111 protein-coding genes and 1 pseudogene (2 of these 112 only partly in view) are annotated in these 113438 nt (G+C 65.2%); 59 read left to right on the top strand and 53 right to left on the bottom strand.

Features of this window, described 5'->3' with window-relative positions:
• The 3 genes from ACPXCG_RS04660 to ACPXCG_RS04650 all read right to left on the bottom strand — a co-directional run.
• On the bottom strand, positions 1-96 hold the 5' end (the start) of the coding sequence (locus tag ACPXCG_RS04660; protein WP_425789536.1) for a CaiB/BaiF CoA transferase family protein. 2334 nt of this gene lie to the left of the window's left edge; 96 of the gene's 2430 nt are visible here — the first part of the coding sequence; its start codon is at positions 94-96; its stop codon lies beyond the left edge, outside the window.
• A 63-nt stretch (positions 97-159) separates the two neighbouring features.
• On the bottom strand, positions 160-1140 hold the full coding sequence (locus tag ACPXCG_RS04655; RefSeq protein ID WP_425789534.1) for an enoyl-CoA hydratase/isomerase family protein: 981 nt from the start codon (positions 1138-1140) through the stop codon (positions 160-162).
• 383 nt (positions 1141-1523) lie between these two features.
• Positions 1524-2225 carry a TetR/AcrR family transcriptional regulator gene (locus ACPXCG_RS04650; RefSeq protein WP_425789532.1) on the bottom strand — a complete coding sequence of 234 codons (702 nt, stop codon included), beginning with the start codon at positions 2223-2225 and terminating at the stop codon, positions 1524-1526.
• A 739-nt stretch (positions 2226-2964) separates the two neighbouring features.
• On the opposite strand from ACPXCG_RS04650, the gene ACPXCG_RS04645 reads away from it, so the two are divergent.
• The 5 genes from ACPXCG_RS04645 to ACPXCG_RS04625 are packed head-to-tail and all read left to right on the top strand — an operon-like array spanning position 2965 to position 8289.
• On the top strand, positions 2965-3837 hold the full coding sequence (locus tag ACPXCG_RS04645; RefSeq protein WP_425789531.1) for an SDR family NAD(P)-dependent oxidoreductase: 873 nt from the start codon (positions 2965-2967) through the stop codon (positions 3835-3837).
• 6 nt (positions 3838-3843) lie between these two features.
• Entirely contained in the window at positions 3844-5064 is a 1221-nt protein-coding gene (locus ACPXCG_RS04640) for an NAD(P)/FAD-dependent oxidoreductase (protein ID WP_425789530.1), read from the top strand.
• 24 nt (positions 5065-5088) lie between these two features.
• Positions 5089-5283 carry a ferredoxin gene (locus ACPXCG_RS04635; protein ID WP_425789528.1) on the top strand — a complete coding sequence of 65 codons (195 nt, stop codon included), beginning with the start codon at positions 5089-5091 and terminating at the stop codon, positions 5281-5283.
• Positions 5284-5322: 39 nt separating this feature from the next.
• On the top strand, positions 5323-6555 hold the full coding sequence (locus ACPXCG_RS04630; protein ID WP_425789526.1) for a cytochrome P450: 1233 nt from the start codon (positions 5323-5325) through the stop codon (positions 6553-6555).
• A 51-nt stretch (positions 6556-6606) separates the two neighbouring features.
• Positions 6607-8289 (top strand): FAD-binding protein, encoded by a 1683-nt coding sequence (locus ACPXCG_RS04625; protein WP_425789524.1) that lies wholly within the window; start codon positions 6607-6609, stop codon positions 8287-8289.
• A gap of 135 nt (positions 8290-8424) precedes the next feature.
• Here the strand turns inward: ACPXCG_RS04625 and ACPXCG_RS04620 are convergent, their stop codons facing one another.
• The 3 genes from ACPXCG_RS04620 to ACPXCG_RS04610 form a co-directional block, all read right to left on the bottom strand.
• Entirely contained in the window at positions 8425-8616 is a 192-nt protein-coding gene (locus ACPXCG_RS04620) for a ferredoxin (protein ID WP_425789522.1), read from the bottom strand.
• Positions 8617-8688: 72 nt separating this feature from the next.
• Positions 8689-9525, bottom strand: coding sequence for a mycofactocin-coupled SDR family oxidoreductase (locus ACPXCG_RS04615; protein ID WP_425789520.1), 837 nt, complete (start codon positions 9523-9525; stop codon positions 8689-8691).
• A 61-nt stretch (positions 9526-9586) separates the two neighbouring features.
• Positions 9587-10783, bottom strand: a complete 1197-nt coding sequence (locus ACPXCG_RS04610) for a cytochrome P450 (RefSeq protein WP_425789518.1) — start codon at positions 10781-10783, stop codon at positions 9587-9589.
• 330 nt (positions 10784-11113) lie between these two features.
• On the opposite strand from ACPXCG_RS04610, the gene ACPXCG_RS04605 reads away from it, so the two are divergent.
• Genes ACPXCG_RS04605 through ACPXCG_RS04570 form a run of 8 tightly spaced genes read left to right on the top strand, consistent with a single transcriptional unit; the run spans position 11114 to position 19826 of the window.
• The gene (locus ACPXCG_RS04605; protein WP_425790495.1) at positions 11114-11908 is read left to right on the top strand and encodes an MlaE family ABC transporter permease; all 795 of its coding nucleotides are present in this window, start codon (positions 11114-11116) and stop codon (positions 11906-11908) included.
• A 57-nt stretch (positions 11909-11965) separates the two neighbouring features.
• Positions 11966-12799 (top strand): MlaE family ABC transporter permease, encoded by an 834-nt coding sequence (locus ACPXCG_RS04600; protein ID WP_425789516.1) that lies wholly within the window; start codon positions 11966-11968, stop codon positions 12797-12799.
• A 3-nt stretch (positions 12800-12802) separates the two neighbouring features.
• Positions 12803-13966 (top strand): MCE family protein, encoded by a 1164-nt coding sequence (locus ACPXCG_RS04595; RefSeq protein WP_425789514.1) that lies wholly within the window; start codon positions 12803-12805, stop codon positions 13964-13966.
• Complete coding sequence (locus tag ACPXCG_RS04590; RefSeq protein WP_425789512.1) at positions 13963-14985, top strand: MCE family protein; 1023 nt, start codon at positions 13963-13965, stop codon at positions 14983-14985. Before ACPXCG_RS04595 ends, ACPXCG_RS04590 begins: the two co-directional genes overlap by 4 nt.
• Entirely contained in the window at positions 14985-16034 is a 1050-nt protein-coding gene (locus tag ACPXCG_RS04585; RefSeq protein WP_425789510.1) for an MCE family protein, read from the top strand. The genes ACPXCG_RS04590 and ACPXCG_RS04585 overlap by 1 nt, the downstream gene beginning before the upstream one ends.
• A 14-nt stretch (positions 16035-16048) precedes the next feature.
• A complete protein-coding gene (locus ACPXCG_RS04580) occupies positions 16049-17272 on the top strand; it encodes an MCE family protein (RefSeq protein WP_425789508.1) in 1224 nt (407 codons plus the stop codon).
• On the top strand, positions 17269-18411 hold the full coding sequence (locus ACPXCG_RS04575) for an MCE family protein (RefSeq protein WP_425789506.1): 1143 nt from the start codon (positions 17269-17271) through the stop codon (positions 18409-18411). Before ACPXCG_RS04580 ends, ACPXCG_RS04575 begins: the two co-directional genes overlap by 4 nt.
• Entirely contained in the window at positions 18408-19826 is a 1419-nt protein-coding gene (locus ACPXCG_RS04570; RefSeq protein ID WP_425789504.1) for an MCE family protein, read from the top strand. The genes ACPXCG_RS04575 and ACPXCG_RS04570 overlap by 4 nt, the downstream gene beginning before the upstream one ends.
• Before the next feature lie 198 nt (positions 19827-20024).
• Here the strand turns inward: ACPXCG_RS04570 and ACPXCG_RS04565 are convergent, their stop codons facing one another.
• On the bottom strand, positions 20025-20702 hold the full coding sequence (locus ACPXCG_RS04565) for a hypothetical protein (RefSeq protein ID WP_425789503.1): 678 nt from the start codon (positions 20700-20702) through the stop codon (positions 20025-20027).
• Positions 20699-21667: a hypothetical protein gene (locus ACPXCG_RS04560; protein ID WP_425789501.1), complete on the bottom strand. Its 969-nt coding sequence runs from the start codon at positions 21665-21667 to the stop codon at positions 20699-20701. The genes ACPXCG_RS04565 and ACPXCG_RS04560 overlap by 4 nt, the downstream gene beginning before the upstream one ends.
• Positions 21668-22014: 347 nt before the next feature.
• On the opposite strand from ACPXCG_RS04560, the gene ACPXCG_RS04555 reads away from it, so the two are divergent.
• Positions 22015-23472, top strand: coding sequence for an aldehyde dehydrogenase family protein (locus ACPXCG_RS04555; protein WP_425789499.1), 1458 nt, complete (start codon positions 22015-22017; stop codon positions 23470-23472).
• A gap of 294 nt (positions 23473-23766) precedes the next feature.
• Here the strand turns inward: ACPXCG_RS04555 and ACPXCG_RS04550 are convergent, their stop codons facing one another.
• Positions 23767-24567, bottom strand: a complete 801-nt coding sequence (locus tag ACPXCG_RS04550; protein ID WP_425789498.1) for a VOC family protein — start codon at positions 24565-24567, stop codon at positions 23767-23769.
• 182 nt (positions 24568-24749) lie between these two features.
• Between ACPXCG_RS04550 and ACPXCG_RS04545 the strand changes: the two genes are divergently transcribed.
• Both ACPXCG_RS04545 and ACPXCG_RS04540 read left to right on the top strand, forming a co-directional pair.
• The gene (locus ACPXCG_RS04545; RefSeq protein ID WP_425789496.1) at positions 24750-25361 is read left to right on the top strand and encodes a TIGR03086 family metal-binding protein; all 612 of its coding nucleotides are present in this window, start codon (positions 24750-24752) and stop codon (positions 25359-25361) included.
• On the top strand, positions 25358-25933 hold the full coding sequence (locus tag ACPXCG_RS04540; RefSeq protein ID WP_425789494.1) for a hypothetical protein: 576 nt from the start codon (positions 25358-25360) through the stop codon (positions 25931-25933). The genes ACPXCG_RS04545 and ACPXCG_RS04540 overlap by 4 nt, the downstream gene beginning before the upstream one ends.
• On the opposite strand, the gene ACPXCG_RS04535 is transcribed toward ACPXCG_RS04540, so the two are convergent.
• The 3 genes from ACPXCG_RS04535 to ACPXCG_RS04525 all read right to left on the bottom strand — a co-directional run bounded on the left by ACPXCG_RS04535 (position 25908) and on the right by ACPXCG_RS04525 (position 28119).
• A complete protein-coding gene (locus tag ACPXCG_RS04535; protein ID WP_425789492.1) occupies positions 25908-26411 on the bottom strand; it encodes a C40 family peptidase in 504 nt (167 codons plus the stop codon). The two genes, ACPXCG_RS04540 and ACPXCG_RS04535, sit on opposite strands and share 26 nt — an antisense overlap.
• A gap of 87 nt (positions 26412-26498) precedes the next feature.
• Positions 26499-26900: a hypothetical protein gene (locus ACPXCG_RS04530; RefSeq protein ID WP_425789490.1), complete on the bottom strand. Its 402-nt coding sequence runs from the start codon at positions 26898-26900 to the stop codon at positions 26499-26501.
• Positions 26901-26904: 4 nt separating this feature from the next.
• On the bottom strand, positions 26905-28119 hold the full coding sequence (locus ACPXCG_RS04525) for a Rieske 2Fe-2S domain-containing protein (protein ID WP_425789488.1): 1215 nt from the start codon (positions 28117-28119) through the stop codon (positions 26905-26907).
• 238 nt (positions 28120-28357) lie between these two features.
• Between ACPXCG_RS04525 and hsaA the strand changes: the two genes are divergently transcribed.
• From hsaA to ACPXCG_RS04495, 6 genes are read left to right on the top strand one after another with little or no spacing between them, the layout of a single operon-like run.
• The gene (hsaA, locus tag ACPXCG_RS04520; protein WP_425789486.1) at positions 28358-29542 is read left to right on the top strand and encodes a 3-hydroxy-9,10-secoandrosta-1,3,5(10)-triene-9,17-dione monooxygenase oxygenase subunit; all 1185 of its coding nucleotides are present in this window, start codon (positions 28358-28360) and stop codon (positions 29540-29542) included.
• 45 nt (positions 29543-29587) lie between these two features.
• Positions 29588-30499 (top strand): iron-dependent extradiol dioxygenase HsaC, encoded by a 912-nt coding sequence (gene hsaC, locus ACPXCG_RS04515; protein WP_425789484.1) that lies wholly within the window; start codon positions 29588-29590, stop codon positions 30497-30499.
• A 1-nt stretch (position 30500) separates the two neighbouring features.
• Positions 30501-31073 carry a 3-hydroxy-9,10-secoandrosta-1,3,5(10)-triene-9,17-dione monooxygenase reductase subunit gene (gene hsaB, locus ACPXCG_RS04510; RefSeq protein WP_425789482.1) on the top strand — a complete coding sequence of 191 codons (573 nt, stop codon included), beginning with the start codon at positions 30501-30503 and terminating at the stop codon, positions 31071-31073.
• Positions 31070-32287 carry a hypothetical protein gene (locus tag ACPXCG_RS04505; RefSeq protein ID WP_425789480.1) on the top strand — a complete coding sequence of 406 codons (1218 nt, stop codon included), beginning with the start codon at positions 31070-31072 and terminating at the stop codon, positions 32285-32287. Before hsaB ends, ACPXCG_RS04505 begins: the two co-directional genes overlap by 4 nt.
• Positions 32284-33081: an SDR family oxidoreductase gene (locus ACPXCG_RS04500; RefSeq protein ID WP_425789478.1), complete on the top strand. Its 798-nt coding sequence runs from the start codon at positions 32284-32286 to the stop codon at positions 33079-33081. Before ACPXCG_RS04505 ends, ACPXCG_RS04500 begins: the two co-directional genes overlap by 4 nt.
• Entirely contained in the window at positions 33074-34255 is a 1182-nt protein-coding gene (locus ACPXCG_RS04495) for a sulfotransferase family protein (protein ID WP_425789476.1), read from the top strand. Before ACPXCG_RS04500 ends, ACPXCG_RS04495 begins: the two co-directional genes overlap by 8 nt.
• 86 nt (positions 34256-34341) lie before the next feature.
• Here the strand turns inward: ACPXCG_RS04495 and gjpA are convergent, their stop codons facing one another.
• Positions 34342-35994, bottom strand: a complete 1653-nt coding sequence (gjpA, locus tag ACPXCG_RS04490) for an outer membrane porin GjpA (protein ID WP_425789474.1) — start codon at positions 35992-35994, stop codon at positions 34342-34344.
• A gap of 301 nt (positions 35995-36295) precedes the next feature.
• Here gjpA and ACPXCG_RS04485 point away from each other — a divergent pair, with 301 nt between their 5' ends.
• The 4 genes from ACPXCG_RS04485 to ACPXCG_RS04470 all read left to right on the top strand — a co-directional run bounded on the left by ACPXCG_RS04485 (position 36296) and on the right by ACPXCG_RS04470 (position 40767).
• Positions 36296-38095, top strand: a complete 1800-nt coding sequence (locus tag ACPXCG_RS04485) for a fatty acyl-AMP ligase (protein ID WP_425789472.1) — start codon at positions 36296-36298, stop codon at positions 38093-38095.
• Positions 38096-38158: 63 nt separating this feature from the next.
• Positions 38159-38815 carry a TMEM175 family protein gene (locus ACPXCG_RS04480; protein ID WP_425789470.1) on the top strand — a complete coding sequence of 219 codons (657 nt, stop codon included), beginning with the start codon at positions 38159-38161 and terminating at the stop codon, positions 38813-38815.
• Positions 38816-38940: 125 nt separating this feature from the next.
• Positions 38941-40401: an MFS transporter gene (locus ACPXCG_RS04475; RefSeq protein WP_425789468.1), complete on the top strand. Its 1461-nt coding sequence runs from the start codon at positions 38941-38943 to the stop codon at positions 40399-40401.
• 84 nt (positions 40402-40485) lie between these two features.
• Entirely contained in the window at positions 40486-40767 is a 282-nt protein-coding gene (locus tag ACPXCG_RS04470) for a YrhK family protein (protein WP_425789466.1), read from the top strand.
• A gap of 33 nt (positions 40768-40800) precedes the next feature.
• Here ACPXCG_RS04470 and ACPXCG_RS04465 read toward each other — a convergent pair whose 3' ends face one another.
• The 6 genes from ACPXCG_RS04465 to ACPXCG_RS04440 all read right to left on the bottom strand — a co-directional run bounded on the left by ACPXCG_RS04465 (position 40801) and on the right by ACPXCG_RS04440 (position 46585).
• Positions 40801-41904 (bottom strand): acyl-CoA dehydrogenase family protein, encoded by a 1104-nt coding sequence (locus tag ACPXCG_RS04465; protein ID WP_425789464.1) that lies wholly within the window; start codon positions 41902-41904, stop codon positions 40801-40803.
• Positions 41901-42866, bottom strand: coding sequence for an acyl-CoA dehydrogenase family protein (locus tag ACPXCG_RS04460; protein ID WP_425789462.1), 966 nt, complete (start codon positions 42864-42866; stop codon positions 41901-41903). Before ACPXCG_RS04460 ends, ACPXCG_RS04465 begins: the two co-directional genes overlap by 4 nt.
• Positions 42867-42870: 4 nt before the next feature.
• Positions 42871-44037 carry an acyl-CoA dehydrogenase family protein gene (locus tag ACPXCG_RS04455; RefSeq protein WP_425789460.1) on the bottom strand — a complete coding sequence of 389 codons (1167 nt, stop codon included), beginning with the start codon at positions 44035-44037 and terminating at the stop codon, positions 42871-42873.
• A 1-nt stretch (position 44038) separates the two neighbouring features.
• On the bottom strand, positions 44039-44959 hold the full coding sequence (locus tag ACPXCG_RS04450; RefSeq protein WP_425789458.1) for an enoyl-CoA hydratase: 921 nt from the start codon (positions 44957-44959) through the stop codon (positions 44039-44041).
• 77 nt (positions 44960-45036) lie between these two features.
• Entirely contained in the window at positions 45037-45540 is a 504-nt protein-coding gene (locus tag ACPXCG_RS04445) for a hypothetical protein (protein ID WP_425789456.1), read from the bottom strand.
• Between the two features lie 130 nt (positions 45541-45670).
• Positions 45671-46585, bottom strand: coding sequence for a helix-turn-helix domain-containing protein (locus ACPXCG_RS04440; RefSeq protein ID WP_425789454.1), 915 nt, complete (start codon positions 46583-46585; stop codon positions 45671-45673).
• Positions 46586-46633: 48 nt separating this feature from the next.
• Here ACPXCG_RS04440 and cysD point away from each other — a divergent pair, with 48 nt between their 5' ends.
• Genes cysD through ACPXCG_RS04425 form a run of 3 tightly spaced genes read left to right on the top strand, consistent with a single transcriptional unit; the run spans position 46634 to position 50187 of the window.
• Positions 46634-47578, top strand: a complete 945-nt coding sequence (gene cysD, locus ACPXCG_RS04435) for a sulfate adenylyltransferase subunit CysD (protein ID WP_425789452.1) — start codon at positions 46634-46636, stop codon at positions 47576-47578.
• Positions 47578-49416 carry an adenylyl-sulfate kinase gene (gene cysC, locus ACPXCG_RS04430; protein WP_425789450.1) on the top strand — a complete coding sequence of 613 codons (1839 nt, stop codon included), beginning with the start codon at positions 47578-47580 and terminating at the stop codon, positions 49414-49416. The genes cysD and cysC overlap by 1 nt, the downstream gene beginning before the upstream one ends.
• Positions 49417-49425: 9 nt before the next feature.
• Positions 49426-50187 (top strand): 3'(2'),5'-bisphosphate nucleotidase CysQ, encoded by a 762-nt coding sequence (locus tag ACPXCG_RS04425; protein ID WP_425789448.1) that lies wholly within the window; start codon positions 49426-49428, stop codon positions 50185-50187.
• A gap of 56 nt (positions 50188-50243) precedes the next feature.
• On the opposite strand, the gene ACPXCG_RS04420 is transcribed toward ACPXCG_RS04425, so the two are convergent.
• The 11 genes from ACPXCG_RS04420 to ACPXCG_RS04370 form a co-directional block, all read right to left on the bottom strand.
• Entirely contained in the window at positions 50244-51062 is an 819-nt protein-coding gene (locus tag ACPXCG_RS04420) for a hypothetical protein (RefSeq protein WP_425789446.1), read from the bottom strand.
• A complete protein-coding gene (locus ACPXCG_RS04415) occupies positions 51059-52372 on the bottom strand; it encodes an MCE family protein (protein WP_425789444.1) in 1314 nt (437 codons plus the stop codon). The genes ACPXCG_RS04420 and ACPXCG_RS04415 overlap by 4 nt, the downstream gene beginning before the upstream one ends.
• Positions 52369-53472 (bottom strand): MlaD family protein, encoded by a 1104-nt coding sequence (locus ACPXCG_RS04410; RefSeq protein ID WP_425789442.1) that lies wholly within the window; start codon positions 53470-53472, stop codon positions 52369-52371. The genes ACPXCG_RS04415 and ACPXCG_RS04410 overlap by 4 nt, the downstream gene beginning before the upstream one ends.
• Positions 53469-54572, bottom strand: a complete 1104-nt coding sequence (locus ACPXCG_RS04405) for an MCE family protein (protein WP_425789440.1) — start codon at positions 54570-54572, stop codon at positions 53469-53471. The genes ACPXCG_RS04410 and ACPXCG_RS04405 overlap by 4 nt, the downstream gene beginning before the upstream one ends.
• Complete coding sequence (locus ACPXCG_RS04400; RefSeq protein WP_425789438.1) at positions 54569-55618, bottom strand: MCE family protein; 1050 nt, start codon at positions 55616-55618, stop codon at positions 54569-54571. Before ACPXCG_RS04400 ends, ACPXCG_RS04405 begins: the two co-directional genes overlap by 4 nt.
• A gap of 4 nt (positions 55619-55622) precedes the next feature.
• Positions 55623-56657, bottom strand: a complete 1035-nt coding sequence (locus tag ACPXCG_RS04395) for an MlaD family protein (protein WP_425789436.1) — start codon at positions 56655-56657, stop codon at positions 55623-55625.
• Entirely contained in the window at positions 56654-57973 is a 1320-nt protein-coding gene (locus ACPXCG_RS04390; protein ID WP_425789434.1) for an MlaD family protein, read from the bottom strand. Before ACPXCG_RS04390 ends, ACPXCG_RS04395 begins: the two co-directional genes overlap by 4 nt.
• Complete coding sequence (locus ACPXCG_RS04385) at positions 57970-58824, bottom strand: ABC transporter permease (RefSeq protein ID WP_425789432.1); 855 nt, start codon at positions 58822-58824, stop codon at positions 57970-57972. Before ACPXCG_RS04385 ends, ACPXCG_RS04390 begins: the two co-directional genes overlap by 4 nt.
• Positions 58824-59621 (bottom strand): MlaE family ABC transporter permease, encoded by a 798-nt coding sequence (locus ACPXCG_RS04380; RefSeq protein ID WP_425790493.1) that lies wholly within the window; start codon positions 59619-59621, stop codon positions 58824-58826. Before ACPXCG_RS04380 ends, ACPXCG_RS04385 begins: the two co-directional genes overlap by 1 nt.
• Positions 59622-59895: 274 nt before the next feature.
• Positions 59896-60663, bottom strand: coding sequence for an SDR family NAD(P)-dependent oxidoreductase (locus tag ACPXCG_RS04375; protein WP_425789430.1), 768 nt, complete (start codon positions 60661-60663; stop codon positions 59896-59898).
• Between the two features lie 10 nt (positions 60664-60673).
• Positions 60674-61951: a cytochrome P450 gene (locus ACPXCG_RS04370; RefSeq protein WP_425789428.1), complete on the bottom strand. Its 1278-nt coding sequence runs from the start codon at positions 61949-61951 to the stop codon at positions 60674-60676.
• A gap of 216 nt (positions 61952-62167) precedes the next feature.
• Here ACPXCG_RS04370 and ACPXCG_RS04365 point away from each other — a divergent pair, with 216 nt between their 5' ends.
• On the top strand, positions 62168-62785 hold the full coding sequence (locus ACPXCG_RS04365; RefSeq protein WP_425789427.1) for a TetR/AcrR family transcriptional regulator: 618 nt from the start codon (positions 62168-62170) through the stop codon (positions 62783-62785).
• Here ACPXCG_RS04365 and eccA read toward each other — a convergent pair.
• Positions 62760-64556, bottom strand: a complete 1797-nt coding sequence (gene eccA, locus ACPXCG_RS04360; protein ID WP_425789425.1) for a type VII secretion AAA-ATPase EccA — start codon at positions 64554-64556, stop codon at positions 62760-62762. The genes ACPXCG_RS04365 and eccA overlap by 26 nt on opposite strands.
• A gap of 136 nt (positions 64557-64692) precedes the next feature.
• Between eccA and purL the strand changes: the two genes are divergently transcribed.
• Entirely contained in the window at positions 64693-66984 is a 2292-nt protein-coding gene (purL, locus tag ACPXCG_RS04355; protein WP_425789423.1) for a phosphoribosylformylglycinamidine synthase subunit PurL, read from the top strand.
• Positions 66985-67014: 30 nt separating this feature from the next.
• Here the strand turns inward: purL and ACPXCG_RS04350 are convergent, their stop codons facing one another.
• Positions 67015-67932 (bottom strand): SMP-30/gluconolactonase/LRE family protein, encoded by a 918-nt coding sequence (locus ACPXCG_RS04350; protein ID WP_425789421.1) that lies wholly within the window; start codon positions 67930-67932, stop codon positions 67015-67017.
• A 52-nt stretch (positions 67933-67984) separates the two neighbouring features.
• Positions 67985-68941 carry a glycerophosphodiester phosphodiesterase gene (locus ACPXCG_RS04345; RefSeq protein WP_425789419.1) on the bottom strand — a complete coding sequence of 319 codons (957 nt, stop codon included), beginning with the start codon at positions 68939-68941 and terminating at the stop codon, positions 67985-67987.
• 53 nt (positions 68942-68994) lie between these two features.
• Here ACPXCG_RS04345 and ACPXCG_RS04340 point away from each other — a divergent pair, with 53 nt between their 5' ends.
• Positions 68995-70074: a diacylglycerol kinase gene (locus ACPXCG_RS04340; RefSeq protein ID WP_425789417.1), complete on the top strand. Its 1080-nt coding sequence runs from the start codon at positions 68995-68997 to the stop codon at positions 70072-70074.
• A gap of 143 nt (positions 70075-70217) precedes the next feature.
• Here ACPXCG_RS04340 and ACPXCG_RS04335 read toward each other — a convergent pair whose 3' ends face one another.
• Positions 70218-71480 carry an amidohydrolase family protein gene (locus tag ACPXCG_RS04335; protein WP_425789415.1) on the bottom strand — a complete coding sequence of 421 codons (1263 nt, stop codon included), beginning with the start codon at positions 71478-71480 and terminating at the stop codon, positions 70218-70220.
• A 54-nt stretch (positions 71481-71534) separates the two neighbouring features.
• The gene (locus ACPXCG_RS04330) at positions 71535-72254 is read right to left on the bottom strand and encodes a metal-dependent transcriptional regulator (protein ID WP_425789413.1); all 720 of its coding nucleotides are present in this window, start codon (positions 72252-72254) and stop codon (positions 71535-71537) included.
• Positions 72255-72458: 204 nt separating this feature from the next.
• Here ACPXCG_RS04330 and ACPXCG_RS04325 point away from each other — a divergent pair, with 204 nt between their 5' ends.
• Genes ACPXCG_RS04325 through ACPXCG_RS04310 form a run of 4 tightly spaced genes read left to right on the top strand, consistent with a single transcriptional unit; the run spans position 72459 to position 76467 of the window.
• The gene (locus ACPXCG_RS04325) at positions 72459-74036 is read left to right on the top strand and encodes a methylmalonyl-CoA mutase family protein (protein ID WP_425789411.1); all 1578 of its coding nucleotides are present in this window, start codon (positions 72459-72461) and stop codon (positions 74034-74036) included.
• The gene (locus tag ACPXCG_RS04320; RefSeq protein ID WP_425789409.1) at positions 74036-74437 is read left to right on the top strand and encodes a cobalamin B12-binding domain-containing protein; all 402 of its coding nucleotides are present in this window, start codon (positions 74036-74038) and stop codon (positions 74435-74437) included. The genes ACPXCG_RS04325 and ACPXCG_RS04320 overlap by 1 nt, the downstream gene beginning before the upstream one ends.
• Before the next feature lie 39 nt (positions 74438-74476).
• A complete protein-coding gene (locus ACPXCG_RS04315) occupies positions 74477-75433 on the top strand; it encodes an LLM class F420-dependent oxidoreductase (protein ID WP_425789407.1) in 957 nt (318 codons plus the stop codon).
• The gene (locus tag ACPXCG_RS04310; RefSeq protein ID WP_425789405.1) at positions 75430-76467 is read left to right on the top strand and encodes a CaiB/BaiF CoA transferase family protein; all 1038 of its coding nucleotides are present in this window, start codon (positions 75430-75432) and stop codon (positions 76465-76467) included. Before ACPXCG_RS04315 ends, ACPXCG_RS04310 begins: the two co-directional genes overlap by 4 nt.
• Before the next feature lie 137 nt (positions 76468-76604).
• Here ACPXCG_RS04310 and ACPXCG_RS04305 read toward each other — a convergent pair whose 3' ends face one another.
• Positions 76605-76967 (bottom strand): hypothetical protein, encoded by a 363-nt coding sequence (locus tag ACPXCG_RS04305; protein WP_425789403.1) that lies wholly within the window; start codon positions 76965-76967, stop codon positions 76605-76607.
• Positions 76968-77064: 97 nt separating this feature from the next.
• Here ACPXCG_RS04305 and ACPXCG_RS04300 point away from each other — a divergent pair, with 97 nt between their 5' ends.
• Positions 77065-77253, top strand: a complete 189-nt coding sequence (locus tag ACPXCG_RS04300) for a PaaI family thioesterase (RefSeq protein ID WP_425789401.1) — start codon at positions 77065-77067, stop codon at positions 77251-77253.
• A 49-nt stretch (positions 77254-77302) separates the two neighbouring features.
• Here the strand turns inward: ACPXCG_RS04300 and ACPXCG_RS04295 are convergent, their stop codons facing one another.
• Complete coding sequence (locus ACPXCG_RS04295) at positions 77303-77503, bottom strand: hypothetical protein (protein WP_425789399.1); 201 nt, start codon at positions 77501-77503, stop codon at positions 77303-77305.
• A 354-nt stretch (positions 77504-77857) separates the two neighbouring features.
• Positions 77858-78484, bottom strand: a complete 627-nt coding sequence (locus ACPXCG_RS04290; protein ID WP_425789397.1) for a TetR/AcrR family transcriptional regulator — start codon at positions 78482-78484, stop codon at positions 77858-77860.
• A 327-nt stretch (positions 78485-78811) separates the two neighbouring features.
• Between ACPXCG_RS04290 and ACPXCG_RS04285 the strand changes: the two are divergent.
• Positions 78812-78949 (top strand): annotated as a pseudogene (locus ACPXCG_RS04285) (hypothetical protein); the annotation flags it as partial.
• Positions 78950-79142: 193 nt separating this feature from the next.
• Here ACPXCG_RS04285 and ACPXCG_RS04280 read toward each other — a convergent pair.
• From ACPXCG_RS04280 to ACPXCG_RS04270, 3 genes are all read right to left on the bottom strand, one after another.
• Entirely contained in the window at positions 79143-79757 is a 615-nt protein-coding gene (locus tag ACPXCG_RS04280) for a carboxymuconolactone decarboxylase family protein (protein WP_425789395.1), read from the bottom strand.
• A gap of 780 nt (positions 79758-80537) precedes the next feature.
• Entirely contained in the window at positions 80538-80852 is a 315-nt protein-coding gene (locus ACPXCG_RS04275; protein ID WP_425789393.1) for a hypothetical protein, read from the bottom strand.
• Positions 80853-80922: 70 nt separating this feature from the next.
• Positions 80923-82017: a 2Fe-2S iron-sulfur cluster-binding protein gene (locus tag ACPXCG_RS04270; RefSeq protein ID WP_425789391.1), complete on the bottom strand. Its 1095-nt coding sequence runs from the start codon at positions 82015-82017 to the stop codon at positions 80923-80925.
• Between the two features lie 130 nt (positions 82018-82147).
• Between ACPXCG_RS04270 and ACPXCG_RS04265 the strand changes: the two genes are divergently transcribed.
• The 4 genes from ACPXCG_RS04265 to ACPXCG_RS04250 are packed head-to-tail and all read left to right on the top strand — an operon-like array spanning position 82148 to position 86338.
• A complete protein-coding gene (locus ACPXCG_RS04265) occupies positions 82148-83611 on the top strand; it encodes a class I adenylate-forming enzyme family protein (protein ID WP_425789389.1) in 1464 nt (487 codons plus the stop codon).
• Complete coding sequence (locus ACPXCG_RS04260) at positions 83589-84497, top strand: acyl-CoA dehydrogenase family protein (RefSeq protein WP_425789387.1); 909 nt, start codon at positions 83589-83591, stop codon at positions 84495-84497. The genes ACPXCG_RS04265 and ACPXCG_RS04260 overlap by 23 nt, the downstream gene beginning before the upstream one ends.
• Positions 84484-85569 carry an acyl-CoA dehydrogenase family protein gene (locus ACPXCG_RS04255; protein WP_425789385.1) on the top strand — a complete coding sequence of 362 codons (1086 nt, stop codon included), beginning with the start codon at positions 84484-84486 and terminating at the stop codon, positions 85567-85569. Before ACPXCG_RS04260 ends, ACPXCG_RS04255 begins: the two co-directional genes overlap by 14 nt.
• A 1-nt stretch (position 85570) precedes the next feature.
• Entirely contained in the window at positions 85571-86338 is a 768-nt protein-coding gene (locus tag ACPXCG_RS04250; protein ID WP_425789383.1) for an enoyl-CoA hydratase/isomerase family protein, read from the top strand.
• Positions 86339-86458: 120 nt separating this feature from the next.
• Here ACPXCG_RS04250 and ACPXCG_RS04245 read toward each other — a convergent pair whose 3' ends face one another.
• Both ACPXCG_RS04245 and ACPXCG_RS04240 read right to left on the bottom strand, forming a co-directional pair.
• Positions 86459-87211 carry an SDR family NAD(P)-dependent oxidoreductase gene (locus ACPXCG_RS04245; protein WP_425789381.1) on the bottom strand — a complete coding sequence of 251 codons (753 nt, stop codon included), beginning with the start codon at positions 87209-87211 and terminating at the stop codon, positions 86459-86461.
• Positions 87208-87969, bottom strand: coding sequence for an SDR family oxidoreductase (locus ACPXCG_RS04240; protein WP_425789379.1), 762 nt, complete (start codon positions 87967-87969; stop codon positions 87208-87210). Before ACPXCG_RS04240 ends, ACPXCG_RS04245 begins: the two co-directional genes overlap by 4 nt.
• A gap of 53 nt (positions 87970-88022) precedes the next feature.
• Between ACPXCG_RS04240 and ACPXCG_RS04235 the strand changes: the two genes are divergently transcribed.
• The 3 genes from ACPXCG_RS04235 to meaB are packed head-to-tail and all read left to right on the top strand — an operon-like array spanning position 88023 to position 91513.
• Positions 88023-89495 carry a class I adenylate-forming enzyme family protein gene (locus tag ACPXCG_RS04235; RefSeq protein ID WP_425789377.1) on the top strand — a complete coding sequence of 491 codons (1473 nt, stop codon included), beginning with the start codon at positions 88023-88025 and terminating at the stop codon, positions 89493-89495.
• Entirely contained in the window at positions 89488-90627 is a 1140-nt protein-coding gene (locus tag ACPXCG_RS04230; protein WP_425789375.1) for a thiolase family protein, read from the top strand. Before ACPXCG_RS04235 ends, ACPXCG_RS04230 begins: the two co-directional genes overlap by 8 nt.
• A complete protein-coding gene (meaB, locus tag ACPXCG_RS04225; protein ID WP_425789373.1) occupies positions 90620-91513 on the top strand; it encodes a methylmalonyl Co-A mutase-associated GTPase MeaB in 894 nt (297 codons plus the stop codon). The genes ACPXCG_RS04230 and meaB overlap by 8 nt, the downstream gene beginning before the upstream one ends.
• A 261-nt stretch (positions 91514-91774) precedes the next feature.
• Here the strand turns inward: meaB and ACPXCG_RS04220 are convergent, their stop codons facing one another.
• Genes ACPXCG_RS04220 through ACPXCG_RS04210 form a run of 3 tightly spaced genes read right to left on the bottom strand, consistent with a single transcriptional unit; the run spans position 91775 to position 94461 of the window.
• Positions 91775-92848: a dihydrodipicolinate reductase gene (locus tag ACPXCG_RS04220; RefSeq protein WP_425789371.1), complete on the bottom strand. Its 1074-nt coding sequence runs from the start codon at positions 92846-92848 to the stop codon at positions 91775-91777.
• Entirely contained in the window at positions 92845-93753 is a 909-nt protein-coding gene (locus ACPXCG_RS04215; protein ID WP_425789369.1) for an acyl-CoA thioesterase, read from the bottom strand. Before ACPXCG_RS04215 ends, ACPXCG_RS04220 begins: the two co-directional genes overlap by 4 nt.
• A gap of 51 nt (positions 93754-93804) precedes the next feature.
• Complete coding sequence (locus ACPXCG_RS04210; RefSeq protein ID WP_425789367.1) at positions 93805-94461, bottom strand: TetR/AcrR family transcriptional regulator; 657 nt, start codon at positions 94459-94461, stop codon at positions 93805-93807.
• 200 nt (positions 94462-94661) lie between these two features.
• Between ACPXCG_RS04210 and ACPXCG_RS04205 the strand changes: the two genes are divergently transcribed.
• The 4 genes from ACPXCG_RS04205 (at position 94662) to ACPXCG_RS04190 (ending at position 98348) form a co-directional block, all read left to right on the top strand.
• On the top strand, positions 94662-95663 hold the full coding sequence (locus ACPXCG_RS04205; protein WP_425789365.1) for an acyl-CoA dehydrogenase family protein: 1002 nt from the start codon (positions 94662-94664) through the stop codon (positions 95661-95663).
• Complete coding sequence (locus tag ACPXCG_RS04200) at positions 95647-96822, top strand: acyl-CoA dehydrogenase family protein (protein WP_425789363.1); 1176 nt, start codon at positions 95647-95649, stop codon at positions 96820-96822. Before ACPXCG_RS04205 ends, ACPXCG_RS04200 begins: the two co-directional genes overlap by 17 nt.
• Positions 96823-96845: 23 nt before the next feature.
• The gene (locus ACPXCG_RS04195) at positions 96846-97628 is read left to right on the top strand and encodes an enoyl-CoA hydratase (protein ID WP_425789361.1); all 783 of its coding nucleotides are present in this window, start codon (positions 96846-96848) and stop codon (positions 97626-97628) included.
• Positions 97629-97835: 207 nt separating this feature from the next.
• Complete coding sequence (locus ACPXCG_RS04190; protein WP_425789358.1) at positions 97836-98348, top strand: hypothetical protein; 513 nt, start codon at positions 97836-97838, stop codon at positions 98346-98348.
• A gap of 87 nt (positions 98349-98435) precedes the next feature.
• Here ACPXCG_RS04190 and ACPXCG_RS04185 read toward each other — a convergent pair whose 3' ends face one another.
• The 7 genes from ACPXCG_RS04185 to ACPXCG_RS04155 are packed head-to-tail and all read right to left on the bottom strand — an operon-like array spanning position 98436 to position 104095.
• Positions 98436-99221 (bottom strand): acyl-CoA dehydrogenase family protein, encoded by a 786-nt coding sequence (locus ACPXCG_RS04185; RefSeq protein WP_425790491.1) that lies wholly within the window; start codon positions 99219-99221, stop codon positions 98436-98438.
• Entirely contained in the window at positions 99214-100338 is a 1125-nt protein-coding gene (locus ACPXCG_RS04180; RefSeq protein WP_425789356.1) for an acyl-CoA dehydrogenase family protein, read from the bottom strand. Before ACPXCG_RS04180 ends, ACPXCG_RS04185 begins: the two co-directional genes overlap by 8 nt.
• Positions 100335-100766 carry a nuclear transport factor 2 family protein gene (locus ACPXCG_RS04175; RefSeq protein WP_425789354.1) on the bottom strand — a complete coding sequence of 144 codons (432 nt, stop codon included), beginning with the start codon at positions 100764-100766 and terminating at the stop codon, positions 100335-100337. The genes ACPXCG_RS04180 and ACPXCG_RS04175 overlap by 4 nt, the downstream gene beginning before the upstream one ends.
• Positions 100753-101964, bottom strand: a complete 1212-nt coding sequence (locus ACPXCG_RS04170) for an amidohydrolase family protein (RefSeq protein WP_425789352.1) — start codon at positions 101962-101964, stop codon at positions 100753-100755. Before ACPXCG_RS04170 ends, ACPXCG_RS04175 begins: the two co-directional genes overlap by 14 nt.
• A complete protein-coding gene (locus ACPXCG_RS04165) occupies positions 101964-102290 on the bottom strand; it encodes a hypothetical protein (RefSeq protein WP_425789350.1) in 327 nt (108 codons plus the stop codon). Before ACPXCG_RS04165 ends, ACPXCG_RS04170 begins: the two co-directional genes overlap by 1 nt.
• A complete protein-coding gene (locus ACPXCG_RS04160) occupies positions 102271-103542 on the bottom strand; it encodes an aromatic ring-hydroxylating oxygenase subunit alpha (protein WP_425789348.1) in 1272 nt (423 codons plus the stop codon). The genes ACPXCG_RS04165 and ACPXCG_RS04160 overlap by 20 nt, the downstream gene beginning before the upstream one ends.
• Before the next feature lie 4 nt (positions 103543-103546).
• Positions 103547-104095: a carboxymuconolactone decarboxylase family protein gene (locus ACPXCG_RS04155; RefSeq protein ID WP_425789346.1), complete on the bottom strand. Its 549-nt coding sequence runs from the start codon at positions 104093-104095 to the stop codon at positions 103547-103549.
• Between the two features lie 348 nt (positions 104096-104443).
• On the opposite strand from ACPXCG_RS04155, the gene ACPXCG_RS04150 reads away from it, so the two are divergent.
• The 10 genes from ACPXCG_RS04150 to ACPXCG_RS04105 form a co-directional block, all read left to right on the top strand.
• A complete protein-coding gene (locus ACPXCG_RS04150) occupies positions 104444-105826 on the top strand; it encodes an ABC transporter substrate-binding protein (protein ID WP_425789344.1) in 1383 nt (460 codons plus the stop codon).
• Entirely contained in the window at positions 105826-107964 is a 2139-nt protein-coding gene (locus ACPXCG_RS04145) for an ABC transporter permease subunit (protein ID WP_425789342.1), read from the top strand. The genes ACPXCG_RS04150 and ACPXCG_RS04145 overlap by 1 nt, the downstream gene beginning before the upstream one ends.
• Positions 107942-108655 carry an ABC transporter ATP-binding protein gene (locus ACPXCG_RS04140; RefSeq protein ID WP_425789340.1) on the top strand — a complete coding sequence of 238 codons (714 nt, stop codon included), beginning with the start codon at positions 107942-107944 and terminating at the stop codon, positions 108653-108655. The genes ACPXCG_RS04145 and ACPXCG_RS04140 overlap by 23 nt, the downstream gene beginning before the upstream one ends.
• Positions 108652-109362 (top strand): ABC transporter ATP-binding protein, encoded by a 711-nt coding sequence (locus ACPXCG_RS04135; protein ID WP_425789338.1) that lies wholly within the window; start codon positions 108652-108654, stop codon positions 109360-109362. Before ACPXCG_RS04140 ends, ACPXCG_RS04135 begins: the two co-directional genes overlap by 4 nt.
• Positions 109359-109781, top strand: coding sequence for a hypothetical protein (locus ACPXCG_RS04130; protein ID WP_425789336.1), 423 nt, complete (start codon positions 109359-109361; stop codon positions 109779-109781). Before ACPXCG_RS04135 ends, ACPXCG_RS04130 begins: the two co-directional genes overlap by 4 nt.
• The gene (locus ACPXCG_RS04125; RefSeq protein ID WP_425789334.1) at positions 109747-110064 is read left to right on the top strand and encodes a hypothetical protein; all 318 of its coding nucleotides are present in this window, start codon (positions 109747-109749) and stop codon (positions 110062-110064) included. The genes ACPXCG_RS04130 and ACPXCG_RS04125 overlap by 35 nt, the downstream gene beginning before the upstream one ends.
• Before the next feature lie 84 nt (positions 110065-110148).
• Positions 110149-111327 carry an acyl-CoA dehydrogenase family protein gene (locus ACPXCG_RS04120; RefSeq protein WP_425789332.1) on the top strand — a complete coding sequence of 393 codons (1179 nt, stop codon included), beginning with the start codon at positions 110149-110151 and terminating at the stop codon, positions 111325-111327.
• Positions 111327-112091, top strand: a complete 765-nt coding sequence (locus ACPXCG_RS04115) for an SDR family NAD(P)-dependent oxidoreductase (RefSeq protein ID WP_425789330.1) — start codon at positions 111327-111329, stop codon at positions 112089-112091. The genes ACPXCG_RS04120 and ACPXCG_RS04115 overlap by 1 nt, the downstream gene beginning before the upstream one ends.
• Entirely contained in the window at positions 112091-113344 is a 1254-nt protein-coding gene (locus ACPXCG_RS04110) for a CaiB/BaiF CoA transferase family protein (RefSeq protein ID WP_425789328.1), read from the top strand. The genes ACPXCG_RS04115 and ACPXCG_RS04110 overlap by 1 nt, the downstream gene beginning before the upstream one ends.
• Positions 113341-113438, top strand: partial view of an enoyl-CoA hydratase/isomerase family protein gene (locus ACPXCG_RS04105; protein WP_425789326.1) — the beginning only. The gene runs 748 nt beyond the window's last position; only the first 98 of its 846 coding nucleotides appear in the window; the start codon lies at positions 113341-113343; the stop codon falls past the right edge of the window. The genes ACPXCG_RS04110 and ACPXCG_RS04105 overlap by 4 nt, the downstream gene beginning before the upstream one ends.

Below are 113438 nucleotides of genomic sequence, written 5' to 3'. Positions count from 1 at the left end.
GCCGTCGGCGAGCACTTTCGTGCAGTAGGCGCCGGCGATGCCGGCCGACAGGTCGACGACGACGTACTCGTCGAGGGGGAGGTGCGTGGTGGACATCGCGTTAGCTGACCTTCCGAATTCGAGCGGGGAGTGTGTCGGGGCTGGGAGTGACCGGGTGGTTCAATCGGCCCGTCGTCGGCCCGACTTGCTCAACCTGAAGTCGGGTGGGAAGAGATCGTCGTTGTCCTTCACCGCGTTGTTGATGCCGCCTGACACCGTGTCCTCGTCCAGGACGAGATCGTGCGCGTCCGGATGAGCATATCCACCAAGGGATTCGAACAATCCGGTCAACATGCTGCCCAGGTACTCGCCCTGGGACTGCTTCATCATCTCGAAGAACATCTTCTGCATGAAGACGGTGTCGGTGGGCCGGGTGCGAGCACAGGCGAGCGCGTACTTGTCGGTCTCGGCCTCGAGCTGGTCGCGAGGGACCACCCGATTGGCGAAGTTGCAGTCGTACATCTCCCGGGCCGTGAACGGCCTGCCGGTGAAGACCATCTCCTGGAACCGGCGAATCCCCATCGTCTGCGCCCAGGTCCACATGCGGGGACCGAAGCCGATGTAGCGGAATGCCGGGTGTCCGAACAACGTGTCGTCGGAAGAGATGAGCAGGTCGGCGTCGGCTGCCTGATAGAAATGCCACCCGTAGCAGTAGCCCTTGGCCTCGACGATGCTGATCTTCTTGAACTCCTGCAGGCTGCGGCAACCCGCCGCGGAGTTCGCGTACCACTGGGTCAGCGTGGCGCCGTGGCGGAACGAGCCGGGAGGCGGGAAGTTGATCGCGGACTCGTCGTCGACGCGGAGCTCGCGCATCCGGGCCAGATTGGTGGAGTCTGCTTCCATCTCCATGGCCTCGGGGATGTCCGCACCCGAACCGAGGTTGGAGCCGACGCCGCGGATGACCACGACCTTGACATCGTCGTCGACGTTCGCGCGATGCAGGAGGTCCGCGTAACGCAGTCGGGCATCCGCCGTCGGCGCGTTGAGATGATCCGGGCGATTGAACGTTATGGTCGCGATCTTTGTCGTGGGATTCTTGTCGTAGAGAATTATCTCTTCAGCCGAGGGACGTTGGTTCTGAATGGTCGATGCGTCTGTCATGCTGACACCCCTCCTGTCGCCCATGAATGCGGATCCATCCCTTCGTATTTCATCAAAGAAAGAATGGATCGCTCACAGTTGAATGTGGTGGTCGAATATCATTTGTTATGCGCACTGAATCGACCGGCTAGCTGTCGGACCCGAATTGAGATCCCGATCCTGCCGAGGTCGGATGAACGCGAAGGTCCTGTGCCGGCCCTCGCACCCATGAGAGCAAGTGAACCGCATCACAGGCGATAAGTCAATCAATCGATTGACTTAGTGTGGAGAAATATCGGTTGCGCAGCTGGTCGGCTCGGCGCTCGGCCCGTGGTCGGGAGGGGCGGGGTGTCAGACCGGGGCGCATCGACCGAATGGACGCCCGTTCGCGGCCCCGGGGGATCTCAGACCGGGGTGACGGGCGCGGTCCATATTCCGACCAGTGCATCGACCAGTCCGGTCGCCATCTCGGACCACGTCGCGCGGATCAGCGGCAAACCGTCGGCCAGTGCCCGCTCGCGCTGTGCGCACATCTGGATGATGAGGAACATGGCGCAATCCGTGCGCTCGGGCAACACCTGGGTGGGAAAGAAAGGCAGGCATTTCAGGAGGCCGTCGACTGTCTGCTGCAGTGATGGCGACTCGCGCCAGGACTCCTCGAGCAAGATGTCGCTCAGTTCGGGATCGGAGATGAGTTGGGCGCCGAACCTCGCGAACCAGGTGGGAGAGCCGAGTTCATCGAACCGTTTGGTGATGGGACGTACCTGACATTCGAGCCAGTCGCGCAGCTGATTGGAGCCGCTGATCTGTTGGAGGAGCGCCTCCCGCGAGGGTTCGATCCCCCGGTGGAAGCGGCTGACCAGGGCCCGGATGAGGTCGGTCCGGTTGCCGAAGTGGTATCCGACGACCGCAGTGTTGCCTTGACCGGCGGCTTCGGCGATCTGACGGTTGGAGACCGCGTAGATGCCGTTCTCCGCGAACAAGCGCTCCGCGGTGTCGAGGATGAGCTCCTGGGTGGCCTCCTTCTTGCGCCGGCGCGGGGCCGGTTTGTCGGCCTGCCACTCCTCGGATACGCCGCCCGAGGATTCAGAGGGAATCGTGACCACGTTGGGTGACCTTTCTTGCTCATCGCTTCGCCCGTCTGGGCATGTTGTTTCGGCCACCGTCCCCCCGTGTCCGGAAATGCCGACCAGACTCGGTTCTTGCTCCAAAATTAGGCCAATATCGGTCATGTGTAAAACAGTCGATTTACCGTATGGCCGACGGAACGAGTTTCAGTTGTGCCTCTGAACTGCGGATATGCGCGCGTGCAGCCGTGCTTCTGGACCTCGGTCGGTGGGAATGGTCGGCAGATGTGAGGGTTTGCCACGTTCGTGGTGGTGCCGCTACGCCGAGATCGTCGGCCCTACAGTGGTCGCCGGCCGCAGACCTACGGATCTGACGGCAAAACCGCAGGTGCTGAGTGTGTCGGCGCATGATCGCTGCGCCACCTGGGCCTCGCTGCCGGCCTGTGGTGAAGCACAGTTTCAATCAATCGCTTGACAAGTTTGGGGTGCTGCTGCGAGTCTGTCAACACAGCAGTGCGACCCAGGACACACTGCGAACATGCCGGGATCGCTGTCGGGGATCTTCGCCTTCGGTGAGTCCGCAGCGCGACCGCACGGATCAGTGTTCCAACGGATCTCTGCGTAACAGAGAATGCGTGACATCGCCGTATCGCGGCGATGTGAACCATTCATTTCTTGCCGAATTATCTCGCCCGTATGTGAACAAACGACGTAGAAACGCGTATTTCTTTGTTTCACAAATGCACATCACCATCGAGATCCGAAGGGTGGCCGAATAATGGCCGATGAGTTGTCCGGGAAAGTCGCCATTGTCACCGGCGGGGCGTCGGGGCTGGGCCAGGGCATCGTGGAGAAGTTTGTCGCCGAGGGAGCGCGGGTGGCGATCGCCGATGTCGACGAGGAGGGTGGCATCGCGCTGGCCTCAGCGTCAGGTGACTCGGCGTTCTTCCGCAAGACGGATGTGTCGAACCCCTCCGACGTTGCCGCACTCGTCGACGACGTGGTCGGCAGGTTCGGTCGACTGGACGTCATGGTCAACAACGCCGGCGTGTCCGGGACCATGCACCAGAGCTACCTCGATGACGACCTGGCCGACTTCGATCTTGTGATGGGCGTCAATCTGCGAGGTGTGATGGCGGGCACCAAGTACGCCGCGCGGCAGATGGCGACCACGGGCGGTGGTGCGATCGTCAACATCTCGTCGATGGGAGGAATCCAGGCCGGGGCTGCGGTGATGACATACCGGGCCTCCAAGGCCGCGGTGATCCACTTCTCGAAGTCGGTCGCAATTGATCTGGCGCAACACGATATTCGTGTCAACTGTATTGCACCCGGAAGTATCCCCACGCCGCTTCTGGCGTCGTCGGCGGCGAAGATGGGCGCCGACGCCGAGAGCTTCACCGCCATGGTGCGCTCGATGATGGCTGCGAATCGCCCGCTCAAGCGCGAGGGCAGCGCGGAGGACGTGGCCGAGGCGGCGCTGTTCTTCGCCACCGACCGCTCCCGCTACGTCACCGCGACATTGCTGCCGGTGGACGGAGGCACGGTTGCCGGGCCTCCGACAAAGGCGCCGCAGAGTACGGACACTTCGCGGGGAGCAGATGACGAACCTGCTCTCGTCGGTGCCTCCGGGGCGGACGACGCGGAGTGATCTGAGATGACGGTCCATACCGACGTCCTCATCGTGGGCGCGTCCGCGGCCGGTCTGGCAACTGCAGAGGCAGTGCGCCGCAGCGGATTCGACGATCGGATCACGATGATCGCAGCGGAGCTGCAGGCGCCCTACGACCGGCCTCCGCTCTCGAAGCAGGTGCTGTCCGGTGCCTGGGATCGCCACCGGACCCGGCTACGCCCGGCCGACTTCATCGTGTCGCTCGATCTCGACCTCACGCTCGGTGAGACGGCGCTCTCCCTCGACGTCGCGTCGCGCACGGTACAGACAGACCGTCGAACCATCGCCGCCGACCACGTCGTGATCGCCACCGGTGCATACCCGCGCGGACTTCCGTATCAGCCGCAACTACGGGGATTGCACATGTTCCGGTCGATCGACGATGCCATGGCGCTGCGCGCCGATCTCCTGGAGGCCGATCGGTTGGTGGTGGTCGGTGACGGAGTTCTCGGGGCCGAGATCGCCGCGACGGCGCGCGGCATGGGGGCCGACGTCACGGTCGTCGGACCGCAGACCGGACTGATGGAGTCCCAGTTGGGGTCGGCAGTGGCCGCTATACTCACAGAACTCCATGCGGCACAGGGTGTTCGGACTCGTCTGGGCGCCCAGGTGGTCGGGTTTACCGAGGCGGATCGGCGAGTGACCGGGGTTCGGTTGGCGGCCGGCGACACGTTGCCGGCCGATGTCGTGGTGGTCGCGATCGGTGCCGTCCCCGCCACGGACTGGCTGTCGGGCAGCGGCCTGCATGTCGACGACGGTGTCGTGTGCGATCGATGGTGCCGGGCCGCCGACGGAATTCACGCCGCGGGCGACGTCGCACGGATCCGCGATGCGCCGACCGGCTCGACATATCGTCGGGAGAACCGCACCAACGCGACCGAGCAGGGCATCGCGGTGGCCGCGGACATCCTCGGGGTGGCGACGCCTCCCACCCCGATCCCGTACTTCTGGTCCGATCAGTTCGGGACCAAGATCCAGGTCGACGGATCGATCCGCCGCGACGCCGAGATGTCGGTTCTCGACGGGGATCCGGCGGCCGGACGGTTCGTCGCGAGCTTCCAGTGTGACGGCGTGGTGACCGGGATTCTCGGTTGGAACATGCCCAAGCAGTCCCGAAGACATCGCGGCCGGATCGGGATCGCGGTGTCCGATGTGGAGGAAGGTGTCGCGACCGGTCTCGGTCGACGACATCACGTTCGCCAGTGAGCGATATCCAGCTAGGAGAATCCGATGAAGATCACCATAGACCAGGACAAATGCATCGCTTCCGGCCAATGCGTGGCTGCGGCATCCGATGTCTTCGATCAGCGGGACGAGGACGGTATCGCGTTCCTCGTCAACGAGGACCCGCCAGAGGACGAGGCCGACGACGTCCGGCACGCAGCTGCCGTATGTCCTGCGTTGGCGATTCTCGTCGAAGACTGACAACTTCCAGCACAGCCGACACACGAAGGATCACATCTGATGTCAGACACGGCCACCGAACTACGCAACGAGACTGCGCCGCATTTCCCGATGGACAGGGACATGCGGTGTCCCTTCGCACCGCCGGAGGGCACTCGAGTCCTTCGGGAGAAGAACCCGGTGAGTCGTGTCGAGATCTGGGATGGCTCCAATCCCTGGCTCGTCACCGGTCACGAGCAGCAGAAGGCGCTTCTCAACGATCCGCGGATCAGCGTGGACGAGACACTCCCGGGGTTCCCGCACTGGAACGAGGGTATGGCCGCGAACGTCTCGATGCGGCCCAAGTCGGTGTTCAACTCGGACGGGGAGGTGCACGCCCACTTTCGCCGGATGATGACGCGGGCCTTCACCTTCAAGCGGGTGACTGCCCTTCGACCGTTCATCCAGCAGACCACCGACGAACTCATCGACGCGATGCTCGACGGGCCGAAGCCGGGCGATCTCGTCACCGCGCTCGCCCTGCCGCTCCCGTCCATCGTCATCTCTCAGATGCTCGGCGTGCCGTATGAGAACCATGCCTTCTTCCAGGAGAACTCGGTGAAGAGTGTGGACCGGTATGCGACGCCGGACGACAACATGCAGGCGTTCGCAGCGATGTTCATGTTCATGAACGAACTCGTCGAGCAGAAGATGACCGACCCCGCCGACGACGTGCTGAGCGACTTTGCCAGACGCGCCAAGGACGGCGAGATCGAACCGGCCGAGGCGGCGCAGATGGGTCTCGGCATGCTCATCGCCGGGCACGAGACGAGTGCCAATATGATCGCTCTGGGTACTCTTGCACTGCTGGACAATCCGGATCAACTCACGTTGCTGCGCGAGTCCGACGAACCTGAAGTGATCGCGAATGCGGTCGAGGAGTTGATGCGCTATCTGGGCATCATCCACAACGGACAGCGTCGCATCGCCACCGAGGACATCGAGATCTCGGGACAGCAGATCCGTGCCGGCGACGGTGTGATTCTCGAGCTCGGATCCTCGAACTGGGATCCGGCCGCCTTCCCTGAGCCGGAGAAACTCGATCTGAGCCGTTCAGCACGGCACCACACGGGCTTCGGGTTCGGCCCGCATCAGTGCATCGGGCAACAACTGGCACGTGTGGAGCTGCAGATCGTCTACAAAACCCTCTTCCGTCGCATCCCGAGCCTCCGGGTCGCATGTCCGCGCGATGACATCGAGTTCAAGTCGGATCGTCTCGCGTACGGCGTCTACGCGCTACCCATGACGTGGTAGACCCCGGCGCATCGAGAACCGCTGAGTCTCTGAGCTGAATGAGGTACTGCAATGCGTGAATGGGACTACGAGACCGACTTTCTCGTGATCGGGTCGGGAGGTGGCCTGGTGGGGGCGCTACGCGCGTCCGCCCTGGGCATGGACGTCCTGGTCGTAGAGAAGTCCGAGATGATCGGCGGATCGACGGGAATGTCCGGGGGCGTGATCTGGCTGCCGGACAACCCGCTGATGTCGCGGGACGGTGCAACGGATTCGCTAGCGGAGGCGACGGCGTACTTCGACTCCGTCGTCGGGAGGGCCGCCGAGTCCAGTCCGGCGGCATCGGACGCACGGCGCCGGACATATCTGGTGGCGGGCAACAAGATGTTCTCTTTCCTCGAGAGTGCGGGAGTCCCGTTTCTCCGGATCGACGGGTACAGCGACTACTACGCGGGCGTCCGCGGCGTCGTGGGCGGCAAGGCCCGGTCGCGGTCGGTCGAGACACCGGCCTTCGACCTCAAGCAGCTCGGGGAATGGGCCCAGCGACTGCGCCCACCCGTGGCAGGCAAGATGACGATGTACACCGGGGAGGCTGCCTATGCCTCGAATCTCTTCACCCGCAAGGGTATTTCGGTGATGTCCCGGGTCATGGGACGAACCGCTCTCGGGCGGCTGCGGGGCAAGAAGAACGTGACCAACGGTGCTGCCCTGATCGGGTATCTACTCAAGGCGTTGCTGGACCGTGGCGTTCCGGTGTGGCCGGAGACCGCTCTCGTCGAGCTGGTCGTCGAAGACGGTGAGGTCCGAGGAGCCGTGGTGGACCGTGACGGTGCGAGCGTGCGAGTTCGTGCGCGCGCGGGTGTGTTGATCTCGGCAGGCGGGTTCGCACACAACGGCGTGATGCGCGATGAGTTCTCGGGTGGCCAGCCCGGTCGACCGGAATGGACCAGCGCAAACCCCGGCGACACGGGTGAGGCGCTACAGATCGCGATGAAGCACGGAGCGGCCACCGACATGATGGACGAGGCATGGTGGCTGCCGTCGTGGTTGATGCCCGACGGCGTGCCGTCGATGTGCATCAGCGAACGGAGCAAGCCGCACTCGATCATGGTCGATACCAAGGGGAACCGGTACTTCAACGAGGCGATCGCGTATCAGGAGGCCGGCCAGTGCATGTTCGAGCACGAGCGGACCGTCGGTGGGGCACTGCCGACGTGGCTGATCATCGATTCTCGGCATCGATCGCGGTATGTCTTCGGTTTCGCACCCCCGGGGCGGACTCCCAAGGACTGGATCTCCAGTGGTGCCATGAAGAAGGCGGAAACCCTCGAGGACCTCGCCGCGCAGTGCGGCATCGATCCGGTGGGGCTCATCGCGACGGTCGATCGGTTCAATGGTTTCGCGGAATCCGGAGTGGACGAGGACTTTCATCGCGGCGAAGGCGACCATGAAAAGTACCAGGGCGACATCACGCACAAGCCCAACGCGTGCCTGGGGTCGCTGGCGAAAGCACCGTTCTACGCCGTGCCGATGTACCCGGGCGACATCGGGACCAACGGTGGACTGCTCTGCGACGAGAACGCACGTGTTCTGGCCGACGATGGGCGACCCATCTCTGGGCTCTATGCCGCGGGCAATTGTGCGGCCTCGGTGATGGGGCGGAAGTACCTCGGCGCAGGTGCGACGATCGGACCGTCGGTGGTGTTCTCCTATGTGGCGGCCGAAGACGCGGCTCTTCGGGCCGAGCAGGCGTAGCTGCACCGAGCCAGTGCCATACAGCAGAACAGCCATATAGCAGAACAAGAGTCCCCGGACGGAATCCTGTCCGGGGACTCTTGTTGTGGGCTATGGGCTGGTGGATGATCTGACCGGGTAGAACCTCGCGAACGCTCAACCCTCGAGGGAGATGGCCCGGCGGGGGCATTGCCGCACCGCGTCGCGGACCTCCTCCTCGATCTCCGGCGTCATAGTGTCACGGAGCAGGTGCAGGTTGTCGTCGTCGTCGAGATCGAAGACGTCGGGCGCGGCACCCGCGCAGAGCCCGTTGCTCTCGCAGACGCCGAAGTTCACGTCGATCTTCATGCTGATCCTCAAAAATGTTGGGCGGGAGTGGCACTCGCATGCAAAGGAGGAGTGCCGCACCCGCCGCGTCGACTACTTCAGGCAGGCGCCGGCATCGACCGGCAACGTGACACCGGTGATGTACCGGGCCTCGTCGGAGGCCAGGAACAGGACCGCATTGCTGATGTCCTCCGGCTCCACCCACGGGATCGGCAGCGTGTTCATCATCTGGGAGAGCGGAGCGAAGTCGTCGGGGCCGGGATTCTCCAGGTCCGGACGGAACATCCGGTAGGTGGCATCGTTCATGATCATCGCCGTGTTGACCTGGGTCGGATGCACCGAGTTGACCCGGATGTTGTTCTGCGCGAGCTCGATGGCGAGTGTTCGCATGATCCCGATGACGCCGTGCTTCGCGGTCACGTAATGTCCGCAGAACGGGTAAGACTTCAGACCACCCACGGAACTCGTGAGGACGATCGATCCGCCACGGCCACCCGCGACGATATGTGGAATCGCGGCTTTCGCGGTGTGCCACACCCCCGTCATGTTGACGTCGATCATGTCCTGCCAGGTCTTGCGGTCCATGTCCTCGAGCGATGATCCGCCAGTGGCGATACCGGCGTTGGCGGCCACGATGTCGAGGCGTCCGAGCTGGTCGACACCGGTCTGGACGGCCTGGGTCAACGCGTCGAGGTCCCGAACGTCGACCTTGGCGGTCACCACCCGACGATCCTGCGCCTTCACGAGCTCGGCGGTCTCCGCCAGATCGTCTTCGGTGGCCAGATCGAACGGTACGCCGTCGATGGGTTCGCAGACATCGATCGCGATGATGTCGGCGCCCTCGGCGGCGAGACGTACGGCGTGGGTGCGGCCCTGGCCGCGCCCCGCGCCGGTGATGAAGGCGACTTTGCCGTCTACTCTTCCGGTCATTGAGATTCTCCTCCTCGGTGGATACAGGTGGCATTACCCGACGTCCGTCGGGCACGTGGGATCAGAACGTGGCCGGCAGTGTGTCCCAACCGCGAACCGTCGAGGTCGGTGACAGCGATGCCTGCGAGAGATCGACATCCCACTTCGGGAACCGCTTGAGGATCTCCTCGATGGCGATGCGTCCCTCGAGACGGGCCAGGGCGGAGCCGAGGCAAAAGTGGGTTCCGACGCTGAAGGTCAGGTGCTGCTTGGTTTTTCGGTGGATGTCGAAGGTATCGCCGTTCGGGAACAGGCGGTCGTCGCGGTTGGCTGACGCGATGAGCATCATCATCACGCTGCCTTCCGGCACCGTCTGCCCGTGGAACTCGACGTCGCGGGTCACATAGCGGGCGACGTGCGGCGCCGGTGCCTCGTACCGCAGGAGTTCTTCGATGGCGTTGGGGATGAGGTCGGGATTCTCGACGAGTTCGCGACGTTGGTCGGGGTGCTCCGCCAGGACCTTGCCCGCCCACCCGATCAGTCTGGTGGTGGTCTCGTTGCCCGCGCCGGAGACCACGTTGACGTAGGTCAGCAATTCGTCGCGGCTCAGTTTCCGGACCGTGCCGGTCTCGTCCTCGAACTCAACGTTGAGCAACTCGGTCATGATGTCGTCGGACGGATGCTCGGCGCGCCAGTCGATATAGGCACCGAAGATGTCACCAGAGACCATCCCTTCCTCGGCCGCCTTCATCGGTTTTCCCTCTTCGGTGCGCATCTGGTCATTGGCGAAGTCGCGGATGGCCTCCTGGTCCTCTTCCGGGATGCCGAGGAGCATGCCGATGACCTTCATGGGCATCTGCGCGCCCAAGTCCTTCACGAAATCGAATTTGCCCGTTCCCACCAGAGGGTCGAGCGAGGCCGCGCAGAAGTCGCGGACCTGCGGTTCCAGAGCGAAGATCTTGCGGGGTGTGAACATGCGGGCGAGCAGCTTGCGGTGGATGTCGTGAATGGGGGGATCCTCGAAGATCAGCACCCCCGGCGGAATGTCGATGTTGGCTTTGATCAACTCGAGGATCGCGCCGCGACTCGAGCTGAAGGTCTCGTAGTCGTTGAGGGCGGCGGTGACGTCCTCGTGCCTGCTCAGGGCGTAAAAGTCGTGCTCGGAGTTGTAGTAGAGCGGCGCCTCCTCGCGCAGAGCTCTGAACATCGGATACGGGTCGGCATTGAGCTTGACGTCATACGGGTCGTATCGGACGTGGCTGGTCGTACTGCTCGTCACAGGGATGGCCTCTCGCGCGGACTGCTTTGCGGATCTGAACAGGGTCGATCGCGGCTGTGCGACCGGCACTTCGGCCCAGTCTGGAGGAGGCGGCATCCGTGAACAACAGTGATCTCACTGAGCGAGAGTAGGGCTCGCGAAGCCGAGAGCGTGTGGCACGCTTCCGAGATATCAACGCGCGCCGCATATCTGGTGTCCGATTCGCAGAAGGCGATCGAAGACGGCGCTCCCGTTCAACGAGAATCGCGTTTCTGCGTGGGGAAGAGAGCAAATGAGCAAGCGTTTGGTGGCCGCGTCGGTGAGCTCGTACCGGTGACCCCCACAGATGATATCCGCGGGACGCCTGCCGTCAGTGGTGTGCTCGCCCGCTACTCGGCTGCTCCCCTGAAAGCGGTTGGTGGACTGTTCATGATGGGAGCCGACGCGTTCGGCTTCGCCTTCCGCCGGCCGTTTCAGGGGCGCGAGTTCATCGAGCAGTCCTGGTTTGTCGCCCGGGTGTCGCTGATGCCGACCGTTCTGGTGGCCATCCCGTTCACGGTGCTGGTGAGCTTCACCCTCAACATCCTGCTCCGCGAACTCGGCGCCGCGGACCTCAGCGGTGCGGGCGCCGCGTTCGGCTCGGTCACGCAGGTGGGGCCCATGGTCACCGTGCTGATCGTGGCCGGAGCAGGCGCCACCGCGATGTGCGCGGACCTGGGGTCGCGCACGATCCGGGAAGAAATCGAGGCGATGGAGGTTCTCGGTATCAATCCGGTGCAGCGTCTGGTGACACCTCGAGTGCTCGCTTCCGGACTCGTCGCGTTGCTGCTGAACAGTCTCGTCTGCCTGATCGGTGTCGGCGGCGGCTATGTCTTCTCGGTCTTCGTCCAGGGGGTCAACCCGGGTGCGTTCGCCGCCGGGATCACCCTGTTGACCGGTATGCCCGAGGTGATCATCTCATCGGTGAAGGCGCTCGTGTTCGGGCTGATCGCCGGCGTGGTCGCATGCTATCGCGGGCTGATCGTCTCGGGTGGGGCCAAATCCGTCGGCAATGCCGTGAACGAGACCGTCGTCTACGCGTTCATGGCGCTGTTCGTGGTCAACGTCGTGATCACCGCCATCGGTGTGCAATTGACGGCGAGGTGAATGATCTTGTCGCTCATATCATCACCGAAATTGGCACGCCGCGGGGGCAGCCCGAGCATGATTCATCCCCGACTGCGCCGCGAGATCGGCCGCCCGGTGGGGGCACTGGGCCGCATCGGCGACCACGCGATCTTCTACGTCCGCGCGTTACGTAGTGTGCCGTACGCGGCCTTCCACTACCGTCGCGAGACGATCCGGCTCATCGCCGAGACCAGCATGGGTGCAGGCAACCTCGCACTCATCGGTGGAACTGTGGTCATCGTTGCCTTCCTCACGCTGGCAACGGGTAGCACCCTGGCGGTGCAGGGTTACAGCACGCTCGGCGACATCGGTATCGAGGCGTTGACCGGGTTCCTGTCGGCATTCATCAATGTGCGGATCGCCGCGCCGGTGGTCGTAGGCATCGGGCTGGCCGCCACCTTCGGCGCGGGCGCGACCGCCCAACTCGGAGCCATGCGGATCAGTGAGGAGATCGATGCCCTCGAATCGCTGGGCATCAATCCGGTCGCCTACGTCGTCGGCACGCGGATCGCCGCCGGCATGGTCGTGATCGCTCCGCTCTACGCGATCGCCCTCATCGCATCGTTCGCGGCGTGCCGGTTCACCACCGTCATGCTGCTCGGCCAGTCGTCCGGCCTGTACGCGCACTACTTCTCGACGTTCCTCAATCCGCTGGATCTCGTTTGGTCGTTTGTGCAGGCCTTTGTGATGGCGTTGCTGATCTTGCTGATCCACACGCACTTCGGGTTCTTCGCGAGTGGTGGGCCGGCAGGCGTCGGGGTGGCGGTCGGCGACGCCGTCCGCACCTCGCTGGTCGCCGTGGTGACGGTGACGCTGCTGGTGGCGCTGGCCATATACGGCTCCAACGGAAACTTCAATCTATCGGGCTGAGGCGTGAAATTGTCTAAGGGAGTCCTCCGGCCGCTGGCCGGGGCGGGGATGCTGTTGGTCATCATCGCGTTGGTCACTGTCGCCGTGATGATGTTCGCCGGCGTGACCCAGAAGTCCGCCACGGTCACGATGACCGCACCACGAGCGGGACTGGTGATGGACCCCGATGCCAAGGTGCAGATGCGGGGGATCACCGTCGGCCGCGTGTCCAAGATCGATTACAACCAGGTGGATCGTGCACAGCTGACGTTGGAGATCGCACCCGACGAGCTCAAGCGGATCCCCGGCAACGTCGGCGCACGCATCGCTGCGCCGACGGTGTTCGGTGCCAAAGGAGTCGAGTTGGTGGTGCCTGATCATCCCGCTGGACACCTGCGCGACGACCAGATGCTGAGCGCAAAGGATGTGGAGGTCGAGGTCAACACGGTCTTCGGCGAGCTCACCCAGGTTCTGGCGCAGATTCGCCCGGCGGAGCTCAACGCGGCGCTCAGTGCGATCTCGACCGGACTGAGCGGTCACGGAGAACAGTTCGGTCAGATGCTCACCGATCTGAACGGTTTCATGCGGCAGACGAACTCGGCTATTCCTGCACTTCGTTCGCTTCTCGACGACGCCCCGACGATGATGCGGGTCTACGCCGACACCAGCCGGCCATTGCTCGGTGCGGTGAAACACACGAGCGACATCAGCGACACCTTGGTGTCCGAGCAAAACAACCTCGATGCATTCCTGACCAGTGTGATCGGGCTGTCCAACACCGGTAACCGTGTGCTGGGCGATAACCGGCAGAGTCTGGCGAAGGCGCTGAAGTTGCTGGTGCCCACGACGGCACTCACCGACGAGTACAACAAGGCGATCACCTGCGCCCTGGACGGGTTCGGGAACCTGGCGGTATCGCCGCCCGCAAACGTGCCCGGATTGGGCCTGTCGGCGAACTTCCTCTGGGGCGCCAAGACATACGACCCGAAGACCAACAAGCCGAAGGTCGCTGCCTCGGGTGGCCCACAATGCTCGGTGCTGCCGGTGAAATATCAGGGTCGACCTCCGTACGTGGTGACGGATACCGGTGCGAATCCTTACGGCGAGGGACGAAAGTCATTGGAACTGAATGTGAAGAGCCTTCAGCAGGCATTGTTCGGGCCCATACCGGACGGGACTCCGCGGTGAGATCAAGAATCAATTCCACGACGATCAAGTTCGCTGCCTTCACGACCGTGATGGTGTTCGTTGCGGCGTTCCTGCTGCTGGTGTTCAGCGACCATCAGTCCGGCGACACCACCCGATACCACGCGGTGTTCACCGACGTCTCCGGATTGAGATCAGGAGACACCGTGCGGATCGCCGGCGTGCGGGTGGGCAGCGTTCACGGTGTCGACCTCGGGTCCGACAACAAGGTTCGCGTGACGTTCGACGTCGACAGTTCGATCGGGCTACCCACCGGCAGTGGTGCCGCGGTGCGCTATCTCAACCTCGTAGGAGATCGGTACCTGGAGGTCACCGAAGGGTCAGGTGGGGCGATGATGCACGGCGGTGGTGAGATTCCGTCGACGCGGACCAAGCCCGCTCTCGATCTGGACGTCCTGCTCGGTGGCCTCAAACCCGTCATCGCCGGATTGGAACCCAAACAGGTGAACGCCCTCAGTTCCTCGATCCTCGATGTGCTGCAGGGCCAGAGCGGGACGGTACGTTCCCTCTTCGAAGGAAGTTCGTCCCTGTTCACCACGCTCGGGCGAAATGTCGGGGTCATCGAGCAGGTGATCGATCAGCTGAAGAAGGTCATGGTCACCCTCGACGGGAACCGGACCCGCTTCGCCGAAGCCATCGACCGGCTGGACGCCGTCATCGGTGACCTCGCCCGCGATCGCGATCCGATCGGCGCGGCGATCACCGCTCTCGACAATGGGACCGCCACGGTGTCGAACCTGCTGACGCAGGCGCGGCCACCGCTGTCCGGATCGATCGACCAACTGTCCAGGCTGGCACCGAATCTCACCCATGACATGCCGACTCTGGAGAGGGCGATTCAGCGTTCACCGGGGAACTTCCGCAAGTTGGTCCGGACCGGCACATACGGCAACTTCATCCAGTATTACGTCTGCGCGGTGAGCGTCCGGGTCTCGGATCCGTCCGGCAAGGTCGTCACGCTGCCGTGGATCGAGCAGACTAAGGGGAGGTGTTCTGGCTGATGCTGCGTTATCGCGGTGCGGGGCTGATCAGGTCGGGCTTTGTGGGATTGACCCTCATCGTCCTTCTGGTCCTGGCCGGATTGAACATGGCCAAGGTCACCACCTGGTTCACGTCGGTCACCTATCAGGCGGATTTCGAGGAGGCCGCGGGACTGTCCGGTGGGGCGGATGTGATGGTGTCCGGTGCGCGGGTGGGTTCGGTCACCGATGTGAACCTGGAGCAGGGCAAGGCGAGGGTGACATTCACCGTCGACCAATCAACCCGGCTCGGTCAGACCACGACCGTGCAGATCCGAACGGGATCGCTTCTGGGGCAGCGTATTCTGACAGTCGCTCCCTCTGGGTCCGGCACCATCGGTCCGACCGAGGTGATCCCGGTGTCCCGCACCTCCTCGCCATACTCGCTGAACGAGGCGGTCGACGATCTGACGACCAACTCCAAGGGCATCGACACGTCGTCGTTGAACAAATCGCTGAATGTGTTGTCGAAGACCATGAACGACGTGTCCCCGGACCTGGCGCCGACCCTCGACGGCCTGACGGAGATGTCGCGCGGCATCAACTCCCGCAACGAGGCCCTTCGCACATTGCTGTCGACCACCAGCGACGTCACCTCGGTGATCGGGTCGCGCGCCAATCGCATCAATTCGCTGATCCTCAACGCGAACATGCTTCTCGACGTGCTGGTGGATCGACGTCAGGAGATCTCGTCGCTGCTCGTGAACACCGCGGCGGTGGCCAGGGAGCTCACAAACCTGGTGGCCGACAACGAGGAACAACTCAAGCCGACCCTCACGTCACTGAACTCGGTCCTCGCCATGCTGGAGCGTAACCGTGATGACGTCGGCAAGGCCATCTCCGGGTACGTCAAGGTGTCCCAGACCCAGGGCGAAGCAGTGTCGAGTGGTCCCTTTTATCAGGCGTACGTTGCCAACCTGCTGCCCGGTCCACTCCTTCAACCCTTCATCGACCGGGCCTTCGGCGTCCATCCGGAGTCGAAGTTCCCGTTGCCGGGCGCTCAGTTCCCGCTACCGGGCGGTGGACGATGAGGCGGTTGAAGCCGATGACGAGGCACACCAGGACAACCGTGATCGCTGCGGTCCTGATCGTGGTGGTGGTTGCGGGGCTGATCGTCGGATACCGGCAGCTGACCCGGCCGACGAGGATCGATGCAATCTTCGAGACAACCACCGGGATCTACGTCGGCGACGATGTGCGTGTCTCGGGTGTCAAGGTGGGCAAGATCGCCGCCATCGAGCCCCAGGGTCAGACGGTCCGGATGGAGCTGAAGGTGGATCACGGAGTCAAGATCCCGGCAGATGCGCGAGCGATCATCGTCGCCCAGAATCTGGTGGCCAATCGCTACGTCCAGCTAGCGCCGGCGTATGCGACGAGCGGTCCGGTCATCGGCGACGGAGCGACCATCCCGCGTACACGGACCGCTGTGCCTGTCGAATGGGATGAGGTCAAGGACCAATTGACACGTCTGGCAACCGATCTGGGACCTCAGGGCGGAGTCTCGGGGAGCTCGGTCGGACGGTTCGTGGACAGTTCCTCACGTGCGCTCGACGGCAAAGGTCAGAAGCTCGGCACCACGCTGGGCGAACTCGGCAACCTGGCACAACTTCTCGGAGAGAACACCGGGAACATCGCCGATACCATCCGTAATGTCCGAGCCTTTGTCAGTGCGGTGCGTGACAGCGGCACCCAGATCGTGCAGTTCGAGAATCGTCTGGCAACCCTGACCTCGGTGCTGAACGGCAGCCGATCTGATCTCGACAAGGCCCTCAAGACCTTGGCCCGCGCAGTACAAGACGTGCAACGCTTTGTCGTCGACAACCGCGATGCCGCATCAGAGCAGGTGCGGCGACTCGGATCGGTGACACAGATCCTGGTCGATCATCACGCCGACGTGGAACAGCTGTTACATGCGTTCCCCACCAATCTCTCCAACTTCTACAACATCTACAACCCGGACACCGGGACGGAGACGGGGGTCTTCACCGTCAACAACTTCTCCAACCCGATTCAATTCATCTGCTCGTCGGTGGCCAGCATCGAGAACCTGACCGCAGCCGAAGGCGCTAAGAGATGTCGAAAGTACCTCGGTCCGATTGCGCCGATGCTGGCCTTCAATTACCTGCCGGTGCCGGTGAATCCGGTTCTGGGACCGGATCCATCGAATGTGATCTACAGCGAGAAGAGCCTCATGCCGAGCAAACCGCAGGGGACGAGTGCGCGGTCGCGGGACCAGCTTCTCCTGCCGGGACAGGGAGGGCGACGATGATCGGACGATCACGCCGGACGCGGGTGGTGCGATTGGTCCTGACCTTGCTCTGCGTGACTGTGCTGGGCGCCGGATGTCAGTGGAACGGGGTGAACTCGCTGCCGCTGCCCGGCACCGTGGGAACCTCCGGAAACGACTATCACATCACTGTGGAGATCGGGAACGTCGGTACGCTATCGGAGAATTCGCCCGTGTTCATCGACGACGTCGAAGTGGGCAGCGTCGGTCACATGCGGGTGCGCGCCTGGCACGCGGAGGTTGATGTGCGACTGAAGCGCGGCACCGTTGTGCCGGGCAACGCCAAGGCGACCGTCGGCCAGACGAGTTTGCTGGGTTCGATGCACCTCGCTCTTGATCCGCCCAAGGGTGAGGCCCCGGCAGGCCGGCTTGCCCCTGGCTCGAGAATTCCCCTCACTCGTTCGGCCTCATATCCGTCGACGGAGGAGACCCTGGCTGCTGTGTCATCGGTGGTGAACGGCGGTGGAATGGGCCAGTTGGGTGGAATCATCCGGTCACTCAACGATGGATTCGGCGGGCGGGAGGACGACACCCGCGAACTCCTGGGACGGATGTCGACTTTTGTCAACACCCTGAACCGCCAACGCGGAGATCTGGTGGATCTGCTGACGCAGGCGCGTCGTCTGAGTTCGGGGTTCGCCGCCCAGAACGACGTGATCGAGGATGCGCTGCAAAAGATCCCGCCCGGCTTGGCCGTCCTGGAACAGCAGATGCCGAAGATCACCACAGCAGTGGACCGCCTCCGGGTCTTCGCCGACACCACCACCGGCGTGGTGACGCAGGTTCAATCAGACCTGTTGGCCGATCTGCGTCATCTACAACCGACACTGAGGTCGCTCGCCGATGTCGGGCCCCAGATGAATGCCGCACTGGCGTACGCCCTGGTCTTTCCATACGGGCAGAGCGTGATCGACCGGGCCGTGCGCGGTGACTACCTGAATCTCCACGCAACCATCGACCTGACGGTGCCGCGATTGAAGAAGGAACTGTTGCTGGGGACCCCGTTGGGCGATCCGAATGAAACGGTGCCCTTCGCGCCAGGGGACCCCGGCTACAGCCGGCAGCCGACCCACAATCCGTTGTTCTTCCCCGTTGCCCCCAAGAGTCGAGGTGGCCGATGATCCTTTCGCGGTTCGTACGTGCTCAGCTGGTCATCTTCACCGTGGTGGCGCTCATCGCCACGTGGATGATGCTGTTCTCCTATATGAAGGTTCAGTCGAAGATCGGAGTCGGTCGGATCAACGTGACGCTGCAGGCCGACCGCACCGGAGGTCTCTACAAGTTCGCCAATGTCAGCTACCGCGGCGTCGACGTGGGCCAGGTCACCGACGTCGCCCTGACCGACACGGGAATCAAGGCCACGCTCTCGATCAGCAGCGACCAGCACATCCCCAGCGATCTCGAAGCAGATATCCGCAGCATGTCGGCCATCGGCGAGCTCTACGTCAATCTCCGGCCGAAGACGAGCAACCCGCCATACCTCCACAACGGCTCGGTCATCGAGTCGGGCGAGGTGAACGTCCCGCCTCCGGTCGCGCCCATGTTGGAGAAGCTCAACGGTCTCGTCACCAGCATCCCGAAAGACCGTTTGTTCACACTCGTCGACGAACTGAACGACAGTCTCGGCGGGCGAGGTTACGATCTGCAAAGATTGCTGACCTCGTCGTCGACGCTGGCCGCCGGACTCAAGGACGTCGGGAGTGACACCAGCAGTTTGCTGAAAGATTCGGTACCCCTGGTGGACTCGCAGGTCGACAGCGTCGATGCGATCCGCATGTGGACGACCAACCTCGAGGGTTTCACCGGGCAAGTGGTCACCAACACACCGCAGGTTCGCCGGCTGCTCACTTCCGGTCCTGGATTTGCGGATGAGGTGGAGAAGACACTGGATTCGGTCAAGCTGACCCTGCCGGTTCTCCTTGCCAACCTGACCACGGTCGGCCAGCTCGCCGTGACGTACAACGCCGGTCTCGAGCAGATCCTCGTTCTCCTGCCACCGGCGATCTCGATGATCCAAGCGGTACAACCGAATCGCAATGGCACGCAGTGGGGACTGGGAACCTTCCGGATCAGCGGAACCTCAGATCCGCCTGCCTGCACCGTCGGGTTCTTGCCGCCGTCGAAATGGCGGCCCCCGGAGGACACCACCACCATCGATACACCCAGCGATCTGTATTGCAAGTTGCCGCAGAACAGTCCGATCGGAGTACGCGGCGCGCGCAACATCCCATGTCTGTCCCATCCGGGCAAACGTGCGGCAACTGCGGCCATGTGCAACAGCGACGAGGAGTTCAAGCCCCTGGCCACCAGGCAACCGGTGGTCGGGCCGTACCCTCCGGATCCGAATCTGCAGCGGCAGGGCATCACCCCCTCGTCGTACACCGGCGGCGGATCGTCGACGAAACCCTCGGTGGCGGCTGCGCAATACGACCCGGACGACGGCACCTATGTCGGTGACGACGGAACCGCTTACCGACAGACGAATCTCACGCGGCCGGGACGCGCGTCATCGTGGCAGGGAATGTTTCCGCGATGACGTCACGCCCGACCGACGGTTGACACGAGAGGGCCGTGACATGGGTCGGCCCTCTCAGGGCGAGTGGGAGTCGGAGCAGCTCATCCCGTGACGGCCACCCCGCCAGATGAGTGCCGGCTGTGGACGATCACCGCAGACAGATTTACCGCTCGCCGAAACGAGCGGTGGATCGAGGTGATCGTGGAGCCGTGAAGGTGCTCAGACCGGATCGAACGACGAGATCAGCCAGTTGCCATCCACCCGGTGCAGGGCGACTTTGACGCTGCTGGAGGTCAATTCGGGGTCCGGCTTGGTCTTGCTCGTCGTCGACTGGTTGACGAAGGACAGGATCTCCGCGTCGTCCACCGACAGCTTCGACACCGCTGAGCGGACCACCTGTGCCTTGGTCTCGACGTTGTTCTCGGTGGCGGCGGGTTTCACCACCTTTGCGGTGAATTCCTTGTAGTACGTCAGGAATTGGCCGGTGAGGTGTGACTGACCCTTCGCAAGATCGGCGTCGAGGGACTTGGGCGAATAGGACAGTAATGCCACCGTGCCGTCGTTCGCGGCGGCCACCGCCTCGCGCGCCGAATCACCGTTGGTGGCCTGGTCATCGCGGTACACGGTGGCATAGGCGGTGCCGGCGGCCGCCACGGCAGCGATCGTCGAGACACCCAGCGCGATCGGGACGAATCGCCCCCTGCCGAAAGCCGAACGGACTTTGCGCATCCGGCCTCGCGGTGTCTGCCGCTGCGCGTCGGGCCCGGCATCATCGGACTCGGCGTCAGGCTCGACGACGGTATCCGGGTCGATGTCAGCGGCGCTCTGCGCGGAATCCGCCGAGGTGTCGTTGTCGCCGAGATCGGTGTCGGCCTCGGACGTTCTGGGCAAGCTCATGGTACGAAATCCACCTTCGAGATCTTCATCGTTCCGTCTACGTCGGACACGGTCACACGCAGACGCCACGTCCGTGGTTCCTGCTTCGCGCCGGCGGCGTTGGTGACGTCCGAACTGGCCGAGACCAGGATGACGGCGTCATCACCGCTCATCGACTCGACTGCCGATCCGGTGACCTTGCCCTTCGTGGTCACCTTCGATTGCTCGATGACCGACGTGAAGTCCTTTGCACGGCCCTTGAAGTCGTTGTAGAAGGCGCCGGTGGATTGGTCGAGGATGCGTTGGACGTCACGTTGCGCGTTGTTGAAATCCAGCGATGTGATCGCTGTGACCCCGCGGTCGGCCGCAGCCGTGAAGGCTTGTGCACGTTCGTGTTCAGATGTCGCTGTGTGGTGATGCCAGCCGATGAGGCCGGTTGTCACAAGTGTTGCGACGGTGATCACCGACATCACCGTTATCGCCATGCCTCGTTTCGTCGGTCGCCGAAGTGAGGGCATTCGACGCCGAGTGGTCTGCGCGAGGCGGCGGATTCTGCCCGGCCGGTCGGTGGGGTCGTGGTGGACAACAGCATCCGTGGCGGCGCTACTCGCATCTGGATCGGAACCGTCAGCGGTGACGGCCGTCGTCGTATCGGCGGCGGAGTGTGGATCGGAGCCGTCGTCCGCGACCGCAGTGTCCTTGCCGGCGCGCTTTCCGTCCGTCTTCTCTGCGGCAGTCAGGGCGACGGCACCGGACTCCGGGTGCACGCTCACGGTTTCCCCGTCGGCGGTCGCCTTCGCCTCACCACGCTGCGTGCGTGCAACGCGTGCGCGGGCCAAGGCGGCATTTGCGCGGGCTCGTGCGGCGGCCGCCTCGGCTTCGGCGGCGGCGACCTCGGCCTCCGCGACTTCGAGATCGGTGGCCTCGTCGGACGGATCGGGGGACCGGGCGACCTCGTCCGACCCGTTCAGGAGCGATCGCGTCATGACCGACTCCCCCGCACCGTGGTGGATGTCCCGGCGTAGCCGTCAGGATGGGTCACCCATGGTCCGGAGCCCCCCGCGCTGCCATTGTCCTCTGCGTCTTTCCCTTTCGGATGGCTCACCATTTCTCCTTTCGTGACCTTCCGCGGCCCCAGGCATCCGCATTCCGAACAGTCGTGTGCGAACCACTCTTCCCAGTTCCTACGTGGCGTCCCATGCCGATGACAAGGGCGCTCCCGACCACCGAGATGATGCTGGACATCTCCCGGGCCGGTGGATCACGCTCTCGCGAGAGCGGCCCGATATGTGGGCCTTCCGCAGAGAATCACCGAGAAGCGAAGGGGACGAACATGACGGTGCAGTCGGTGCTGGACGAGATCCGCGACCTACCGGGAACAGGGGAGGTGATTCCCATAGTGGACCCGGCGACCGAGGAGCAGATCACCGAGTTCACTGACGTCGGTCCAGAAGCAGTCGACAATGCGGTTGCGCAGGCAAAGAAGGCGGCCGACTCCGGAGTGTGGTCAGGTGTGCCCGATTACGATCGCGCCAAGATCTTGTGGCGAGTCGCCGACCTGATCGACGAGAATGCCGATCTGCTGGCCGATCTCGAGTCGGTCAATGCGGGCATCCCGCCATCGCAGGCCAAGGTGATCACGGCGGTCGGTTCGGAGTGGTTCCGCTACTACGCCGGTTGGTGCACCAAGATCGACGGAATCGCGCGAGATGTGAACACCGGTGGGCTGACGGGCGTCGAGTCGCATATGCACGCCTACACGTTGAGGGAGCCGTACGGCGTTGTGGGACTGATCTTCCCGTGGAACGGTCCGGTGTTCAACTTCTGTGCCAAACTCGCGCCTGCGCTGGCGGCGGGTTGCAGCACGGTCGTCAAACCTGCTGAGGAGACACCGCTCTCGGCGCTCGTGCTCACCAGAATACTTGCCCAGGCGGGCGTGCCCGAGGGTGTGGTGAATCTCGTGAACGGCTACGGCCACACCGTGGGTGCACAGATCACCGCACATCCCGACGTGGAGAAGGTCGCGTTCACCGGCTCGACCGAGGTCGGCCGGGAGATCATGCACGCCTCCGCGTCCAGCAACCTCAACAAGGTCACACTCGAACTCGGCGGCAAGTCACCGGTTCTCATCTTCGACGACGCCGACCTGGATACGGCGATCGCGATGGCCGGCTTCGGCTGCTTCCTGCACTCGGGGCAGGTGTGCATGCTGGGATCGCGTATTTTCGCACAGCGCGGTGTCTACGAACGTGTCGTCGAGGGCATTGCGACGATGGCGGACAACCTGTTGCTGGGTGGGCCGCAGGACGAGGGCGCCATGATCGGTCCGCTCATCAGTGAGAAGCAGCTGAAGCGCGTGATGGGTTACCTCGATCAGGGGCGCAGCGACGGCGTCGAGCTCGTCACGGGTGGACATCGCCTCGACCGGAAGGGGTACTTCGTGCACCCGACCGTGGCCACCAAGGTCGATCCGTCCACGAGCAGGCTGTTCCAGGAAGAGATCTTCGGGCCGGTCGTCACCGTTCTGCCGTTCGATGACGAAGACGAGGCCATCGCGCTCGCCAACGACACGGATTACGGTCTCGCCGGGACCATCTGGACCTCGAATCTCGCTCGGGCACATCGCCTCGCGAAGAGGGTGAAGGCGGGGACCGTGGGGCTCAACTGCCAGTTGCAGTTCGACCACTCGATGCCGTTCGGCGGGTACAAGCAGTCCGGCTGGGGTTTCGAGGCCGGCAAGGCGGGTGTCGACACCTACCTGCAGTCGAAGACGGTCTGGGCGCAGATGTAGCGCCTGCGATGCACGGTCGAGTAGGCGTCCAGTGTCTCTCCGTTGGTCGAGTAGGCACCGAGCGTAGCGAGGCCCCGTATCGAGACCACCTGTGGCTCACGTGGTCTCGATACACCGCTCGCCTAGCGGCTAGCGGTTACTCGACCGGCGGATGGGGTGGCGCGTGGTTACTCGACCGGCGGCAAACGCAGGTCGACGGGGAGGTCGCGGGTGTGCTCGGTCCCCGCGGGTGGTCGACAACCCGCGGGAGCCGGCCAGACCCGCGGGAGCCGACCAGACCCGCGGGAGCCACGGCTACATCCCGGCCGGCGGGTGTCCCAGGGAGATGATGGCGCCCATCGGGTCGGTCAGGGCGGCCAACGTGCCGTACGGCGTCACCTCGCCGGGCATCAGCACGGTGCCGCCGAGCGACTCGACCTGCGACACGGACGTCGCGACGTCGTCGACGGTGATGTAAACCTGCCAGAACGACGGCACCTCCGCCGGGTGGATCTTGGCGGCGTCCATGATCCCGGAGTAAGAACTCTCGCCGATGAACATCTGGCCGTAGTGATCGGGTCCGACGGCATCCGGGTCACCTCCGGTGCCCACCTCCTCGATGCGCGCACCGAGGACTGCCGTGTAGAACTCGATCGACTTCGCGTACTCCTTCGAGTGGGACTCGAACCAGTACGGCGTGCCGTGATCGCCCCACTGGCTGAAACCGTGATGCTGATTCGGCTTCCAGAATCCGATGGCGGCACCCGCGGTGTCGGTGGCGACCATCATGGTGCCCTCGTCGCCGACATCCATCGGCGGGAACATGACACTTCCCCCGGCCTCCTCGATCGCCTTGCCGGTGGCCGCCGGGTCATCGGTGCGCAGGTACATCGACCACACGTTGGCCGGACCGCCCGCCTCAGCCATGTACGGGCTCAATCCCGCGACCCGCTTACCGTTCTTGGTGAAGTTCTGGTAGCCGCCGAACTCCTCACGCGGAGGGCCCTCGACATCCCAGCCGAAGAGGGCGCCATAGAACTCCACCGCTTTCGCCGGGTCACTGCTCATCAAGTCGAACCAGATCGGTGCACCGACCGGTGCCGAATAGTCGCTCATTGTCGAGTCCTCTCGCGGGTTGGATCGTTCACCACTGCTGACCTCAAGGGTGGTCGAAATTCATCGGCGACATGCCGGAATCCCGGGACACCGATGAGAACGGGCGTCCTGCGTGGTCGACACCTTCAACGGACCGTCGACAGTCCAGAGCGAGACCGTCAGACCTGAACGAGGAGCCCCCGATGCAGCCCACCGATGTCACCTATGCGGGACAGATCTCCACCGCGGCCGACGCGATCCTCGGTCTGGCGGCCAAGGTCGACCACGACATGCTCCACCGACCGACGCCGTGCGTCGGTACCGACCTCGGTGCGCTCCTGGCACACGTGATCGGGCTGAGCGAGGCATTTGCGGCGGCCGCGCGGAAAGACGTCGGCCCGTCGACATCGACGGCACCGCAGGTCTCGGAGAGCGTCTTGCCCGACGACTGGCGGACGATGCTGCCATCGAGAGTGCGTGACCTGGCATCGAGTTGGCAGCGACCGGAGGCGTGGCAGGGGATGACGCAGGCGGGCGGGGTCGACGCGCCGGCCGAGATCATGGGCACCGTCGCGCTCTCCGAACTCGTCCTGCACGGCTGGGATGTGGCGCGCAGCATCGGTGTGGACCTCGAACTCCCCGACGGCATCCTGCAGATCGTCTATGACTTCCATCATCCGCCGCAGCCGCAGAGCGAGCGTGACGGGATGTTCGGGCCGGTCGTCGAGGTCCCGGAGGACGCCCGACTCGTCGATCGGTTGGCGGGGCTGACCGGCCGCGACCCGTTCTGGCCGCATGGCACCCTGGAGGAATGACCGACGGAGCGGACCCATCACGGCCTGACCGCGTGCGTCGATGGACCTGGCCTGCCGGGTTGCTCGGCGGACTGCTGCTGGTCGCGTTCAGTCTCGTCCCGTGGGGTGTCTCCGATCAGGGGGTCAAGCCGTCGGTGACCGGGCTCGGCCGGGTCTCGGTACCGGGCGCCGCGCCCGAAGACGTGGCATTCCTCGAGGATCTCACCCGCAGACCGGGGCTGATCACGGTCATCGTCGGTGTGGTGATCGCACTCGCCGCCGCGCTGGCCTGGTGGCGATCGGAGTTGCGGTGGCCCGCCGTGGTGGTGGTGGGGATCGGGTCGGTCGTCGCATTGGTCGTTGCCGTCGTGACGTTGTCCGACCCCGGCAAGCACCTGTTCGAGTCCCGGGTCACCGATGCCGTCGATGCCGATACACCGATCATCTCGGTCGGGTACGGCCTGGTCGGGGTGCTGGTTGTCAGTGTGCTGAGCCTCGGCCTCATGATGTCGGTGGTGATCATCGGACGCGACGGTGCGACGGAACCAACACCCGATCCGGACGTCGCTAGCCCAGCCGACGAATCGTCTTGAGCGGGGGCATGCGATCGAGCGGCGTGAACCCGATCGGGACCCCGTTCGGGCCGTACGCGTTGAACACCTGGCCGAAGCCCGCGTAGATGCCCACGTGGCTGGCATCCCGCCAGAAGATCATGATGTCGCCCGGCGCCAGGGCCCCGAACGGAATGGCATGACCCACCCGTGCCTGCTGCTGGCTGACCCGTGGGAGCTGGATTCCGGCTGTGCGGAAGGCCCACTGGACGAGGCCGGAGCAGTCCCACGAGTTCGGCCCGGTCCCACCCCACTTATACGGCTTGCCTATCTGCGTCACGGCCGCGTTGAGCGCCTGTACGCCTGCCGGTGTGGATATCGGTAGATAGATCTCCATCGACCCCGACGAACCGGAGGAACCGGTGTCCGCGAGGGCCGCGGGCTGCGCCGCGAATGACGCGCCGATCGCAATACCGGCCGCACACGCGATGCCGGCTACACGACGTCGAAGATTCTGCATGCCAATACAGTGACCGACCCGGCTCGAATCGGCTCAACCTTTGGTCGAGATCGGGGCAGAAGTGACTGAAGTGGCTTGTGGGGCGTTTCACCAGTAGCCGTCGGGATCACTGTCCGGCGACTGGCCCGGAATTATCCCTTCGGCGACGCCGTGATCGATGCTGGCCGACAATCGAGGGCAGGTCGGCATCATCGCGCCCGGCAGAAGTGCCCGGCCGGTGGTGCGGTCCGGTTCGAGTTGGTTGCACCGGGTGCGTGCCTCGGTGTTCCACTGGACGCTCGTATGAAACGAACTGGTCTTCTTGACCAGCACACAGGCGTGGCAGCTACGGCATTCGATCTCCCGCATGCCACCGCGCAGATAGTGGTCGCGGTCGCGCTCGGTGGCGTCGTGGACAGCCGCGCGCCGGTCGGGATCGGCATGGAAGTCGGGCGCCTTGGCCCAATCCGATGACCCCGTGACCCCGCCGCGCTCGGCTGCCCGCGTCATCGCCTCAGACCTCGGCCTTCTCCGAGGACTCGGCGTCGCGGCCATCGGCCGAGGCTTCGTCCTCCTGGCGCCGCAGGTTCTCCTGGATCTCGATGCCCCAGCTCTCGAGTGCCTTCTCCGTGTCGATCTCGTACTCGAAGCGCTCGGTCATCTCCTCGGTGACGTCGGCCTTGTCGACATAGAACTGGTCGTACCAACGACGGAGCTGATAGACGGGACCGTCTTCTTCGACCAGGAGCGGGTTGTCGATGCGGGTCTTGCTCTTCCAGATCTCGACGTCCTGGAGGAAGCCGACCTCGACACCCGCGGAGATCTTCGTGGCCATCTTCGACGCTTGCTCTGCGGTGAGCCCGTCGGGGACCTTCGCCATCACTCCGTACATCAGCACGAACGAGTTCGCGTCGATCGGGTAGTGGCAGTTGGTCAAGATGGTCTCCACTGCGTACCCGCCGTAGTACTGGACCATCGGGTTGAGCATGTACGAGGGGCCGTAGTACGCGGCGATGGACTCCAGGCGACTGTCGCCGTAGTTGGTGCCCAGCGAGATGTCGGGTCGGCCGTGCGAGTTCATGTACTGCGCCGCGACCTCACCCTCGAACACGTTCTTGAAGTAGTCGGGAAGGGCGAAGTGCACGTAGTAGAAGTGCGCCATGTCGACGACGTTGTCGATGATCTCGCGGCAGTTGGATCCCTCGATCACGATCCGGTTCCAGGTCCAGGCGGTCCAGTCGTCGGAGCCGACCTCCTCGAGATCCGGGATGATGCAATCCTCGGGCGGGGGGTTGCCCTCGGGGTCGTTGTAGACGAATATCTGCCCGTTGCGGGTCATCGTCGGCCACGCCCGGGTCTTGGCGAGCTTTGGGTTGCGCTTGGCGTAGGGCACGGTGGCGCACCGGCCGTTGCCCTTCCACTGCCACCCGTGGAACGGGCACGCGACGTTGCCGTTCTTGACGCTGCCCTGACTGAGATCTCCGCCCATGTGGCGGCAAAATGCGTCGAGGACGTTGACATTGCCGTCCTCGTCGGCCCAGACGACCAACTTGGTCCCGAAGATCTGCACCGAGTGCGGCTCACCGTCGGTGAACTCCGACACCAGGCCCAGGCAGTGCCAGCCGCGTGCGAATCGCGTGGGTGGCGCGCCCGTATCGATCTCCCGGACGTCGACATCGTCACCGGCGGGGGCTGTGGTGCCGGCCTTCATGTCGGGTGTCGCAGACATCCATTACTCCTGTCATCTGACGCGTGACTCGCCCGTTCGGTGCGAATCGGCTCACTGCCAATACTAGAACATGTTACAAAAATGGGGAACGAATCGCCCATCGAGGTGTAGATCGGGGCAGGAAATGGGCACAAAGGCCCAGTGCTCGACATAAATGAGAACGTGTTCTAATCTCAAACACGAACGAGAACCAGGGGCGACCTCTACGGTCGTCGAGCAACGAGTAGGAGCAGGCGACATGCCTAGTCAGCGGAGTGAAGCGGCCGAGCAGGTCCTGGAGAAGATCAACGCGCTGCTTCCCGAGATCGAACAACGGGCTCAGCAGACCGAGGATCTGCGTCGAATCCCGGACGAGACCGTTTCCAGCCTCGAAGGCGCAGGCTTCTTCAAGCTGATGCAGCCGGAGCAGTGGGGCGGATACCAGGTCGACCCGGTCACGTTCTACGAGGCCGTGCGCCGGATCTCCACCGCGTGCGGTTCGACCGGCTGGGTGTCGGGCATCATCGGCATCCACAACTGGCACCTCGCGCTGTTCACCCAGCAGGCCCAGGAGGATGTCTGGGGCAAGGACACCTCGGTTCGAATCTCCTCGTCGTATGCCCCGATGGGCATGGGCGAGGTGGTCGACGGGGGTTACAAGGTCAACGGCAACTGGGCGTTCTCGTCCGGTTGTGAGATCGCCGATTGGGTCTTTGTGGGTGGTCCGGTCATCAAGAACGGGAAACCGGTGGACTTCGTGTCCTACCTGTTGCCGCGCGAGGACTACAACATCAAGGACGTGTGGCATGTGGTGGGGCTCAAGGGCACCGGCTCCAACACGATCGAGGTCAAGGATGCGTTCGTGCCGACGCATCGCGTGCTGAGCATGCGCACCATGGCGACCTACCAGAGCCCGGGCCTCGAGCAGAACACTGCACCGGTGTACCGGATGCCCTGGGGGACCATCCACCCGAGCGTGATCTCGACCCCGATCGTCGGCATGGCCTACGGCGCCTACCAGGCGCATGTCGAGCACCAGGGCAAGCGTGTGCGCGCCGCCTATGCCGGCGAGAAGAGCAAGGACGATCCGTTCGCGAAGGTGCGGATCGCCGGCGCGGCGAGCGACATCGACGCCGCGTGGCGTCAGCTCACCGGCAACCTGCAGGACGAGTACGACCTGATCCTCGCCGGCGAGGAGCCTCCGATGGAGCTGCGACTCGCGGCGCGCCGTGATCAGGTGCGGGCCACCGCCCGTGCGGTCGCGGCGATCGACACGCTTTTCGAGAACTCGGGCGGTGGCGCTCTGAACCTCGACTCGCCGATCCAGCGTTTCTGGCGCGATGCCCACGGCGGACGTGTGCACGCGGCCAACGATCCTGAGCGCGCCTACGTCGCCTTCGGCAACGGCGAATTCGGCATCCCCATCGGGGACAGCATGGTCTGATTCAGACGTCTCAGAGCGCGGAACGACCAGTAGGAGTCAGAACAGATGAGTGACAGTCCGATCCGGTCTCTCGGATACATGAGGATCGAGGCCACCGACGTCGACGCCTGGCGCGAATACGGCCTCAAGGTGCTCGGCATGATCGAGGGGAAGGGTCTCACCGACGGCGCCCTCTACCTTCGGATGGACGACTTCCCGGCTCGGCTGGTGATTGTCCCGGGCGAACACGACCGCCTGGCGAGCTCCGGTTGGGAATGTCCGAATGCCGAAGCCCTGCAAGATGTGCGGGATCGGCTGTCGGCGGCCGGAGTCATCTTCCGGGAAGGCAAGGACGAGGAGCTCGCGGACCGCCGCGTGGTCGAGATGATCGTCTTCACCGATCCGGCGGGCAACACCATCGAGGCGTTCCACGGTGTGGCGCTGGAGCATCGCCGGGTGGTCAGCCCCTATGGTCACAAGTTCGTGACCGGCGAGCAGGGGCTCGGGCATGTGGTGCTGACGTGTGATGACGACAAGGCGGCACTGGCGTTCTATCGAGATGTGCTGGGGTTCGGTCTCCGTGACTCGATGCGCCTACCGCCGCAGGCCGTCGGTCGGGAGGAGGGCGACGAGTCGCCCTGGCTTCGCTTCCTCGGCTGCAACCCGCGCCATCATTCGCTGGCGTTCCTGCCGATTCCCAACAGCACCGGGATCGTGCATCTGATGCTCGAGGTGGAGAACTCGGACGACGTCGGGTTGTGTCTGGATCGTGCGCTGCGCAAGAAGGTGAAGATGTCGGCGACCCTGGGGCGACACGTCAACGATCTGATGCTCTCCTTCTACATGAAGACACCGGGTGGCTTCGACATCGAGTTCGGTTGCGAGGGAAGGACCGTCGTCGACGACGAGTGGGTCGCGCGGGAGAGTACCGCCGTGAGTTTGTGGGGACATGACTTCACTGTCGGATTCCAGAACTGAGATGACACACACACCGTACGGCTCGGCGGACTTCGACTCGAGGCAGTTCCGGACTGCGATGGGGCAGTTCTGTACCGGCGTCACCGTCATCACCACAGTCGGTGAGGACGGGGCGCCCGTCGGGTTCGCCTGCCAGTCCTTCGCCGCCCTGTCACTGGACCCCCCGCTCGTGATCTTCTGCCCGATGAAGACCTCGCGGAGCTGGAAGGTCATCGAGCAGACCGGCAAGTTCTGCGTCAACGTGCTGTCCAACCGTCAGCAGGACGTCAGCGCTGCGTTCGGAGCCCCGGGTGACGACAAGTTCCGCACCATCACCTGGGATCCGTCACCGGCGGGACTGCCGGTTATCCGGCATGCCCTGACCTGGGTGGAATGCGACGTCGAACGGGTCACCGACGGCGGCGACCACCACATCGTCATCGGTCGTGCTCGGACCCTGGGTGATGTGTTGCAGGACAAGCCGTTGCTGTTCTATCGCGGCGGGTACCTGTCCACCGAGCATCCGCGGGTGACGCCCGCACAGGCCGAACTGGAGAATTTCCTCACCTGGACCGGAGGCGACACCTGGCTATGAGCTCACCGACGAGCGAATCAACCGAGACGGGGATCGTGCGTCCCGTCGATGTCACGCGGCCACTGACCGAAGCGATCGCGGAGGCGGAGAGGTTGATCGCCTCGGCCGACTTCGTGGAGAGCGAGCAGGATCTCGCCGAGGGCTACGACTACCTCGGCGGGAGTATCGCAGCGATTGTGCAGCTGGTCCGGAGCCGGCAGAAGAGTCACCCGAACTTCATCACGTCCACCGGACCGGCGACGAAGATGGGCCTCGACAACCCGGACACGCTGTACTACCACGCCGACGTGGAGGCCGACGGGACTTATGTGGTCCGCGGACACCGTGGCAGCACAGTCGATCTGAGCTTCCAGGTGCTCGCGGGCGATTACACCGCATCGAACGTCCCCGGCGGTGATGACGCGTTCGACGACCGTCGTATCCCGATCGACGCGGACGGCAACTTCGAGATCACCTTCGGCCCGCCGATCGACGAGGAGCGTGACGACTACTTCGTGCTGGCGGACGGCGCTTCGATGCTGGCGGTCCGCGAGGTGTACGGCGACTGGACGCAGACGAAGGGGTCCATCTCCATCGAACGGGCCGACACTGTCGGAACCGCCCCGGAGGAACCGGATCTCGCCCGTGTGACGCGCCGTTACGCCACTGCGGGCAAGATGCTCACATCGCGGATCAACACCTGGTTCAACTTTCCGAAGTGGTTCTACCTGGACGAGCCGGTCAACACCTTCACCGCGCCGCGGCTCACCCCTGGCGGGTTGGCGACCCAGTCGTCGTCGGTCGGGCATTTCCGCCTGGCCGACAACGAGGCGATGGTGATCACGGTGCCGAAATCGGACGTGCCGTACCAGGGGTTCCAACTGGGCAGCATGTGGTACATCTCGCTCGACTACGTCAATCACCAGACCAGCCTCAACTCGGCACAGGCCCAGGTCGATCCGGACGGGATGATCAGGATGGTCGTGTCGCGGCGGAATCCGGGCATCGCCAACTGGATCGAGACCACCGGCCGCACCACCGGGATCATGCAGTTCCGCTGGCAGCGCACCGATCACCCGGTTCCGCCGGAAAGTGGACCGACGGCGCAGGTGATCGACATCGACGATGTCGAGGCGCACCTGCCGTACTGGTCGGACAATGTCATCGACGCGGCCGGATGGGCCGAACGAATCGCGGCGCGCCAGCGTGCCTTTGCCGAAAGGATGTTGGGATGACGTCAGCGGTTTCCGGCGGGCTGCTCGCCGACAAGGTGGTCGTGGTGTCGGGGGTGGGCCCGGGTCTCGGTAGATCGATCTGCCTGCGCGCCGCGGCCGCGGGCGCGAAAGTCGTGCTGGCCGCGCGTACCGAATCGCGACTGAAAGAGGTCGCCGCCGAGGTCGACGAGGCGGGCGGCACGTCGTTCGTCGTGCCGACCGACATCACCGACGACGATGCGGTCAACGGATTGGTGGCGGCGACCATCGGCGAGTTCGGCCGGGTGGATGTGGTGGTGAACAACGCGTTCGCCCTGCCGTCGATGAAGCCGTTGTCGCGCACCGACTTCGATCACATCACCGCGAGTCTGGACCTCACCGTTCTGGGTACGCTCCGGGTGATCAAGGCCTTCACCGATCCGCTCGCCGAGTCCGACGGAGCCTTCGTCAACATCAACTCGATGGTCATCCGGCACTCCGAACCACGTTACGGGAGCTACAAGCTCGCGAAGTCGGCGATGCTCGCGATGTCGCAGACACTCGCGACCGAGCTGGGCGACAAGGGTATCCGGATCAACACCGTGGCGCCCGGATACATCTGGGATGATCAGTTGAAGTGGTACTTCGGCGAGGTCGCGAAGAAGTACGGGATCACCGAGGAGCAGGTCTACGAACAGACCGCGAGCAAATCGGATCTCAAGAGATTGCCCGAGCCCGACGAGATCGCCGAGGCGGTGGTGTTCCTGGCCTCGCCGATGGCGAGCGCCATCACCGGCCACACCCTGGACGTCAACTGCGGTGAATACCATGACTAGTGCGGCTCGCGTGCCAGGCGCCGGGAGCGAAGCGGGCGGGCCGCGTCTGAACGTCGGTACGGCGTCCGATCTGCACGAATCCGCGATGCGGGCAACGGGTCTCGACGACTTCGGCAACCCGGACGACTACCGCGAGGCGCTGGAGGTGCTGCTCGAGTCGTATGCGCGGGACGCGGACCTCACCGAACTGGGCAGCAAGATGTTCCGCTTCTTCCTCAAAGGAGCGCTGATCGCCCGACTGTTGTCCGAGTCGTCGTGGCAGGCCAATCCCTCCTACGCCGATGTGCCGATCACGCGCCCGATCTTCGTCACCGGGTTGCCGAGGACAGGCACCACGGCCCTGCATCGACTTCTCACCGCGGATCCGGCACACCAGGGATTGGAGATGTGGCTCGCGGAGTTCCCGCAGCCGCGACCCCCGCGTGACACCTGGGCGTCGAACCCGGTGTATCAGCAGATCAACGCCGGCCTCGAGAAACATCACGTGGCGAACCCCGAGTTCATGGGTCTGCACTACCTCGATGCCGGTGAGGTCGAGGAATGCTGGCAACTGCTGCGGCAGAACGTGATGTCGATCTCCTACGAGTCGCTGGCGTACCTGCCGACCTATTCTCGGTGGCTCGCGCAGCAGGACTGGACACCCACGTATCAGCGGCACCGCCGGAATCTGCAGATGATCGGACTCAACGATCCGGAGAAGCGTTGGGTCCTCAAGAATCCCAGCCACATGTTCGCGCTGGACGCCCTGATGGCAGCCTATCCCGATGCGCTTGTGATCCAGACTCATCGGCCCCCAGAGACGATCATCGCGTCGATGTGCAGCCTGGCCGAGCACGCGACGCCGGGATGGTCCAACACCTTCGTCGGCGACAAGATCGGTGAGGCGCAACTCGAACTCTGGTCACGAGGGCTTCGCGAGTTCGAGGCCGCGCGCCGCAACCACGACCCGGCGCAGTTCCTCGACATCGACTTCGCAGACCTTCGCAACGATCCGTTCGGCACCGTCGAGCGGGTGTACACGGCGCTGGGTACGGAGTTCTCCGACGACGCGCGCGCCTCGATGGACGCCCTCGATGCCGAGAGTCAGTCGGGGGCACGCAAGCCCCAGCATCAGTACAGTCTTGCCGATTACGGTCTGACAGAGGCTGCGGTCGCGGAGGCATTCGCCCGCTGAGCGGCTCCCTGAGGATCGTTGGCACACAGCATGAAACGCTCGGCCCGCAACTGCGAGCCGAGCGTTTCACGTGCGCAACTGCGCTGCTAGTCGCCCGATGACGAGCTACTCGACGACGAGCTACCCGATGACGAGCTGCCCGATGACGAGCTGTCGGAGGACGATCCGCTCGAGCTCGATGTCGACCCACCTGACGACGACTCGCTGGAGGACGTCTCGCCCGACGACGACTCGCCCGACGACGACTCGCCCGACGACGACTCGCCCGAGGACGAGTCGGTGGATGACGAGGCGCTGGAGGACGAGTCACTCGACGTCGATCCGCCGTCCGCGCCGGATGCGGAGTCGCTGTCTGAGCCGGCGGCGGCTCCGCTGTCAGAACTTGACGAGCCCGGACTCGTCGAGTTGACGGGACCCGTGACATTTGCTGTCGGAGAAGGTGTCTCGGTGGTGTCCTGTCGGGTGCTCGACGATGCTTGGTCGTCGGCAGGGGAACCGACGTCGAGCTTCACCGTCTTGAGTGCCGGCGCGTCGGCCGAGGCGGTGTCACTCGTCGGTGATGCCGACTTGGTATCGGAGTACGCAGCCGCGAGTTTCTCTGCCGCATCGGTCGTGCTCGCCGAGCCGCCGGGCAACTGGGGGAACTCGAGTCCGGCCAGTGGGGGGATCACCTTGCCGTCTTTGCCATCCCAGTTGTCGCCGAGCAAGGCGCCGATCGTCTGCGACATGCCCTCGAGGGCGCCGATCGGACCGACCGCCTGGCCGGGGATGTCGAGGGTGAGGGGGAAGCCGAGCGCATCGGTGGTCAGGTTCAGCCCGACACTGTTCAGGATCGAGCCGCCGGCTGCGGCGATGGTGCCGTCATTCACGTCGTAGGTTCCACGCCCGATACTGCCGGGCGTGAACAACCCGCCGAAGGCGATGTCGAGGCTGTTGAGAGTGGTGCCCCCCAGGAGCCCGGTGTCGTTGATCATCGGTGTCAGGGCGGTGAGATCGAGAGTCGCCCCGTTGAAGACGGAGTCGATCACCTTCGCCGGTGCATCCCACAGGTCGGAGAACGCGGCCGACCGATCGCCTGCCTGGACCGCGGCCGCAATGGTGATGGCGCTGTTGAGCACCGCGACCACGGGGCTTACCACCGGGCCGGCGAGACCGATGAGGACGCCGCTCAGCGGTGAGGCCAGCACATTCATGACCGCGGAGACCACGGCGGGATCGATGGCGCTGTCGGCCGGCAAGAATTGTGGCAGCATCGAGACGATCACACCATGGAGACCGTCGACAGAGTGGTTGGTCACCGTGCTGGTGGTGTCAGCATCCGCCCCGATCAGCGTCAGGCCCGTCGCGATCGCCTTCAGGTTGCTGCGCATGGAGTCGATCACCGTGTCGATGGTCGACGGGTCGTCGATCACTTGCTGCAGGTAGCCCGCCTGGTTGACGATCGCCTGCTGCAGCGACACACCGGGAGCCAGCATGAAGTTGCCGAACAGCGTCGATGCATTGGCCGATGTCTTGTTGAACGCGTCGATGTACGCGGTGAACGGCTTCCAATCCGCCGCGAGCTGTACCGCAGCGGCGTCCGTGGCCGGCTGCGCGAGCGGTGCCGCGGAGGTCACGCTCGGCGCCAGTGCAATCATGCCGACGCCGGCAACGGCGACGCCGGCGGTGACCCAGGAGCGGGTGGAGGGGCGATTACATGGTTGTTTCGCATCGATGGAGGCGGGGGCTGAGCGCTGCACGGGAACTCCTTATTACGCCTAAGTTAAGAACTCCCTTAACATAGACTGAGCAGTCTCACAAAATGGCAGCTTTGGAGAATTTCCTTCCCGACCGCGTGGGCGCCGGGGGAGGCGCGATGCCGACGGGCGCGGAGCCCACCGGCGATTGGCCAAAAATGCTGGCGCCGAACGGGTCCTCGGGTATTGTCACTTCCCACCCGAGGTCGACACGGGCCTGCGTCGGCCACCCCGGTCCCGGCCGAGCGACATCGAAGCGCGCGGGTCAGCACGATCGATTAGGTGACGGATGCAGAATCACAGAATGCCCCCCGAGGCGACCCTTCTGGACATGATGAGCCGGCGGGCCGAGACGCACGAGGACAAGCTCGCGTTCAGCTTCTCCTATGACGGCGACGGCGAGAACTCTCGTCGGGTGACGTATCGCGAGCTGGACACCAGGGCTCGGGCGATCGCGGCCGGCTTGCAGGCGGATGGTGCCGCGGGTGAGCGCGTGCTGGTGTTGTGCCGGCCCGGTCTCGACCACATCGCCGGGATCTTCGGCTGCATCTACGCGGGGGCTGTCGCCGTGCCGGTGCATGAGCGGCTGGCTCCGAGACTCTCGTCGGTGGTCCCTGATGCCCAAGCGCGATTCGTACTGGGCGTCGCCGAGACGCACGAGAGCATCAAGGCCGCCCTGGATGCGCTGGGTGAGGGGCGAGACCTGCGGTGGGGCCTGATGGACGAGGTGTCTGCCGACGCCGCGGATTGGGTGGCACCAGACATCGATGCCAGCGCAACAGCCATGGTGCAGTACACATCTGGGTCCACGACGACACCGAAAGGGGTCGTGCTGACGCATGCGAATCTGCTCCGCAACATGGAGTCCATCCGTCAGTCGTGGGAGGGCGACGACGCCGATATAGCGTGCCTCTGGTTGCCGTCGCATCACGACATGGGGCTCATCGGTGGCATCTTCTCGATGATCCATCGCGGGTGCACCACCCACCTCATGTCGCCGACCTCTTTCATCAAGCGGCCGATGCGGTGGATGGAGGCGATATCTCGTCATCGCGCCACCTACACGGTGGCGCCGAACTTCGCCTATGACCTGTGTGTCGAGCACAGCACCGCGGAAGAGCGTGCGGCGCTTGATCTGTCGAGCCTGACCACCGCCATGAACGGTGCCGAGCCGGTGCAAGCGGCTTCCTTGCAGGCTTTCGCCGGAGCTTTCGCTTCCGCCGGATTCCGGCCGTCGGCCTTCTCCGCGGTGTACGGACTGGCAGAAGCGACGCTGCTGGTGTCCGGCGGGTCGGACTCCGAGCTCCCGCTGGTCGGTCACATCGACCGCGAGGCACTCAGTGGCGACCGTATCGTCGACACCGTCGCCGGCGACCGATCGGTCGCCGTGGTCGGTTGCGGTCAGCCGCGGGCCGGTCAGGTCGCCATCGTGAACCCCACGACCCGGCGCCGATGCGAGACGAACGAGGTCGGCGAGATCTGGTTCGCCGGACCTGGTGTCGCCCAAGGATACTGGGAGCGGGCGGAAGAAACCGAGCACACCTTCGCTGCCTCGATAGCGGGTACGTCGGAAGGTCCGTTCCTGCGTACCGGTGATCTCGGGTTCCTGGCCTCAGGTGAGCTGTTCATCACCGGCCGCTGCAAGGACCTCATCGTGATCCGCGGTGGCAACTACTATCCCAACGACATAGAGCTGACGGTGCAGGGCTGCCACTCAGCGCTGGTTTCCGGCCGTGGTGCGGCCTTTGCGTTCACACCGGGTCTGCGACAGGTCGAACGACTGGTCGTCGTGCAGGAGGTCGACCGCGAGCGGATCGAGGGGGCCGGGTTTGCCGGGCTCATCGACCGGGTCCGGACCGCCGTCGCGGACCGGTACGGAATCGACACGCATTCGGTGCTACTGGTGGAACGTGTCTCGATTCCCACGACGTCCAGCGGCAAGATCCAGCGGGGCAGGTGCAGACAACAGTTTCTCGACGGCGAGCTCACTCCGCTGGCGCAGTGGCAGACACCCTCGGCAGCTGACGACGTGGTCAAGGCCGGGCAGCTGGAGAAAGCGCTTGCAGCCGCCGACTTCGTGAAGGCCGCCTTGGCGGGCCGGTAGGACGCTCGCGCTGTTTCACCGCATGTCGCGCAGTCGATCGCGAGTCATCGTACTGTCTGTTTCATGGCCGACTACGAGTCTCGTCGCACCGAGGAGGGATTCCGCCGGCTGATCGCGTTCTCGGATGCGGTGGTCGCGATTGCGCTCACCCTCCTCGTGCTGCCGCTTGCCGACATCCCGCGGGAGATCTCGGAGGACACCACGGTCGGTGACGTCTTCTCCGAACATATGCCCGAGATCGTCAGTTTCTTTGTCAGCTTCATCGTGATCTGGGTCTTGTGGCGCAATCATCACCGCACCATGGAGCATTTCCGGACCTACGACCGGGTGCTGTTCGAGCTCCACTTCGTCTGGCTGCTGACCATCGTGGCGCTTCCGTTCGTCACGGCCATGCTCGACAATCAGTACATCGAACGTGCCAACGCCGTCTACATGGGAGTGCTTGCCGTATCGATTCTCTCGTTGGTCTCCATGACCGCGTGGGGCGCCCGTCGTCGCGAGCTGCTGGAACCGGGCGACGACATCGAACCATGGCTCCGCCGGCGCTCGGGCACCGTGACGTTCGTGCTGCTGGTGGTCGCAATGGTCATCGCGATCCTCTATCCCGAGACGGGTTCCTGGCCCTTGCTGCTGTTGGTTTTGTCGGGAGCGGTGGAGAAGCTGCTGGCCCGGCTCCGCGACCGGACGGCCGGGCGGGCGCGCGGCCCGCGAGCACGCTGAGCGCCGAGATCTCCGCCACCTTCACGGACGAGCCGTCGCGCATGCTCACTTCCATGTGCACATCTCGCCGGATCTCGGAAGCCTGAGTCGCGCGCCCGACACGTACGAGGTGGTTCACTACAGACATGTCAACGCCCGCCGGCCCGCTGTCCGATCAGTATCAGCCCGATCCGCGGCGCTGGAAGGCGCTGGCAGTGTGCCTGGTGGTCGGCTTCATGACCCTGCTCGACGTCTCGATCGTCAACGTGGCGCTGCCGTCGATCGAGAAGGGGCTCGGCGCGACGTCGGCCGACCTGTCGTGGGTGGTTTCCGGATACGCCCTGACCTTCGGCCTCGTGCTGGTACCGGCCGGCCGCGTCGGGGACGCTCGGGGTCGCAAGACCACATTCCTCGTCGGATTGACGCTGTTCGTCCTTGCCTCCGCGGCGTGCGGCCTGGCACCGGGGCCGGGAATGCTGGTCATCTCGCGGCTCATCCAGGGCGCCGCCGGCGGCATTCTCAGCCCCCAGGTGTCGGGACTCATCCAGCTCCTGTTCCGGGGCGCCGAGCGCGGCCGGGCGTTCGGGATGTTCGCCGCGACCATCGGCATCTCGACCGCGGTCGGGCCCCTGCTCGGCGGCATCCTCATCCAGATCGGCGGTGAAGAGCACGGCTGGCGATGGGTGTTCTTCGTGAACGTACCGATCGGCATCCTGGCCTTCATCGCGGCAGTCCGACTGATACCCTCCCGGCCGGTCGAGACCAAGCAGCCGTTGCGCGCATCGTCGTTCGACCCCATCGGGGTGGTCCTGCTCGGCGCCGGCGTGGTTGCACTGATGCTGCCGCTCGTCCAGGAACAGCAGTGGGAAGGCAACGGCAAGTGGCTGTTGATGGTCCTCGCCGCGGTGCTCCTGGCGGTCTTCGTGTGGTGGGAGCGGCACCAGGCGCGCCGGGGCCGGCAGCAACTCGTGGACCTGTCGTTGTTCACCCTGCGGTCGTATTCGCTGGGCTGTGTCATCGCGCTCGTGTACTTCGCCGGATTCACCACGGTCTTCTTCATCTACACCCTCTATGTGCAGCAGGGACTGGGCTATTCGGCACTGATGGCGGGTCTCGCCGTGACCCCCTTCGCGCTCGGTTCCGCGGTATCGGCGGCCATCGGCGGGAACATCGTCGGGAAGTTCGGCCGCAAGCTGGTCGTCTTCGGACTGCTGCTCGTTGTCGTCGGCATGGTGACGACCGTGTTCGCAGTCCAATTGGTGCCCGGAGACAACGTGGCCTACGCGGCCGCAGTCCCGTTGCTGGTGGCCGGCATCGGATCGGGGTTGGTGATCTCGCCGAACCTCACCCTGAGTCTCGACGAGATCCCGGTCTCCAAGGCGGGCATCGCGGGTGGCGTTCTGCAGACCGGCCAGCGTATCGGCTCCGCCGCCGGTATTGCCGTGGTGGGAGCAGTGTTCTTCGCACAGGTGGCGAATACACACGGCGACTGGGCGAAAGCGTTCCAGCTCGGGCTCTCGACGGCGGCGCTGCTGGTTCTGGTCGCGCTGATCGTCGGGCTGGCAGATCAGTTCGCGGAGCGACGGAAGGCGACGACGTCCCTGTGATGATGTCGGAAGTAGAAGTGGAAGCCGCAGAAAGCCGGTGAGGAGACACAGGGCTTTGGCAATCGGACCGGAGGGGACTGCACGTTGAGTGATGACGAAGTGACCTTCACGATCGGGCGTGAGGAGCTGATCGTGCGGCAGCGATGGGAGACGATCAGCATCGCGAACGATGTCCTGATCGCGATGTGGTTTGTCGCCGGCAGCATCCTGTTCTTCTGGGAGAGCACGACCTTCGCAGCCACCTGGTGTTTCCTGTTGGGCAGCATCGAGTTCCTGGTACGCCCGGCGATCCGGCTGGCGCGACGTGTCCACATCCGGCGGATTCGGCCGGGTGCGACGGGTTCGGACAGCTCTTTCGATTATTGAGGCGGATGCCGCCGCTCGCGGCGGCGGGCCGCTTCAGCTGAGCAGGCGGCCGCCGAGTTCCGCGATCACCTCGTGCGGCTGCCCGAACAGTTGGGCACTGCCGTGTGCGCGCTTGAAATAGAGCTGGATGTCGTGTTCGGCGGTGATGCCGATACCCCCGTGGAGCTGGATGCCCTCGCCGGTCACGCGTGCGAACGCTTCCGAGCAGTACACATGTGCCGCCGCTGCCAGGTCGTCGGCGGCCGGATCACCGGTGACGATCGCCGCCACGGCAGCCCTGGAGATCGACCGAGCGGTCTCGACCGACGCGTACATGTCCGCCATCCGGTGCTTCAACGCCTGGAACGATCCGATGATCCGACCGAACTGCTTGCGTGACTTCGTGTAGTCGACGGTGAGGTCGAGTGCTGCCGCGGCACCGCCGACCTGTTCGGCGGCCAGCAGGGCCCATGCGTGGGTGCGGAGTCGGCCAGGCAGATCCGAGCCCGACGCGATCGTGCGGGCCGGTGCTTCGTCGAAGTCGATCCGCGAGAGGGGGCGACTGGGATCGACCACGGGTAGGGGGGTGACCGTCACACCGTCGGCGTCGGCATCCACCGCGTGCAGGGTGGTGCCGTCGACGCCACCGGCGAGTACCAGCAGGAGGTCTGCCGACTCGCCGTCGATCACGTAGTCGGCTGTGCCGGAGAGCAATCCGCCGTCGGCCCGCACTCCCGGCCGGTCCCATCCGTCGCGACCCGCCCAACACACCGTCGCGATGCGCTCGCCGGATGCGATGGACGGCAGCAAGGCGGCGGTGACCTCGTCGTCACCGGCGATGAGGATCGCGGCGGTGGCCAGCGCCGTCGCGTAGACAGGCACCGGGCTCAGCGATCGGCCCAGTTCCTCGAGAACGGCCGCCGTCTCGGCGAAGGAGGCGCCCGCGCCACCGGCCTCTTCCGGGATGGGGAGGGCCGCAACACCGATCTCTGCGCACAACGTCTGCCAGAGCCCGCGGTCGATCCGTGGTGTCGCGCGCATCGCCGCTCGGGCGGATGCGGAGTCGGCGCGGCGGGTCACCAGATCGCGGATGGCCTCGGCGAGCGCCTCGCGCTCCTCCGCCGAGACCGCTGCGGGGGCGATCACATCACTGGTCACAACGACTCCAGTACTCGCTGCCGCAGGACCGCGGGAGTTCCCCACGCGGTGAGCAGCGCACGCGTCTTGGTCAGGTAGAGAGACAGGTCGTGCTCGGTGGTGTAGCCGATGGCTCCCAGCACCTGCAGCGCCCGGCGCGAGGCGAGGTGGGCAGCGTCGCCGGCAGCGACCTTGGCCGCGGCGACGTCCCGACGGGTGTCGGTGTCCTCCGGCGCCAGACCGTCGATCCCGAGAGCGGCGGCGTGGACCAGGGGTCGTGCCATCTCGATCGCGATCGCGACGTCGGCGAGGTGGTGCTTGACCGCCTGGAAGGAGCCGATCGGACGACCGAACTGCTTGCGCGCCTGCGCATAGTCGGCGGCGAGGGTGAGCATCGAGCCTGCCATGCCGAGCAGCTGAGCGGCCGCCGCCAAGATGCCGATGTCGATCGCATCGTCGACGGAAACGCCTTCGGCCAGTACCTCGCCCGGGGTCAGCTCGGCGACCATGCGGGTCGGATCGACGGTCGCCACCGGTTCGCCGACGGTGGCCGTGCTGAGCACGCCGTCGCGCACGAGGTAGGCGACGTCGGTGACGGGGGCCATCGGTGCGATCGGTGGGATGGCGCAGGTGGCGATGGACCCTTCGGCCAAGGCGCTCAGACGTTCCCCGGTGATGTTCGCGGCGTGGAACAACACGGGCAGCACCGCGATGGTCTCGATGACCGGTCCGGGGAGGGCGTGGCGTCCGATCTGTTCCATGGCGACGGCCATCTCGATGGCGCCGGCCGACGAGCCGCCCGACGACTCGTCGATCAGCAGGCCGCTGATCCCGGTCTCGGCCAGCGTGGCGAACACCTCGGTAGCCGGTTGCGGATCGCCGTCGGCCCACGCGCGGGCGCGCGACGCGACATCGGCCTTGGTGAGCAGGGCGTCGACCGTGGAGCCCAGGTCGTCGTGCACATCGGAGAGGAGGAATTCCATGGTGTCACCTGTCCCCACGCGGGAGGCCGAGCAGCCGTTCCGCGATGACGTTGCGCTGGATCTCGTTGGTACCGGCGTAAATCGGACCGGACAGCGAGAAGAGGTAGCCGTCCATCCAGGCGTCGTCGAGTTCGGCGTCGACACCCTGGAGGTCGAGGGCGGTCTCGTGCGTGGCGATGTCCCACTGCGACCAGAACACCTTGTTGATCGACGATTCCATACCCAGCTGGCCGCCTGCGGCGAGACGGCTGACCGTCTGGTACGTCGAGAGCTCGTAGGCCCGGGCGCCGATCCACGCATCGGCAACGCGGGCATCGACATTCGCCGTCGACGGCACCGAGTCGCGATTGCGCTTCCACAGGTCCACCAGACGATCGGTGGCCGCCAGGAAGCGGCCGGGGGAGCGTAGCGAGAGACCGCGTTCGTTGGCCGCGGTGCTCATGGCCACGCGCCAGCCGTTGTCGATCTCACCGATGACGCCGGAGTCGCCGGGGTCGGCCGGGTCGTCGGGGACGAAGACATCGGAGAGGAAGAGTTCGGCAAAGCCGGGCTCGCCGTCGAGCTGCGCGATCGGCCGTACCGTGACGCCCGGACTGCGCAGGTCGAACATGAAGTACGTGAGTCCCTTGTGGCGCTGGGCCGCTTTGTCGGTGCGGAACAGGCCGAACGCCCAGTCGGCGAAGCTCGATCGCGAACTCCAGGTCTTCTGCCCGTTGAGCAGCCACCCGCCGTCGGTACGGGTCGCCGTCGACCGTAGCGAGGCGAGGTCGCTGCCCGCCTCGGGTTCGCTCCACGCCTGACCCCAGATGTCGTCGGCACGCGCCATGCGCGGCAGGATGCGGGCGAGCTGATCGGGGTTGGCATGTTCGAACAATGTGGGGGCGAGCAGGAAGATGCCGTTCTGGCTGACCCGGCCGGGCGCGCCCGAGCGGTAGTACTCCTCCTCGAAGATCACCCAGTGCAGCAGGGGGACGTCGCGGCCCCCGTATTCCTCGGGCCAGCTGACCACCGACATCCGGTCGGCGGCCATCGTTCGTTCCCATTCCCGGTGCGCCTCGAAGCCCTCTGCGGTGTCCATCGACGGGAGTGGTTCGGCGGGAACATGTTCGGCCAGCCACGACCGCACCTCCGTGCGGAATTCCTCGGCGTCGTCGTCGAAGTACAGATCCATGTCAGCTCCCCGACCCGTTGGATGCCGACGCCCCACTCGCCTTCATCGACTTGGCATCCATGCCGCCGAGCGAATCGCCGCCCGACTCGGAGTTGGCCGCATGCGCGAAGTGATGCCACCCGAACACCGAGTCCATCGAGTTGCGCAGGCCCATCTGGTCCTCGCAGATGTTGACGGCCTTCTTGCTCAGGAAGAGTCCCTGCATCGGCATCGCGACCATCTTCTCGGCGATCGCGTCGACCTTGGCGGACAGTTCATCCCGGGGCACGACGTGGTTGACCATGCCCCACTCGGCAGCTTGTGTGGCGGTGAACCGTTCGCCGGTGAACAGGATCTCCTTCGCGCGGCGAGTACCCAGCGCGTAGGCATGCGCGAAGTACTCAACGCCCGGGATGCCCATGCGGGCAACGGGATCGGAGAAGAATGCATCGTCGGAGGCCACGATGAAGTCGCAGATCCACGCGAGCATCAGACCGCCCGCGATGCAGGCACCGTGGACCTGGGCGATGACCGGCTTGGGCATCTCACGCCAACGGCGGCACATGCCCATGTAGACCTCCATCTCGCGGGCGAGACGCTGATCTGCCCCCGACTTGTCGGTGTGGTCCCAGTGCAGGGTGGCGACGTTGTCGTAGAAGGTGTCGAAGTCGCGTTCCGGGGTACCGATGTCGTGACCGGCCGAGAAGTGCTTGCCGTTCGCGCGGAGCACCACGACCTTTACCGCCGCGTCGTCGACGGCCTTGCGGAACGCCGCATCCAGTGAATACGTCATCACGGAGTTCTGGGCGTTGCGGTAATCGGGCCGGTTCAGCGTCACGTAGGCGACAGCGCCTTCGGGGCCGCCGACCTCGTAGGCGACGGGTGTCGAATCCGGCCCGAGGTCGTCGGGGCCGAGTGCGGGCGGGATGACGGCATCACTCATGCCCCGAGCGTAACCTAGCAAGTGCTTGGTTGGTAGTCGGGTGTTGCTCGCTCCGGGCGGCGTGATCGGGGACTCGGTCAGCCCACGCGCATGGTCCCGCTACAGGAGGTGCTCGGTATCGCCCACAACGCGTTGCGATTCACGGCGCTGAACGTGACCCGAACCGTTCCGGGTCCGGTGTCGAGCCGGAACGTGGGTCCGCCGACGAACAATCTGATCTGCGCGGTGTCGAATGCGACGCCCTTCTTGCCGGTCGAGAGGTTGTGCCACTCGAGTCGTCCGGCCGATTGGTATCCGCCGGTCGGTGTCCAGAAGCTGGAGACGTCGCGGACGGCAGCGGTGACGCGACCGCGCCCGTTGGGACTCACGAACAGTCGCGCAGTGCTGAACGGCTGGTCGACGATGTTCGGACTCACTCCCCAGCACCGGTCGAGCGGCACGACCGTCTCTGCGGACGCGGTGGTGGGCGCCACGGCGCCGAGTCCGATCGCGGCGGCGGCGGCGAGGAGGGCGATGGTGAGGCGACGACGACGCGTGGAGCCTGGGGTTTCGTGGGTCGAGGGGCGAGGGAGCTGTGACATGTCGGGGACCGTAGCCGATGTGGCGACCTGCCCGACATGGGGTATTTGCGAGTTATGGGAACTGTGATGGTGTTGTGACTGGTGTGTCGGACGAATGGGGGACGTGCGCTTTCGTACCGTCGGGTGGTGCCTACCGCAACTGTTCGGAGATCCGGTCGGCGGCCGCTCGCGTAGCCTCGGCGATGGCCGTCAGCTCGGCCGCCGGCATCGTCGTGTTGGGGCAGGCGACGATCGAGGCCACCACCCCCCGGTTCGCATCCCTGATCGGAGCGCCGATCGTGACCGCGGCGACGTCTCCGGTCAGCTCGTCGGGGAGGTAGTCGATCACCGACAGTTCGGTCAGCAGGTCGCCGACCTTGGCGCGCAGGCCGTCCGACATCGTGTCGAGCGAGCTCAGCGCATCGACCATCGCGACGTGATCGTCGGTCATCCGCTCGATCGAGTAACCGCGCTCGGCGATGACGTCGAGGACCACTCGCAGCCGTGTGCGTGTCGGCTCCGGAGCCTGGGCGATCCAGTCGGCCCGGGCCTCCGCCGACTCCCATGCGACGAACTCCCGGCAGATCGGCGGGCGCAGCCGGATGCGCTGACCATGGCGGAACCACGGCGATGCGTCGCCGCCGTCGGTGAGGTGATCGGGTACCGCGTGTTCGGCCACGGTGATCGAATCGCGGGCGGTACGTCGGGCGACGAAGCAGGGGATCGACAATCGGTCGCTCAGTGCCCGCGCGGCAGTAGCCGCCCATCGACTCAGGTGATCCGCGTTGTCCGCAGACCGGGCGAGCGCGACGAATCCCGGACCGATCCCGTAGGTGTTCGACGCGGGGCCTCTGAACAGCCAACCGCGTTCGACCAGTTCGCCGACGATCGCGTGGGCGGTGGCGCGCGACAACCCGATCTGGCGGACAATCTCGGCAAGCGTCATCGATTGCCTGGCCGGATCGGCGAGGAGTTCGATGATGCTGATGACGCGGGCGGTGGGAGGTGAAGCGCCGGCGCGCGACGGTTGACTCGCGCCAGACGACTCACCTACGGTTTGTGTCACATACTCAATACTGAGTGTCGAATATCCGACATGTCAAGGAGTTGGTCAGTGTCGAGCACGGCAGACGCGACAGGTCATCGCGTGCACCACGGGTACGAATTGACCCACCTGGATGCGCTCGAGGCCGAGTCGGTCCACATCATCCGGGAGGTGGCCGCCACCTTCGAGCGGCCGGTACTGCTGTTCTCCGGAGGCAAGGACTCGGTGGTGATGTTTCACCTGGCGCGCAAGGCGTTCTGGCCGGCCCCGGTGCCGTTCCCGCTGATGCATGTCGACACCGGACACAATTTCGACGAGGTCATCGACTTCCGTGACCGGGTCGTCGAGCAGACCGGTGTGCGACTGGTGGTCAGCTCCGTCCAGGACGACATCGATGCGGGACGGGTCGTCGAGGACACCGGTCCGGGCACGAGCCGCAACCGGCTGCAGACCACCGCACTCCTTCGTGGCATCACCGAGAACCGGTTCGACGCGGTGTTCGGCGGTGCCCGGCGGGACGAGGAGAAGGCCAGGGCCAAGGAGCGGGTGTTCAGTTTCCGTGACGAGTTCGGCGCCTGGGACCCGCGCGCCCAGCGCCCGGAACTCTGGCACCTGTACAACGGCAGGCATCACAAGGGCGAACACATCCGGGTGTTCCCACTGAGCAACTGGACCGAACTCGACATCTGGCAGTACATCGGTGCGGAGCACATGGAACTCCCGCCGATCTACTACGCGCACCAACGTGAGGTGATCCCGCGCGACGGCATGCTGCTCGCCAAGACCCGTTTCCTGCAGCAGTACCCGGGGGAGGAGGCGAGGACCGAGATGGTCCGTTTCCGTACCGTCGGCGACGCCACGTGCACGGGCTGCGTCCTCAGCGGGGCCGACACCATCGAGAAGGTGGTCGAGGAGATCGAGATCACCCGGGTCACCGAACGGGGTGCCACCCGCGCCGACGACCGCATCTCCGAAGCGGGTATGGAGGATCGGAAGAAGGAGGGGTACTTCTGATGCCCAAAGAACTGCTTCGCCTGGCGACGGCCGGATCGGTCGACGACGGCAAGTCGACCCTCATCGGCAGACTGCTCTTCGATTCGAAGAGCATCTTCACCGACCAACTCGAATCCATCGAGCGCACGAGTGCCGAGCGTGGCGACGAGTATGCGAACCTCGCGCTCCTCACCGACGGTCTGCGGGCCGAACGCGAACAAGGCATCACGATCGACGTCGCCTACCGGTACTTCACGACCCCGAGGCGCAAGTTCATCATCGCCGACACTCCGGGACACGTGCAGTACACGCGCAACATGGTCACCGGCGCCTCGACCTCCGACCTGGCGATGATTCTCATCGATGCCCGGAAAGGGGTGCTGGAACAGACCCGACGGCACGCGTTCCTCTCGTCGCTCCTGGGTATTCCGCACCTGACGATCTGTGTGAACAAGATGGACCTCGTCGACTGGTCGCAGGAACGGTTCGACGAGATCTGTGACGATTTCATCGCCTTTGCCGCCAAGCTCAACGTCATCGACCTGACCTTCATCCCGATGTCTGCGTTGCAGGGCGACAACGTGGTCGAGCAGTCGGTGAACATGCCGTGGTACGAGGGCCGCCCTCTCCTGAATCACCTCGAGAACGTCTACATCGCCTCGGACCGCAACCTGATCGACGCGCGGATGCCGGTGCAGTACGTCATCCGGCCCCAGCGCAGCGACGGTGCCGACCACCGCGCCTACGCCGGGACGGTGGCCGGCGGCGTGTTCTCGCGAGGAGATGAGATCGTCGTCCTGCCCGGGGGATTCAGCACGACCATCACCGAGATCTGGGGGCCCGGCGGCACCAAGGTGGACGAGGCGTTCGCGACGATGGCGGTGTCGATCGAACTCGCCGACGAGATCGACATCGTGCGTGGCGACATGCTGGCGCGTCCGAACAACCGTCCGTACGTCGGCCGCGACCTCGACGCGATGGTGTGCTGGTTCGCCGACGACACCGAACTGCGTCCGGGCAACCGGTATCAGATGATGTGCGGCACGCGGCTGACCCGCGCGCAGGTGAGCGGACTGAACTATCGCCTCGACGTCAACACGCTGCACCGTGACGAGGAGGCGACCAGCCTCGGGCTCAACGAGATCGCGCGGATCACCGTGCACACGCAGCAGCCGGTGATGTTCGACGCCTACCGCAAGAACCGGGAGACCGGCAGCTTCATCCTCATCGACGAGGGGAGCAACAAGACGGTGGCGGCGGGCATGATCACCGCGCCGGTCAGCAAGGACAGCCACGTGGTGTGGCAGACCACCAAGGTGTCGCGTGAACAGCGGACCCATCAGGGCGCCACCATCTGGCTCACCGGACTGTCCGGTTCCGGCAAGTCGTCGCTGGCCGTCGAACTCGAACGCCGACTGGTGGCCGAGAGCCGCCCCGCGTACCTGATGGACGGCGACAACCTCCGGCACGGCCTCAACGTCGACCTCGGCTTCTCCGACGACGACCGTCGGGAGAACATCCGCCGAACCAGTGAGGTCGCTGCCCTGTTCGCCGACGCGGGGGCGATCGCGATCGTCTCGCTGATCAGTCCGTTCGCCGAGGAGAGGCAACGGGCGCGCGAGATCCATGCGCAACGGCGACTGCCGTTCTTCGAGATCTTCGTGGATACACCGCTCGACGTGTGTGAAGAACGTGACCCGAAGGGCCTGTACGCCAAGGCGCGCCGCGGCGAGATCAGCCAGTTCACCGGGATCGACTCACCCTACGAACGTCCCGGCCATGCCGACGTGGTGGTGACACCATCGGATGGTTCGCCGGTCGACGTGGCCGAATCGATCATCCGAAACCTGGGACTGTAGGAGAGCGACTTGTCCACCGATCGTGTGCTCGCCGGTGATCTGGCCACCGCCGCAGGAGAACTGCTCCTCGAGATCCGTGCCACCAGCGGGCTCGCCGGAAAGGAACTCGGCAAGGCAGGCGATCTCCGGTCCGACGAGTTCATCCTGGCTCGGCTGGCGGCCGAGCGGCGCGATGACGCGGTGCTCTCCGAGGAATCCGCCGACGACAAGCAGAGGTTGACCGCCGCCCGGGTCTGGATCGTCGATCCGGTCGACGGCACAAGGGAATACGGCACCGAAGGTTGCGCCGACTGGGCGGTCCACGTGGCGTTGTGGTCGGCGACCGACGGACTCATCGCAGGTGCGGTGGCACTCCCGGCTCTTGGCGTCACCTACCTCGACGACACCGAACCGGTGGCCCCGACCGACGGGCTCGCGGCCGTGCCCGCGGGGGATCGGCCACGTGTGGTGGTCAGCGCTTCTCGCCCGCCCGTCTTCTCCCAGGCGGTCGCCGATGCCATCGGCGGAGAGGTGCTGGCGATGGGCTCTGCCGGCGCCAAGGCCATGGCGGTTGTCCGGGGCGAGGCCGTCGCCTACGTGCACGCAGGTGGCCAATACGAGTGGGACTCGGCGGCACCCGTTGCGGTGGCCCAGGCAAAAGGCTTGTGGTGTGGCCGGATCGACGGTTCGGAACTCGTCTACAACCGCGACGACACCTATTTGCCCGACCTGGTGATCTGCCGACCGGAACTCAGGGACGCGATCATCGGGATCACCTCCGCGGACGCCTGAGCCCTCACCTCTGGGAGTCGACGAGAACCTGCGCGAGCAGGGTCAGTCGTGGGTGATCACGGCAGGTCGACCTTGGATGCGAGCCATCGGTCACCGACCTTGTCCATCGTCATCACCACACGGCTGCGGTCGATCCGTGGCTCGGGAGTGGACGCGTTGCGTACCGTCTGGTCGATGAACAGGAGCACCACCACCTTGTCGGTGGTCGCCGACTGGATGCCCGATGCGATGACCTTTCCCTGCGCGTCGGCCTTGTTGTCGACGAGCAACTGACGCAACTGCGCGCTCGACTTCGCGTACATGTCCTTGAATCCGCCGGTGGCGCCGCCGAGAACGGTCGCGAAGTCCTTGTCGACGCTGTCGGCGCTGACGCTGGTCAGGGAGACCGCGTATTGCTCGGCGACCGACTTCGCGGCCGTGGCAGCGTTGTCGACGTCGCGAGCCTGCTTCCACTCCATGCCGAACCAACCGGCAAGTGCCACACCGACGATGGCCACCAAAGTGACGACGACGGTGAAGATTCGCCGGGTTCGGCGGCCGGTGAGGGCGGCCCGGACCCGCGCTCGACGGGTCGGGGCGGCGGCGGATTCTTCCTCGTGATCGGAGGTGGCTGCCTCGTCGTCGGCGGTGACCTCCGGCGGATCGGAGCTCACCTGCGCCGGTTCCGTCGCGTCGGTGTCGTCGTCGGAGAGCGGTGTGATCGCGGGATCGCTCGGCGACTCAGCGGATTTCTCGCGCCGCACCGACGGCGCCGCGCCGGCCAACCGCTTGGCCGTGGATCGCGCCGACGGCGGACGCACGGACGAGGACTTGTTCGGTGCCTTGGTCGTCGTGGAGTTCACGATTGTCCTTTCGATCGATCTTCCGGTGGTCATGGTTGGGACGGTAGTGCGGGTCCGGCGAAGGGCAGCGGAATCGATTGCGGTCCGGTCGGTGAGGGACTCGAGCGGGCGTCGGGCGCCGCTCCGGGTGGCGGACCCGCGGTGTCGTCGCCCGGCGGCCGGGGTGCATTCCGGGCACCCCTGATCTGCACCGACGGGTCGGGGTTGTTGCAGTACGTATACAGATAAGGTTCTGGATGATCGGGTTGTGACGGTGGCAGGCGCGGCAGCCCGTAATCACAGGTGTTGCGCGGATAGATGTTCACCGCGGCCCAGATGCCGCCGTCTCGCATGGTGGTGCTCAGTGCGCCGAGGGTCGATCCGTCCCGATCCTGGGGGAAGAAGAATTCGTTGAGAGCGGGTATGTGCACGTAGGCCATCTGTGTCACGGTTGCCAGATTGCCCAGCAGTTGCACCATCGTGGGCGCGTTGTCGGCGATGATGGCGTCGGTGGCCCGCAGCGCTGCCGGGGTGCGGTTCAGCAGCGTACGGTAGCCGTTCTGCTTGCGCGCCGCACCGGCCATCAGATGGCTGAGATCTTTGGACGTCTCGGTGAGGGCCGGCGCGCCCTGGCCGAGGGTGGTGAGCACCGTGCGACTGCTCTTCAACAGACTCACCGTCTGCGGCAGAACGGAATCGAGGGTGGAGATCAGGTACGTCCCGCCGTCGATGATGTCGGCCAGCCGCTCCGAACCCTGTGGCGAGACCCCGAGTTCATGCGTGATGGTGTGCAACTTCTCCGGATCGACCTGATCGAGGGTGCCGCTGAGGTCGTCGAGGACGTTCGCGAGCGGGACCGGGGTGGTGGTCTGGTCCGCCGAGATCACCGTTCCGTCGCTGAGGAACGGGCCGGACGACGTGGCGGGCCGGAAGTCGAGATACTGTTCGCCCGCCAGCGACAGGCCGGCCACCCGGACCTCGCCCCGCACCGGGATCTGGACGCTCGGGTCGATCTCGGCCTGTGCGACGACACCGTCCCGGGTGAGGTCCACCTGACGCACGCGGCCGACCGGCACGCCGCGGAGTGTGACGTTCTGGCCGGCGAGAAGGCCACCGGATTCCTTGAGCTGCACGCGGACCACGATCGGGGAGCTGGCGGGCGAGCTGTGGAAGACGCCGAACACGAGATACCCGATGCCCAGGATGAGCACGACGAACAACCCGATGGCGGACAGCCCGAGTCGATGTCGGCGCCCCCGTCGGGTGGCCGACACGATGCCGCGTGCCGGGACTTCGAGGAAGCCGGTACGGAAGGCCGAGGCGCCGGGCGCCGCGAACGAGCGGTCATCGGTTGTCGACGTCATCGCGGCGGCTCCAACTTCTTGCGCAGCTTCTCCAAGGTGTACGTGATGGTCCCGACGAAGTTGCCGACGTCGGTGACGTCGGGTAGTCGGGCCCCCGGATCGGCCTTGTGCCGGGGGTCCGCCAGCGCGCCGATGGACAGGTCCTGAAGGTCCGCATTGACGTGAGCAGCAGTGGAATTGGTGATCTTCATGACCGGCGCGAGCAACGAGTTCATCTTGGTCAGGTCCGCCTGGGGGTCCGTCGCGGCGTCGTTGAGCCCCTTCGACAGGGTGTTGAGGTTGGCCATCAGGTTCTGTGTCTTGCCGGTGGCGATCGACGGATAGCGCGACAGCTGAGTGCTGATCTGTCCGATCTGATCGACCAGGGTCAGGATCTGATCCGAGTTCGACGAGATGACGTCGAGCGCAGGTCCGGCGGCGGCGAGTGAATCGTTGACCGTCTTCTGCTGTGCCGACACGGTGGAGACCAGAGCGTCGGTCTGGCGCAGCGCATTGCGGATGTCGCCCGATCGTGCGGACAGCGCGGAGATCAACCGGGTGGAATGTGCGATGAGGTCCGACAACTTGTCACCACGATTGCCCACGGTTCGCCCCAGGCCGTTGACGATCTTCGTCAGGTCGCGGAGGACGCCCCCGTTGACCAACAGCGCCGACGTGGAGAGGATCTCCTCGACCGTCGTCGCAGCGCCGGTGTCCTTCAACGAGATCGTGTCCCCGTCACCGAGGTCGGCGGTGTCGGTCGTGAGCGACTTCGGCGGCTGCAGGGCGACGAAGACGTCACCGAGCGGAGTGGCCGAGCGCAGTTCGGCTCGGGTGCCGCGCGGCAGCTTCACCTCGTCCGCGACGTGCATGGTCACCACGGCGACGTAGTCACGCACGGACATGCTCTGCACCGAACCGACGTCTGCGCCGTTGAGTTTGACCTTTGCCTCCTCGGGGAGGTTCAGTGCGTTCGCGAACTCGGCGCGCAGCGTATAGGTCGCGCCGGATTCGGTTCCCTTCTTGGGCAGAGGCAGGTCCGCGAGGCCGACGCCGCACCCGGCGAGCGTGCACATGCAGAGGGCCGCCACCATCAGCCGGACGATCGTCGAATACCTCATTGCGGCTTCCCCGCCATCGCCTCGAGCATTCCGTCCATGCCGAAGTCCGGCCCGAAGTCGCGCAACGTGCCTGTCGCACAACCGAGTTCGCGCATCCCGAGTACGTTGCAGACCTCCTTGACGAGTCGTCCGTCGAAGAACACCTTCTCGAGCTGGGCATGGACCCGGGCGACTCCGGCCTTCTTATCGATCGTGTTGTACGCGTTGTCCATCACCAGCGGCGCGACGTCGAGGAACTCCGACAACGATCTCCGGTAGTCCGCGAGCGCCCGCGTGACCGTGGTGGCGCCCGAGACCGTGTCCGCGACATCCTTGCGACGCTGCTGCATGAGATCGGTCGCCTCACCGAGAACCGCATTGATCTTGGCGCCGGTGGTGCCCCACCCGATGTTCTGGTCCGCGAACAGATCCGACATCTGCTGGACCGACGATCCGAACTCCCGGATGGTGGCATCGTTTCGGGCCGCGGTCGCCGAGAGCGACGACATGTCATCGACGATGTCGGTGATCGCGTTGCGCGTCTGCTCACCGTGATCGGAGCCCATCGCGAGCGCACGAGACAGCGAGCCCAGCGCCGAACGGATGTCCGGCCCGTTCCCCGACGTCATCGCCGCACTCACGTTCAGCAGGTCGGCGACCGGCCCGCCACCGCGATTGTCGCCCTGTAGTTGGACCGACAGTTTGTCGGCCATGGCCAGCATCCGGTCAACCTCGACCGGGGTCCTGGTCTGGTTCAGCCCCAGGTGGGCATTGTCCTGCAGTTGGGGGCCGCCCTGATATGCGGGGGTGAGTTCCACATGCCGGTCGGTCAGCACGGACGTGGAGACCGTCACCGCGGACGCGTCGGCGGGAACCGGTGTGTCCGTGCTGATGTCCATCGCCACATCGACGAATCCGGCGTGCGGGGTGATCTTGGTGACCTTGCCGACAGGCATCCCGAGTACCGAGACCGCGTTGCCCTCGTAGAGCCCGGAGGCGTTGTCGAACTGCGCGACGACGGAGATCGTGTGGTCGTCGTCGGTGCACGACCGTGCGACACCGACGACCAGCAGCACCGCCACGGCCAGCAGTGCCACCTTGATGATTCGACCCCGGGTCATCGGCAGTCCTTGAAGTAGGGCGGGAGGTTGGCGAGGTTTGCCTGCTTGGAGATCGCGCACATCCACGAATCGATCAGCGGGCCCGTCAGCGAGGTGAAGTCTGTCTCGTTGCCGGTCCCGGTGACGTTCGCGAAATTCCGGACCGGGACAGGCAGGATCTGGAGCGTGTTGCGCAGCAGATTGTCGTTGCGCCGCAGGCTGTCCAGCAGGCCGTCGAGATTGGTGACCAATTTGTCGAGACCCGACCGATCGGCGACGACGACCTGGCGGAGCTGATTCGCCAGCACCGTTGTCGAGTCGAGGAGCCGATCAATCATCACCTGTCGGGTCAGCAACGCACGCAACAGATCACGCCCCTGCGTCATCAGCTGGCCGAGACCGGACTCTTGCCGCCGGACCACGGCGGTCAGCTTCTGCGTACTGGTCAGCAGGGAACCGATCTGCCCGCGTCGGTCGGCGATGATGGTCGACAGGCTCTGGATATTGGTGAGGGCCTGTGGGACCAGCTCGGGTGTGCCGTCGAGCTGGCGGGACAACGTGGTCATCGACGTCCCGATCTTCTCGGCATCGACCTGTTCGAAAGTCGTTGTGGCGTTTTGCATGACCTGTTGCAGGTCGTAGGGGACAGCCGTGTGCGACAAGGGGATGAGATCGTCGGGGAGCGATCCGGAGCCGGCGGGTGACAGCTCGATGTATCGGGAGCCGAGTAGCGTGGTCAGCTTGATCGATGCTCGTGTGTCCGATCCCAGGGGGACATCGTCGCCCACCTCCATCGTCACGGTGACGAAGGTGTGGTCGAGCCGGGTGTCCTTGACCGTGCCCACCGGAACGCCGGCGACACTGATCGAATCGCCGGGCGTGAGACCGGCGGCCTGAGCGAACTGAGCGCGAACCGAATGCTTGCCGATTCCGGCCTGGCCGACCTTGATCAGCCCGAGGGCGACCACCACGATGGCCACCAGCGCGACGGCGCCGATGATGACCTTGTTCCAGTTCTCGATGGGCTGTGACAACGATTTGCGGATACGCGCGGTGAAGGATCTCATCGTCTCACCTGCAGATCGGGGATTGTGTGGCTTTGCCACCCGGCGTCGCGTGGGCGACGATGGACGGGATCACCGTGCTCAACGCGGGTACCAGGGTCACATTGAAATTGCACAGGTAGGTGTCGATGTACGCGCCCGCCTGGGTGACCCGTGCCAGGCCTTTCAGCAGCGGTGGGAGATTGAAACCGAGGTAGGCGAACTCGTCCTTGTTGGCGAGGAAGTGGCCGATGAATCCGGGTTGCCGGGAGAGCATTTGCTGCACCTCCGGTAGCGCGCCACGGGCGAGCGTGGATGCGCGATCGGCGACCTGCGCGGTCTTGTCGAGCGAGCCGATGAATGAATCACGTTGTGCGGACATCTGTTCGAAGATCCTGCGGGAGCTGACCAGGACGGTGTCGATGTTGCTGCGCTGGGCCGCGAACGTCCCGACCACGCGGGACAGGTTGGAGATGACGTCGCCGAGCACCTGATCGGGTCCGGCGACCGATTCGGCGAGGGACGACGTCTCGGCGACCAGGGTGGTGATCGATGACGAATCGCCTTGCAGGGCACGGATCAACGCGTTGGTGACATTGTCGACCTGTTTCGGATCCAGGACGCTGAACAACGGCTCGAATCCGTTCAGCAATGCGGAGATGTCAAAGGACGGCTCGGTGTGTGCGAGGGGGATCTCGCTGCCGTTCAGCGGCGTGGGGTTGGGAAAGTCTCCGCGAGACAGGCCGACGTACCGTTGTCCGACGATGTTCTGGTAGACGATCGAGGCCTTGGTGCTCCCGTCGACGACCTGATCGGAGTCGACTCGAAACGAGACGCGTGCCGCGGTTCCGTCGAGACCGACCGAGTCGACCCGGCCGACGCGAATCCCGGCCATGCGGACGTCGTCGCCGGCTTTGAGTCCCGTGATGTCGGTGAACACCGCGCTGTAGTTCTTCGTGTCCTCGGAGACGTCGCGTTGAAGGGTGACGTAGACCGTGGATGTCAGTGCCAGCGAGACGAGGAGGAAGAGAATCAATCCGATGAGGGGCTTCCGGACACTCATGACGAACCCTTCTGGTCGTCGGGGGACACCGTGACGGACGCGCCGCGGGCGACGGGGCCGAGAATGAGAGTGTTGGCGCTGTTGGGGCCCCCACCGACGAGGTTGCCGAGGGTCGCCTGTTCATCGGCGCTGCCGACCGAACCGACGTTGCCGCCCATGCCGGCCGTCTGGTATCCGGCGGTGACTCCCTTGCGTGCGTTGCCTTTCAGGACCGGGGGCGACACGCTGGTCGGGGCAGTGAAGCAGCTGGGGCCCTTCAGATTTCCGTATCGGGGGCAGTCCGCGCGGGTGTAGAGCTTGTGGGGGGTGACCTGGAACAGGAACTTTCCCCGTCCGTTGGCCAGGCCGGCCGGCCAGAAATCTGAAAACCATCTGTCTGCGATGACGCCGATGTTTCTGTCAATGGCGGTGAAGCCGGAGCTGCCGGCCGCCACCACCGACACGACCGGGGCTGCCTGGGTGGTGATGCGGATGATCTGGGCGGTGTTGCGCTCGAGTGCCGTGTTGACCCGTGCGGTGGTGGAGATTCCGGAGCCGAGCAGGTCGGAGAGCGCGCCGGATTCGCGGGCCACCGTCTGCATGGGTCCGACCGAACTGTGCAACGCGTCGAGGAGATCGGGTGCGGACTTCCGCAGGCCGGTGACCGCCGAACTGAGCGACTTCAGGGTGGACGGCCCCCCGTCCGGCTGGACAACGCGGTCGAGCTCGCCGACGATACGGTCGAGTTGTGCACCGGCCCGGGAGATGTCGGAGCCACGCCGATCGGTGGCGGTGGCCACCGCGGCGAGCATGCCGACCGTGCGGTCGCTGCCGGCACGTGCGGTTGCGGAGACGATGGCGCGCAGCTTGGACAACGCCGTCTGGAACTGCACCGTCGAGGCGTTGGTGTCCTGGGAGATCACGTCACCCGACGCGATCGCCGGCGCGGAGCCGTTGTCGATCAGCTGCACCGACGACACCGCGAAGACATTGCTGGGTACCACGCGAGCGGTCACGGTGCGAGGTATCTGTGGCGCACGGTCGGGGGCGATCGAGATGTCGACCGTGTTGTCGGGGCCCGCGATCGCTGGTGTCACCCCGGTGACCGTGCCGACGATGACACCTCGGTACTTGACGTCGGAGTTCACCGGGAGGCCGTCGCCGACGTCGGCGAGCTGGGCGGTCACCGGTACCTTCGGGGTGAAGGTGCCACCGGACTTGAGCGCGATCGCAGCGAGAACGGCGATGATCACGGCGATGGCGATGATGCCACTGATGAGCAGCTGCCGGTTCGACAGCCCGTGCGGCCCCGCGTCGTAGATGCTCGGTGAGTTCATCCGCTCAACCTTGCTCCGCTTCCGACTCCCCAGAATGCCACGGTGAGAAGGAGATTGGCGACGATCATCACCGAGATGCTGGCCCGCATGGCACGTCCGGACGCGGTGCCCACACCCTGGGGGCCGCCGTGGGCATAGAAGCCGTAGTAGCACTGGATGGTGGTGGTGATGATCACGAAGATCACCGCCTTGATCAACGAGTACATGATGTCGGTGGGGTTGAGGACCAGCTCGAAGTAGTGCTGATATGTACCGCCCGACAAGCCGCCGCTCAGTCCGACGACGAGCTGGACGGAGACGTAGTTGACCGCGAGGCAGACCAGGTAGAGCGGGATGACGGCGATGATGGAGGCGAATAGGCGCGTCGAGACGAGGTAGGGAATCGGCCGGATCGCCAAAGCCTCGAGCGCATCGATCTCCTCGGAGATGCGCATGGCGCCGAGTTGAGCGGTGAATCGACAGCCCGCCTGTGCGGCAAAGGCCAAGGACGCCATGATCGGTGCGAGTTCACGTGTGGTGGCGGTGGAGGCGACCATGCCGGTTGCCGGTTCCATGCCGAGCAGATGCAGCGCGTTGTAGCCCTCGATGCCCACGATCGCGCCGGCGGCGCCGCCGAGGACGATGATCACGCCCGCGGTTCCACCGCCGACCACGATGGAGCCGTTGCCCCAGGTGACGTCGGAGAGAATGCGCAGGCATTCCTTGCGGTAGTGGCGCAGGGCGATCGGGATGGAGATGAGTGCGCGGGCCAGGAACGCGGCGAGGTGCCCGATGCGGAGGATGGCGCTCCCGGCCGCGTCGGTCGCGCGGACGAGAGGGCGGAGTCCGCTCGGATAGTACGTCGCCGCCATCAGAACCCCGTCCTCGGGAAGAGTAGAACGTACATCTGGGTGAAGCCGACATTGACCAGCATCAGCAGGATGATGGAGGCGACCACCGTGGCGTTGACCGAGTTGGCGACGCCTGCCGGACCGCCACGGGTGGTCAGTCCCTTCTGGCAGGCCACGATCGCCACGATCGCGCCGAACACAATGGATTTCACGATCGTCAGATAGAAATCGGAGAGCGTCGCGAACGAGGCGAAGGTGGTGACGAACGTGCCCGGCGTCCCGTTCTGGACGAACGTGTTGAACAGATAGCCGGAGAGGAAGCCGACGAAGCAGACGACTCCGGTCAATGCGGTACTGACCAGGATCGCCGCCGCCAATCGCGGGACGACCAGTCTCCGGATCACCGAGAGACCCATCACCTCCATGGCGTCGATCTCGTCGCGGATCTTTCGGGAACCGAGGTCGGCGCAGACGGCGGAGCCCGCCGCCGAGGCCATCAGGAGTGCCGAGACCATCGGTGCGCCCTGCCGGATCACGGCGAGACCACTGGCCGCACCTGCAAGTGACGTCGCGCCGACCTGACCGGCCAGCAGTGCGAACTGGATGGACAGGGTCATGCCGATGGGAATGGCGACGAAGATCGTCGGCAGCGCCGAGGCCGAGGCCATGAAGGTCGCCTGCCGGATGAACTCCTTGACCGGGAAGCGGAGCGTCAGCAGATCGACGATGAGGTGCTGGACCGCGCGGATGCCCAGGACAAACTGGCCGCCAACGGTTTCCAGCGATGCCCGCGGGTGACGGCGCACATAACCGGTCATCCACGAGGTGATCTCGTCGGTCGCCTTGGGCGTCTCGGGCGCCGGCGGTGACGTCGGTGGCCGAGACGAGTCGCCGCCGCCGGTGGTGATCGGCTCCGTCGGCGCATCAACGTCGGCAGGGGCGGCGTGCGTCGTGATGTCGCTGTTGACGGTGGACACCGTTTCCCCCCTCTCTGGCCCGGTCGATCCTCGGCATGCAGAGGCGAGACCACCGGCGGCGATGGTCAGGGGCGCGCACCCCGGGCTGAGGGTGCGCACTCGGGAAAGTCGAACGTCAGATGTACCAACCGCCGTTGACGCCGATCGCCTGTCCGGTGATGAAACCGGCCTGATCTGAGCACAGGAACGCCGCCGCGGCCGCGACATCGCCGGGCAGTCCCGCGCGGCGCACGGGCGTCAACGCGGCGAGATCCTCGATCGCCGGCACGAGGCCGGCCTCGACGGCTTTCTCGGCCATCGGGGTCGCGATGATCGACGGCGGAATCGTGTTGACGGTGATGCCATGTGGCGCGTACTCGAATGCCAACGCCTTGGTCAGCCCGATGACGCCGCCCTTGGACGCCACATAGTGGGCACGTTCGGGAGCGCCGGACTGGGCGCTGGAGGACGAGATCGTCACGATACGTCCCCACTGGCCGGCCTGCATGTCGCCGATGACCGACTGGGTGCAGTTGAAGGTGCCCGTGAGGTTGACCGCGATGATGCGGTCCCACTCGTCCTGCGCGATGTCCCGGTAGGGCATCTGCGATTCGATGCCGGCGCTGGTCACCAGGATCTCGATGGGGCCGAATTTCTCCCGGACCACCCCCATGGCCTTCTCCACCGCGGTCCGATCGCTCACGTCCACGGCCTGCGCGATGGCTTCGGCGCCACCCGAGCGGAGGTCGGCAGCCACCTTCTCGGCGGCCTCGACATTCTGGTCGAGGACGCCGATGCGATGTCCGGCCGCTGCGAGATGCTCGGCAACGGACTGCCCGATCCCCGAGCCCCCGCCGGTGACGACGCTGGTTCGGGTGGTGGCTGTCGCTGTGGTGCTTGTCATTTCCACGCTCTCAGGCCTTCGGGGTGAAATCGAGGTGCAGAGTGGTGAGCCCGCGCAGGATGTAGGTCGGTTCGAAGTCGTAGTGACGGTGGCCGTTGTGACCGTGGTGCTCTTCGGACACGCGGATGTCGGCCATGCGGGCCAGGAAACGCTCGACGGTGACCCGGCCCTCGATGCGGGCGAGCGGGCTGCCCGGGCACGAATGGATCCCGCGGCCGAAGGTCAGATGCTCGCGCACATTGGTGCGCTCGAGATCGAAGGTGTTCGGATCCGGGAAGTGATCGGGGTCGCGATTGGCCGCACCCGGGCAGAACATCAGGGTCGTGCCGGCGGGTACGGCGGTCTCGCCGACCGTCGTGTTCTTGCGCGCCACCCGGAAACCGCTCTTCACCGGGCTCTCCAGCCGCAGTGTCTCCTCGATGAAGATCGGGATCAGCTCCGGGTCGTCGCGCAGTCGCTGCTGGATGTCCGGTCGCTCACCGATCACACGGAGCGCGGCGCTGATCAGCTTGGTCGTGGTCTCCTGGCCCGCGGCGAAGAGGAATGTCGCGGTCCGCACCACCTCGACAACCTCGGGCGTGCTGCCGTCCTTGTACTTCGATTCGGCCAGGGCCGTGAGGACGTCGCCGCGGGGCGTCGCGCGGCGGTCCTCGATGTACTTCGTGAACTTGTCGTCGAGCCATTGCAGCGGGTTGTCGGACATGACCTCCGAGTCCATGGCGCCCGGCCGGGCGCCCTTACGCGGCGCTCCGAGAACGGTCCGGAACTCCTCGTGATCCTCCTCCGGAACGCCTAGCAGGTCGGCGATCACCAGGAGTGAGAACGGTTTTGCGAAGTCCGACATGAGTTCACACTCGCCGTTGCCCACGAACTCCTCGATGTACTCGTCGGCCAGCTTCCACATGAACTCCTCGTTCTCCTGGATACGCCGTGGCGTGAGGAGGCGGCTCAGCAGGCTGCGAGCGCGGCTGTGGTCCGGGGGGTCCATGGTCACCATGTGCTCGTGGAGGGGCAATTCGTCGCGATGCTGGTCGATGAGGTCACCGACGTCATCCCCCTCGGGCTCGAACGGCAGGCCGGGGAAGGGGCCGGTGGCGGCGAGGCAGGACGAGAACGTGGCGGGGTCCTTGAGGACGGTCACCGCCTCTGCATGTCCGGTGATCGCGAGGACGCCGAAGTGTGGCTCCTTGGTCACGGGGCACTTGCTGCGCAACTCGTCGAAGTAGGGGTATGGGTCGGGAACCAGGCTCGCGTCGGTGAAGTAATTCAGTTCGGTCAGATCGCTCACCGGAAACCTCCTGTGCGGCAACTCTCGTCAGAGAGCGGGATGCGTAAGGGCTGTGTTGGCTGGGAACTCTGGGTAAAGATGCTGAGCGAGTGCTCAGCGGGGTGTAGTACTTGTTACCACGCTCCAACGAGTGAGGTCAAGATCACATTCTCAAAATGGACATATCCCATTTCCGGTTTAGGGTGAGTTCGGGGCGCGACAGGAAAGGCGGCGAGTGTGACCGAGCGCAGATTCGGATCGGTGGAGGCCAAGAACAGGTCAATCCTGTTGGATGCGGCCGAGGCTCTCATGCTCGAAAGTGGCTATGCCGCAGTCACTTCACGGAAGGTCGCACAGACCGCCGGGCTGAAGCCGCAGCTCGTGCACTACTACTTCCGCACGATGGACGACCTGTTCTTGGAGATGTTCCGGCGCCGGGCGGAGCAGGGGCTGGAACAACAGCGGGCTCTGCTCGAGTCGCCGCAGCCGCTGTGGGCGCTGTGGCAGTTCAGCATCGACCCGTCGGTTTCCCAGTTCACGACCGAACTCCTCGCGCTGGCCAATCACCGCAAGGATCTCCGCACGGAGATCGCTCGGTACTCGGAGCAACTACGCGATCAGGCGCAGGAGGCGATCGAGAAGCTGTTACCCAGTTACGGCGTGAGCTCGCGGGAGCTGCCGGCGGAGGTGCTGATCGTGATCATCACGAGTGTGTCCCGGCTGGTGATGATGGAGAAGTGGCTCGGGTTCGAGAAGGGTCATCGCGAGACGTTCGAGTTCATCGAGGGGTACCTCCACAAGCTGGAGGGTGAGCCCCACCGGCACCACGTCATCGCGTCGATCGGTTATGGCTGAGCTGCAGACCCGACAGCACCCCCGACAGTGCGGTCCGGACGTCGTTCACCTCGACGCGCATCAGATCGTCATGTGACAGTGACTCGAGATCGCCGAGAGCGGAGAGGCGGTACTCGCGCTCCTCTTCGGCGGCCTCGATGATGTTGCGGATGAAGCGCCCGTTGCCGGCGATGTCGCTGGCCCGTCGCCGGGCCGGACCATCGCCGCGTACATCGTGGTAGAGCGGGGTACAGGCCAACTCGATCTCGGTGACCGCCTCGGGGGTGAGGAGCGAATCCCGTTTGCGCGCAATGAACTCACCGATCCGGGCCAACTCTTCGGGAGTGTAGGAGTCGAAACGCACGCGGCGTGCGAAGCGGGACGCGAGACCGTCGTTGGACGACAGGAAACGGTCGATCTCGGAGTCGTAACCGGCGATGATCACCACCAGTCGGTCGCGGTCGTCCTCCATTCGGGCGAGCAGGGTGTCGACGGCCTCCTTGCCGAACGCATCCCCGCCCGAGAGCCCCTGCTGGATCAGCGTGTAGGCCTCATCGATGAACAGCACGCCGTCCATCGCCGAGTCGATGACCGCCGACGTCTTGGGTGCGGTCGACCCGAGGTGCTCGCCGACGAGGTCGCGACGTGTCGCCTCGATCACCTTGTCCGTCTTGATGAATCCGAGCCCGCAATAGATCTTGGCGACGATCCGCGCCACTGTGGTCTTGCCCGTTCCCGGTGGGCCGGTGAAGGCGAGATGCAGGCTCCGCGCCGCGGTGTTCAGTCCGCGATCGGCTCGGACCCTTGCCAGAGTCGCGGCCGATTGTAGTTTTGCCACTTGCTCTTTGACGGAATCCAGTCCGATCTGATCGCCGAGCTCACGCTGGGCGTCGTCGACCATCTCGGCCATCTCGGGCTGTTCGGTGGTATCCGAGACGAGGGTCTCGACCGGGTCGGTGACAGACCGGGGATCCCACGGGTCGCGGCGTTCGGCGATCTCGTCGGGTGAGGTGATCACGAGGCGGAAGCTCGGTGATTTCAGCGCCTGGCCCGCGATGGAGTTCGGATTGCGGGCGTAGGCCTGCTCGAACAACGCACGGGCCTTCTCCTCCTGCCCCTGCTCGCGCAGCGCCATGCCGTGGGCGACCATCGCCTCGGTGGCGAGCGCCGGGATAGGGCCCTCGACCGCATTCTGCAGTCGTCGGATTCCCTCGCCGAACATGCCCATCTGGATGCACGCGGTGCCGGCCATGTAGTCGGCGGCGGCTTGGAGGAAGGTGTCGTTCCACCGCTCCGAGCGGCGCAGCGCGGTCAACAGATCCGTCCAGCGCTGGGTCGCCATGAACAGGGTCGCCTGCACGAATTCGACGATCGGTACACGACGAGCGGCCGGGATCTCGTCCAGCACCTCCTGGGCCCCGGCGAAGTCCTTGCCGCGCGCCAACGACGACGCGTAGGCCGCGGTCGCCTCCGTGACACCGGACAGGTGGTAACTGATGTCGCCCACCACCCAGCGCCCGGCCAGCGTGCCCTGCGGTAGCCCGAGACGCCGTTGTTCATGGCCGATGGTGCCGCGATTGCGGTACAGGGCGAGGAGGACCTCGTCGGTGTCCTCACCACCGGCCAGCCGGCCCAGCCACGCGTCGCCCATCGTCGGGTCCCATTCGCTGGCGCGGGTGAAAGCCTTGGCGGCCTGCTGTGGATTGTTGATCGGTTCCTGGCCCTCGACCGCGATGCCCAGCGACAACACGCCGAGTTCGAACAGTTGCCGCGCCTTGCGGACGTCTGCCATCTCAGGCCCCCCAGATACATGCCTCGTGCAGGCCGTCGTCGACGTCGTCGACCTGTTCGTGTCCGAAGTCAGCCTAGCGTTGGCATGAGTCACGCCACCACGCGCCCGCGATGGCGCCTCACCTACACTGGCTAGAGTGAATGCGCAGGTGGATACCGTCTCAGCCGCTGCCGGCAGCCCAGATCAACCCCAACCGTTCCGTGAACTCGGTCTCAAGGACGACGAGTACGCCCGGATCCGCGAGATCCTGGGCCGTCGGCCCACCGACGCGGAGCTCGCGATGTACTCGGTCATGTGGTCCGAGCACTGCAGCTACAAGTCGTCGAAGGTGCATCTGCGCTACTTCGGGGAGACCACCACCGACGAGATGCGGGCCGGCATGCTGGCCGGCATCGGTGAGAACGCGGGCGTCGTCGACGTCGGTGACGGCTGGGCGGTGACCTTCAAGGTGGAATCGCACAATCATCCGAGTTACGTCGAGCCCTACCAGGGCGCGGCAACCGGTGTCGGCGGCATCGTGCGCGACATCATGGCGATGGGCGCCCGTCCGATCGCGGTCATGGACCAGCTCCGCTTCGGTCCCGCCGACGCGCCCGACACCCGCCGTGTCGTCGACGGCGTGGTTCGCGGCGTGGGTGGCTACGGAAACTCGCTCGGACTGCCCAACGTCGGCGGCGAAACCGTCTTCGACGCCAGCTACGCGGGCAATCCGCTGGTCAACGCCCTGTGCGCGGGCGTGCTGCGGACCGAGGACCTGCACCTGGCCTTCGCGTCGGGAGCGGGCAACAAGATCATCCTGTTCGGTGCGCGCACCGGACTCGACGGCATCGGCGGAGTCTCGGTACTGGCGTCGGAGACCTTCGATGACGACGGCGATGGCCAGTCGGGTCCGAATCGCAAGAAGTTGCCGAGCGTGCAGGTCGGCGACCCGTTCACCGAGAAGGTGCTCATCGAGTGCTGCCTCGAGCTCTATCACGCCGGTCTGGTCGTCGGTATCCAGGACCTCGGCGGTGCCGGTCTGTCCTGCGCGACCTCCGAACTGGCCGCCGCCGGCGACGGCGGTATGCACATCGATCTGGAGAAGGTGCCCATGCGCGCCGAGGGCATGACCCCGGCCGAGGTGCTGTCGAGCGAGTCGCAGGAACGTATGTGCGCCGTGGTCACCCCCGACAACGTGGACGCGTTCCTCGAGGTCTGCAAGAAGTGGGACGTGCTGGCCACCGTGATCGGTGAGGTCACCGACGGGGATCAGCTCCAGATCACCTGGCACGGCGAGACCGTCGTCGATGTTCCGCCGCGCACCGTCGCCCACGACGGCCCGGTCTATGAGCGACCGGTGGCACGACCCGACTGGCAGGACGGGGTGATCGAGTCGACGTCCGCCCCGCTCGAGCGCCCGGACACCCCGGACACGCTGCGTGCCACGGTGCTGCAGATGCTCGGCTCGCCGGCATTGTGCAGCCGCAAGTTCATCACCGAGCAGTACGACCGGTACGTCCGCGGCAACACCGTGCTCGCCGAGAACGCCGACTCCGGCATGATCCGGATCGACGAGAGCTCGGGCCGCGGCATCGCGCTGGCCACCGACGCGTCGGGTCGCTACACCTTCCTCGATCCCTACCGCGGTGCGCAGCTCGCGCTGGCCGAGGCCTACCGGAACGTCGCGGTGTCGGGCGCAGCGCCCAAGGCGGTGACGAACTGCCTGAACTTCGGTTCTCCCGAGGACCCGGCGGTGATGTGGCAGTTCCAGCAGGCCGTGCGCGGGCTCGCCGACGGCTGCGCTCAGCTGGGCATCCCGGTGACGGGCGGCAACGTGAGCTTCTACAACCAGACCGGGTCGACTCCGATCCTGCCCACGCCGGTCGTCGGTGTGCTGGGTGTGATCGACGATGTGCATCGCCGCATCCCGACCGGGTTCGGTACCGAGCCGGGGGAGACCCTGATCCTGCTCGGATCGACCCTCGACGAGTTCGACGGCTCGATCTGGGCGCAGGTCACCCACGACCATCTCGGCGGTGTGCCGCCGCAGGTCGACCTCGAACACGAGCGCTTGCTGGCCGACATCCTGATGGCGGCCTCGCGCGACGGTCTCGTGTCCGCTGCGCACGACCTGTCCGAGGGTGGACTCATCCAGGCGGTCGTCGAATCCGCGCTCGCCGGCGAGACCGGTTGTCGCATTTTGCTTCCCGAAGATGCCGATCCGTTCGTGTGGCTGTTCTCCGAGTCGGCGGGTCGAGCCGTGGTCGCGGTGCCGCGCACCGAGGAGTCACGCTTCACGTCGATGCTCGATGCGCGCGGCATGCCGTGGGCTCGGGTCGGTGTGGTCGATCAGGGCAGCGATGCGGTGTCGGTGCAGGGTCAGTTCGAGATCCCGCTCACCGAATTGCGTGAGGTCTACGAGGGCACGCTGCCGACGTTGTTCGGCTGACGCTCGGTCGGGATCAGCACTCGGCCGGAATCAGGGCGTGCCCGCGTGCGGCACGTCCACCGAGATCGCGATGAGGCTTCCCTCGCGCGCGTTCTTACGGGCTTCCTCGTGAAAATCCGGTGCGGCACAGGCGAACAGCGTGCGTCCGTCCGATCCGCCGAGCATGCAGGCGAAGACGCCGGTGCCCACCGGGATCTCGTCGACGATGTCGCCACCCTCGACGACCCGGACGAGACGGGCGCCGAGCGCGTCGGCGATCCAGAGCGCGCCGTCGGCGTCGAGGCAGCAGCCGTCGGGCGCGACGGAGAGTTGGGGAAGCGCCTTCTCGATCTCGGTATCCGTGGGCAGCTCGCCGAACTGTGCCCACACCCGACGGTTGGTGAGGCTGCCGTCGTCGCCGATGTCGAACGCGGTGACCCGATTGCCGAAGGTCTCGTCGACCAGCAGGACCCCGGCGTCGGTGATCACGCTGCCGTTGGGGAACCACAGGTCGTCCGCGGCGACGGTGACCGACCCATCGGGATCGACCCTCAGCAGCACCGCGGTCTGCAGCGGTGCACCGCCCATGAGATCGAATCCGAACTCGCCGACGTATGCGCGACCGGATGACGGGTCGACGACCATGTCGTTGGGATGGCCGGACACGTATCCCGAGAGATCAGCGTGTGTCACCAGCTCGCCGTCGGGCTCGCGACGGAGTATCCGGGCGTCGCGCATCGAGACGATCAGGAGCCTGTCGTCGGGCAGCCAGCCCAGCCCGGACGGTTGCTGGGGCACCTCCGCCTCGACCTTGAGGTCGCTGCCGTCCGCGGCCGCCGAGCACACGCGATAGGTGTAGAAGTCCACGAACCAGATCCGTCCGGCGTGCCACCGTGGGCATTCCAGATACGCGAATCCGTCTCCGACGGTGGTGATGCCACGACGCTGGGCGTTTCCTTCGATGCTCATGATGCCTTCCTCCCGGAAGTGGTGTTTTCGAACGTCTTCCCAGTGTCGCCGATCACCTGCCGTCCACGTCGAAGATTCCGTCGAGTTCCGCGGCCGCCGAACTCGACGCTGCGCCCGTCAGCGCCGCGACCACGCCCTCCGGGTCGTCGGTCGTGATCTGGTCGGCCCGCAGTTCGATGAGCCGTCGTGCCTCCCGGACGGATTCGCCGTCGGCGCGGTAGAGCGCATAGGCGTCGATGGTGCGCGCGTGCGCGTGGAATGCCGCGATGATGTCGAATCCGCGACCATCCGCCTCGAGGATCAACCGGCGCTCGAGATAGATCATCTCGGCGCGGGGTGACGCCGTGACCGCCCGCTCGACGAAGATCGCAAAATCACCCGAGCGCAGGACCCGGTCAACGGCACCGTGATGGCAGGGGTCGTAACCGATCCGGATGCCCGGGACCGGATCGGTCAGCAGGCGCACGGCCTGGGCATCACCGCACGAGAGGATCACGTTCCGCGCAATCGGGGCGACCGCACGCGCGAAGGTGTCGATCGCTGCGGTGTCCAGCGCCTGTGCGTCCTCCTTGAAATCCAACTGCAGCAACGCGTCCGGATGAACCGCCTGCCTGTCGAGGATGTCGGCGAGGTCCTCGAGGAGCAGGACCGGCTCGTCGAGGGGAACTCCGGCGTTGGACCGCAGGAACAGCGTGCGGACGTAGGACGCCGGGAGCTCGGAGATATGGCCGGTTCCCGTGGTGGCGTGTGCGACGTCGCGGTCGTGCAGGACCGCGAATCCGCGATCGGCGTGGAGGACCAGGTCGACTTCGACACTTGCGCCGACCGCCATGCCCTCGATGATGCGGGACGTCGTGAAAGCGGGATCGTCGGCACGACGTCGCGCCCGGTGCCATTTGATCTGTGTGGTGTGGCCGTCGTGGATGACGGCCGTCGGCGCGGTTGGGTCGGTCACCTCACCGACCGTACGTGACCTCGGCAAACGAGAGGTGATCCCCGCGGAGGCCATCAGGATCGACAGAAATCACACGCCAGAATTGGAACATGTTCTACCTTGGGGTCATGACTCTTCGTGTGGTCGAGTGGTCGACCGGAACCGTGGGTAGGCATGCAATCGCCGGGATCGATGCCCGGCCTGATCTGGAACTCGTCGGGGTCTGGGTGTCCGACCCGGCCAAGGTCGGCAGGGATGCCGGCGACCTCGCCGGTCTCGATCGAGAACTCGGCGTCGTTGCGACCGACGACCGTGACGCGCTGATCGCCCTGCGGCCCGACTGCATCGTGCACACCGCGATGACCGACGATCGGATCTTCGAGGCGATCGACGATCTCATCTTCTTCGTCGAGAACGGGATCAACGTCGTGTCGAGCGGCCCGGTGGTGTTGCAATTCCCCGAGGGCATCCTGAATCGGGAGCTGCTCGACCGGATCGCGGCGGCGGGTGAATCGGGCAATGCCAGCCTGCACGTGAACGGTATCGATCCCGGTTTCGCCAATGATGTTCTGCCGTTGGCGATGACGAGTCTCTCACAGCGGATCGACGAGGTGCGTTGCCTCGAGATCGCGGACTACTCGACGTATTACCAGCCGGTGGTCATGAAGGACATCTTCGGATTCGGACAGCCGATGGATGCGACGCCGCTCCTGCTTCTGCCGGGCGTGCTGGCGATGGGCTGGGGCAGCGTGGTCCGGCAGATCGCCGCCGGACTCGGACTGACCCTGGACGAGCCGTTGGTCGAGCGTCACGATCGTGTGGCAGCGGACCGCGACTATTCGACGGTGTCCGTGGAGATCCCCGAAGGGACTGTGGCGGCACTCCATTTCGAGGTGGTCGGGCAGGTCGACGGCGTCGATCGCGTCGTCCTCGAGCACTACACCCGTACAGATCCGCAGCAGTGCCCCGAGTGGCCGAAGCCCGCCGAGGGCGACGGCTGCTACCGCATCCTCATCTCGGGTGAACCGGAGATGAAGGTCGAGTTCGCCCACCACGGCGAGCACGGCGACCACAACGTGTCGGGGATGATCGTGACGGCGATGCGGCTGGTCAATTCCGTTGCCGCCGTCGTGGATGCGAAGCCCGGACTGATCACGGCACTGGACCTGCCGATGGTGAGCGGTCGGGGGTTGGTCGCGGGGGGTTGAGAGGCCGGCCGGGCGGGTGCGGCGTGGTTTCGATACGCCTCGGGCTCGCTGCGCTCGCTCGTGGCTACTCAACCAGCGGTGGGAACTGTGCTCGCTCGTGGCTACTCAACCAGCGGTGGTGAGTAGCCACGAGCGGGAGGCGATTAGGCCTGCGCCATGTGCTTCTCGTTGTAACGGCGCTTCCATTCCTCGCGCGACCGGATCGACACGTCGACGTCGACGGCCGACCGACGCAGCGCGCCGACGTTGATCTCGTCGCGGGTGTGGTTATCGAGCGGATTCCAGTTGAAGAAGCGCGCCGAGTTCTCCCACGAGATCTGATTGATGTCGGAATCGTCGGCGCCGGCCGCCTGGAGTTCGGTCAGCATCTGTTCCGGGGCGTCCGGCCAGAAGCAGTCCGAGTGGGGGTAGTCGCACTCCCACGCGATGTTGTCGATACCGATCTCGTGACGGAGCAGCAGGGAGGTCTTGTCGGTGACATAGCAGGCCAGCGAGTGGTCCCGGAAGACCTCGCTGGGCAGCTTGTCCCCGAAGTCGCGGCGGAGCCACTTCTGGTTCGTGTAGTGCCGGTCGGAACGATCGAGATAGAAAGGTATCCAACCGATCCCGCCCTCGGAGAACGCGAACTTGAGGTCGGGATACGTGCGCATCGCCGGTCCCCAGAGAAGGTCCTGCGCGGCGAGGGCCGAGATCTGCGACGCCAGCACCATGAGGCTGTCGATGGTCGAGTCCTTGGCCAGGTTGAGCGCGCCGAACCCGGTGCCGATGTGCAGGCACATCACCAGGCCGGTCTCGGACAGGGTCTCGAACACCGGACCCCAATAGTCCAGGTCGTGGTAGCTCGGCAGTCCCTCGAGGTGGGGGAGTTCGGGCATCGTCACCGCACGGCAGCCCTTGGCCGCCACCCGTCGGATCTCCGCGCACATCGCGTCGACATTCCAGGTGGGTAGCAGTGCCAGCGGGATGAAGCGATCGGGGTAGGCGCCTGCCCACTCGTCGATGTGCCAGTCGTTGTAGGCGGACACCATCACCAGGGTGATGTCGCTCTGGTGCTGATTGAGGTGACGTGCGGAGAATCCGGCGAAGGTGGGAAAGCACATCGACGCCCAGATCCCGTTGCGGCTCATGTCCCGAACGCGCTCGTGGACGTTGTAGACGCCGGGACGCATCTCGGCGAATCCGGCCGGATCGCGGCCCCATTCCTCGGCGGGCCAGGACACCACCGCGTTGAGTCCGCTGACCCCCGCTTGCTTGCCCATGTAGATCCACTGGTCGACGCCTTTGTCGTCGGTGACGACGACGGGTGCCTGATCTCGGTATTTGTCCGGGACGTGGCGGAGGAACATGTCGGGTGGCTCCACCACGTGGTCGTCGATGCTGATGAGCACCAGGTCGTCAATGTTCATGACACTCTCCTTCGTGGCTGGTGGAGTTGCCGGTGGTTCCGGCTCTGTCTGTGTTCATCCGCGGTCTGCGGTGGTCAACCAGACCGACCGGACCGCGATGTCGCCGAGTTCCATCTCGGCGAAGCCTGTGACCGAGATGCGCATCGTCCCGGCAAACGGTCGCTTGGCGTGCACGGTCACTCCCGAGTCGAGGGTGAGGCCCACGGAACCGAAGTACTCGAGCATCGCCGGATCGGAGTCGGCGATCCGGGCCACCGTGCCGGTGTCGCCCGTCTCGCAGGTCGACAGAGGGCGCAGTGGCGGAGTCGTCATCCGACCGTCGGCGGCGGGGATGGGATCGCCGTGCGGGTCCCGGGTCGGGTGTCCCAATCGCCGGTCGATGCGCTCGATCAAGTTGTCGGAGGCGGCGTGGGCGAGGGTGTCGGCGTCATCGTGTACCTCGTGCCAGCCGTACCCGAGCTCTCGGACGAGGTAGGACTCGATGAGCCGAATACGCCGGATGATATGTGCGGCCGCCGCCTCACCCCGGCTGCTGAGTGCCACCGCACCGTAGCGTTCGTGCGTCACGAACCCTTTGTGGGCGAGCCGTCGGACGGCATCGGATGCGGTCGACGGCGAGACACCGACGCGCTCCGCGATCCTCTTGGTGGTGACCGGATCCGGATCCCACTCGCTCGCGTCCCAGATCGCTTTCAGATACTGCCGGGACGCGGCCGTCACATCCCCGAGCGGGTCCCATGGACCGCCGTCGGGTGTGATGCTGGCCGGATGCATGGCCCCAGAATAGCATCGTGATCTCGCTTGCGGAGAATCTTATTCTCACCCTGTTGGGTCCGAAGTTCGCCGCGGCGCAGCGTGACTGTCGAGTTCACGGAGGTCGGCGTGCAGTTCGCGTTCGGGTCGCCGCGGTCGTGGCGGCGGACCTGCCGCATGCGGCGGTATTGGCATTCTCATTTTCTGCAAGTATCGTATCCGCTGATGGAACCACAGACTGAGACAGCCTCCGGCATCCCGCTGGACACTGCCTATGGGCCCAACCCCGACTCCGCGGTCCCCCCGTCGCCGGGGGAGTACCCGTTCACCCGGGGGAACTTTCCGACGGGTTACCGGGGGAGGTTGTGGACCTTCCGGCAGTACTCCGGATTCGGTACTGCCGAAGAATCGAATCGCCGCTACCGGTACCTGCTCGACCAGGGCGGCACCGGCCTCTCGGTCGCGCTCGACCTGCCGTCGCAATGCGGGTACGACTCGGATGATCCGGAGTACGGCGAGGAGGTCGGCCGTGTCGGTTGCGCGGTCGACACCCTGGCCGACGCCGAGATCCTGTTCGACCAGATCCCGCTCGACAAGATCAGCACCAGCTTCACCATCAACGGGACCGCCGCCATCCTGCTGGCCATGTATGTCGCGGCGGCGGAACGCAAGGGCGTGCCGAGGGAGAAACTGACCGGCACGATCCAGAACGACATCCTCAAGGAATACGCCTCACGAGGGACGTGGATCTGGCCGCCCGAACCATCGCTCCGGCTGATCGCGGACACCATCGAGTTCTGTGCGGCCGAGGTGCCGAGGTTCAACGCGATCTCGGTGGCGGGCGCGCACTTCCGCGACGCCGGCGCCAATGCCGTGCAGGAGATGGCCTTCACGCTTGCGGACGGGGTGACGTACTGCGACACGGTCGTCGAGCGCGGGCGGATGACGATCGACCAGTTCGCGCCCCAGATCTCCTTCTTCTTCTACACCCACGGCGACTTCTTCGAAGAGATCGCCAAGTATCGTGCCGGGCGACGTCGCTGGGCGACGATCGTCCGCGAGCGTTACGGGGCGACCACCGACAAGGCCGCGATGTTCCGGTTCGGCTGTGTTGCCGGCGGGGCATCGCTGTATGCGCCACAGGCACAGAACAATCTGGTGCGTGTCGCCTACGAGGCGATGGCCTCGGTCCTCGGGGGCGTCCAGTCGATGTTCACCGCGGCCTGGGACGAGCCTTTCGCCCTGCCGAGTGAGGAATCGGCGACGATGGCACTACGGACGCAACAGATCCTCGCCTACGAGACGGGGGTCGCCCGGGTCGCCGATCCGCTCGGTGGTTCGTATTTCGTCGAGTCGCTGACCGACGTCACGGAGGAGCGCATCATCGAGATCATGTCCGACCTCGAGGCGCACGGCGGCATGGTCCGGGCGATCGAGGAAGGCTACCTGCAAGGGCTGATCGCCGACGAGGCCTACCGGATTCACCAAGAGGTCGAGGGCGGTGAGCGTCCGGTGGTGGGGGTCAACAGATTTGTGGCAGACGAGCCGGCCCCGGAGATCGCCACCTATGAGCTCGATGCCCAGGGGCGGGAGACGCAGCTGAAGCGTCTCGCCAAGGTCAAGGCCGAACGAAACGCGAACGACGTGGCGAACACCCTGGCCGCATTGTCGCGGGGAGCAGAAGGAGACGAGAATCTGATGCATCGCCTGATCGACTGCGCGAACGCGTATTGCACCGTCGGAGAAATGGTGTCGACACTCAAGGGTGTGTGGGGCGAGTTCCAGCAACCGGTGGTGTTCTGATGACCGCCCGCATCCTGGTCGCCAAACCGGGTCTCGACGGCCATGATCGCGGCGCCAAGATCGTCGCCCGGACGTTGCGCGACGCCGGTTTCGAGGTCATCTACACCGGCATCCGGCAGCGGATCGAGGACATCGTCTCGATCGCGCTGCACGAAGATGTCGCGGTGGTCGGCCTGAGCATCCTGTCCGGCGCGCATGTGGCCTTGACGCGGCGAACCGTCGATGCCCTGCGAGCGGCCGACGCGGGAGACATCGCCGTCGTGGTCGGCGGCACCATCCCGCAGTCCGACGTCGACACGCTCCTCGAAGCCGGTGCCGCGGCGGTATTTCCGACCGGAACGCCGCTCGAGCAATTGGTCACCGACGTTCGTGCTCTCACCGCGACCACGACTCCGTCGTGACCACACTTACCTGACCATCGTGAGACCCTTGGAGGAAACGTGCGCGTCGGAGTGATGATCGGACCCGAGCGGGGCGATTCAGCCCGCAAGGTCGATCGGATGATGAAAGACATCGAGTGGGCCGAGTCGGCAGGGATGGACACGGCGTGGATTCCGCAGGTGCCAACTGACTTCGATGCGCTGATCACGATCGCGTTGATGGGCGCGCGCACATCGCGGATCGAACTCGGTACGGCGGTGGTTCCGCTGCAGGCACAGCATCCGATTGCGTTGGCCCGACAGGCATTGTCGGCGCACGCGGCCTCGGCCGGGCGGTTGGCGCTCGGGGTGGGGCCGTCGCATCACTGGATCGTGGCGGACATGCTCGGCCTTCCATACGAGAAGCCGGCCCGATTCACCCGCGACTACCTCGAGGTCCTGGACCAGGCGTTGCACGGTCCGGGGCCGGTCGATGTGGAGAACGGTTCGTTCACGGTGCACAACCCGCTCGAACTCGGTCCGGTCGCACCCATGCCCGTGTTCTTGGCGGCACTCGGCCCGGTCATGCTGCGCCTCGCGGGAGAGCGGGCCGACGGCACCATCCTCTGGATGGCCGACGAACGGGCGATCGCCGAGCACATCGCACCGGGCATCAACAAGGCTGCCGACGGTGCGGGCCGTCCGGCGCCGCGCATCGTCGCGGGTGTGCCCGTGTGTCTGTGTCGTCCGTCGGAGGTCGACGAGGCCCGGTCGCGGGCGAATCGCATTCTCGCCGAGGCGGAGTTCTCGCCGAACTATCAGAAATTACTCGAACGTGGCGATGCCCGTGATGTCGGTGATCTGTGCGTGGCCGGCGACGAGGACGCGATCCTCGCACGCTTCCGGGACTTCGAGAAGGCCGGTGTCACCGACATCTCGATGCGGCTACTACCGATCGGTGACACCCGTGACGAACTCGTCGCGTCCAAGTACAAGACACGCGAGGTCATGGCCGAGTTGGCAAAGGAACTGCGGTGACATCCGGTCCCCTGGCCGGCATTCGGATCCTCGAAGTGGGCACGATGCTGGCCGGGCCCTATGCCACGATGACGCTCGCCGACCTCGGGGCCGAGGTGATCAAGATCGAGCCGGCCACCGGGGAGATCTCCCGGCAGGTGAGTGACTCCTACTTCGCGAGTCTGAATCGCGGGAAACGCAGTGTGTGCCTGGATCTCACTGTCGACGAGGGGCGCGCGCGACTCGGCGAAATGGTCGCCGGGGCCGACGCGTTGCTCGTCAACCTCAAACCATCCGCGATCCATCGCCTCGGCCTCACGTACGAGCGGCTCCGTGAGTTCAACGAGCGGATCGTGTGCGTCGCCATCACCGGATACGGTCTGCATGGCGGCGACGATCCGGCCTTCGACTACGTGATCCAGGCCGCCACCGGTGTTGCTGCACTCACCGGTGATCCAGAAGGCCCGCCCACGCTTCCCGGATATTCGTCGGCGGACAACTCCACCGGACTCACCGCCGCCCTCGGGCTGCTGGCCCAGATCGTGTCGGGGCGTGGTGGGCAGATCGATGTGTCCCTGCGCGACGTGATGCTGTCCCAGTTGAACTATCACGCATCGGCCTACCTCAACACCGGGACCGAGCCGGTTCGTCGAGCCGGCGGCGCGCACTCGTACTACGTGCCGGCGCAGATGTTCCCGACGGCCGAGGGATACATCGCGCTGTTCATCACCCATGACGGCTTCTGGCGAGCGTTCGCCAACGAGGCCGGGATCGACGGCTTCTGGCGGATGGCCGAGCGTGCCGCCCGTCGTGACGAGGTCCTCTCGGTGGTCACCTCGGCGTTGGCCGCCGATTCCGCGGCGAATTGGGAGAAGAGGCTCAAACCGCTCGGTATCCCGATAGCGGCGGTTCGCACTCTGCCCGAGGCGTTGGCGCAGACCCCGGAGGTGGTGGTCGAGGCCGGTGGATTCCGGACCATCCGCTGCCCGATCACCATGTCGGATCATGTTCCCGAGTACCGGCCCGCCCCGAGCCTGGGGGAGATGCAAGTCTGAGGGTTCGGCAGCGTCGACCAGAACAGTGGGTGTTCGGTGGTAGGTGACGTGCGGTTATTCTTCGTCCAACATCAGTCTCTCGCGCAGTCGAGTAGACGGTCTCGAGCCTTCGCCTTCCCCTCGCCGCGCCGTTCCGGTCAATGTGGCCCCTGTCGTCTTAGCGACCTGACGGCCCCCGGCCGCCGCGCGGTCGGATGGCGGTGGACCTCACGGAGAGGTATCGACTGACTCCTGACGGAGGACCGGTTGGGGCGCCAGACCACTGTAGGCCGCCCTCGATTGCGATGACGCCGAGCGGAATCCGATTCGGCCGCCATCAGGTCGTGAACATCGTCGTCGATCTCGAGTTCGAGGGAATTGAACATCCGGGCGATGGTGTCGTAGGCGCCGACGGTGAAGATCACGTCGAGGATCTGCTGCTCGTCCAATTCTGACGCGAGGACCTGCCAGGTCGACTTGCTGATCCCGCCCTCGGTGATGAGTTCGTCGACCGTACGCAACAATGTGGCGTCGATCGTGCACCGGAACGGGGCAGAAGGTCCGTAGGCGATACAGCAGATCTCTCGTCGCGCAGGCCCGCATCCCGCGCCATAAGAGGTGGCACATCTAGTCACGCGTTTCCATCGGCCGGTACCGACGGGTAGGGACCTGCTGGTCAGGTCCCGCCACAGCCGGGTCGATGCTCGAAAGGCATTCGCGGAGGGGGAGTTGTGGGACGGCGACGATCTGTGCGTGAGCGCAAACGGACTGTTCGTGGTGGAACGGCAGCGGTCAGATGAGGAGTGATGTGAACCAGACCGGCCCGACCGACCCGCTCCAGTCTGCCGCCGCGGGATTACGTCGGATCACCGATCTGCTGCTCCGGGTTGACGAGGATGACCCGGCCTTCCCGCGGGCCGGTGAGGAGCTCGACGCGATCGCCGATCTCCTCGAATCGGATCGCGCGCAAGGATCGGTGGGGTGCGACACGGGTCCCGTGGCCGGCCGGTACAACGCGCTGGCTCCACGCCTGGAAGTCGAGGTGACCGACGGCCATGCCTCGGCGACGGTTGCACTGGGGCTTGCCTACCAGGGGCCGCGGTCGCTGGTACACGGCGGGGTCTCGGCGTTGCTGATCGCACACCTGCTGCGAGCAGCGGGTTCCGCCACGGACGCAGACGCAGGGTGCGAGATCGCGGAGTTGTCGGTCCGCTACCACCGTCCGCTGCCGCTGTTCGAGACCCTGTTCATCATTTCCTGTCGGACCGACAGCGATGGACGCCCGGTGGTGGGCGGAGGGGGAGATCCGCGCCGACGGCGATACCGCCGTCTCGGCATCCGCCTCCCTCGTCGCGGCGCCGCGAGAGTGATCGTCGGGGCCGACCACCTCGGGGCGTCCGGGACGGTATGGTCACTTCCGTTTCTTGCGCCGCTGTGTCCGAGGCGTCTTCCGTTGCTCGACCGAATCCACATACGCTTCAAGAGCGTCGACGACATCGGCGTGATCCGTCGTGATGCCCACACCTTTCTCGAGGGTGAGCAGCTTCGGGATGCCGGCGATCAACGTGACGAGTGCCCCGGCCGACGGCTTCCGGTCGATCGCACCGGTCGCGGCGAAATGCGCTGCGAGAGCATCTCGCTGGATTCCACGGATCTGTTCGGTCACTCGCGCGATCTCCTCGCCGATCGTCTTACGGTGATTCCCAAGTGCGAGGAACTCTGTGACGAGTGCCCCTGTGGCCTCCTCCCAACTGAAGTCCCACAGGACGTGTAGCGGCTCGTCGGGCCGTGCCTGAAGGGCGTCGGTGAGGCGCTGGAGGTTCTCATCCGTCCGTCGCCGAATCGCGACGAGAAAGATGGAATCGAGCGTGGGAAAGTAGTACTGGACCAGGCTGGGAGTTACCCCCGCCTTGGCGGCGAGGGCCCGGTATGTGACGCTGGGATATCCCTCCTCCGCCATCAACGTCTCCACACAGTCGAGGATGTTCTCCCTCGTCTTCGACGTCTCGGTGCCTACCCGCCGAGGAGTTGCTGCCATGTGTCCAAACCTCGCTTCTCCGAAAATTGTCCGCAGAGTTTCATTTTGGCATCCCGACGCTACTGTACGACTGCATAGTGTCAATCAACCGACGGTGGGAAGCTCCGACTCGTGTCGGGTGTGGGTCCCCGATGCCGCTCCGAATGTGAACAAGGAGAGAGACGTGAGCCTCGAAGCCACGTTGGAGACCCTGCAGGCAGATGTCCACTACTTCAAGGACCGCGCCGAGGTCCTTGACGTCGTGGCGCGCCACGCCGATAGATGTGACCGTGACGACGTCGATCTCATCATGGCGGCCAATCACGAGTACAGGGTCGACGAGCACGCATGCGGAAACGTCTCGGGTTCACACCCCATGACACCACCACCCACTCGTGTGAGATCGATGGTGACACGGCGCATGCCGAGATCTACGTGATCGTTGTACTCATCGGAAGTGATGGAAAGACGGCAAAGTTCATCAGTGGTCGGTACCTCGACGGGCTCGAGCTTCGTGAGGGTCAGTGGCGGATCGTGGTCCGCCGCTCGACCGTGGAAGCGATGTTCCTCGGTGAAGCCCGCGTGCTGAACTCGTCATTCTTCCCGACCTCGCCCGCTGGTGACCCGATCCGCGTCAGAGGGTCGCGCCGACCTTCGCGGTCGTCCTCCGCCGCGCAACTCAGTCCTCCGTCGTGGCCACCCCTGTCGGCAACATGGGCGATGCGATCGCCCGTCGCAGATCCTCATCGAGTTCGACGTCGAGGCTCGCGAGCATCCAGGCCACGGTCGAGAAGGCGCCGGCGGTGAAGATGACGTCCAGAATCTGCTGTTCGTTCAGGGACTCTGTCAGGACTGCCCATGTCTGATCCGCGATGAGACCGTCATGTACGAGTTCGTCCACGGCACGCAACAGGTTCGATTCCGCTTGGTTCCACACGGGGGCGTCGGGACCCCAAGCGATCCAGGCGATCTCGGAATCGGATATTCCGGCGTCACGCGCCATGAAGGTGTGCTGCGCCCATTCGTAGCTCGACGTGCGCAGCGCGGCCACGCGGAGGATGACCAGCTCCCGTTGACGTTCGGTGAGACTGGTGGCCAGTAGGAGGTGGGCGTTGAGGGTGCATACCGCTGTGGCCAGGCGTGGGTTGTGCGCCAGTGTGGAGAAGATGTTCCGGCCACTGGGGCGGCCCTCGGAGGTGAGGGAATACCGCTGCGCAGGTGGTGTCATGGCCTTCATTGCGTAGCGCATCTCGGACGGCCACTTGTCGGTTGGTACGGGGTCGATCCGTGGCATTCTTGGTCCTCTCACGTCGGCGGCACTGACGAAGCGCCCGGCATCCCGAGCTGAAATCGCCTTGTTTCCAACATTTGTGGGCTCTTTTTATCCGGGTCTTGCGCTTCAGGAACCGGGTGAACTATACAAGTGTACAACTAAGTGTGACCGGCCGCACAGTAGGAGGAGTTCGCCAGTGGACGACCCCTACCCGTACTTCGATGCCATGCGGTCCCGCTGCCCGGTTCACCCGGTACCTCATCCGGGGGTCATTGCGGTGACCGGCTATGACGAAGCGTTTCAGGTCTATCACGACTCGGCCACCTACTCGTCGTGCAATTCCGTAGGCGGTCCGTTCCCGCAGGTGCTCCCCGTGTCGGAGGACGTCACCGATGTCACCGAGATGATCATCGAGCGCTCGCGCGACCAGTGGCCGTTCAGCGAGTTCATGGCGGGTTCCGGCAGGTGGCCGAGCGTACGGCAAAATCGTGACGCCGCGATCGACCTGGTCGCCACCGCGATGGCCGCGGACTCCGCCACGAATTGTCAAGAACAACTGCGTAAGTGGGGTATACCCGCTGCGGCGGGTGCGCGCCATGCCGGAAGAGCCCGACGTCACCCCGGAGGCGGTGGTCGCGGTCGGCCCGCGCCGCGCCGTGGGATGTCCGATACACGTGGACGGATTCGAGCCAGACTACACCCGCGGCGACGCTCGGTGAGATGAACGCACCGACGAGCTGAGAGGGATGCCCGCCGATGCGCTCATCGGTGCCGGTGAAGGATCTCGGCACCGGTCGGTGATCAGCTCTCGGTGACGACCTCGAGAAAGCGCATGACCGGGGGCGGGTCCATCTGCATGGCATCGCTCATGGTGAAGCCGCCGTTGCGAAATGCTGTGAAGAGCCCTCGGGCAGCATCTTTCAGATCGGTGCCGTCGATCTCGTAGAGGGAGACGAGCGTGCCGTCGTCATCGATCGGACGCAAGCGCCGTCCGGAGACGAAGCCATCGAGCTTCAGCACCTCCGGCATGTGCACCTCGTCGTACCAATGGCTGAACTCCTCGGCGCGGGCCGGCGAGCTCGGACGACCTTCGACCATCAGAATGCCTTTGGGCATGTGTGATTCCTTTCTCGGGGTTGCGGTGACGTCGTGCGACGGATGTCGCGACGGACGAACGGCCGGATGTTCAGGCCTCGTAATCGACGACGGTCGTCTCGGTGTCGGGGACCGCCTGGCAGGTCAGCACGTAACCGTCCTCGATCTCGTCGTCCTCGAGGGCGTCGTTGACCCGCATGGTGGCGGTTCCTTCGTCCAGGTGTGCCATGCAGGTCGCGCAGTTGCCCGCCTCGCAGGAGAACGGCGGGGTCAATCCGGCCCGCCGTCCCGTTTCCAGCAGCGTCTCGTTCGGCTGCCGGTCGACGGTGACCTTTTTGCGTCCGAGTTTGATGGTGATGGTCCCGGTGAGACTCTTCGTGTCGTCGGATGCTGTGTGGTCGGTTTCGGGCGCCTCTGACTCCGATTCACGCGATTCCGCCTCGTCGGACTCTGCGACGTCGGACACTGCGACGTCGGACTCTGCGATCGGCAGCGCCGCGACGGCGCCGAAGCGTTCGATGTGGACGGATGCGCCTGCGGGCAGGACCGCTTCCACGAGGTCCATGAACGGCTCCGGGCCGCACACATAGAAGTCTGCGTCGAGATCGTCGCCGATGAAGTCGCGGACGGCCGATTCGGTGAGGAAGCCGTTCTGCTCGTCGAGGCTGCGAACCACCGAGAGTCGCCCCGGGTGGCGCTTTTCGAGGTCGGCCATGCCAGAGTCGAAGATGATCGCCTCCCGGTCGCGGTCGGCGCAGAGCAACCGCACCGGACGGTCGGTGGTTGCGAGGGCGGTCTTGGCGATCGAGTAGATCGGCGTGACACCGCTCCCGCCGCTGAAGGCGACTATCGGGGTGGTGTTCTCGGTGAGGCAGAAGAGGCCGGCGGGGCGGGACATGTCGATGACGTCGCCCTCGCCGAGATTGTCCAGGAGCCAGTTCGACACCCGCCCGCCCGCCACCCGCTTGACGGTGGTCGCCAACTCGTCATCTGTCTCAGGGGAGCTGGACATGGAGTAGGAGCGATAGAGCTCCTCGCCGTCGACGGTCACGCGGAAGGTGCAGAACTGTCCTGCCTTGTAGGTCACCGGGCCCGTCTCCGGAGCGAGCACGTAGGTACGTGCGTCGTCGGTCTCCTTGACGACCCGCGTCACGGTCGCTTGCTGGAACAGTGGTGGTCTCGCCACGGTCCATCCTCTCGGTATTGAGATTCTGCCTCTGTGAGAACTATATTCTCTCATTGAGGTACGATCTTCTCAAGGTGCTTGTGGGAGATCCCGGTGATTCGACCGGAATCTGTCCGAAGGGGGTGATGGCGTGACGGAGGCAGTGGCCCTTGCCTTCGACGACGCGACCTACACTCGCCGACAGCTCGATGAGCTGGCGGGCGGCCTTGCCGAAGAACTCTCGGCAACCGGGGTGAAACGTGGTTCGCGAGTCGCCCTGATGTCGTCCAATCGCCCCGAATTCGTCGTGGCCGTGCGTGCCATCTGGCGGCTCGGTGCGGCGGTGGTGCTGATCAGTCCCGCGTGGCGAACGGTCGAGGTCGCCCATGCGCTCGAAGTATCCCGCGCCACGCACGCGGTCGGTGACAACGCTGTCCTCGCCGACCTCATGATCATGCGCGACCTCGCCGAGCCCGTCCCGCGGGGATCGGCGGTGTTCGACGAACCGCATGCCGACGACGACGCCGTGCTCGTGTTCAGCTCCGGCACCACGGGAATGCCCAAGGCCGTCCGGCACACTCATGCGTCCTTCGGTGCCGCCGTCCGGCATTGGCGGGATGCGCTGGCCCTGACCGGTGCGGATCGCATCCAGGTGCTGACGCCGCCGTCGCACATCCTCGGCCTCCTCAACATCGTCACCGCACTCGACGCGGGCGTCTGGGTTCGCCTGCACCGACGCTTCGACCTCGACACCATGCTCCGGCACATCGAAATCGACCGGATCACCGTCGAGATGGCGGTCGCACCCATCGCCTTGGCGATCGCGTCGCACCCGGATCTGGAGAGTTTCGATCTCTCCTCGCTCCGCTACATCATGTGGGGCGCTACGCCGGTGACGACGAGTGTCGCAGAGGAGGTCACCCGGCGCACCGGCGTCCGTTGGGTGCCGGCCTACGGTGCCAGCGAAGTTCCGGTGATCGCGTGCAATCCGATCGACGGGGCGCGACTCGACACCGTGGGACGTGCTGTCCCGGGCGTGCAGGTCCGAGCGATCGATCTCGAGACGCGAGTGCCCTCGCCGCCAGGGGTTCCCGGTGAGATCGTGGTCCGGTCGCCGTCCCTGATGGCCGGTTATCTGCCCGAATCCGAGAACGACGACGCCTTCGTGGACGGCTGGTACCGCACCGGTGACGTCGGTGTGGTGGACGCCGACGGCTGGATCGCCCTCGTCGATCGCTCGAAGGAGATGATCAAGGTCCGTGGTTTCCAGGTGGCGCCCGCGGAGATCGAAGCGGTGCTGCACGGGCATCCCGCGGTTGCCGATTGTGCGGTGTTCGGCGTCGACGACGGAGTCGGTGGCGAACGCATCGTGGCCGCGGTCCGGGCGATCACGCCGATCGAAGCCCACGATCTCATCGATCTCGTCAGTGCATCGCTGGCCACCTACAAACGACCGAACGCGATCATGTTCGTCGACGACATCCCCCGACTCCCGTCGGGCAAGGTGCTGCGCCGAGTGCTGAGAGACACGGTGCCTAGAGACACGGTGCTGAGAGACACGGTGGTCGGAGACAGAGTGTTGAAGGAGAGCCATGGATGTACGTCTGACAAGTGAGCAATCGCAATTGCGCGATGCCGCAGCCAAACTGGCTGACGATCTGGGCCCGGGGTCGGTGGCCGATCTCGAGGACAGCACACGGCGGGACCGACTCGCGGCAGCGATCGACCGAACAGGCTGGCGCAGTCTGCGTTCCGACGGCGCGACGGGCGTCGAGGTCGCGATCGTCGCGGAGGAGTTCGGTAGGGGACTGGTCGACGCGGCCTTCCTCGGGCCGACTCTCGCCGACGATCTGCTCCGGCACACCGGGGCCGCGGGAGCCGCGGCGACCCTGGCGATCGACGGCCTGGTCCCCGACGCCGATGGTCTCGACCGCGTGGTGGAACTCGACGGTGTGTTCGTCCGGGAGGGACGGGCCGGCGGGGCCGTGCCGTCGGAGGATCTGACCCGTATCGCCAAGAATGTTGACACAGTGAATGATTCGCCGGTCGCGACGTTGTCGGAACACGACGCGCAACGTTTCCGCGCACTTGCGCTGGTGGTCACCGCCGCCGACATCCTCGGAGCGGCCCGCGGCGCCCAGGCCCTGGCCTGTGACTACGCCAAGATCCGGGAGCAGTACGGCAAGACGATCGGTTCCTATCAGGCAGTGGGCCACATGCTGGCCGAGAGTCTCGCCGTGCTCGAGGGATCGGCGAGCATTCTCCGCCACGCGGCGTGGGCGGTCGACGAACTCGAACCGTCCGAGGCCGTCGTCGCGGCCCAGATGGCCAAGCTGTACTGCGCGCGATCCGCCCGAACCGTGTGCGAGAACTCGATTCAGGTGCACGGTGGCATCGGGAACACCTGGGAATGCCTCGCACACGTCCACCTGCGGCGAGTTCTGGTGTCTACCGAGAACTTTCCGGTGAGCCTGAAGGAGATCGACCTTGGACTATCGTGACTCCACCGACGACGGCGCATTCCGCGAGCGACTGCGCGGCTGGCTCTCCGAGCACGCCGCCGCGTTCCCGACGTCCGGTGACGAATACTGGGCCCGCCAGGGCGAGTGGCACCAGGCGCTCTACGAGGCCGGCTTCTTCGGCCTCTCCTGGCCGGCGAAATTCGGTGGCCACGACCTCGCGCCGGTCTACGACGTGATCCTCGACGAGGAGATCGCTCGGGCGGGCGCGCCGCCGCGGCCGAGCCTGGGCTATCTGTTGCACGGGCTCGGGCGGCATGCGAGTCCTCAACTGCAGGAACGGTTCCTGCCGGGGATGATCAACGGAACCGAACGCTGGTGCCAGGGATTCTCGGAACCCGGAGCGGGATCGGATCTGGCGTCGTTGCGGACCACCGCGACGCGTGCGGGCGACGACTACGTGATCAACGGACACAAGATCTGGACGAGCTACTCCGACGTCGCGGATTGGTGTCTGCTGCTCGCCCGCACCGATCCCGACGCCCCTCGGCACCGTGGCATCTCCGCATTCATCATCTCGATGAAGCAGGAGGGGATCGAACAGCGGCCGCTGAAGATGATGAGTGGCATCACCACGGAATTCGGTCAGGTGCTCTTCGACGGCGCGCGAGTGCCCGCGGATCAGATGATCGGCGCACCCGGCGAGGGATGGGCGCTCGCGATGACCGTCGTCGGGCACGAGCGGGAGCCGTCGACGCTGGGATACGTCGCTCGGTACGGCAAACTCGTCCGCCAACTGGCCCAACGCTCGGACGAGTACTCCGAGGAAATCGCCTGGGCCGCAGTGCAGACCGAGATGCTGCGGTTGCACGTCCGGCGCCGCCTGTCCGAGCAACTCGACGGCGTGTCGCACACGTCGGAGGGGTCTCTGGACAAGCTCCTGATGACGTGGGTCGACCAGTCGGTCGGACATGCGGCCGTATCCGTCGGCGGGACGAAGGATCCGGAACTGCTGAGCGCGTACCTGTACAGCCGTGCGCAGAGCGTCATGGGTGGTACGTCGCAGATCCAGAAGAACATCATCGCATCGAGACTGCTCGGATTGGGAGTGTGACATGTACGGGATGCCCGAGGAGATCGAGGTCGCCGCGCAGGGTCCACTCCGGATCATCACGCTGAATCGTCCGGATGCGCTCAATGCGGTCAACGACGCTCTGCATTCGGGACTGGCGGAGCTGTGGACGCGTCTGAGTGAGGATCCGGAGGTGCGCGCCGCAGTGCTCACGGGTCGTGGCAAGGCGTTCTCGGCAGGAGGCGACTTCGGCTACCTCAAGGAGCTCGGTGAGGATCCAGCTCTGCGAGCCAAGACCATTCGCCACGGACGTGAGCTCGTGCTCGGCATGGCCAGGTGCCGCGTTCCGGTGATCAGTGCGGTCAACGGGCCTGCGGTGGGGCTGGGATGCAGCCTCGTGGCGCTGAGCGACATGGTGTACATGAACCCCGCGGCCTACCTGGCCGACCCGCACGTTCAGGTGGGGCTGGTGGCGGCCGACGGCGGACCGCTGACGTGGCCACTGCAGATCAGTTTGTTGCAGGCCAAAGAGTTCGCGCTCACCGGCACCCGGATCTCGGCGGAACGGGCGGTCGAACTCGGGCTGGCGAACCATGTGGCCGACGACCCGTTCGCCGAGGCGATCGGGTGCGCGAAGAAGATGATGGAGCTGCCGCAGCAAGCCGTCGAATCCACCAAACGGATGCTCAACATCCACCTCGAACGCGCGGTGCTCGCGAGCCTCGACTACGCGAATGCGGCCGAGAATCTCTCGTTCCAGACCGACGACTTCCGGGCCACCATCGCGCGCCTGACGGCGCCGAAGAACTGAGCAGGCAGTTCTGGCCGCACTTTCCGCCTCTGGCCGCAGCATCAGCTGCGAGCCGGAACACGGAAGTGCGGCCGGAACGTCGGGAGATCAGAACGCCGGGAGCTCAGGGCGCCGGGAGGCTCAGGGGTAGGCGGCGAGCAGTTCCTCGGACCGCTGGACCGTTCCGGTGATGCCGTCGGCTCGCTGTGCGGCCAGGATCGTCGCGGCGTGGCCCATGGTCTCCGGTGGCTCGACCATCTCCGGCGGGATCTCCCGTCCGCCGCCGGCGGCCTGCCAGCCCTCGGTGAGGACCACCCGGGTGGGGCTCAGACAGTTGACCGCGACGTCGTCGTTGCGAAGATCGTGTGCCAGGCCGAGATAGAGCCGCTCGACCGCGGCCTTGGACACCCAATAAGCATTCGCGCCACGGTCGATCATCCCGACACCACTGGTCGTGACGGCTATCAGGGAGCCGCCGCCCCGGGCGCGCAGATGTGGGATCGCGGCCTTGGTCACCAGGAACGTCCCGGTCAGGTTCACGTCGAGGCAGAGTTGCCACCGTTTGAGCGGTGTGGACTCCACGGGCCCGAGCCACAGCACACCTGCGTTCGCGACCACGATGTCGACGCCGCCGAATTCGTCGACTGTGGTGTCGATCGCCGAGGCCACCGATTGTTCGTCGGTGATGTCGCACGCGACCGGGAGCGCAGTACCGCCGGTCGCGGTGATCGCCTGGGCGACATCGTGGATCGTGCCGGGAACGCGCCCCACCGTCTCCGTTCGGGCCGCCACCGCCACCGCGGCACCGGCCGAGGCCAGTGCCGCGGCGACGGCCGCCCCGATTCCCCGGCTCGCGCCGGCGACAAAGGCGACCTTGCCGTCGAGATCGGTCACTTCGGTGGGAAACGCAGCGCGCCGTCGAGGCGGATGACCTCACCGTTGAGATAGTCGTTCTCGCAGATGTGGGCCACGAGGGCGGCGTACTCCGGCGACTGCCCCATCCGCTTGGGCCACGGCACCTGCTTCCCCCAGTGTTCCTCCAGTTGGTCGGCGTGCTTGCCGTACGCGGGGGTGTTGAACGTGCCGGGCGCGATGGTGACCACCCGGATGCCCAACGGCGACAGGTCGCGTGCGGCAACGAGTGTCATGCCGACGACCCCGCCCTTTGCCGCCGAGTAGGGGAGCTGTCCGATCTGTCCTTCGTACGCGGCGATCGACGCGGTGTTCACGATCACGCCGCGGCCCGTGTCGGTGGCCTCCTGTCGTGCGATAGCGGCCGCCGACAGCCGCATGACATTGAAGACGCCGGTGAGGTAGACGTCGATGGTGGTCCGGAAGCCGTCGAGATCCAACGGACTCCCGTCTTTTCCGACGAGACGCCCGCCCGAGGCCGGACCGCCGTGGGTGTCCACGGAGATCCGCAGCGGCCCCATCTCCTCGGCTTCGGCGATCGCCCCGTTCACGTCCTCGGTCGATGTCGCGTCGGTGCGCACGTAACGAACACCGAGCTCGGCCTCGAGGGCCTTGCCCTTCTCGTCGGCCAGATCCGCCACCACCACTCGTGCTCCCGCTCCGTGAAGCCGACGTACCGTGGCCTCGCCGAGGCCACCCGCGCCACCGACCACCAGCGCTGAACTGCCCGTGATGTCCATTTGCATTTCCCTTCTTGCGACTAAGACTCTCGTTCTGAGAGAATAATGTTCTCATGAACATCACCATGATCGTCGAAATGACGTCAGAAGTCGATGACAGATTGGTCATCACCTCTGGCGACCGCTCCGTGACCGCGGTGGAACTCGCCGTGCTGGCGCGACGAGCCGCACATTCGTTCGCCGGGCGCTCGGCGGTGCTCTATGAAGGCGTCAACGACCTTGCCTACCCGGTGGCACTCTTCGGGGCGGCCTACGCAGGCATCCCGTTCGTGCCGCTCAACTACCGGCTCAGCGATTCGGCACTGGCGGGACTCGAGGGCAAGCATCCCGACGCCGTGGTCCTGCGCTCCGGTGACCTCGACCGCTGGCTCACCGGCCTCGACGATCGCCCCGATCCGGCACCCGAGGATCTCACCGCGGACCTGTCGGATCCCGACTCTGTTGCGGTCGTCATCTATACGAGCGGGACGACCTCGGAGCCCAAGGCGGCGCTCCTCCGTCAGCGGCACCTGCTTGCGTATGTGTTCAACACCCTCGAGTTCAACTCCGCGGAAGTCGGGGACGCGGCGCTCGTCGCGGTGCCGCCCTATCACATAGCCGGACTGACAAATCTCATGTCCAACCTCTACACCGGGCGCCGCATCGTCTATGCGACGGGATTCGATGCCGCGCAATGGATCGACACCGTGCGAGCCGAGTCGGTCACTCACGCCATGCTGGTACCGACGATGCTCGCCCGGGTGATCGACGCGTTGCCTGCCGACGGTGTGGGGCTGCCGTCCCTGAAGAACCTGGCCTATGGCGGTGCGCGGACGCCCAGATCCGTGATCGAGGGAGCACTGAGGGCGCTGCCGGACACGAATTTCGTGAACGCCTACGGCCTCACCGAGACAGCGTCATCGATTGCGGTTCTCGCGCCCGACGATCATCGGGTGGCCATCGGATCCGACGATGCTGCGGTCCGCGGCCGTCTCGGGTCCGTGGGCCGCCCGTTACCGGGCATCGAGGTCACCATTCGTGACGAGAACGGCGAGCAGTTGCCGACGGGGGCCGAGGGGCTCGTTTTTGTCCGGGGCGATCAGATCTCGGGTGAGTATGGGAGCCGGAGCGTGCTCGACAGCGAGGGCTGGTTCCCGACACGTGATCTCGGCCGCCTCGACGACGATGGCTACCTCTACATCGAGGGGCGGGCCGACGACACCATCATCCGTGGCGGTGAGAACATCGCGCCGGCCGAGATCGAGGACGTGTTGATGGAGCATCCCGCGGTCGCCGAGGCGGCCGTCGTCGGTGTGCCGGACCCGGAGTGGGGACAGCGCCTGGTGGCCGTCGTCGTCGGCGAGGGAGACGCCGAGGAGATCCGGGCCTGGGTCCGCGAGCGGCTGCGCTCGTCCAAGACGCCGGATTCGATCGTCTTCACACCCGACCTGCCCCGCACCGAGACAGGAAAGCTGTTGCGCCGCAACCTGATGAATGATCTGGCAAACACTGAGCAGAACCCCGAACTGGAGAAGAACAATGCCTGAAGCCGTCATCGTTTCCGCTCGCCGGACGCCGATCGGAACCGCGTTCAAAGGAACACTGCGCGACACCGATGCCTTCGACCTCGCCGAACACACCGTCTCCGCCGTCGTCGAGGATCTGGGCTCCGCCCCCGTCGACGACGTGATCCTGGGCGAGGGCCTCTACGGCGGTGGCGTGATCGCGCGCCACGCCGCGATCACGGCGGGCCTGGTCGATGTGCCGGGCCTCGCGGTCAACCGGCATTGTGCGGCCGGTCTGGCCGCGGTGCAGACCGCGGCGGGGAGCATCCGGGCCGGCATGGACACCTTGATCCTGGCCGGCGGCGTCAATTCCCAATCCACGTCGCCGAAGTCGAAGTTCCGGGTGGGCGAGGAGTGGATCGAACCCTGGATGTCGCCGACCCACCCCAACCAGCCCGATGCCCCGAACAAGGATATGTCGATCACGGTGGGATGGAGTTCCGCTGTCGCGGCTGGCATCTCGCGGACCGAGATGGACGAGTGGGCACTACGATCACACCGCAATGCGATTGCCGCGATCGACGCCGGGCGATTCGACGACGAGATCGTGCCGATCAAGACCGTTCACGGTCTGTTCTCCGTCGACGAACATCCGCGGCGGGAGACCAGCATGGAGAAGTTGGCGTCGCTCAAGCCTCTGCACCCCGAGATCGAGGGGTTCTCGATCACCGCGGGTAACGCCAGCGGGGCGAACGATGCTGCCGCGGTGCTCGCAATCGCCAGTGACGAACTCGGGTTGCCTGCGCTGGCCACGGTTCGCTCGTGGTCGTCGGTGGGCGTCGATCCGGCACAGACGGGCCTGTCGCCGGTGACGGCAATCCCGAAAGCACTCAAGCGCGCGGGACTCTCACTGTCGGACGTCGACCTGTTCGAGATCAACGAGGCCTTCGCCGCGAACTGCGTCGCGTGCGTGAAGCTGCTCGACATCGACCCGGACATCGTCAACGTGAGTGGTAGCGGGTGTTCGCTGGGGCACCCGGTCGCGGCGAGCGGGGCCCGGATGCTGACCACTTTGGTCTATGAATTGAGAAGGCGTGGCGGCGGTATCGGAGTCGCGTCGATGTGTGCGGGTGGCGGCATGGGGTCGGCGACGGTCGTCGAGGTCCATGGCTGAGGAGAAGTTGCTGCGGGCGTCCGTCGACGATCAGTTGGCGGCCGCGCGCGGTGGGTCGGCGCGGGCGGCCGGAAAGTTGCTCTCCCTCGTCGAGGGCGCCGGGCGGGACGTGGTGCTGGACGCGATAGGGCCTGCGGCGGGGTCGATCTCGGCGATCGGGATCACCGGGCCGCCCGGCGCCGGGAAGTCCACCACGATCACGGCTCTCGTCGCCGCCTATCGGTCGGTCGGAAAGCGGGTCGCGGTACTCGCGGTCGATCCCACCTCCCCGTACAGCGGCGGCGCCCTGCTGGGCGACCGAATCCGGATGACCCAGCACATCGACGACCGGGACGTTTTCATCCGGTCGATGGCGACTCGCGGTCATCTCGGCGGTCTCGCCTCTGCGGTACCGGCCGCCATCCGGCTCCTCGAGGCACTGGACTACGACGTCGTCCTCGTCGAGACCGTGGGAGTGGGCCAGTCGGAGGTCGAGGTGTCCGCGGTCGCGGACCCCACCGTAGTCATCCTCAATCCTGGTGCGGGCGACGCGGTCCAGGCGGCGAAGGCCGGACTGCTCGAGGTCGCCGACCTGCTCGTGGTCAACAAGGCAGATCGGGAAGGCGCCGATCAGACGGTGCGAGACCTGCGGATGGAATCGTCGGTCCCGGTGATGACCCTCGTCGCATCCCGTGGCGAGGGTGTGAGCGCACTCGTGGAGGCGATCGAGAACCATCGACGTGACGACGACCCGGTGCGCCGCGCGGCCCGGCTGCGCGGACAGATCCTGTCCCTCGCGATGACCCGGCTGCGCACGCACCCGGCGTTGTCGGAACTCGTCGACGCCGTGATGTCCGGTGGGATGGACCCGTATACGGCGGCCGAGAAACTCATCGCTCCGGTCTAGGCCCCACCCCCGGTTACCCCGCCCCGGTCGACAGCAACCCGTATCCCGCCGACAGCAACCCGTATCTCGCCGAGAGCAACCCAAATTTCGCCGAGAGCAACCATGGATCGCAATGTGAGTCGGTGTGGCCGAGATACTGGCACACGGTCGACGACGTACGGGTTGCTGTCGGGGTAATACCGGTTGCTCTCCACGACATACGGGTTGCTGTCGGCGAAATGCGGGTTGCTGTCGGCGGAGAATCGGTTGCTGTCGGCGAGGTCAGGAGAGTTCGGCGACGATCTGCGGGAGGTCGACCGAGGTGCGGATACCCGGAGCGGCAGCGCAGACGTGGCGAACCGCGTTCACCGCTCGATTGGCGGTGTAACCGGGCGTGGTGTCGGCCATCCGATCCAGATCGATCGGCATGTTGATGTCGACGGACAGTGGTGCGTCACCATCCACGACGACCCGCCAGCCGGTGGCCAGAAGATCCCACTGTGGCTCGATGTCCGAGGTGCAGTACCAGTTGGCGCGGAATCGCAGGATCTCCCGGCCGTCTCGCATGCCGGAGACGGTGATCCGCTGGGCACCGACCGAACCCGCGGGCAGGGTGCCCGCGGCGATCGACACCTCGCGCGTCGTCAGGCCGGCCTCACCGTGTACGTCGACCGAATCCAGTGGCATCCCGATCGACTCGGCGACGAGTTGGAGCGACGGACCGAAGCTGCCGCGGAGGTACTCCAGACGGTAGTCCTCGAACTCGCGCGCCTCGCCGCCGAAGCCCATGATGCCGAAGAGCAGGTCGGGGGAGTTCCGCCGCGAGAGATCGGCGAACTCGTCGATCGCGATCTTGTCGACGTGGCGCTGGATGGAGCTGAGTACCAACGGAATCGCCTCGGTGATGAACCCCGGGCTGCTGCCGGTCGAATGGATCGACGTGCCACCGGCCAGGCATGCGTGCTCGATACGCTCACGTAGATCCGCGTCCATGCTCGCTGGACGGTGGAATTCGCCGCGCGTGGTGACGATGTCGATCCCCGACTCGAGAAGCCGCACCACGTCGTCGACGTCGAGCGCGGCGGGCATGTACACGACGCAATCGGGCGCCAGTGCGATGACGTCGTCGACACTGTCGGTCGCCTTCACCCCGATCGGCGCCACTCCGCACAGATCGCCGGCATCGGCTCCGTTCTTCTCGGGCGAGGTCACGTACACCCCGACGAGATCGAGATGGGGGTGCTCGATGATCGCGCGCAGCGAGCGGGCGCCGATGTTGCCGGTGGCCCACTGGACGCACCGATGGCCGCGCGGTGTCGCGTCGGCTACTGCAGGCGAAGCAGCCGCCGCGGTCACGACGGCATCCGGACAACTGCTTCCTGCGCGAAAGAGGCAACCAGAGAGCCACTTTCGGTGATGATGTCGCCCCGGCCGTAGCATCGGCCGCCCGCGATGATCGGGCTGTCCTGTCGGATCAGGAGCCACTGGTCGGTGCGGACGGGTCGGTGGAACCACATCGTGTGTGAGGTCACCGCCGAATGGAAGGCGGTTCCGTTGCCGCCCTGGCTGAATCCGTCCAACGGACGCAGGGCCGTACCGATGACGGTGAGATCGGTCGCGTACGCGGCGACGCAGGGATATGCGTGGTCGTCATCGGCCGCCGGTGTTCGCATCCACATCTCGTGATGCGGTGCGGCAGAGGCCGGGTCGTCGAGGTCGTCGAACGACCGGATCTCCCACGGCAACAACCCGACGATGATCTCGTTGTCGGCGCCGGGCAGGTCGGGGAGCGGGTCGATCGTCTGGACGTCGGGTCCCTCGTCGGGCACGTGCATCGCGATCGTCGCCACGGCGATGAGCCGGTCGGTCTGGGTGGCGCCGATCTGCAGTGTGTCGAAGGAACGCCCGCGGTGTCGGTGGTCGACCTCGTAGGTGACGTCCTCGTCGACCAGGCCTTCTCGCAGGAAATTGGCGTGTATCGACCTGATGGACTTCTCCGGACTGGCCGCGCCTGCCGCCGCCACGAACTGGGCGAGCAACTGCCCACCGAACAGGCGCCGGTATGGGAGCGAGAGGTTGATGCCGCGATAGCAGCTTGTGGTGGGCTGACTCGTGGTGGACTGCCTCGTGGTGGACTGACTCGTGGTGGATGACGGGGGCGCCGCGGTGGTGGCCGCCTCACGGCCGGGGGCGCCGACACCGACCGGTGTGCAGTCACGCAGTTCGAGAACAGAGATCAGCTCGCGCCAGTCAGTTGCCATGACGGCAGTGTAATCGCAGATTGCGAAAATGAGAATACAATTCTCGGGTCGTCAGGCGCTGCGACTGAATCCCTGCGCGCAGAACTCCCAGACCTCGTCGGCGGTGATGGGATGGTTGTCGGGGTCGTCGGTGGGCACGCTCGACTGGGCGATGAACATGACCGTCTGCATCACCATCGCGGACACCCGCCGCGGGTTCAGGCCCTCGCGCAGTTCGTCCGCGGCGGACGCTTCCTCGAGGAATTCCGCCAGCAGCGCGACCAGGGGGGCGTGCGCGATCCGCACCTCGGTCGGATGTGTGAGCAGCAGCTGCGGGGCGAAGTCACTGAACAAGGGCCGCTTGGCATTCGGGTCCGGCCGCGACAGCTCGAACAGTAACGTCACCGCGACTCGCACTCGCTCGATGGGGTCGGTCTCGGTGGCCGCGGCCGCCCGGATCTGGTCGGCGGACCTGCTCAGCGCATCTTCGAACAGGGCGAGGAGCAACTCGTGCTTGCCGTCGAACTGGAGATAGAAGCTGCGCAGGGATTGCTTCGACCGCTCGACCACCTCCTGCACCGTGAACTCGGTGGTGCCCTTCTCGGTGATGATTGCCTGCGCGGCGTCGAGAAAGCGTTGCACACGCTGTTCGGCACGCAGTTTCGCGGTCTTGATCGACCGCTCGACGGCGCGCTGCTTCCATGCGGGCTCTTCGTTCGCGCTTGTCATGGCGCCCGATTTCCGCGGAGTTGCCTATGCATAGGGCGAGTTTAGCTGAGTGAACAATCGATCGTGGCGAAGGGCGCTCTTCAGAATGAAAGTGTTCCATTCTGAAATAGAGAACGCTATTCTCATTTGATGGATAGAACAGTCTCTCCGTCGTCGTCATCGGTCGTCGGGGCACACAGGAAGCCGAGAGGAGAGTGTCCGTGCTCGTAGAGTTCGATTCCGACCAGCGGCTCTGGGGTAAGACCGTGCGGGAACTGCTGGCGAAGGAATGCTCGCCAGCACGGATCCGGCAGGTGGTCGACGACGACGTCGACCCGGCATCGCTCTGGGCCACGTATGTCGACCAGGGCTGGACGGAATTGGTGGAGCCGGCCGAATCCGTCGAGCTCGCCATCGCCCTGGAGGCCATGGGAGCGGCGACCGATCCCACGCCGTTCCTGGCGACCGTGACCCAGTTCGCACCGTTGGCCGGGGATCTGGCAGAACCGGGCCGGACGGGCGCGGCGGTCCCGACCGGAATCACCGCGCATCTCGACGACGAGGGGTGGCTGCTGTCGGGTACCTGCCGAACCGTTCTCGACGGCGACCGCGCCGAGCAGTTCGCCGTGGCGACCGCAGCAGGCGTGTTCGTGATCTCCGCGGATGTCGCCGTCGTGACGCGGGTACCGTGCTTCGACCCGCTGATGCACGTCGCGGACGTCACGTTTCCGTCTGTGCGTGTGCCGGATTCGCGACGCAATCCGGTTCCCGACGTCGCCCGGGCACGCGCGGTCGCCTTGATGGGGATGTCCATCACGATGGTCGGTGCCTGCCAACGGATCCTCGACCTCGCCCTCGAGCACGTGACCAACCGTCAGCAGTTCGGCGTCGCGATCGGCAGCTTCCAGGCCGTGAAGCACAAGGCCGCCGACATGCACGTCGCCGTGGAGCGGGCTCGGGCCCTCGCGTACTACAGCGCATTGACGATCGCGACCGGCAGCGCCGACATGCGCCTTGCCGCGTCGATGGCGAAAGCCTCGGCGGGAGAGTGTCAATCGCTGGTGTTCCGCAACGGCTATCAGCTGTTCGGCGCGATGGGCTACACGTGGGAGAACGATCTGCAGTTCCCACTGAAGCGTGCCAAGGCAGGAGAACTGATGCTCGGTGGTTCGGACGAACACCGGGCATTGATCACCGAGGAGTATCGTGCAACTCAACTTTGACGCCGACGTCGAGGAGTTCCGGGCGGAGTTCGTCGCCTTTCTCGACGAGAATCTTCCCACCGAGGCGGACGCCGGGCGTCGGGCGAAATCCAGTTCGGACATACCGGATTGGGCTCGTGAGTGGCAGCGCCTGCAATTCGATCATGGATGGTTACAGCCCGGGAACCCGCCGGAGTTCGGTGGCCGCAACGCCGGAATCCTGCAGCAGTACGTCCATCTCGTCGAGCTGTCACGACGCCGCATCTACCACAGTTACAACCCACAGGGCCTGGGCATCATCGCGGCATCGCTGCTGACCTTCGGAACCCCGGAACAGAAGAGCAGATGGGCGGTGCGCATCCTGCGTGCCGAGATCACGGCGTCGCTCGGGATGAGTGAGCCGGGGGCCGGTTCGGATCTGGCCTCCCTGCGCACCAAGGCTCGCCTCGAGGGTGACGAGTTCGTGGTGAACGGCCAGAAGGTCTGGACGTCGGGAGCACACGACGCCGACGTCCTGTTGACGTTCGTGCGCACCGACCCCGATGCCCCCAAGCACAAGGGCATCAGCGCCATCCTGATCCCGACCGATCTGCCCGGTGTCACCCGCCGCCCGTTCGGGGCCATCTCGTCGCCCACGGATCTGGACTTCAACGAGGTGTTCTTCGAGGACGTGCGGGTCCCCGTCGAGAATCTGATCGGCGAACTCAACGGCGGTTGGCATGTCGCCAACGGGTCGTTGGGACATGAGCGAACGCTGTTGTGGCTCAGCTTTGCCGAGCGACTGGAGGACCTGCTCCGCGACTACCGGCCGGAGACGGTCTTGGATCGCGACCGGTACGCGACGTTGGTGATGGACTCACATGCGCTCCGGTTGCTGGGCTCGCAGGCACTTGGCCGGGCGGCCCGCGGGGAGCAGGATGTGCCGGCCTTGTCGGTGCTCAAGCTGATGGGTTCGGAAGCCGTTCAGAACGCGACCGAGCACGCACTCGCCGCCGCCGGGGAGGACGGGTTGTCGCACCCCGGGCTGACCGCACCGTACAACCACATGGATCTCGAGATGCTCTACACGAGTTGGTTCGAACGTTACGCGCGCAGCTTCGGCTACACCATCGCCGGTGGCACGTCGGAGATCCAGCGGAATGTCATCGCGGAACGAGTGCTCGGATTACCCAGGCGCTGAGGCGGTATCGATGAAGGGCACAGATGAACATCCTGTATGACGTGAAGGACAAGATCGCGACGATCACGCTGAATCGACCCGAGGTGGCCAACGCCCAGAACGCCGAGCTCCTCGACGAGCTGGACGCGGCGTGGACCAGGGCGGCCGACGATCCGGACGTCAGTGTGATCGTCCTGCGTGGCGAGGGAAAGCACTTCTCCTCCGGACATGACCTCAACGGTGGCGGCCCCAGGCCGGACAAGATCACCCTGGAGATGGTCTACGGCACGGAGTCCCGACGGTATCTCGACTACAGCCTGCGGTGGCGCAACATCCCCAAGCCGAGTATCGCTGCGGTGCAAGGCCGTTGCATCGCGGGTGGGCTGCTGCTCTGTTGGCCGTGCGACCTGATCATCGCATCGGAGGATGCCAAGTTCTCGGACCCCGTGGTGATGATGGGTATCGGTGGCGTCGAATATCACGGTCACACCTGGGAACTCGGCCCGCGTAAGGCCAAGGAGATCCTCTTCACCGGGCGCCCGGTCACCGCCGCGGAGGCGGAACAGACCGGCATGGTGAACCTGGTGGTCCCACGTGACGAGCTCGATGCGCGGACCGCGGAGATGGCGGCCAGGATCGCGACGATGCCCCCGTTCGCATTGCGCCAGGCCAAGCGGGCCGTCAACCAGACGCTCGATGTCCAGGGCTTCTACGCGGCGATCCAGTCGGTGTTCGACATCCATCAGACCGGGCACGGAAACGCGCTGAGCGTCAGCGGGTTTCCGGTCCTCGTACATCTCGACGAGATGAAGGGCCGAATGAGCTGAATCTGTCGACCGGGTCAAATGGTCCGCGCAGCAACAATATTGCTCATAGGAAATTCTCAGTTTCGGCACAAACGGGCAGGTGATTGTCCTATTCTCTAGATGGAGAATGTGATTATCACACTCGGTCGCCGGCACCCACTGCCGTCGATGCTTCATGAATCAGTTGGGTGCTCGTGATAACGAGCACCCACAAGAAAGGACACCACCATGCGCAGAACTTTCACCGCGCGGGCTCTGGCCATGTGTGCGGGGGCGGTCATGATCGTCGGCGTCGCGGCCGGTTGTAGCGACTCGGACTCGAGTGACTCAGGCTCGAGCGCAACCAGTTCGATGGCGTCGACGTCGATGGCTGCGGCCGCCGCGGACCCGGCGACCACCAAAGAGATCACCGACGCCTACGTGACCTTCTTCAACGGTCAGACCCCGCCGCCCGAGCGCGCCGCGCTGATCGAGAACGGTGCGGCGTTCCAGCCGGTGCTGCAGGGGCTGACACAGAACCCGCAGTCCATGCAGACGACGGTGGCGGTGAAGGACGTGAAGGTGACCGACGCCGACCATGCCGACGTCACATATGACCTGCTGATGCAAGGCAACCCGGTGATGCCGGGTCAGACCGGTCAGGCGATCAAGGAGGACGGGAAGTGGAAGGTGTCGGCCGACACCTTCTGCGCCCTGATGGCAGTGCAGGGTGGCGGGGGACAGATTCCTGCCTGCGCCTGACACACGGAAACCCCTTCGGGCCGGCCTCGATTCGAGGCCGGCCCGAAGTGTCTGTGATGCCCGGAGTTCGAGACGAGACGACTCCGCTCAGAGGTCGATCAACCGCGGAGCGGTCTGCGAGGTGCGGATCAGGGCACCTGCCTCGCGCGTCAGCTCTCGACTACTGCCCAGCAACGAATCGAGCATGATGACCCTGCGGGCATGCCGGTGAAACGGATGCTCCGCCGTGAATCCGATACCACCGAGAACCTGCTGGACATGTCGTGAGGTGATCGACGCGGCCCGACCGGCCGCCGCCTTCGCGAGAAGAGCGCCGAAGTCGTCATGCGCAACCCGGAGGGTGGCCTCGGCCCCCTCGATGGCCACCAGCGTTTCGGCGAGTCGGTGACGAACGGCCTGGAACGCCGCGATCGGTCGACCGAACTGTGTGCGGTCGAGTGCATGGGTCCGCGCGAGATCGAGCATCGCCCGGCTGGAGCCGAGCAGCCACCAGCCGAGTGCCAGACGAGCCTGGGCGAGCGGGACGTCGACGCCACGGGTCACCTCGTGCAGCGGTAGCTCCGGATCGATCGAGTCCTGCCCGTCGATGTGCTCCCGGGTCCACTCCACCCACCGGTGCCCCACGAACGGCAGGGCCACCACGGAGCCGGGTTCACCGTCGTGGGCGAGCAACAGGACGTCGTTGAGAATGGAGCTGTGCGTGCCGGTTTCGCCGAGCAGGCGGAACACGAGTGGTATCGCGACATCGGGGATGTCGGCGAGCATCTCCGACCACCCGAGTTCGGCCAGCGCCTTGTCGAGGGTCGGCCCGGAACTCGACGACATGACCTTGCGCAGGGTGTCGGCGAAGAGATCCTGTTCGGCGCTATCCACTGTCACCCTTTCCCAGATCGAGTAGTCGGCGCGCGATGATGTTGCGCTGGATCTCGGCGGTGCCGCCGTAGATCGTCGCCGCACGAGAATAGAGATACTCGGACCGCAGGACCGGATCGGTCCACTCGATCGCACCTGGCACCAGATCGCGACAGGTGTCGAAGAGTTGTTGTTCGGCGGTTGCCAGCAGCACCTTGTCGATCGACGTCTCCGGACCGAGCCGGCCGCCCGCGCCCAATCGTTGTTGCGTCGCATACGACCTGGACCGAACGGTGTGCGCGGCGAGGTAAGCCGCACCGAGATCGAGGTCGTCTACGGGATCCGACTGCTGCACAAGGTTGTCCAGAATGGAATACAGATAGGCGATGCGGTGCCAGAAGCATGTCGATCGCTCGTGCGGCAGCAGGTCCATGGCGACCCGCCATCCGTCGCCGGGCCGGCCGAGCATCCGGTCGGCCGGCACCACGACGTCATCGAACCAGACCTCGGCGAACTCGTCCACGCCGTGCATCGTCCGCAGCGGTCGCACCGTGATGCCGGGGGTGTCCATGTCCACGAAGAACGCAGTGATGCCCTCGTGGCCGGGGCCGGTGCGAGTCAGGAGGACGCAGCGGGCGGCGAACTGGGCGAGACTGGTCCATACCTTCTGGCCGTTGATGATCCACGTGTCGGTGTCGGTGTCGGGATCCGGCGCGGCGCGCGTACTCAGTGAGGCCAGGTCGCTTCCGGACCCGGGCTCGGAGAAGCCCTGGCACCATTGTTCGTCGCCGTTGAGGAGTCGTGGCACCATCTCAGCGGCCAACTCGGGCCGCGCGTAGGAGATGACGGTCGGTGCGAGCACCTCGATCATCGAGTAGATGCCCGGTTCGGCGAGATTGCGTGTCGCGACCTCTTCGCCGAGCACCGCCCGCAGCACGGCCTCGCCGCCGAGTCCGCCGACCTCGGCAGGCCAGCCGTAACGCATCCAGTCGGCGTCGTAGAGGGCTCGCCGGACACGGGACAGCTGGGCGACCTGGGCGTCGAAGGAATGGTCGTCGCCGGGGGACAGGTCATTGGTGTCGAGCCACTCGCGCACCACCGCCCGGAACTCGGCCGTGCCGAACTCTTCGGTGTTCATTCCCCGGTGAAGGAGATCGCGTGGGGGCGGCCCGAATTGTGTTCGCCGTTGCGGCGGATGAACGTCATCGCCCTGGTGCGCAATCGCCAGCCGTCGTCCGTTCGGACGTAGGTGTCGTTGTAGTAACCGATACGCATGTCTTGCTGGGTGTGATCGATGAAGCAGAGGGGCTGCGTGCCGGTCGCCTCGTCGCCGTCGAGGTCGATCTGGGCGGTGCCGGTGAGGAACAGGCCCTTCGGCGCCGCCTCGACCAGCCGGGGGAACTGGTCGAGGGGATAGACCTCGCCGAACGCGCTGTAGGTGCCGTCCGGGGTGAACACCGACACCACGCCCTCGGTGTCACCCTTGGTCATCGTGACCGCGTACTTGGCGAGCAATTGCTCGATGTCGATCAGGTCGTCATTTCTGGATGCGTCATTTCTGGACAAAGACCTTGCCACCTTTCATCACGAAGCGGACATCTTGCGTGACGGTGATGTCCTCCAGTGGATTTCCAGGAACGGCGATGATGTCGGCGAGCAGCCCCTCGGCCAGCCGGCCGCGGTCGTCGACCCGGATCAACTCGGCGGCGGTGACGGTGGCCGCACGCAGTACCGCGGATGCCGGCATCCCGCGCTCGACGAGCGCCACGAGTTCGTCCGCGTTCTTGCCGTGGGGAATTGCCGGCGCATCTGTGCCGACCGCGATCTTCACCCCGGCGTCATACGCCTTCTTCACCGAGATCCGGGCCTTCGGGAACATCTCGGCCGCCTTCGCCTGCAGCTCGGGCGGGGAGTGCGAGACATCCATCGCGTCGGCCAGCCGGGTGGTCGGAACCAGGAAGGTATCGTTCGCGACCAGCATCTTGATCGCCTCGTCGTCCATCAGGAAGCCGTGTTCGATGCAGTCGATACCGGCTTTCACAGCCTGCTTGACCGCCTCGGCGCCATGGGTGTGCGATGCCACTCGCAGACCGCGACGGTGCGCCTCGTCGACGATGGCACACAACTCGTCGAACGAATAGTGCTGCGCCCCGGGTTCTCCGGTGAGCGACATGACGCCGCCCGACACGCAGACCTTGATCAGCTGCGCGCCGTGCTTGATCTGATACCGCACCGCCTTGCGCACTTCGTCGACGCCGTTGGCGATGCCCTCCTCGAGGGTGAGGTCCAGGACATGGGGCGCAAAGGCGGCGAACATCGTCGGGTCGAGGTGGCCGCCGGTGGGGGTGATCGCATGTCCGGCCGGCACGATGCGCGGTCCGTCGATCCACCCTTTGTCGATGGCCCGACCCAACGCGACGTCGAGTAGGTATCCGCCGGTCTTGACGAAGAGTCCGAGGTTGCGGACGGTGGTGAAGCCGGCGCGGAGCGTGCGGCGGGAATTGCCCACCGCACGCAGCATCCGGGTCGGCGGGTCATCCTGGACCGTGGAGTAGACGGGCCGTTCGCCCCGGCCACCCATCAGCAGGTTGACCTCCATGTCCATCAGTCCGGGGAGGAGGATGTTGTCGCCGAGGTCGATGATCTCGCCCTCTGGCTCGCCACCGATTCCGACGATCCGATCGCCGTCGACACGGATGATGCCCGGGGTGATCAGCTCACCCGTGTCGACGTCGACCAGACCGGCCGCCTTGAGAGTGACCATCAGACCACGGGTTCGGAGACGAGTTCCGCCCAGGCGGCACCGCTGTCGGGGACCCGCGGTTGCTTCCAGACCTCCACGGGGAACGACACCATCACCAGCGACTGCATGAGGTGGATCAGCGAACGTACATCCTCGGGCAGGTCGTCGAGCGGGAATTTGTCACCGAAGACGCACGCGTCGTCCAGGCGCTTCATCGCCGCGTCGTAGAACTCCTGCATGTCCGCCATGCTCGACTCGAGCCGCTTCGCATAGCGCTGCGCCTCGGTGGGCAGGCACCAGTCCGAGTACTTCTCCAGTTCCGCGAATTCAGCTGGCAGCTTTGGCATTTTCGTACTCCTTGACGTGGTCGACAGCCGTTTTGTGTAGGTGACGCAGGAGGATCTCCTGGTCGCACAAGGGGAAATCGGTGACAGTGCGGGTCTCGATCATCTTCTGCGTCGCCTCGAGAGTGTTCGCGTCCTGCAACGCGTACTCCTTGAAGGTGACCGCGGCCAGCTCCTGGGCGAGGCGATCGCGGACCGTCTTCGGCGGCACGAAGTAGAGCTTGGCCTCGAAGATGTGCCGGTCCACGGCGGTGGGCCAATAGTGGTACGTCAGATACCAACCCGGCGCCCAGCACAGCAGCGACATGTTCGGGAAGAACTCGAACTCGTCGACGCCCCAGGGGACCGCGCCGGCGGGGTTGATGGCTGGCGGCAGCGGATCCAGACCTTCGATGTCGGGTCGATCCCACGGACCGAACAGACCCGACCGCAGGATGCGTTCGATCGGCTTGACCATGTTCAGATCCTTGGGTGGCGCCATGCCGCCCCACGACGAGACCATCGAGTGCGGGCCCTGCAAGTCGTAGTGCAGGCCTTCGAAACCGACCTTCATGAGCTTGTCGGCCTCGTCCTTCACGGCCTGCTTCTGATGCAGTACCGGGGCGTGATAGAACTCGGCGAAGGCGTCGATGAAGAGCTTCCAGTTGCTGCCGACCTCGGCGCGGTAGCTGTAGACCTCGGTCATCTCATGGAACGGATAGCCCTGGAGTCCCTTGCCGTAGGTGCCCAGATAGTCGTCCAGCGACTCGGCGTTCGGGTCGAGGTTGATGAAGATGAACCCTTCCCAGATCTCGCACCGGACCGACTTGAGGCCGAACTGTTGTTTGTCGAGGTCGAAGAACTCACCCTCCTGCTGGACGTAACTCAGATCGCCGGTGAGGTCGTACCGCCAGGCGTGGTACTTGCAGGTGAACTGTCGGCAGGTGCCGGCGGTCTCCTCGTTGGGGAAGTCGTCCCACACCAGCTTGTTGCCACGGTGTCGGCAGACGTTGTGGAAGGCCCGGACGACGTCGTCCTTGCCCTTGACGATGATCAGCGACGTGTTGGCCGCCGCCAGCTCGCGGGTGAAGTAGCTGCCCTTCTTGGGGAGGCGCTCGACCCGGCCGACGTTGAGCCAGGTTTTCTTGAAGATCGCCTCGCGTTCGCTCTCATAGAACTCGGGATCGATCGAGTCGGTGTAGTCCACCGGAGCTGTCCCGAGCTGGGGGAAGTGCTCGGTCCAACTTCCTTCAGCGGGTTTCTTGAAGTGTGCCAATGGTTTACCTTTCGTATTCAGGCTGGAGTTCGCGATCCGGCTCGATGCCGAACGTGTTGAATGCCATGGACAATGTGGAGTAGGCGCCGACCGTGAAGACCAGATCCATCACCTGTCGGTCGGTGAGGTGCTCGGCGAGGGACTTCCAGGTCGCGTCGAGGATCGCGTGGTGACGGTCCAACTCGCCGACCGCCTCGAGGACGAGTTGTTCGACGGGGTCGAGCGCGACTCCGTTGCGCGCGTCGTCGATTTCTCGGAGTGTCATCCCGACGGACTGGCCCATACCCGTGTGGTGCTCGAGTTCGTAGTCCGATTTGCTGAGTTCAGCGACCCGGAGGATGGCGACCTCACGAATCCGGTCGGACAGTGTGGACCGAAACAAGAGGTGCACGTTGAACGGCATGAATGCCTTGGTGAGATCAGGGTGGCGTACGAGGGTTGCCAGCGCATTGCCGGCACCCTGGGGATTCCGTCGCCTCTTCGGCAGCATGCCCGCCAGTGCGGCATCGACGTCGTCGTCCCACTGGTCGCCCGGCAAGGGTGTCAGCCGCATTCGGCCCTCCTTCGGAGAATCACATTCTCAATGACGGATACTACGTTTTCACGAGTTGCCCCGCGAGTCAATGGATCGGCGCATGTTTCCTGGCGTACCGCGAGGCCTGCAGAGTCGGATGTCAGGGTTGCTTGCCGGCATCCTGCGACGTCGCGCACCCGCGGGTGCGATGAATCTGTGACCTGGATCTCCCAATGTGTTGATTCTTCGTTTAGGAGAAGCTAGTTTCTCATTAGCGAGAGCAGGGATGCCACGGCTGCGCTTCGGAACTGATCCGACGGCCTTCGCCAGACGCTCTCGAATCCCGGTGGGATAGGCCGGCCCGGAGACGTCATTGAGGAGAATCAGGTGAGAGCACAGCGAATACTCGCGATGGCCATCGTGGTGGTGGCCTTTACTGCCGCTGGATGTGGCGGCCGCGACGGGAGCGGGACCGAGGAGAGCGGGGCGGCGGGAACCGGATCCTCGTCGAGCGTTTCGAGCTCGTTCGGTGATCTGACGGATGTGTGCAAGGACGGATCCGCGAAGGGGGCCACCGCGCAGGGGGTCACCGACGATCAGATCCAGGTCGGTGTCATGTCTGATGTCGGCTTCACCAAGAACTCGGAGTTCGGGGACGCGGCAAAGGTTTTCACGTCGTGGTGCAACGACAACGGTGGGATCAACGGTCGTAAACTCGTGGCGACGACGCGAGACACGAACCTCATGGCAGTCCGGCAGCAGATGTCCGAGGCGTGCAAGCAGGACTTCGCGCTCGTCGGTGGTGGAGCGGCCCTCGATGCGCTGGGCACCAAGGATCGGTTGTCGTGCCTCCTCCCGAACTTCCCCGCGCAGGTCGCTCAGCTGAGCGAACTCGGCGCGGACCTCAGCGTGCAGGCGTCACCGTCGCAAGTCTTCGGTTACCTGCCCTACTACCAATTCCGCGAGTGGCTGTTGAAGGACGCGTATCCGCAGTCCGCGAATGCGGTCGGCATCATCAACGGAGACTCTCCGGTCACCAAGGTCCTCGGTGACATTCAGACCGAGACCGTCAAGGCCGCCGGTGGCACCTTCGTCTACAACGATGTGTATCCCGCCGCCGGAGTGTCGGACTGGACCCCGTACGCGCAGGCGATCAAGAACAAGGGCGTCAAAGGTCTGATCTTCTTCGGGGACTACAAGCAGCTCGCCAAGCTCGAGAGCGTGTTGACCAGCATGAACTACAAGCCCGATTGGATCGATGCGAACAACAACGCCTACAGTCAGTCGTTCCTCGACCTGATCGGTTCATCGGCAGAGCAGCAGAACAATCTCGTCGACCTCGGCGGTGTCCTGCCGATCGAGAGCACAGACCCGGTGATGAACCAGCTCAAGGAGCTGTACAAGAAGTACGCTCCCGACGCCACGATCACCCTCCCCGCGCTGCGCGCCTTCTCGGCCTGGCTGGTGTTCGCCAAGTCGGCGGTGAGCTGCGGAGACAATGTGACCCGTGCATGCGTACTCGGTGCCGCGACCAAGGAAACCCAATGGACCGCGGGTGGGCTGCAGGCCCCGCAGAATCTCATGCCGGGTGCGGCGCCGTCGCCGTGCTTCAACGTCGAGAAGTCGACCGCGAACGGGTGGACGCCGGCCGACTTCGGTCCCGACCAGGGGGCGTACCGCTGCAACATCCCGGTGAAGAAGTGGGCCGGTCAGTACGGCAACGGAATGAAGTTGTCCGATGTCGGCAAGAGCATGAGTGACGTGCAGTAATGGATCAATTCCTCGCCTTCGGCGTGGTCGGACTCAGCACCGCCGCGATCTACGCAGTGATCAGCGGCGGGCTGGTCGTCACCTACACCACCACCGGTGTCTTCAACTTCGCCCACGGCGCCGCCGGCATGATGGCGGCATTCACATACTGGCAGTTCAGCATCGGCTGGGGATGGCCCGTCTGGTTGTCGTTGGTCGTGGTGCTCGGCGTGCTGACGCCACTGTTCGGGCTGCTCGTCGAGATCGCGATGCGTCCGGTGCAGCCCCTCGGTGAAGCCGAGAAGCTGGTGATGACGGTTGCGCTGTTGAGCGGCCTCATCGCGGTGGCGCGATGGATCTGGGATCCGAACGAACCGCGCAACCTGCCGCAGTTCTTCGCCGACCAGCAGCCGTTCCATGTCTTCGGTGCCACGGTGACCTGGCACCAGGCACTCACGATGATCGTCGCAATCCTGGTGGCTGCCGGCTTGCGCATCCTGTTGTTCCGGACGCGGGCCGGTACCGAGATGCGTGCCACGGTCGACGACCGCTCGCTGGTCGGTCTCACCGGAGCAGATCCGGTGCGTGCCAATCGGATCGCGTGGGTGCTGGGAATCGAGCTGGCCGCCATCGGTGGTGTCCTGATCGCTCCGGTGGTCGCGCTCGATGCAATGTCACTGTCATTGGTGATCGTCAGTGCATACGCAGCGGCGATCTTCGGTCGGCTCAAGAGTCTCCCCCTCACCTTCCTCGGCGCGGTCGTGGTCGGTTGCATGGAGAGTTATCTGACGGGCTATCTGCCGCAGAACGCGTACCTTCCCGGAATTCGCTTGGCAGCTCCCGCGATTCTGCTGCTGCTCGCCCTGCTGGCCTTTCCGCACGGACGGTTACGGGGCCGAGATCGTCAATTGAGCCCGGTGCCGCTGCCGTCGCTGCGAGGCACCATCTTCTTCGCCCTGGTGATTGTGTGGTCCGGTCTGATTCTGGCGACAGTGCTCAGCGACGGCGACCTGCTCACCTATGGCCAGATCTTCGCGTTCGGTGTGCTGGCGCTCTCCTACGTGCCGCTCGCGGGTTACGCCGGCCAGATCTCGTTGTGCCAGATCACGCTCGCCGGTATCGGTGCGATCGTCTGTGGCCACCTGGGAGCGAACGGTCAGTGGTGGGCGATCATCGCGGCGATGGTGATCGCCGGCATCGTAGGAGCGGCAATCGCGCTGCCGGCACTGCGATTGTCGGGGGTGTATCTCGCCTTGGGGACGGCCGCGATCGCGGTGATCTTCGATCGGTGGATCTTCACCCTTCCCGCCTTTGATCTCTTCGGCGTGCACATCTCGTTCTTCGACCAGGGCTCGGTCGAGGTGCCGGGCCCTACATTGTTCGGCTATGCCATCGACACTCCGCAACGCACCACTGTTTTCGCGGCCGTGGTCCTCGCGGTCGCCACGCTCGGCGTGGCGCTGCTCCGGCGCGGTCGCCTCGGGCGGAAGCTGATCGCGCTCCGCGACAGCGAGGCGGCCTACGCCACTCTCGGCGGCAACCTCCTCATATCGAAGATGCTCGTCTTCGGTATGAGTTCCGCGTTGGCCGGACTCGGGGGTGCGTTGTACGGCATGCAACTCGGATCGGTGACCGGAGACCAGTTCAACTTCATCTCGGGACTGCCGATCTTCCTGGTCGTGGTCCTGGCAGGAATGGGAACCGTGGGGAGTGGACTCTTCACGGGTGCGGCACTCGCGGGGCCGCTCAACGCGATCGGCGTGTTGTGGCCGATGCTGCGTGAGGTGTCCCAGGCGATTCCGGCGCTCCTCGGCATCGCCTTCGGGGCCAGGGCGGTCAAACAGGGCGGAATCGCGGCGCTACGCAAGCAATGGGACACCGCCTTTGCCGATCGTGTGGTGATGGGTGCCCTCGTGGGGTGGACGCTGGTCGCGTGGCTGCTGCGGCTTGCCGATGTGATCAACGGCTACGTGTTCTGTCTGGCAATGGTCGTCGCAGCGGTACTCACTCCGCTGTTCGCAGGTTGGCGTGAACGTCGCAGGCATGCGGGTGACGGGTCCGATGACCCGGAGATCCCGGTCGAATGGTGGGGTATCTCCCGGCCATGGTCCGAAGATGACGAGGAGGTGTTGGATCGTGCCGTCGCTGCTGGAAGTTAGTGATGTATCGGTGTCCTTCAGCGCGCACCGGGCGCTTGACGGTGTTCATCTGGCCGCCGAGCGCGGACACATCACCGGGCTGATCGGACCCAACGGTGCCGGCAAGAGCACGTTGTTCGACGTGATCGGGGGCCTTCGGCGGCCGAATACGGGCTCTGTGGTCCTCGATGGAAAGGACATCACCCGGCTGGGCCCGGCGCAGCGCGCCAAGCGCGGTATGGCACGGACGTTCCAAGGGCTCGAACTGTTCGGCCGGCTCAGTGTCCGCGACAACCTGCTCGTCGCGGCCGAGCTCCGCCGCCACGGACGTGACGTGACGAAACTGGTCGACGGGGTCATCGAGCGCGCCCAGCTCGAGGCGTACGCCGACCGGCTCGCCGATTCACTGCCGACCGGCGTTGGTCGTCAGGTGGAGGTGGCGAGAGCGCTGACCACGCAACCGGATCTGATCCTCCTGGACGAGCCCGCGGCCGGACAGGATGCCGAAGAGACCGAGCGCTTCGCCGGGATCCTCCGCACAGTGGCTGCCGACGGGGTGGCAATCCTGCTGGTGGAACACGACATGGAACTCGTGATGAGTGTCTGCGACCAGGTCCACGTGCTCGACCTGGGCTCGATCATCACCTCCGGGCCACCGGAATCGGTGCGCCAGAACGCCGCGGTACTCGACGCCTATCTGGGGACAGCATGATTCCACCGTTACTCGAACTCTGCGATATTCGCGCCGGCTACGACGGCATCACGGCGTTGCACGGTGTCGACATCAGCGTTCACGCCGGCCAAGTGGTGGCCTTGCTCGGACCCAACGGCGCCGGCAAGACCACCACCCAAAAAGTGGCTGCGGGTGTGCATCCGGTGGACTCGGGCCGGATTCTCTACGGCGGTCGCGACGTCACCGGCATCGCATCCCGGAATGCGGCGCTGGCCGGGTTGTGTCTGATCCCCGAGGGCCGTGGGGTGTTCCCGAATCTGACGGTACGCGAGAACCTCTGGATGATGACGTTCACCGGAAAGTCGCGAGAGCAGATCGAGGACATCGCCTTCTCGAGGTTCCCGATCCTCGAGGAACGTGCATCGCAGACCGCAGGCACCCTGTCGGGCGGTGAACAGCAGATGCTCGCCCTCACGCGCGGGCTGGCAACAGATCCGGCGGTACTGCTCCTCGACGAACTCTCGATGGGCCTGGCCCCCCTCGTGGTGGAGAAGCTTTACGAGCACGTGGCCCAGATCGCTCGTGACGGTGTCGCCGTCCTGGTGGTCGAGCAGTTCGCTTCGGCAGTGCTCGACATGGCCGATCATGCCGCTGTACTGGTCCGCGGACAGGTGGAATACGAGGGTCCGCCAGGAGAATCACTCAGAAATGAACTCGCCAACCTCTACCTAGGAAGTGCCACATGACCGCCACATCGGATGACCGGGCGCAACGATTCACACAGGAACTCGAGAAGCTGAAGATCCCCGATCCCGCTGCTGCCAGATCTCAACTGTGGGTTCGACTAGGGGTGGCCGCCATGGTCATCGGCGTCGCTCTGGGCGTGGTCGCTTATCTGATGTCGCACAACACATCCGACCCACTCGTCCAGCGTGACGCGCTGACGATCGCACTCACGGGCGTGGCCGTCGCCATCGTCGGGTCGGCGGTCTTCCTGCGCTACTCGCTGACCAACTTCCTGCGTTTCTGGCTGGCACGGCAGTCGTTCGATCTCAACACCTTCGGCGAGCGCCTTGCCCCGGCCCCGGTGGCCGGAAAACACACCACCGATGCGAAGGAGAATATTCGCAATGACCACGAGAGTCCCGCCGTTGCGCGCGGGTGAGCAGTTGGCATGTCCGACGTGCACCACGAAGGTGGTCGTCGTCAAGGCTCCGGCCGACGGTGTCGCCGAGATCATCTGTGGTGAAACGCCAGTACAGCCGGTGAAATCGGTGACACAGCCGCCGAAAGACGGATCGGCACCCGGTGTGCTGATCGGCAAGCGTTACGTCAACGCCGACGAAACCGTGGAGTTGCTATGCGCCGCAGCCGGCGCGGGTCCCCTCATCTGTGATGGCACGGAGATGACCCTCAAGTCTGCGAAAGCGCTCCCGGCATCGGATTGACCGGCGGCCGCGCGCACCGGCCCGACACACGGGAGGGCCGGTGCGCGCGCATGTCCGGCACAAGCACACAGGAAGGTTCGGTTCATGTCTGCAGGGATGAGTTTCGATCTGACCGAGGATCAAGAGCTGATCCGGAAGTCGGTCGCCGAGTTGGCCGGTCGCTTCGACGACCACTATTGGATGGAAAAGGATCTCGCACACGAGTTCCCGACCGAATTCTATCAGGCCATCGCCGACGGCGGCTGGCTCGGCATGACCATCCCGGAGGAGTACGGCGGGCACGGACTGGGGATCACCGAGGCCTCGATTCTCCTCGAGCAGGTCTCGCGTTCGGGTGGTGCGATGAACGCGGCGACCGCCATCCACCTCTCGATCTTCGGTATGCAACCGGTGGTCAAGCACGGGTCCGACGAACTCAAACAGCGGACGTTGCCCCGCGTGGTGAACGGTGACCTGCACGTGTGTTTCGGCGTGACCGAACCCGGTGCGGGCCTCGACACCTCGCGCATCACCACGTCCGCGCGCCGCAAGGACGACGGCTACGTGATCAACGGTCGCAAGGTGTGGATCTCGAAGGCGATGGAGGCCGAGAAGATCCTCCTGCTCACCCGGACGACGCCCTATGGCGAGGTCGAGAAGAAGACCGACGGGATGACGCTGTTCCTCACCGATCTCGATCGCGCGCACGTCGACATCAGGCCGATCAAGAAGATGGGCCGCAACGCGGTCACCTCCAACGAGGTGTTCATCGACGACCTGTACGTGCCGGAGGAGGACCGGGTGGGTGAAGAGGGCAAGGGCTTCAAGTACCTCCTCGACGGTCTCAATCCGGAGCGCATGCTCATCGCGGCGGAGGCGCTCGGGATCGGCCGGGTCGCACTCGACCGCGCGGTGACCTATGCAAAGCAGCGCGAGGTGTTCGACCGTCCGATCGGGATGAACCAGGGCATCCAGTTCCCGCTGGCCGACTCCCTCGCGCACCTGGATGCCGCGGAACTGGTGTTGCGCAAGGCCACGTGGCTCTACGACAACGGGAAACCCTGTGGTCGAGAGGCCAACACGGCCAAATATCTCTGCGCGGATGCAGGTTTCACGGCCGCCGACCGTGCACTGCAGACCCATGGCGGCATGGGGTACTCGGAGGAGTACAACGTCGCACGCTACTTCCGCGAGGCGCGTGTCATGCGGATCGCGCCGATCAGCCAGGAAATGATCCTCAACTATCTGGGATCACACACATTGGGCATGCCGAGGAGTTACTGATGGGCCACAACACGATGTTCGACCTGACCGGCCGCGCGGCCGTCGTCACCGGTGCCGCCGGTGGCATCGGTTCGGCGGTGGCCGCGGCGCTGGCCACCGCGGGAGCGGCGGTCATGGTCACCGATGTGAACGAATCGGCGGCGGCCGAGGTCGCCGAGAAGATCTCGCTCTCGGGTGGCAAGGCCGACAGCATGGCGCTCGACGTCAGCGACCGCGACGCCGCCGACGCCGTCATGAGTCGCGCGGCGGCCTTGGGGGATGGGCACGTCCACATCGTGGTCAACAATGCCGGGGTGACGGCCCCGGCCATGTTCGCCGACACCACCCAGGACAGCATCCGGCGGATGCTCGACATCCATCTGATGGGTGCCTTCAACTGTTCGCAGGCGGCGTTGCCCCACTTGGCGACCGACGGCACCGGTCGCATCATCAACGTGACCTCGTCGGCGGGGATCACCGGCACACTCGGGCAGGTGAACTACTCGGCGGCGAAGGCCGGGATCATCGGTCTCACCAAGTCGCTGGCGCGTGAGCTGGCCCGCAAACAGATCCTGGTCAATGCGCTGGCCCCGCTGGCGGCGACGCCGATGACGGAGACCATCCGCACCGATGAGCGCTTCGCCCCGACCATGCTCAACCGGATTCCGTTGCGGCGCTGGGCCGAACCTTCCGAAGTGGCCGGCGCTTTTGTCTTCCTGGCCTCCGATGCGGCGTCGTTCATCACAGGACAGGTGCTGCCGGTCGACGGCGGCATGGTGATGTGATGTCGACACCGGTCGAGCGAATCGACACCGCGGGAACGCCGTCGGACGGGCCGCTGGCCGGTATCACCGTCGTCGCGCTCGAGCAGGCGGTGTCCGCGCCGATGTGCACGCGGACGCTGGCCGACCTGGGCGCCCGGGTGATCAAGGTCGAGAACCCCAACGGTGGGGATTTCGCGCGCCACTACGACGACGTCGCGAACGGCATGGCCGCCCACTTCGTCTGGGTGAACCGCGGCAAGGAGTCCATCACCATCGACCTCAAGTCGACTGCGGGAATGGCCGTGCTGCACCGGTTGCTCGACGGCGCCGACGTCCTGGTGTCCAACCTGGCGCCCGGTTCCACGGCGAAGATGGGCATCGGGCCGGACGATCTCGCGGACCGTCATCCCGACCTCATCGTGGTCGAGATCGATGGGTACGGCCCGGGCGGACCGTTGTCGCACAAGCGTGCCTATGACCTTCTCGCCCAAGCGGAGTCGGGTGCGTGCGCGATCACCGGATACCCGGACGCGCCCGCCAAGCCGGGGCCGCCGATGGCCGACGTGTGCTCCGGGCTCTATTCGGCGATCTCCATCCTGTCGCTGATGGTCGGACAGGGACGCGACGGTGAACGGCGGCAACGCGGGGGTGCCGTGGCGGTCAGTCTGTTCGACACGATGGCCGAACTGATGGGCTACGCGCTCAATTACACCCGGCACACCGGGATCGATCAGGAACCACGCGGTATGGGGTCGCCGGCCGTCGCCCCGTACGGCGCCTATGCCACCGCCGATGGCCAGAAGGTGGTGTTGGGTACCACGAACGACCGTGAGTGGCAGCGCCTCTCGACCGAGATACTCCAACGCGGTGACCTCGCGGCCGATCCCCGGTTCACCAGGAACGCGGGTCGGGTCGAACATCGCGACCAACTCGATGCGGCCATCGGTGACTGGTGCTCGAACCACGATCTCCTCGACATCCAGAAGGCCGCGGACGCGGCGGGCATCGGAAACGCGCGTTTCAATCTGCCGAGCGATGTGATCGCCCACCCGCATCTCGCCGAGCGCGACCGGTGGCGTGAGGTCGACACACCGAACGGGCCGATCCCGGCGATACTGCCACCGCCGGTGATCGCAGGCTTTGATCCCGTGATGGGTCCGATCCCCGGGCTCGGTGAGCACACCGACAGTGTGCTGGCCGGACTCGGACTCGGCGCCGACGACATCGCCGAGCTGCGCGCCCAGGGGGCGGTCGGTCCGGCGTTCGACCGATGACGGTCGACACCGCGGATTCGGGGGTGGTGGTCACCGACGACGCCACGGGCGTCCGAACCGTGACGCTGAATCGGCCCGGTCGGAAGAACGCCCT

The sequence above is a fragment of the Gordonia sp. DT218 genome (genome assembly GCF_049847105.1).
Taxonomy (GTDB): Bacteria; Actinomycetota; Actinomycetes; order Mycobacteriales; family Mycobacteriaceae; genus Gordonia.
The sequence above is the reverse complement of the archived record's forward strand: the minus strand, read 5'-3'. Positions and strand labels throughout refer to the sequence as shown.

Bases quoted from the DNA above. Each gene is read 5' to 3' on its own strand.
- ACPXCG_RS04210 (WP_425789367.1), bottom strand. From the start codon at position 94,461: ATGACAAGCGCGAACGAAGAGCCCGCATGGAAGCAGCGCGCCGTCGAG.
- ACPXCG_RS04195 (WP_425789361.1), top strand. From the start codon at position 96,846: ATGAACATCCTGTATGACGTGAAGGACAAGATCGCGACGATCACGCTG.
- ACPXCG_RS04615 (WP_425789520.1), bottom strand. From the start codon at position 9,525: ATGACCGGAAGAGTAGACGGCAAAGTCGCCTTCATCACCGGCGCGGGG.
- ACPXCG_RS04170 (WP_425789352.1), bottom strand. From the start codon at position 101,964: ATGGTCACTCTCAAGGCGGCCGGTCTGGTCGACGTCGACACGGGTGAG.
- ACPXCG_RS04320 (WP_425789409.1), top strand. From the start codon at position 74,036: ATGACCGCCCGCATCCTGGTCGCCAAACCGGGTCTCGACGGCCATGAT.
- hsaB (WP_425789482.1), top strand. From the start codon at position 30,501: ATGACACACACACCGTACGGCTCGGCGGACTTCGACTCGAGGCAGTTC.
- ACPXCG_RS04550 (WP_425789498.1), bottom strand. From the start codon at position 24,567: ATGAGCGACTATTCGGCACCGGTCGGTGCACCGATCTGGTTCGACTTG.
- ACPXCG_RS04565 (WP_425789503.1), bottom strand. From the start codon at position 20,702: ATGAGCTTGCCCAGAACGTCCGAGGCCGACACCGATCTCGGCGACAAC.
- ACPXCG_RS04275 (WP_425789393.1), bottom strand. From the start codon at position 80,852: ATGCCCAAAGGCATTCTGATGGTCGAAGGTCGTCCGAGCTCGCCGGCC.
- eccA (WP_425789425.1), bottom strand. From the start codon at position 64,556: ATGGCAGACGTCCGCAAGGCGCGGCAACTGTTCGAACTCGGCGTGTTG.
- ACPXCG_RS04215 (WP_425789369.1), bottom strand. From the start codon at position 93,753: ATGGCAACTGACTGGCGCGAGCTGATCTCTGTTCTCGAACTGCGTGAC.
- ACPXCG_RS04240 (WP_425789379.1), bottom strand. From the start codon at position 87,969: ATGGACATCACGGGCAGTTCAGCGCTGGTGGTCGGTGGCGCGGGTGGC.
- ACPXCG_RS04635 (WP_425789528.1), top strand. From the start codon at position 5,089: ATGAAGATCACCATAGACCAGGACAAATGCATCGCTTCCGGCCAATGC.
- ACPXCG_RS04625 (WP_425789524.1), top strand. From the start codon at position 6,607: ATGCGTGAATGGGACTACGAGACCGACTTTCTCGTGATCGGGTCGGGA.
- hsaA (WP_425789486.1), top strand. From the start codon at position 28,358: ATGCCTAGTCAGCGGAGTGAAGCGGCCGAGCAGGTCCTGGAGAAGATC.
- ACPXCG_RS04535 (WP_425789492.1), bottom strand. From the start codon at position 26,411: ATGCAGAATCTTCGACGTCGTGTAGCCGGCATCGCGTGTGCGGCCGGT.
- meaB (WP_425789373.1), top strand. From the start codon at position 90,620: ATGGCTGAGGAGAAGTTGCTGCGGGCGTCCGTCGACGATCAGTTGGCG.
- cysC (WP_425789450.1), top strand. From the start codon at position 47,578: ATGCCCAAAGAACTGCTTCGCCTGGCGACGGCCGGATCGGTCGACGAC.
- ACPXCG_RS04620 (WP_425789522.1), bottom strand. From the start codon at position 8,616: ATGAAGATCGACGTGAACTTCGGCGTCTGCGAGAGCAACGGGCTCTGC.
- ACPXCG_RS04410 (WP_425789442.1), bottom strand. From the start codon at position 53,472: ATGAGGTATTCGACGATCGTCCGGCTGATGGTGGCGGCCCTCTGCATG.
- ACPXCG_RS04125 (WP_425789334.1), top strand. From the start codon at position 109,747: ATGACCACGAGAGTCCCGCCGTTGCGCGCGGGTGAGCAGTTGGCATGT.
- ACPXCG_RS04460 (WP_425789462.1), bottom strand. From the start codon at position 42,866: ATGGAATTCCTCCTCTCCGATGTGCACGACGACCTGGGCTCCACGGTC.
- ACPXCG_RS04655 (WP_425789534.1), bottom strand. From the start codon at position 1,140: ATGACAGACGCATCGACCATTCAGAACCAACGTCCCTCGGCTGAAGAG.
- ACPXCG_RS04120 (WP_425789332.1), top strand. From the start codon at position 110,149: ATGTCTGCAGGGATGAGTTTCGATCTGACCGAGGATCAAGAGCTGATC.
- ACPXCG_RS04570 (WP_425789504.1), top strand. From the start codon at position 18,408: ATGATCCTTTCGCGGTTCGTACGTGCTCAGCTGGTCATCTTCACCGTG.
- ACPXCG_RS04630 (WP_425789526.1), top strand. From the start codon at position 5,323: ATGTCAGACACGGCCACCGAACTACGCAACGAGACTGCGCCGCATTTC.
- ACPXCG_RS04110 (WP_425789328.1), top strand. From the start codon at position 112,091: ATGTCGACACCGGTCGAGCGAATCGACACCGCGGGAACGCCGTCGGAC.
- ACPXCG_RS04395 (WP_425789436.1), bottom strand. From the start codon at position 56,657: ATGAGTGTCCGGAAGCCCCTCATCGGATTGATTCTCTTCCTCCTCGTC.
- ACPXCG_RS04290 (WP_425789397.1), bottom strand. From the start codon at position 78,484: ATGGCAGCAACTCCTCGGCGGGTAGGCACCGAGACGTCGAAGACGAGG.
- ACPXCG_RS04380 (WP_425790493.1), bottom strand. From the start codon at position 59,621: ATGACCGGTTATGTGCGCCGTCACCCGCGGGCATCGCTGGAAACCGTT.
- ACPXCG_RS04260 (WP_425789387.1), top strand. From the start codon at position 83,589: ATGGATGTACGTCTGACAAGTGAGCAATCGCAATTGCGCGATGCCGCA.
- ACPXCG_RS04450 (WP_425789458.1), bottom strand. From the start codon at position 44,959: ATGAGTGATGCCGTCATCCCGCCCGCACTCGGCCCCGACGACCTCGGG.
- ACPXCG_RS04350 (WP_425789421.1), bottom strand. From the start codon at position 67,932: ATGAGCATCGAAGGAAACGCCCAGCGTCGTGGCATCACCACCGTCGGA.
- ACPXCG_RS04155 (WP_425789346.1), bottom strand. From the start codon at position 104,095: ATGCGGCTGACACCCTTGCCGGGCGACCAGTGGGACGACGACGTCGAT.
- ACPXCG_RS04390 (WP_425789434.1), bottom strand. From the start codon at position 57,973: ATGAACTCACCGAGCATCTACGACGCGGGGCCGCACGGGCTGTCGAAC.
- ACPXCG_RS04340 (WP_425789417.1), top strand. From the start codon at position 68,995: ATGACTCTTCGTGTGGTCGAGTGGTCGACCGGAACCGTGGGTAGGCAT.
- ACPXCG_RS04190 (WP_425789358.1), top strand. From the start codon at position 97,836: ATGCGCAGAACTTTCACCGCGCGGGCTCTGGCCATGTGTGCGGGGGCG.
- ACPXCG_RS04505 (WP_425789480.1), top strand. From the start codon at position 31,070: ATGAGCTCACCGACGAGCGAATCAACCGAGACGGGGATCGTGCGTCCC.
- ACPXCG_RS04330 (WP_425789413.1), bottom strand. From the start codon at position 72,254: ATGCATCCGGCCAGCATCACACCCGACGGCGGTCCATGGGACCCGCTC.
- ACPXCG_RS04405 (WP_425789440.1), bottom strand. From the start codon at position 54,572: ATGACCCGGGGTCGAATCATCAAGGTGGCACTGCTGGCCGTGGCGGTG.
- ACPXCG_RS04455 (WP_425789460.1), bottom strand. From the start codon at position 44,037: ATGGATCTGTACTTCGACGACGACGCCGAGGAATTCCGCACGGAGGTG.
- ACPXCG_RS04485 (WP_425789472.1), top strand. From the start codon at position 36,296: ATGCCCCCCGAGGCGACCCTTCTGGACATGATGAGCCGGCGGGCCGAG.
- ACPXCG_RS04600 (WP_425789516.1), top strand. From the start codon at position 11,966: ATGATTCATCCCCGACTGCGCCGCGAGATCGGCCGCCCGGTGGGGGCA.
- ACPXCG_RS04115 (WP_425789330.1), top strand. From the start codon at position 111,327: ATGGGCCACAACACGATGTTCGACCTGACCGGCCGCGCGGCCGTCGTC.
- ACPXCG_RS04250 (WP_425789383.1), top strand. From the start codon at position 85,571: ATGTACGGGATGCCCGAGGAGATCGAGGTCGCCGCGCAGGGTCCACTC.
- ACPXCG_RS04145 (WP_425789342.1), top strand. From the start codon at position 105,826: ATGGATCAATTCCTCGCCTTCGGCGTGGTCGGACTCAGCACCGCCGCG.
- ACPXCG_RS04480 (WP_425789470.1), top strand. From the start codon at position 38,159: ATGGCCGACTACGAGTCTCGTCGCACCGAGGAGGGATTCCGCCGGCTG.
- ACPXCG_RS04585 (WP_425789510.1), top strand. From the start codon at position 14,985: ATGCTGCGTTATCGCGGTGCGGGGCTGATCAGGTCGGGCTTTGTGGGA.
- ACPXCG_RS04445 (WP_425789456.1), bottom strand. From the start codon at position 45,540: ATGTCACAGCTCCCTCGCCCCTCGACCCACGAAACCCCAGGCTCCACG.
- ACPXCG_RS04280 (WP_425789395.1), bottom strand. From the start codon at position 79,757: ATGCCACGGATCGACCCCGTACCAACCGACAAGTGGCCGTCCGAGATG.
- ACPXCG_RS04580 (WP_425789508.1), top strand. From the start codon at position 16,049: ATGACGAGGCACACCAGGACAACCGTGATCGCTGCGGTCCTGATCGTG.
- ACPXCG_RS04495 (WP_425789476.1), top strand. From the start codon at position 33,074: ATGACTAGTGCGGCTCGCGTGCCAGGCGCCGGGAGCGAAGCGGGCGGG.
- ACPXCG_RS04295 (WP_425789399.1), bottom strand. From the start codon at position 77,503: ATGGCCGTCGGTCACCTCGACTTCCAGGCGTGGAGCCAGCGCGTTGTA.
- ACPXCG_RS04375 (WP_425789430.1), bottom strand. From the start codon at position 60,663: ATGACAAGCACCACAGCGACAGCCACCACCCGAACCAGCGTCGTCACC.
- ACPXCG_RS04335 (WP_425789415.1), bottom strand. From the start codon at position 71,480: ATGAACATTGACGACCTGGTGCTCATCAGCATCGACGACCACGTGGTG.
- ACPXCG_RS04325 (WP_425789411.1), top strand. From the start codon at position 72,459: ATGGAACCACAGACTGAGACAGCCTCCGGCATCCCGCTGGACACTGCC.
- hsaC (WP_425789484.1), top strand. From the start codon at position 29,588: ATGAGTGACAGTCCGATCCGGTCTCTCGGATACATGAGGATCGAGGCC.
- ACPXCG_RS04400 (WP_425789438.1), bottom strand. From the start codon at position 55,618: ATGAGATCCTTCACCGCGCGTATCCGCAAATCGTTGTCACAGCCCATC.
- ACPXCG_RS04540 (WP_425789494.1), top strand. From the start codon at position 25,358: ATGACCGACGGAGCGGACCCATCACGGCCTGACCGCGTGCGTCGATGG.
- ACPXCG_RS04555 (WP_425789499.1), top strand. From the start codon at position 22,015: ATGACGGTGCAGTCGGTGCTGGACGAGATCCGCGACCTACCGGGAACA.
- ACPXCG_RS04180 (WP_425789356.1), bottom strand. From the start codon at position 100,338: ATGAACACCGAAGAGTTCGGCACGGCCGAGTTCCGGGCGGTGGTGCGC.
- ACPXCG_RS04385 (WP_425789432.1), bottom strand. From the start codon at position 58,824: ATGGCGGCGACGTACTATCCGAGCGGACTCCGCCCTCTCGTCCGCGCG.
- ACPXCG_RS04135 (WP_425789338.1), top strand. From the start codon at position 108,652: ATGATTCCACCGTTACTCGAACTCTGCGATATTCGCGCCGGCTACGAC.
- ACPXCG_RS04530 (WP_425789490.1), bottom strand. From the start codon at position 26,900: ATGACGCGGGCAGCCGAGCGCGGCGGGGTCACGGGGTCATCGGATTGG.
- ACPXCG_RS04525 (WP_425789488.1), bottom strand. From the start codon at position 28,119: ATGTCTGCGACACCCGACATGAAGGCCGGCACCACAGCCCCCGCCGGT.
- ACPXCG_RS04235 (WP_425789377.1), top strand. From the start codon at position 88,023: ATGAACATCACCATGATCGTCGAAATGACGTCAGAAGTCGATGACAGA.
- ACPXCG_RS04130 (WP_425789336.1), top strand. From the start codon at position 109,359: ATGACCGCCACATCGGATGACCGGGCGCAACGATTCACACAGGAACTC.
- ACPXCG_RS04420 (WP_425789446.1), bottom strand. From the start codon at position 51,062: ATGACCACCGGAAGATCGATCGAAAGGACAATCGTGAACTCCACGACG.
- ACPXCG_RS04230 (WP_425789375.1), top strand. From the start codon at position 89,488: ATGCCTGAAGCCGTCATCGTTTCCGCTCGCCGGACGCCGATCGGAACC.
- ACPXCG_RS04645 (WP_425789531.1), top strand. From the start codon at position 2,965: ATGGCCGATGAGTTGTCCGGGAAAGTCGCCATTGTCACCGGCGGGGCG.
- ACPXCG_RS04500 (WP_425789478.1), top strand. From the start codon at position 32,284: ATGACGTCAGCGGTTTCCGGCGGGCTGCTCGCCGACAAGGTGGTCGTG.
- ACPXCG_RS04575 (WP_425789506.1), top strand. From the start codon at position 17,269: ATGATCGGACGATCACGCCGGACGCGGGTGGTGCGATTGGTCCTGACC.
- ACPXCG_RS04640 (WP_425789530.1), top strand. From the start codon at position 3,844: ATGACGGTCCATACCGACGTCCTCATCGTGGGCGCGTCCGCGGCCGGT.
- ACPXCG_RS04165 (WP_425789350.1), bottom strand. From the start codon at position 102,290: ATGCCAAAGCTGCCAGCTGAATTCGCGGAACTGGAGAAGTACTCGGAC.
- ACPXCG_RS04345 (WP_425789419.1), bottom strand. From the start codon at position 68,941: ATGGCCTCCGCGGGGATCACCTCTCGTTTGCCGAGGTCACGTACGGTC.
- ACPXCG_RS04415 (WP_425789444.1), bottom strand. From the start codon at position 52,372: ATGACGTCGACAACCGATGACCGCTCGTTCGCGGCGCCCGGCGCCTCG.
- ACPXCG_RS04545 (WP_425789496.1), top strand. From the start codon at position 24,750: ATGCAGCCCACCGATGTCACCTATGCGGGACAGATCTCCACCGCGGCC.
- ACPXCG_RS04475 (WP_425789468.1), top strand. From the start codon at position 38,941: ATGTCAACGCCCGCCGGCCCGCTGTCCGATCAGTATCAGCCCGATCCG.
- ACPXCG_RS04560 (WP_425789501.1), bottom strand. From the start codon at position 21,667: ATGACGCGATCGCTCCTGAACGGGTCGGACGAGGTCGCCCGGTCCCCC.